This window comes from Evansella sp. AB-rgal1, from assembly GCF_041820985.1.
In the GTDB taxonomy this organism is placed as follows: domain Bacteria; phylum Bacillota; class Bacilli; order Bacillales; family Salisediminibacteriaceae; genus Evansella.
Window position 1 is genome coordinate 57,672 of record NZ_JBGUAU010000007.1, and the last position, 115,343, is coordinate 173,014.

The following is a 115,343-nucleotide window of genomic DNA, read 5'->3' on the forward strand; positions in this document are numbered from 1 at the left end:
CCTTCAAAGTTGATTGCGAACTTAGTATTACCAGTAATTCCGGACCTTGAACCGCTAGCTGTTTGTGGAACCTCTTTCCCATCAACCAATAACTTAACCCCACTTAATCCAAGGTTTATCCGACTATAATTATCTACATCCATACTTCCGGTGATTGTTGTGGACATAGGAGATGCGGTAATGGAATCAAATTTTATTTTCCCTTTATCTACTTTCACCGTTCCCCTGACATTTTGTTTTATTACAGATTCAATTGCTGCACTAGGATTGTATGGAAAAGATACACTTCCATATACCTCCTCTCCAGTGGATAAAGTTTCTCTATAGTGTAATGTTAAATTTTTCGCAAAGGGGTTGGGAGGATCTAAAGAAGCAATACCTTTAAATTCAGTTCCTTCCTCATTAAACATTCCTGTTGCCCAAGTTACATAATTATCCGTCATCCATCCAGTCACTTCAGTTGGAAAAAAGGCATGATATTTCTCTTCTAGTTCACCTGAAGAATCTACAAGCGTGTAATATACAATCATTTGGTTAGCATCACTAATAATTCCATCTACCGTTAATTCTGTGGTTTTGTCTACTTTAATCGTCTTATCTACCACTTGCCCCATTCCTAATTCATTCATAGCCTTCAAGGATCCAGTCGTAATATCATCAAATCCAGTAAGTATTTTTCCGTAATAAGCAAAGGTATTATAATTCATACCAACAACCATAACAATTAGAAAAACAGCGGCAGCTAATGACATCCACTTGAAAGGAGCTCTCCTTCTTTTGTTATCTAATGCACCTCTTAGTCTAGTCTCTAACTCCATTGGCGCTTTCAGTTTTTCAATATGCTGTTTTTCTTGGTTCAGCTCATCCTCAATATTCTTCATTCTCTTCTCCTCCCATCAGAAGTTTTAACTTCTTCAAGCCTTGGAACACTCTCGATTTAACAGTTCCCATAGAAACATTTGTTATATGTGATATGGATTTGTAATCCATATCACATAAGTACTTTAAACGTATTGCTTCTGCTTGATCTTCATTTAACAAAGAAAGCATTTGTTGGATATCCAGCTGTTGATCTCTCTGTGTATATACATTTCCCGAGCTTTTCTCCTGTATTGTTATATCTTCAACATACATCCATTTTTTTCGCTTCCGTAATAAATTCTTACAGCTATTCACAAGTATTGTCTTACTCCATGAATAAAAGGCATCTTCTTTCTTTAAAGAATGTATCTTTTCATATAATACTAAGATCATATCTTCCATTGCATCCAGGGCATCATGTTTGTTCCCCATATATGTGTAGGAAAGACGATAATACTCATCCTGCTTATTCATAATTAACGTTAGAAGTGCATCTTTATTTCCTCTTTTTGCTTTTCTAACTAACTTCGTTTGGTCCATACCTTCACCTCTCTTCTCCATGACCACGGAAAAACAAACTTGCTATATCATTTCAATAACTTAACTTCTCTTATATGAGTCTGTATACAATAAAAAAGTTCATTATAATTAATAAATATTTTTACATGATAAAAAACCAATACTTCAAATACCATAAAGTATTGGTAACTTCTAGAACATCTATCTTATTTCAAGCCTGAACGTTCATATTCTTTTAGAAACTGTTCAATCTCTTCTTTACTTTGTAAGATAAATACTTCTCGATTAGAATCTAGTTTGAGAAACTCCTTAAACCTGTCTCTCATTACTTTTTTCCGTCGATGGTAGGTAGTAATAATAAACTTCAAAAACTTGAAATCGATTTTTTCCTCACACCCTTCACGCATATCAGGTCTGGTTTTCCCACTATTTATCATCCTTCTTTTCATTACACGGTATAAACAAATAACAAGGGGTAGCTCCAAATAGATAATTGTATCTGCTTTCTGTGATCGTATATCATATGTACTATTATAATTTCCATCAATGACCCATTGATTATTTTGTACGATTTCCTGCTGCTTTGCTCTAAATTCTTCAAAGGGAGCTTCTACCCAATTCGGTTTCCAGAAAAGAGTATCTAAATGATATACATCTAGTTGAAGCGCTTCCCCTAATCTTCTAGCAAAAGTAGACTTTCCTACACCGGCAGACACGCCCATTACCATAATTCTGTTCATGACAATCCCCCCTAATCTCTCATCATATAAGCCAATATATCATTCTATCATCTATTGGGAGCTTCAACAAAGTTGTAACGAATATAGCAGTATTTACGTCAAAACATAAGTTGATTTACTATGTATTTACTTTTACTATTATTTACAATTTAGCTGGTTAATATTTTTTATCCTTTTATTGACTCCGACATTTCTATGATTTGATATATGAAAAATAATAAAATAGGAGCTACAGTGTATAACTTTTTTCATACATATAGTTTATCTGTAATCATCATAATTTCTGGTTTTCTTTTTAAAAGCTCCCCGCTGTTAATGATAGGATTAATCTGGACAGCTCACATCGGAATGGACAGAATGCTCGGATACGGATTAAAATATTCATCTCATTTTAAAAATACGCACCTCCACCGAGTTTAGGTGGAGGTGTTTTTTTTGATCTGCTACGAACCAAAACGTGAACAATTACATTTTATGTAGTCGTCACCTTAAATGTTTTTGGTATTCATAATCCCGTAATAAAACCCATATTATTAATAAAAAAGAGACAAGATGTGTGGTAAAAAGATATATTGCATACACTTTTCAGAAAAGGAGCACTGAGTATGGGGAAACAATTACTTTGGGCTACATGTCTTTTTACGATAGGTTTTTTATCATATTTTACTATTGAAGTTGTCAGAACCTACCTTACTGATGATGGTGAAACTGTGTTACATAATCAAAATACTAAAATTATTGCAAGGTCACCTATTGGTAATTCATCTTCTACCATCTTTACCTTACGAAACAATGTCTTGAATATTCGCTTACTTAATAATGAAGATACAAAATCATCGATCAAAGAAATGAAAATATATAAGCTTGACGGGTTATCACGGATGGTATACTCAGGAAATGGGGATGAAATTCTTTTAAACGAAGCGTCCTATGTTATCTCGTTACACCCCGGAAGATATACTGTTAGTGTAAGGAATCAATGTATTCATACATATAGTAATTCAGATTGTTCTTATAAATTTGAGTTCGAAGTGACTGTTGACGGTGACTCCATTGAATTAGATCATAATGAAGCAGAATATCGTACCTTTATACACCGACAATTGCGAACTGCATGGGAACTCGAGTTAGAAGGATATACTATCTATGAATTTACTGAATTTAGAGTGGCGTATCATCTTAATAACCTAAAGGCACTCTATAATGAAACTATTATGGTCAACTTAAGTAATGGTGATATTCTTCCTCGTTTATATATAAATGGAACACATGCTTTCTCTTATGTTCTAAGAGGAAATGGATCATTTTCTCTTTATGAATTTCGTTTTTATCCAGGTGATTTGGGTGAACAATGGTATTTAACCAATACAGAACACCTACCACCAGTATGGAATGAACATTAATTATTTTTCCCCAATGAAAAATCCGACAAAAAGTCTACCAACATATGGGCTAATACAGCTTCAACAATTTGTATCAATGCTGTTTTTTCACAACAAATGTTATTGCATTTGTGGATAAAAGTATTTCTTTTTCTCCCCTTTGAATTTCATAGCTTAATGGTTTCACTTTAACAGATAACTCTTCCCAGCCAGAATAAATGGTTTTAAGCTTTTCCATCATCAATTCTGTCGTCAAATTTACTTCTAAAAGTGGGTCTAGCTTCGATCCTGTTGATTTATCCAACTCTTCATAGTTCGAATTAACAATTAAATAATTTATTCCGTTACGTTTCGTACCTTTTACCATGCTTTCTAGTACTCTATCGAATACTACTTCGGACTCAACATGCTCTAGACTGGAAACAGCAATGATATAATTAAACGTATTTTTTGGAATGATATATTCTCCTATATCGCTTTTTATAGGCGCAATTCTATCTTTAACTTCGTATTGTTGACAGTAACTCTCCAATTTCGTTAACGCTGAATCTAAAAAGTCTACACAAACAACCTTCCCTTTCTTCTTTCCTATATGTTGAGCTATAGGTATACTATTTCTACCAACACCACTTCCTAAGTCTAAAACTTGAACATCTTCTCTATCTTCGAAATGTTGCATCATTTCAACAATGGATTGTACTGGTTTAGACAACCAAGAACCAGATTCAAATAGCGTATAATTATCATAACAATATGTATGGTATTTCTTTTCTTCATAACGAATGTGCTCTATCTTATTCAAGGGATTGACCTCCTTTTATTTGCATATTTTCTCTACTATGGAAGGAATCTCACCCAAATTACGAATGCTATAATCCGCTTCACAATCTCCAAAATAGGAATCTACTTTCCAGATCGTTTTCATACCTACGTCCATCGCTGCTCTCATATCATTTTCAGGATGGTCACCAATATAAATACATTCTGATGGAGAAACACCTAACCTCGCCATAGCTCGATGGAAGATTTCTGGATTTGGTTTCTTAACTCCTTCTTTTTCTGAAATTAAAATGGTTTCAAAGAAATCCGCTACTCCAAGAGCTTGTATATTTCTAAGTTGGAACTCTGTCACACCATTTGAGATTATCCCTAATTTATACTTATTTCTAAGCTGTTTCAACATCGATAACAAATGGGGAAAAGGAACACATTGATATTGAAATGAATCGACATAATCATCAAGAAGTTGTTCCCAACTCAACTCATTAATTTTGAATTCCTCAGTCAAATGTTGGTAGACTATGTCTTTCCAAACATATCCATGGTTATCTAATTCAATGAACCTAGAAATATAGTCATCTTTTGGAACAAGTTCAAGATAAGGTATAAAGCGATTATATTGATCTTCAACAAATTTTCTTAATGAAGAATCACGGTCTAGCAGTGTTCCATCTAGGTCAAAGAGGATCGCTTTTATCATTTTTACTCCTCCTTTATAATCATCTTAATAACTTCTGCTCTTGTGTATATTTTCCCTCTTATTTTATTTTGAGGTATGTTTGGCGGGAAGTGAGATCTAAAGTAAACACTTATTTGTTTGTTGTTTTCCTTTTTCGATCAGATAGTAGCTCCTCCTGGAAATTATACACACTTTGTTCCTTACCATCTCAAAAAAATAGATCGACCTAAAGGGCTGTTCTCCCCTTCTAGATCGACCTATTTTAATGACGTTTCACGTTTTACCTTACATCATTTTCATCAGACTTTTGTTTACTTATATCTGATACATCCATTTCTTCCGCGAATTCAGTAATAAAATTTATTCTAGGTTCGACGATAATATTTCCTTTCGTCTCTTCTTTAAGCACATTCTTGGTAACATATTTGTGAAAATATGATTCCCACACCAAAAGAAGTGTTGTTACAAACAAGGAAAGAGAGCCTAGAATAATAAACTCTTCTATAAACACTCCACCAAATATAACTAAGCTTAAAAATGACAAACCAAAGTCGGAAAACATCGCAGATAAATCCCCTAGCTTCGGTAAAATAAACAAATCCACCAAGGTGAATGTAATAACACTGAGAAAAAAACTTATTCCTATGACATCCCAAATTGATACACCATAAAAAATCCCGAAAATAACATACACGATTGTCATTGTGATAAAAAACTTTAGGAAATATGCTTTTAAGTATTCCATTAGTCCGCTCCTTATCATGAAAACTTATCCTCATAATTACCATCGTTAACATGAAGGAACGTAAACATACACTTAATTAATAGTTTTTGAAAATAACTATAAAGGCTCAGTGGAATACTGAACCAATCTTGCCAACTCCCCACAGGAAAGGAGTGGACTGGAGCGAATGGAATATTATCCAACAAAGTTAGTAATACTAGATAAGTTACTCATAATTGAGAACACGTATTTTCAGGGTAGACAGATAAATAACTAACTACATAGATGTATCCTCTTTCCTATGTCGTCCCCCAGACTGGCTACTAGAAAGCTTTTGATAAACATAAGAAATCCCTACCAAGGCTATTCCAAAACAGAAATACGCTAAAATTTTGCTACTCTCTGATAGGAAAGATAGATCAAACAGAATTAACTTCCCTGTCGAAAGGAGTGTGAGTCCTAAACCAAGGCGACGAATGTACACATATTGTCTTTGAAAACCATATAAAATATAACCTATCGCTACAACCAAGAATACGGAGCTAAATACAAAGCCAACATCGCCTAAATGAAGCTGCACAGTTAGAAAAGCAGCGATAACCCCTAGTAAATATACCGCAAGGATAAGAGGGTATAATTCTAAGTTTTTATACTGCTGTTTAATAAATGCAAGAAGTAAATCTCTACCACTGAAAAACACTAACACATGAAATGATATCAACAAACCTAGTGACAAGTAGTCAATCATCGTATTTTCAGATAACGTATATTGTAACGTAGGGATAAACATGGTTACAGCTAACCCAATGAAAGTACCGATTCCATATAACAACAAACAATAATACTTTACTATTTTGTCATAGAACAGTGTTATTTTCGTTAAAATATATGCTAGCCCTATTGTCAGAAAGGATATCATCATCATTTCGTAAAATCCATATAATCCAAAGGAATAAGGTACCCACTTTTCATATAAGAAACGAGCTTCATAGACAATATAGATCCAGAGGTTTCCTAAAGCTAAGTATTTGAAATAATGTATTGCGTTAATACGATAGAATGGAATATCTACAGCACCTTTATTCTTTAACAGCCATGTATAGAAGCTAGCAACTATCATTACCCCTAACGTTATGGAAAAATACTTAAAGTTAAAATTAGATGATAGATACCACATACCGATAACATTTCCATACACTTCGATAAAAAACGCACCTAAACAAAGAGATAAAATCAACCAACCTGCTTTTTCCAGTGCTTTTAGTTTTTTACGATTCGCATAAACCATTAATACGATTGCTTCCACAAGCCATCCTAAAGCAAGATATTCTAAATCAAATTGGAATGGAATGGTTAAAACTGCAAACGTCAGTGCAGTTCCATAAAACAGTACCATTGCCTGTTTTTCCTTTGGCATGACTATTTGTACAAACCTGCCTAAACCAACATAAAGAATGGAGAAAATTACTGCTAGTAACCCTCTTAAATGATCCCAGTTTAAGGAATTGAATAATGAATATAAAATAATGCAGCTTATAAACGTATTGAATCCAAGTAGCATGGTATCCACAGCTTTTAATGAAACTTTATGCTTAAACGAATATCCTAACGTAATAGCTAGATATAGGGTAAACGTGGCGATAGAATATCCCATGCTTACTAAATCACTAGAAGATAACAGAATTAGGATTATCATTGACGGTATGTTGAATAGAAAGCTTATATAATGTACGATACTCCACTGTTTTTGAAAGGAAATCCATAAAATAGAAAGACTTAAAATGAGTAAGTATCCCATTGCTGCGTAGACTGCAGAGTCCTCAAGTCCAAATGCAAACAGGTAGGAGTAAAACGGAAGATAACCCCCGACTAAGCCGAAAGAACATATGGTTTTAGATTCATAACGTAACGAAAGAACTACTGCAGTGGCTGTTACTACCACCGAAAGTAGTAATGCCGGCAAAAGCTCAATAATTTCAAGTAAGAAATAACTAAAGAATATAGAACCGTATAGAACTCCTATTCCTCCCCCAAGAATCCCTAATGCAAAGGTTCGTTTTTCTTTCCGGTAAAACCATTCTCCTCCTGCCAACATGAGGAGGCCAAGAGCAAAAAATATTCCACCTTTAAAATAATCATTAAACCAATTTGCATAGGAATACCTGAACGCTGCACCAACCCCAAGTATAATCAGCAAAATACCAATCTTATTAATCCAATTAAGTCCGATTTTTATTTCCATTTGATTTTGCTTCATTCGCTTTTTCATAACTTCTTCTGTAATTTCTTCTTCAGCAAAAGAATCAAACCGATTCGTAGAATGTTGAAGTAATTCCTTTTCTTTTTTTGCTAATAACTCTTGATGTTCCGCAATCTTATCCTGCAGCTGTCTCGACATCTCCTGTATGTTATGTAGAAATTGTTTTCTATCCGCTTCTAATAGTTTATTTGTTTCATGTATTAAACTCTTCATTTTGCGCTTGGTCTCAGCTTCAAAATATGATAGTCTATTTGTTTGCGCTCCCACTTGGTTCCCGAAGTAGGCTGTTAATTTTTCGTTGGTAACCTTAAGAATAGATAATTTTTCATCCAATATTTGTTCTTGAAGGTTATGTCGTAACTCCTGATTGTCTTTTTCCATTTTCTGTTGTCTTTTTTGAAGGTCCATTATTCTTTTTTTCATCTCTTCATTATTCAATAGAAGCTCTTGATTTTCTTTCAGAAAATCATGTGACTCGTACTCACGAAGAACACTTTCACTCTCTTTTGCTAACTTTTCTTGAGATTCTTGTATTTGCTGTAGTCGTTGCTTAAATTCATCCATATGGTATTCCTCCAAATAGGCCGTATTCCAGTACTTACCTTTGTTTTATCACACCAAAAATAATTGTCAAGTTTTTCCTGAAAGAAAACCATTAAGATTACCAATAATCAAGAAAGAAATATAGGTAGAAAACGAGCCTAAACATAGATAAAGACACTGAAAAAGAGAAAATCTTCCTTTTTCAGTGTCCTCATTACATTTTTCACTCTACAGAAAATTCGATTTCCTGTAAATACTTTGGTCCTTTTATCGGTGTTAACCACACCTCTAACGTATAGTCACCAGCTTCTAGGCCTAATTCATTCAAGTCAATTTCATAAGATAACTTCTCTCCTGGAGATAGTACTTCATCACCCATCATCTGCATGAAACTAGCTAAACTAGAGAATAAGTAAATTTCCTGTCCATCTTTCCTTATTGAGTAATCGTACCTTTGAGAACTTGAGAATTCTAATGTTACTTCTTCTTCTGTTTGATTAATTACTTCATATTTAAAGACTAATGTTCCATCTTCTAGAATACTAGGAACTAATTCCCCTGCAACAATGCCATTTTCTGTATTGCCGTCATCATCATTATTTTCATTCACTTCTCCATTGTTTGATCCTCCGCCACTGCCAGTAGTTAGTCCATCGCCATCCTGCCCCTCATTACTAGTTCCACACCCTGTGAACATAAGTACTGTTACTATTAAAAAGAAAAATATTATTTTTTTCATCTGTATTTCCTCCTTTATATTATGTGCCTTTCATATAATAAGTCGTATGTTTTTTTTATTTTGTTACATATATCAAGAAAAAAGTTTTTTGATTTTCATTAGTTGTTTTAGACAGGAAAAAAACCAACACAATGTGCTGGCTTTACTAATTAATATTTTAACTATGTTTCTCAATAATTGACTTATTAATAGATGTAATAGAATTTTTCCCCACATTCGCTAAACTATTGTCTAGGTCGTCTAATAGATTAGTTAAAACAGAAGTAACTCCTACTTCACCTTGTGCTAGTCCGTACACATAAGGTCGACCAAGTAGTACCCCATCTGCCCCTAAGGCTAATGCCTTTAATACATCTGGTCCTCTTCTAATACCTCCATCGAATAAAACTGCTATTCTTTTGTTAACCACATCAGCTATGGACTCTAAAGCACGCAATGAGCTTCTCACACCATCCAACTGTCGCCCACCATGGTTAGATACAACGATTCCGTCTATCCCATTTGCAATAGCTTGCAACGCATCATCTTTATGCATAATTCCTTTTAACAAAATAGGTAGGGAAGTTTGCTTTCGAAGCCATGCTAGTTTTTCCCACGTGAGATTTTGTTTGAATAATATTTTGCGGATCTCTCCGATAACGGCTTCTTTGTTCAACGTTCCATTAGCATTAAATTTCTGATTAAACACTGGATCACTTACAAAGTTCGCTATCCCTGCTCCAGTCATCATAGGGAAATACTTGTTTTGTAAATCCTTTTCTCGCCAGCCTAACAAAGGTGTATCAACAGTAACAACTATGGCACCATAACCTGATGCTTCTGCTCTTTTTACAAAGCTTGACGCTACTTCATCATCATTGGGCCAATATAATTGAAAGTAACGTGGCGTGTTCCCCATAACCCCACTTATTTCTTCCAACGAATAGGAAGACACGGTACTTGTTATAAATGGGATAGACTGTCCGGCGGCTGCTCGTGCTGAGGCTAGTTCGCCATCTGGATGTACAACCGTTTGAAATCCAACAGGTGCCAACAAAATTGGTGCTGCTAATTTCCTGTTAAGTAGTTCAATAGACAAATTTCTTTTTTCTACGTTTACTAACACTCTAGGAACGAGATCCCACTTCTTAAACTCTTCCACATTTTTTGCTAGTGTTTCTTCGCCACCTGAGCCACTATTTACATAATCGTATGCACCTTTAGGTAGTACTTCTTTTGCAAGCTTCTCCCAATCTTCTACCACAACAGGACTCACTCTTTCTTTCTGTAGATGAATACTCATCATACGTTCCCCCCTCTTACAAGAAGCTTAGTCCTTCTTCACTTTGGCTGCTAAGCGATTTCCTATGGATTGTATCCCTTGAATTAAAATAATCAGTATCACAATTGTTACATACATTATTTCAGGTTCATATCGTAAATGTCCGAAACGGTACGCTACATCTCCTAGACCACCAGCACCAACTAAACCTGCCATCGCAGTTGCACCAATTAAACCAATTACAGCAATCGTTAAACCTAATATGATGGATGGTCTAGCTTCTCGAACCATAACATGCCAGATGATATCTCTCGTTTTAATCCCCATTGCTTCATAGGCTTCTAATACTCCTCGGTCTACTTCAAGTAACGCTGATTCCATTAATCGAGCAATATATGGAGCAGTGTATACAACTAACGGAACAATAACACCCTTTACTCCAATAGAAGTACCAACAATTAATTTTGTAAAAGGTAGTATTGCAAAAAGTAATATAATGAAAGGAATCGATCGAACAATATTAATTACGACATTTAAAGATTGATACACATATTTATTTTCCATGCTCTTATTTGGACGAGTTAAAACAAGCAAAACTCCTAAAGGTAAACCTATTAACACTGCTATCGCCAAAGATATGGAAACCATCTGGAATGTTTCGATAGTGGCCTTCCAAATAACTCCATTCCAACGATCATAAAATTCTAATAATGTCATTTTTTACTCACCTCATTTACTTGTACACCTTCGTTTTGTAAATATGCTAATGCTTTATCTGTTTCCGACTTATCTCCCTGAATATGCGCAGTTAATTTCCCAAAAGGTTTATCTTTCAGCTGTATGATGTTACCAGAAAGAATGTTGGTATGAACATTAAATTTCTTAGATACCATTGATAAAGCTGGTTTATCTGTGGAAGTACCGATAAATGTAAGGTCAATAATCGGTCCTTGCTTTTGCAAATCCTCTAAAATCTCATTAGGAATATCGTTAGGGAACAAGCTATTTACAAATTTCTTTGTTGTACCGTGTTGTGGATTGGAATATAAATCAATAACTGCTCCTTGTTCAACCACTTCTCCATTTTCCATTACTGCTACACGATCACAGATTTTTTGAATAACATGCATTTCATGAGTGATTAATAATATCGTAATGCCAAATTCCTTATTAATCTTTAGTAATAAGTCAAGGATTGAATGAGTTGTTTCTGGATCAAGTGCACTTGTTGCCTCGTCACTTAATAACACTTCAGGTTCATGTGATAAGGCTCTTGCAATTGCCACACGTTGCTTTTGTCCTCCTGATAACTGACTTGGATAAACATGATGTTTTTCTGAAAGTCCTACAATATCTAAATATTTTGTCACACGTTTTGAAATATCGGCTTTAGGTACCCCGGTTAACTTTAGTGGAATCGCAATGTTGTCAAAAACAGTCGCCGTTTTCAGTAGATTAAAACCTTGGAATATCATGCCAATCTTTTGTCTCGTCTCACGAAGTTTGGCTGAGGACATGGCGCTTAAGTTCTCCCCATTCACAAAAACTTCTCCGGATGTAGGTTTCTCCAGTAAATTAACACAGCGTACTAACGTACTTTTACCTGCACCGCTATATCCAATTACGCCAAAAATTTCACCTTTCTTCACTTCAAGGGAAACATCTTTTAAGGCAATAACTTCTTCATTTTTTTTCGAACTGAACGATTTCGATATATTTTTTAACTGAATCATTTCTTTAGCTCCTCACTATAGGAAAGTATCTTATAAACCATAAACTAATATTATTTTAAAATAAAAATAAAACAGAATGTCCCTCATTTTTGAGAGACATTCGACTTTTATTTTTATTACCAAGAAGCAACTACAGAACCTTTAAATGTTTCAGCAATAAATTGCTTTACTTCTTCCGATTGATAAATTTCAATTAATTTTGCTACTACTGCATCGTCTTTGTTTTCTGTTCGAACCGCAATTACATTCACCCATGGAGAATCACTTGGCTCAATGAAAATAGAATCTTCAGTTGGTACAAAACCATGCTCTATTGCAAAGTTTGTGTTAATTGCTGCTGCCGCTAACTCATCTAATTGACGAGGGATTTGAGAAGCTTCTAGTTCAATAAATTCTAATTCAAAAGGATTTTCTACAATATCAAGAGGTGAAGCTGTAACACCAGCGTCTGGATCTAATGTAATAAGTCCAGCTGTTTCAAACAAGATTAAAGCACGAGCTCCGTTTGTTGGATCATTTGGTAAACCAACTTTATCACCAGGTTGAAGCTCAGAAACATCAGATAGCCCTGAAGAGTAAAGACCCATTGGGAAGTTAACTGTTGTAGCTACCTCAACTAAATCTAAATTACGATCAGTTTTGAAATTGTCTAAATACGGAAGGTGTTGGAAGCTGTTTACATCTAGGTCTCCCTCTGCTAACGCAACGTTAGGCATAACATATTCTGTGAAAACTTCAATATTAATCGTTAATCCTTGTTCTGCAGCTACTTCAGCAACTTTTTCCATGATTTGCTCGTGTGGTCCTGCTGTAACCCCAATTGTTAATTCATCTTCTGGTAATTCTTGACCTTGAGATGTTCCCCCACAAGCAGCTAAAACTGCTACTAGTAATGACAATGTGAATAATGTAAGTAATTTTTTCATTTTATTAAACCCCTTTTTGTATAATTATTTTTTTCGTTATATTGGTAATCAGCATTTTATTGCTGTTATTCCTGTTTACCATTCGCTTCTTTTTGTTTTTTCCACTTTTTTAAACTCAAATATTTCCAATAGATAAACTTGGAATTAAACATATCAACTCTTACAAATTACAATCTCTACCCAAGAAATGTTATATAAAAAAACCTCTTCTATAAATATATAAGAAGAGGTTTGATCGCTAAATAAACGACTCTTCTTATCTATCAAGCTATCGCTTGCTGGAGTTGGCACAATGACTGTAAAAGTCTGTTGCCGAGGTTTCAAAGGGCCAGTCCCTCCACCTCTCTTGATAAGAGTGATTTGTATGTGATTGTTTGTTAATTAATCTGACTCTTACTTTACAACATGTATATTTCATCTGTCAAAGGTTTTTTGATAAAATAATATAAAAAGTTTTTGTAAGCGTTTCATATGGAAAACCTTACTATTTACACTACATTTTACTACTCACAGTCGATATAGATCTGTTCTTCTATCAGTAAAAATTGGTATTGTCTTTCTTACTTCATCTACTTCTTCGAGGTCCACATCACCATGAACAATTGTTTCTTCATTTGCAGCTTCCGCTATAATTTGCCCCCACGGGCCGATGATAATAGAATTGCCTCCAAATTCATTATTCGGATCAGAACCCACTCGATTACATCCTACAACGTAACATTGATTTTCTATGGCACGACTAATTAAAAGTGCACGCCAATGGTCAATTCGTGGTTTTGGCCATTCTGCAACAACAAAAAGAACCTTTGTATTATCTAGCATATGGGTGCGAATCCATTCTGGGAAACGAATATCATAACAGATAACTCCGGCACATAACTGATTGTCCAAAGTGAACATTCCATCACTATTTCCTTCTAGTAAAAACTTTTCTTCGTTCATTAGTCGGAATAGATGTGCTTTACTATATTCTTTTTGAAGCTCTCCATTTCGGTTCACTACGAACATTGTATTTGTAACTCCATCCATTGATTCTTTAGCAATAGATCCAGCAACGACATTGACACTATATTTTTTCGCGAGCGATGAGATAAAAGCAAGAGATTTCTCCCCATTTTTATCTGCGATTTCATCTAATCGTGTTAGGTCGTAGCCTGTTGACCATAGTTCTGGGAGGACAATGACATCAGGTTTTCCCGCTTCTACTGCTTGTTGAAATTTTTGTTCGACGTAAGAAAAATTCTTTGTAGGATTACCAAACGAGATATCCATTTGTATTAACGAAATTTTTAATTTCAATTTTCATCACCTTCCTGATTTTATGTTACTCCCCTGAAAATACGTGTATCAGATTAATATGGAATACTAACTTTGTAGCTATATATTCCATTCGCTTCAGTCCACTCCTTTCCGTGGGGAGTTACCGAGCCCTTCCGCGACTATGTCGTAAAGGTGTCTCCCCTATACTTTGCTTCCCACTGGAGTCTTGCTGGTTTGCTCTTATTCCATATACAGTTGACATTACTAATATATCTAATTTAGTATTTTCATCCGTCATGGCGTAAATTTCCACTTACATATTTGTATGTTATGAATTAACTGTGTTTTTGTCTGTTACGATACGTTGCAGTTCTTTCATTGCTTTTTCTACTTGTTTTGGTGTGGAGATGTTCATTAGGTGGATCGATTCGCCTTCTTTTGTAGTTCCTTCTGCAATTTTCTTTATTGCTTCATCCACATTTACTGTTATTCCTAAATCAGCTAGAGTTATAGGTAGCTTCATTTTTTCGTAGTATGGTAATAATTCCTCTATTTCAGTATAATCTTCTTCTAATGCTAATTGTACTAGTATTCCGTAAGCTACTTTATCTCCATGAAGTTGATGGTGTGTTTCTGCAATCATCGTTAACCCATTATGAACAGAATGAGCTCCTGCGATTCGACCATAGCGTTCCCCAAAACCGCCAACCATACCTCCAGCCATGATAATAGTTTCGATTACTTTAATAAACGGAGCTGTTACTATTTTTTTCTGTAAAGCATCCATTGCAGATTGCCCTTCTTCAATAAGCACATCTCGACAAAGCTTTGCTGCATGGAGCGCAATGTCAATTGATAGTGGGCGCTCCTGAAGATTGCGTGCTAATACGTCTGCTTCATACCATTTAGCAATTGTATCTCCAATGCCCGCTCGCAAATAACCTTGTGGTGAATCAATGATAATTCTTGGCTCCACTGCAACAAGTAAAGCGTTTCTTGGGAAAACTTCGTAGTTAACAAAATTCCCTTCCTCATCGTAAAAAACGCTTAACGGTGTCCAAGGTGCACAATTGGATGCTAATGTTGGAATTAGTATATATGAAAGCTGTAACTGATGAGCAACAGCTTTCACTATGTCCATAATTTTTCCGCCGCCAATTCCTACTATGTAATCGCAACCTTCCAATGTTGAAATTTCTACTAGCCTTTGTACTTCTTGCTTCGCACACTCACCATAGTAATGCTCCATTCGCCCTTGTAGCTTTAGTGGCTCCACATATTTTTTAGCAGCTTCCCAGGATTTTGTACCATGAATAAGTAATCCGTGTTGGAATTCTTCTTTTTCTACTATTTCCTTCACTTTTTCTAAAGCACCGTTAAAACAAACATATACATTAGGTGCACCTTGAATTTGTATGGATTCCATTCTTTCACCTCATATTAAGCAATGATAAAAATATGTCACTAGTATATAAAATAGTGAGGGAATATTCTACATACTCAAATTATTCTTCTTTACAATCGCGGTATTAGTCACTATGATTAGTAACTATAATTTATCTAATAACGGAGCGTGAATCTAGTGATATTTGAACCATCCGAATCATTAAAAAGATTACCAGAACAATTCTTTGCAAAGCTTGTAAAAAAAGCACAACAACTTAAAAATGAAGGCCATGATGTTATAAATTTAGGACAAGGAAATCCAGACCTTCCTACCCCACCTCATATCGTGAATGAATTAAAAGAAGCAGCCACAAATGCAGAATATCATAAATATTCCCCTTTTCGTGGTCAAGACTTTTTAAAAGAGGCAATTTGTGAATTTTATAAACGAGAATATGATGTGAATTTAGATCCCGCTACAGAAGTAGCTATTATTTCTGGGGCAAAAACAGGGTTGGTGGAACTAAGTCAGTGCTTATTAAACCCTGATGATGTCGCTTTATTACCAGACCCAGGATATCCAGATTATATGTCTGGAATTGCATTGGCTGATGCGGAAACTGTATTTATGCCACTAACAAAAGAACATGATTTTTTACCTAATTATGATGAACTTTCCGATTCCGCATTAAATCAAGCAAAACTAATGTTTTTAAATTATCCGAATAACCCTACTGCAGCGGTAGCAACGAAAGAATTCTTCGATGAAACAGTGGAGGTTGCAAGGAAGTATAATATTTGTGTTTGTCATGATTTCGCTTATGGAGCAATTGGTTTTGACGGAGAAAAGCCTCGAAGCTTTCTGCAATCGGAGGGTGCAAAAGAAGTTGGGATTGAGATGTACACTCTTTCGAAAACATACAATATGGCAGGGTGGCGTGTTGCTTTTGCAGTTGGAAATGCATCCGTAATTGAAAGTATCAACCTATTACAAGACCATATGTATATGAGTTTGTTCGGTGCCATTCAACAATCAGCAGTAAATGCATTATTAGGGCCTCAAGATGCAGTCCATCAGTTAGTAAAAACATACGAAAAGCGTCGTGATACATTTATCGGTCACTTGCAAAATGCTGGCTGGGATGTACAAGCTCCTAAGGGAACGTTCTTTGCTTGGTTACCTGTTCCAACTGGATATACGTCAGAACAATTTGCAAATCTTTTGCTGGAAAAAGCTCACGTAGTAGCTGCTCCTGGAGTCGGTTTTGGTGAATTCGGTGAGGGTTATGTACGAGTTGGATTTGTGGATGAGGAAGAAAGGTTATTAGAAGCCGCAAAAAGAATCGAACAATTGAATATTTTTGGATGACTATAATAAAAAGGCATGTGACTTACATGCCTTTTTTTATTAGGAAGAATTAAGCTAATCGATTGTAGTTATTTTCCAGCCATCCTTATCTTCTAATTTAATATTCCAATATACAATATAATCAACTCTCACTTCGTCCACGTATGTGAGGATAATTTTATCTCCACTCGTTTCGAAGTTTACTAAATACATAGTTGAAAGTGGTGCCCATTGCACTAAGTTTTCAAAATGAATAGTATATCGACTATCCCTTAAGTTGTCACTCTCGTAAAAATACGTTGCTGCTTCTTCGGCATTCTCACTTTGAAGAAATTTATCAACGGTTGTAATAGCCTTTGCTATTTCCTCGTTTGAAATATGATCTATTCTATGAATCTTTTGTATCCTTTGTAGCTCCTCTTGCAGATTCGTAATTTCTCGTTCTAAAGCTTCCAATTTTTCTCTCTCTATTGTATCTTCATTTGAGCTAGGCTCTTGAAACAATATAATAAAAGTTCCTATAACGAGGAATACTAATACTAAACTTATATAGCTTCTTTTCATTGCAATCTCCTTTGGTAACCCCAAATTATATGTTTAATAAATTTATAATATCAAAATAAGCAGAAGATTTCACAGGTGGTCTACCCTGAAAATGCGTGGGTTCATAGTAGTCAAACTTATCTAGTATTCCTAATATTGTTGTTTTCTATTCCATTCGCTACTGCCCACTCCCTTTCCTGTGGGGAGCTGCCGAGCCACCTTCGTCAATTCCGCCTAAGTACGTGCCCACGTCCTGTGGGCACCGGCGTCATGTCGCCATCCTGGCTCCCGTCTGCTACGGTGTCTCGCCTCTGTTCTGCTTCCCACTGGAGTTCCGTGGGCATTCGCTCATTCCATCGGAATTTGATGTTTCTAAAACATCTAATATCGTATTTTCATTCCCCATGGTGAATAATTTCACTTTCATTAAGTCTACCCTTAAAATACGCGCTGATAATTGGAGGCCTAACTAAAATGAATACTAACTGTACAAGCGTTCCATCTTACACTAGAGAACAGTAGACTTCTGCTCAATTCTAATTTTGGGTGAAGTAAATACTAAACCGTATCTACATATGTAAATCGTGGAACTTTACTAACATCGCCTATTACAAAGATAAACACTAGCCACACCAAAATGATCGTGGTAGTGTTAGGATATACACACTAAGAAGGCGGTAGTCTACTACTCTATTTTTAGAATTTTGTTAGGAGTCGTTTATATGAGTGAAAAACAAGAAGATAGAAATCCATTTAAGGGTTCCTTCGGGAATTTAGAAAATCTAGTAGACAAAATTAGTGATGTGCTTCGATGTCCAGTTACAATTGAGGATGCTAACCACAATTTATTGGCATACAGCTCTCATGACGAAAGAACGGACTCTGCTCGAATTGCAACCATTATTGGTAGAAAGGTTCCTGAAAGAGTTGTAAATAAATTGTGGAAAAACGGAGTTATTCCTAAACTCGCTCAGTCTGAAGACCCCATAAGAGTTTCTGAGATTACAGAAGTAGGGCTGAGCAACCGAATTGCTATCTCTATTCGTGCGAAAAATGAAATTATTGGTTATATATGGGTGCTCGAAATTGATAAAACGTTATCAGAACGTGATTTTGACATGCTTAAAAAGGCAGCAGAAACAGCAAAAAGTCAACTTCTTCAACTACAAGTTCGAAAAGTGAAAAAAGAAGAAGGACATCAAGAATTTTTTTGGCAATTACTTACAGGTCATTTATCAACTCAGTCTGAAGTGCATGAAAGGTTTCAACGATTAAACATAAAGCCACCTACACCATTTTATATTATAGTGTTTGAATTTTCTCATGAGATATCCTTAACTGCTGAGCGCCATATTGCTGATTTAATATCGGTTTCACCTCAGCTACAAACGCCACTGCATGTTATTGATGAAAACAATGTTATCATTTTATGTTCTCCTTTTTCCGATAAATATGTAAAATTTAGTACTTCTGAATTCATAAACAATTTTATTGTTCAAATAAAGAAGCGTTTTCGTAATACCGAAGTAATTGCTGGCTGCGGTAAGATGTATTCTGCGTTTGAGAAGATAGAAGCTAGCTATCAGGAAGCACTCACTGTATTACGCCTTAAAAATCAGTTTTCCGAAGACCTAAACGAAACATACCATTTTGACCAATTAGGTATATACCGCTATCTTGAATTACTATCAGAAAAGAATTTAGAAGATAAGTATTTCAATTCTTCCTTACTAAAATTACGGGAATATGATTCAGAACATAACACTCACTTAGTTGAAACTCTAAATGTATTTTTACAATACGACAGCAATGTGAATGATGCAGCAAAACAACTTCATGTTCATACGAATACATTAAATTACCGATTAAAAAGAATTTCTGAAGTTGGAGACATTGATTTAAAGTGTCCTAACGAGAAAATTTCTTTATTCTTAGATATGAAGCTAGAAAAGCTACAAAAAAACATTTTGTAAGATTATCTAACAATGTATTTTCCATTGGACTAACACACATTTCCCTATATCATAAGAATAAAAATCCTTATATAAAGCTGATAATAGCAATAAATAACAAAGTCCTTTGTGATAATTAACAAAAGGGCTTTCTTTCTTTTTGTTTTCTTAACAAAGATAATTTACATAAAAAAAATTATACTTTACTTACATTACTAAAGGAGGCAATACAATGTTAATTGGGGTACCTAGGGAAATTAAAAACAACGAAAACCGTGTAGCATTAACGCCCTCTGGTGTAGATGCATTAGTAAAATCTGGTCATGTCGTTTTAATGGAAACGGAAGCTGGAGTAGGAAGCGGATTTACGAATGAAGATTATATTCAAGCAGGAGCAAAAATTGTAGATACAGCAAAAGAAGCATGGACTGCGGAAATGGTTATGAAAGTAAAAGAACCACTTCCAACAGAATATGACTACTTTTATGCAGGACTAGTTTTATTCACATACCTTCACTTAGCTGCTGAGCCAGCACTTGCAAAAGCGCTTACAGAGAAGGGGGTAACAGCTGTTGCCTATGAGACAGTAGAAGTGAACCGTACACTCCCTCTTTTAACTCCTATGAGTGAAGTGGCAGGGCGGATGGCAACACAAATCGGTGCACAGTTCCTACAAAAATCAAATGGTGGGAAAGGTGTATTATTAGCAGGTGTACCTGGGGTTTCTAGAGGAAATGTTACTATTATTGGTGGCGGTGTTGTTGGAACAAATGCAGCAAAGCTTGCAGTTGGACTTGGAGCAAATGTGACAATCATTGACCTAAGTGCGGAAAGACTCCGTCAACTTGATGATATTTTCGGTAACAGCATTCAAACGTTAATGTCTAATCCTCTGAATATTGCACAGGCAGTTGCTGAATCTGATGTAGTAATTGGTGCTGTTTTAATTCCTGGTGCCAAAGCTCCTAAGCTAGTTACGGAAGAAATGATTCAAGCGATGACTCCTGGATCTGTGATTGCTGATGTTGCAATTGACCAAGGTGGTATTTTTGAAACAGTTGATCGCATCACCACACACGACAATCCAACATATGAAAAGCATGGTGTAGTTCATTATGCAGTTGCAAATATGCCAGGTGCTGTTCCTAGAACATCAACAAATGCACTTACAAACGTGACGGTTCCATATGCACTTCAAATTGCAAATAAAGGTGTGAAACAAGCTGTAAACGACAATCATGCACTTAAATTAGGAGTGAATACAGCTGCAGGATTTGTTACTTATGAAGCAGTTGCAAGAGATTTAGGTTATGAGTATGTAAATGTTGATACTGCTCTAGATAAAGTGGTTGTAGCTAACGCTTAATAATCCAATAAGATCTTTTTAAATTAGAGCTCCTTTATTTGGGGCTCTTTTTAATGTATCTAAGCTGAAAATACATAGGTTCATGGTAGTCAAACTTATCTAGTATTACTAACTCTGTTGGTCTGTATTCCATTCGCTCCAGTCCACTTGCGTCCTAGATCTGTCGGGCAACTTTGGATACTTTTCCACATAAAAACTATGTTAGAAAAACTTTCATAATTTATTGTGGGAAAAGTCGTAATTGTAAGATATAATTTAAGTGTATCCATCAAATTATAAAGGAGATGGTAAGAATGATTTGGTTGGCCATTATTCTTGGATTAGTTATTTTGGCGTTCGTCATTTCAGCTATCACAAGTAAGAGGTCAAAAAAAGAAGAGATACCTGAAGAATCAAAGAAGAGTTGTAAAAATTGTGATCATCTTGTTCCTATCAACTACACCAAGTCACTTTGTCCTCAATGTAAAGGCTTCTTAACGTAAAACAATGATTATTGTTGCCCCACTTACTTCAACACTGACTAAAAGTTTCTAGATATCAAAGACACTTGCATTTTTGTAAGCGCTTTAACAATTGTAAGCAACATAATATTTATTTGAAATAGGAACTATTTTTAGTTTCTATTTTTTTTATTTCCTTCAGACAAGTTGTAAAAGTTTCCTTCTCTTTCTCTATCTATTTAATGGTAAAGTAGAAAGATATAGTTTTAGTTTTAAATGTAAGGAGTAGACACCATGAATAAAAGAAAGATTGTATTAATTTATATATTTTTTGGAGTATTATGGGTTTTAGGAACAGATTATTTAGTTGGGAACTTCGTCTCAGTAGAGTTCTTTATAACTTTCCAAAAATTTAAAGGGCTATTCTTTGTCGCTGTAACAGCATTAGCAATATACATTTTATTAAATAAAAAAGAAGAACTAAATAGTACGAAAGAACAAGAACAGAAATTAACAACCCTAATTAACTCTATGGTTGACTTTGTTATCTTTAAAGACGGGAAAGGAAACTGGTTAGAAGCTAACGAATTTGGATTAAAACTCTTACAATTAGAGGATGTTGATTACCGTGGTAAAACAGATATAGAATTATCGGAATACACAAGTTTTTATAAGGAATCCTTACACTCCTGTGCTTTATCTGACGAAGAAACATGGGAAAGGAAAAATATAACCCGAACAGAAGAAATTATCCCACTACCTGATGGGTCCAACAAATATTTTGACACAATGAAAGTTCCTCTCTTCTATGAAAATGGAAATAGGAAGGGGTTAGTTATTATTGGACGAGATGTTACGGATACAAAGATTGCAGAGGAACGGTTGAGGAAGAGCGAAAAGCTTTCTATCGTAGGAGAATTAGCAGCAAGTGTTGGCCATGAAATTAGAAATCCCTTAACTTCTATTAAAGGCTTCCTGCAGTTATTAGAAAAAAAAGACAAGGATAATACATTGTATTTTGAAATTATGTTGCAAGAGTTAGATCGGATAAACCATATAGTTAGCGAGCTATTACTTTTAGCAAAACCACAAAAAGTGGAGCATACAACATTTGATATTGGCTCCACCCTAAAAGATGTTGTCTATTTTATGCAAACAGAAGCCACTATGAAAAATGTACAAATTCATTTTTCTATTGAGAAAGAGCACATTATTACCGGAGAAAAAAATCAGTTGAAGCAAGTATTTATCAATGTAATAAAAAATGCAATAGAAGCTTCTCTTGAAAAAGAAAATGTTTGGATAAAAATAAATCAAAGTAATGACAATAATGTAGCCATTACGATTAAAGATGAAGGCCCTGGAATACCACAAGAATTCTTAACGAGACTTGGAGAACCTTTCTATTCCTCTAAAGAAAAAGGAACTGGCTTAGGTTTAACAGTAAGTCATAAAATTGTTGAGCAACATGGGGGAACCATCTCCTACTACTCGTCAGAAAAAAAGGGGACAAAAGTGGAAATAAGCCTACCTATAAAGTGTAAAAAATCCCTAGCTTGCTAGGAAAAAAGAGGATGCCTACGTCGGAACTTCCACTTAACTAGACATCCTCTTTTCTTATTTTCTTTTCTTATAATTCAACGTTATGGTACACTTGCTGAACATCCTCTAAATCTTCCAAAGCATCTACAAGCTTCTCGAATTGTGCAGCAGAATCTTCCGGTAACTCAATATCATTTTGTGCAAGCATCGTTAGTTCAGCAACTGTAAAGTCTGTTATACCTGCATTTTTCAACGCTTCTTGTACTGCATGAAACTGGTCTGGTTCTGCATAAACAATCACAGCTTCGTCTTCTTCAAGAATATCACGAGCATCTACATCTGCTTCCATTAGTATTTCAAGCACTTCGTCCGCAGTCTTTCCTTCTAAACCGAATACAGCTGTTGCATCAAACATGTAAGACACAGATCCATTTACACCCATATTACCACCATTTTTATTAAATGCAGAACGTACTTCGGCAGCTGTACGGTTTACATTGTTTGTTAATGCATCTACTATTACCATTGATCCGTTTGGTCCAAATCCTTCATAACGTAACTCATCGTAATTTTCCTCGGCTCCACCTTTTGCTTTTTCAATAGCACGATCAATGATTGTCTTCGGTACATTGTACGTTTTCGCACGTTCTACTACGACTTTTAGTGCTTGGTTTAGTTCTGGATCAGGATCCCCCTGTTTTGCAGCTACATAGAGCTCGCGTCCAAACTTCGCATAAATACGACTTGTATTTTTGTCCTTTGCAGCTTTTTTCTCTTTAATATTGTTCCACTTACGGCCCATTTCGTCCACTCGCTTTCCAATTCATTCATTATGAAAATAGTATAAATTATAATTACTTTTACCTACAACAATATTATACATGAATTATATTTATTATCGATTCTTTCTTCCATTTAGTCGTTCGTTACCTTTAAAGGTACCTATTCTTTTATAACCAATCCAAAAGCTCTTGCAAATCCAACTGCCTGATCTTTTGAAACAACGCAACCTGCTAATTTATCCATAGAAATAGTTATATTTTCAAAGTTACAAGAACTAATATCCAGTCCGTTTAAATCAACTTCAGCAAAGTTCGCTAAATGCAGATTACACTGTTTAAACTCTGTCTTCACAATTTTTGCTTCGTAAAAATCTGCATTCGTAAATAAACAGTTTATAAACCTTACTTGCTTATAATCTGAAAAACCAAAAGAAGCATAATTAGCTAAACAATCTTCTAATTGAACGTTTCGAAACGTCGCTCCTGAAAGGTTACACCCTACTAATTTTGAATTTTTTAGCTTCACTCTATGGAACACCGCATCACTAAAATCCACATTGGACAAGTCACAGTTTTCGAAAATTACATCGGTACATTCTATTGATTGAAAGGATGCATATTGAAATGAAACATTTTTGAAAATAATTTTATCAAAATATACTGTTTCATCAATCTCTGCTTCGATAGAACAATCTGATATTTTTCCAAGAGAGAAAAATCGCTCTTCCTCAAGCTGTACAATGTTTAATTCTATAATATGGTCAGGTATAGTAGGCTCATCGATTTTTATCTTTTTCTTTTTCTCCATTTATTGAAATTCCCCTTTACACTACGACCTTTATATTGTTCCTAAATACTTAGTTTCCATTTCTTCCTCATGTAACTTTTTATTTTCAACGAATACATGATAAGCTTTTGCGTTAGGTCTAGAGCTTACAATTGATTCGAGTTTCTCATTGATATAATGGATTGCCACTCCATCATCCGTTGCATAGCCAGACTGTATGCTTCCCTCATTTACAAATTCTTGATAGGATGGTCGCCGGTCACTTTCTCCATCATAATGGGGACAATTACTTCCTTTTAAAATCCCTAAACAAGTGAGTGGTTCTAGTCCATCACCAAACGAATCTGTCACTCCTGCTTCAAACCAACAAATGGAACCAGCACTAACACCTGCTAAGATAATGCCCTTTTCATATGCCTTTCTCATAATACTGTCTAAGTTCCAATCCTTCCAAAGAGCGAGTAAATTCTTTGTATTACCCCCACCAACATAGATGATATCCTGCTCTAATACAAATTCTTCTATTTCTCTAGTATGTGGACGAAATAAAGATAGATGAGCGGGCTCGCAATCCTGTTTTAGAAAAAATGTATAAAAATTTTGTATGTATTCTTCTCTGTCTCCACTAGCTGTCGGGATAAAACATATTTTTGGTTTTGGCTTGGACGATTGCTTTAGAATATACGTATCTAGTAATGGATTGTCTGGTTCCATCGAAAAACCCCCACCACCTAGAGCAATGATTTGTCTCATGTTTACCACCTTTTTATTAGTTTCATTGTTTTTTACAGATATGTACTTTCTTTCTTACGTTCTGTTCCTTCTCATACATTCGGTCTTATGAAACTGAAACTCTTCGTAAAAGCTATGAGCATCCTTTGTTGCAAGAGCCACACTTGTATGTTTTATGTCAGGATGTTCTAAGATACAACCTATAAGCCATTTTCCAAGACCCTTCCCTCGATATCTTTCATCAATCACAACATCTAATAACCAAGAGAATACTGCTTTATCAGTAACCACCCGTGCAAACCCAATTTGTCGCCCTTCCTTGTATAAACCAAAAGTGATAGAATTTTCTATTGAAACTTCGATTGACTCTTTTGATCTACTAGCTACCCAGTATGTATCAGAAAGTAAATACGAGACTTTATTTACATCAATACTACTTCTATCATCACTTACTTTATAGATATCCTTGTGCCATTCCATGTGTTTCCCCCCTAGTTCTTCACACTTCTAAATTCTAGTTTAACCTTTTTTTCCGTATAGAAAAACGGACACGATAGAGGAATCCACTAGAAAATATCTTGTTTATCAGCGGCATCTTTTTTGGTGTCCGTTATTATATATGAATTATGAGAAAATTCCTTGTCGCTCTTTTATTTTTAAATATAATTCTTCTAGCGTTCCTTTTTCATCAATTGGAAATATCGGTTCCCCGCGGTCTATTACACATCCCTCTACGAGAAAGGTTTTCATGCCAACTTTACTTGCCACCATATCCTCTTGCTTATCGTTACCGACCATAATACAATCCTTTGGAGATACGTTAAGTTGTTCACATATATGTTCATAATATTGTGGGTTGGGCTTTGTATAAACACTCTCCTCATATACTGTTACTAATTCAAACGGAATATCATCAATTCCTGCCCACGTTAATCGATGATAAATAGCTGCTTTTGGAAAAACTGGATTTGTAGCAACTACCAAACGATATCCTTGATTTATTGCTTCTTCTAATACTTTTCTTGCCATTGGTGTTGGTTGACATAAGTGTGAAAATGTTGGAAATACCGTTTCATAAAATTCATCTAACGTTGGCCATATCTCTTCTTTTTTTACATTCATTAATGGCAAAAAGGTTTCAGTAAAGACTTCCTCATTTGATTTCGATTTATCTTGACTACGAATCATCGCTTCTGTTCCTGTTAAAAGTGCCTTAATAAATGCTTGTGGATCCACAATATGAGCTACTCTTGGTGCTAATTCTTTTAAATAATTTTGCACAAAAGAATCTGTATCCATTGGAAGTAATGTTCCGTCTAAATCAAACAATATAACTTTTTTCATAACCATAACGCCTCTCATCTAAAAAATATATTTGTATCCTTTCATGATAAACCAATTTGTACCATATGGAAAGTTTCATATAGTAAGAATAAAGAACTGTGAAGATTAAGAAGAAGTTTTATAAGACTGGAACTAAAAATTATCTACACCTATCAATTTCACTCAAATACTTGGTCATTATTTCATTTTTTTTAATAATCAAGGTATACTTAATGATAGAAAATATATAAAAGCGGTGATTAACTTTGTTAGAAGATACAGGGGAACGTATTATTCCTGAAAAAATGGATTCCATGAATGGTATGCTATTAGAACATCTGGCACGATATTATTTTGCTATGCCTTATGTAAAAGGAAGAGTATTGGATATTGCATGTGGAAGTGGTTACGGGAGTAAGTTGCTTGCAAAAAGTAGGAAAAAACAAATAAGTGAACTTTTGGGAGTGGATATAGCTGAAAATGCTATTGAATACGCTCACAAATCCTATTATCATCCGCTCCTAACTTTCAAACAATGTGATGCCATGGATCCTCACATTGTAGACAAGTTGGGAACCTTTGATACTATTGTGAGCTTTGAAACGATTGAACATGTGGAAGATGATCGAGCATTTATAAAACAAATGTACGATCTACTTAATCCTGGGGGAGTGCTAATCTTATCTACTCCATTTGGACAAGGGAGAGGAAAACCTTCAAGCGCACCTTTTCATTATCATCAATTAACGGTAGAAGAGTTTAAAGACAATTTTACTATTTTTGATTCGGTAGAATTTTATTTTCAGTTAGGTGTCATGTTTGAACCACCTAAACCTGATGTGCATTATCCTTTAGGTATTGGCGTTGCTACAAAGTAAAATGAAAGCTAGTCCAAAGGTCAAAAACTTCCTTTTGACTAGCTCTTTTTTAGCAACAGTCACTTTCGTTGCCTAGGATGGTTAATCCTTTGCCTTCTGGGGTTACTTTTAAGTCCAAGGTTATCGTTTTAGTTTGTGGGTAAATTATTTCATCAAATCCCACTTCAATACCATTGATTTCTTCTACAATATCAGCTTCCATTGTCTCATCCAGAGACAATCCCAATTTGGGAGCACCTCAGCCCATTCCAGCGAAGAAAACACGTATATTTCTTACTCCGTGCTCTTCCATTATTTCTTGAATAAATTGTTTTGCCTCATCTGTTATATTCATAACGCCACCTCGTTCATTACTAGATTCCTTGATATAATATCAAAAAAACGAGAGAAAAGCGAAAAAACAAGTTTGAAATTACCAGTATTTATTTTTCAAAAAATGCTGGTAAAGCTCTTCTTCTATTTCTCTTGTTATTGGTTGACCTGGAAAATATGTCGGTGCATTTTCAATTTGGTCCTTCGTCACAGACACTTCCATTCTTCCTGTTACCCAATTAACACTAGTAATCCAATCTGTGGAAATTAGTACCTTTTTCCGTGGAAAAAAACGTTGTGTGTCTGCAATAAAATAACGCACTTTAAACGTGTCTTCTTCAAATAATATATCTTCTATTTTTCCAAAAGACTCCTCTTCAGTAGCTAGTTCATCTCCAATAACGTCCTTTGCTTTGTGCACCTTCTTCTCTTCTCTTTCCGTTGTATAGACATCATCATCTAATGATGTCTCCTTGTGTAAATTGATTATTCCTCGTGCATTCATTCCTGATCCCCATACACTTCCGCCCATCCAGTAAGGGTTTAATCCATAGTACGAACCGAAACTTCGTTCACTCTCTCTAGAGATTGGTTCATCTCCTAAGAGTGGTGCTTTTGCAGCCTGTTCCTGTGAAATATTCACACGAATTATATGAGATTCTATATCTATCTTTTCAATAGATGCTGGGGAAATGTAAAGGGTTTCTTTCGTAAACAAGACTCCTGTTTTTACAACAATATATCGAATTGTCCAAAAGTCCTCATCAAACAAGGCGTCACGAACAGTACCAAAAGCACCATCGTTTCCAATTACAGAGTAATTTTTTATCCAACTGTCATAATGCAACAACATTGTAACACTACCTTTCATTGATTGAGGTTATTATTCACCTTCCCAGAGCAAGAACTAACAAAACGTGTTTTTTTAAATAGAAATTATTTCGAACCTCGAATATTTTTGTTATTATATAATAAGATTCAGAAAAATCATTATTGTACTACTAATTGAGAGGAGAACACGAAATGACACAGAGGGCATTAACCTTAGAAGATTTAAAGAAAATACATGTTGTCAACGAACCTCAACTATCTCCAGATGGTGCAACCATTGCGTATGTAAGACAATTTATTAATGAGAAAGACGAGTATACATCCCATTTATTTGTTCAATCTGCAGTAGAAAAACAAGCAAAACAATGGACGTTTGGAAAAGGACGAGTCTCTTCTCCCCGCTTTTCTCCCGATGGAAAGAGGCTTGTATATGTTACAGCTAAAGGAGAGAAAGCAAAACCACAATTATACCTTCTTTCCTTGGATGGCGGAGAAGCAAAACCTTTAACTGAGTTGGAAAACGGTGCAGGGCATCCGATTTGGTCTCCAGATAGTAGTCGTATCTTATTCTCCACTTCTTTTAAGGAAAATGAAATCCCTGGTGAAGAAGGTAAGAAAGAAAAGAAAAAGGACGAGAAAAAACCTGAGCCATTAGTTGTAGAGCGACTAAAATATAAATCCGATGCTGCTGGGTTCTTAGATGGCAAAAGAGCTCAACTAGCTGTTTATGATTTAGGGTCTGAAGAAGTAACCTATTTAACAAGTGATGACTTTGATCACGCTGCATCATCATGGTCACCTGATGGAAAATCTATCGTTTACACTGCAAATAAACAAGGGGATGACCAGTTAATTGCAGATATATATATCATGGATGTAGAATCCAAATCATCTGAACTACTTACAAACAGTAATGGGATGTTTTATGGAGGAACTTTCTCTCCAGATGGTACAACGATTGCCTGCTATGGTCATGAAAAAGAATACGCTGGTGCTACACAATCTAAGTTATATCTAATTGATGTAGCAACAAAAGAACATTCTTGTTTAACATACGAATGGGATGTATCACTTGGGGATTCTGCCATTGGTGACATCCGTTCTGGACATCCAACCCCTGGTCCTATTTGGACTGCTAACCAAGAAAAATTATACGTGACAGCAAGTACACTAGGAAACACTAATTTTTATTCTGTAGATCGTAAAGGAAAGGTTGAAGAAGTTTACGCTGGTAGCCATCACGTTTACGGTTACGATATTAACATTACAGAGAACCTTGCAGTGCTTGGAGTAAGTACACCTACTAATCCAGGAGAGTTGTTTATTGTTAATCTCGAAACAAAAGAAGTAGTAGCTCTCACTTCTGAAAACAAGAAATTTTTAGAGGAAGTTCATGTTCAGGATCCTGAAGAACTTCGTGTCAAAACAAGTGACGGATGGGAAGTTCAAGGATGGGTATTAAAGCCTTATGGATATGAAGCTGGAAAAAAATATCCTATGATTCTTGAAATTCACGGTGGACCTCATGCAATGTATGGTAATACGTTCTTCCACGAGTTACAATTACTTGCAGCAAAAGGGTATTTTGTCATTTATTCTAATCCTAGAGGTAGTCATGGATACGGACAAACATTCGTAGATGCTTGTCGCGGTGATTATGGTGGAAAAGATTACGAAGATATAATGGAATTCACAGATGCTGCTATAGCAAACTATCCGGAAATTGACGTGGACAACCTTGGTGTTACTGGAGGAAGCTACGGTGGATTTATGACAAACTGGATTGTGTCTCACAATAACCGTTTTAAAGCTGCCGCAACACTTCGTTCCATATCTAATTGGATCAGCTTCTATGGAGTGAGTGACATTGGGTATTTCTTTACAGAGTGGGAAATTGGCACAGATTTATTAAGAGACCCAGAAAAACTTTGGGAACATTCCCCCTTAAAATATGTGAATAATATTGAAACACCTCTCTTAATTTTGCATGGAGAAAAAGATTTCCGTTGTCCAGTGGAGCAAGCGGAGCAATTATTCGTGGCATTAAAGCATCGTGGTAAGGATACCCGCTTTGTACGTTTCCCTAACTCTAATCACGAGCTATCAAGAAGTGGCCCACCTTACTTACGATATGCAAGACTGGAAGAGTTAACAAGATGGTTTGATAAATATTTAATAAATTAAAGAGAGCACGATATTTCACTCAAAAAGTTGATTAGCATCTGCTAATCAACTTTTTGAGTAGAACTCTATTCAAATGAACATACACTTGATTGGAGTTATAAATACATTGACCTATATAAGTAATGAGTGTACGCCATCGAGTCTCCTATGAGATCGTGAATGTGGCTTCGCAACTCCCGAGATAGAAGACACCGTGAAGAATGAACGGATCTAGCATTAGTGCCCTTGGGTAGAAAACGAGCAAATTGTAGAGAATGGAATAAAAGCCAACAAAGTTAGTAATACTAGATAAGTTACATATGAATGGAGTAACATATTTTCGAGGGTAGACCATTTAGAATCAAAAAGAGCGACAATCTACACAATGTAGTGTCGCCCTTCCCTCTAGTAATGAATTTGTATTATCTTTTAAATAGACCTAATTCAACTAGATCATTAATAAAAGCTTCTTCTACTTCACCATCAAAGCTAATTTCCACTACTTGATCTGGCTGTAAAGAAAGAGCTAATACACCTAATAAACTCTTAGCATCAATTACCCAATGATCCTTTTTAATGAGAATCGTTGCTGGATACTTACTAGCAGTATTAACAAATTTACTTGCTGACTCTGCAAAAATTGGTTTCAAAACTGTCAAATTCATATTTATCTCTCCTCTTCATGTAATACTATCATTATATGTTCACAAAGGAATAAATTCAAACACTTATTGAAAACGTTTTAATTTTGTCCATATTTTACTTTCATTGATATGCTTGAAAGAAGATTATATACTTTATCAATAGATATGCTATTTCTTATCTTTTTATTCACATAAAGGAGTGTTCCCCTTGAAGCCAAATGAATCAACATGGATGGACCATTTCCGTTCGAGAAAATCTAACCTAATTGATTACGAAAATTATCAGCACTTTGCCTTATTCGTACCCATGATTGAATTAAATAACGAGCTACATATAGTTTTCGAAGTAAGATCTCAAAACATTCGGCAACCAGGAGAGATTTGTTTTCCAGGTGGTAAAGTTGATGAAGACGACGTCTCAAACGAAGCCGCTGCAATTCGTGAATTAACAGAGGAACTCGGAGTATCGCCAAACAAAGTAGAAATCGTTGGCGAACTAGATTATATGATAACACCATTCAAGCTAATCTTATTTCCTTTCCTAGGAAAAATAGTATCAGATGCTACATTCAAAAAGAATGATGATGAAGTGAAGGAAATTTTATTTGTTCCATTATCTAAGCTGTTGAAGATGAGACCAATGGAACATCATGTTTCACTAAAAGTGAAGCCAGAACAAGACTTCCCTTTTCATCTAATCCCTAATGGAGAAGACTATCATTGGCGAACTGGGAAAATGGAAGAACAATTTTATAAATATGAAGGACATGTGATTTGGGGTCTAACTGCTCGTATATTAACTCATGTGTTAGAAGAAATTCGATCGTTAGATTAAGTAAACATAAAAAGAGCACTCTCTAAGGAGCGCACAATACAGGGAATTCCCCTTCATTCAGAGTTGTCTTAAAAAGAAGTGCTTTTTTATTCCTCTTCATTTATTATTCTTTGTGCAGCCATCGCGGAACGATGAAAAAACAGTGCTGCAAAGAGTAGAATAAAATTAAGTCCCACCATAATTGCTTGATGCTCTGGTGCTACTGCTCCATCTGGTAAAACTAACCCAATTGCAAGAAACCCACATAATGCTAATAGGATAAAAGAAAAACGTTTTAAATCTATCACTTTATTTTTTAAATCAATGATTTTTTTTTCATCCATAACAAAAACACCTCTTCTATTATGAAATAATAAAAAACGCCCTACAACTATTTTTAATAGAGACGAATTTAAGAAACTATGAATAGTATAACATGATTACAATGTTTCTGGTGTAGTAATGATTTCCATAGCTAAGGAATAAACTAGGGAAAACTTTATACAAAAAAATGCACTGAAAAAGTCAAATTGCGTAACTTTTTCAGTGCACTCTATAAATATTAACTGAAACCTTTGAAAAGGGGTACTTATTTATCTATTAGTTCTTCTTGCGCAACTCTTCTAGCATTAGGAGTACCATTTGTGCAGAGTTTACAGCAGCTTTCTCCAAGAATTGATCATATGATATTTTTGCATCCTGTCCTGCTATATCCGATAAGGAACGAATTATAACGAAAGGGCATTGGAATTGGTGACAAACTTGGGCAATTGCTCCTGCTTCCATTTCGGAACAATACGGATCTTGGAATCTTTGTCTTATGTCTTCTACGCGGTCATGATCACTCATAAAAGAATCCCCCGATAATACAAGTCCTTTTACTGAGTTTATTCCTAGCTCCTCAGCACAATTCTCTGCAATCGTAATTAGTTCTTCATTTGGCATATAAAAAGCTGGCATACGTGGAACTTGCCCAAATTCATATCCAAAAACGGTGGCATCTACATCATTGTAGCGAACCTCTGTAGAAATAACGATATCTCCTACAGCTAATTCTTTATGAAACCCACCTGCAGAACCAGTATTAATAATATAATCAGGATGGTATAGTTTGTTCATTAATGTTGTACTGATTGCTGCATTGACCTTACCAATACCAGATTTAGATAAAACTACTTCTACTCCCTGTAATTTACCATAAAAAAATTCACAGCCTGCAATAACATCTTTTTCAATGACATTCATTTTAGACCTAAGTAACTCTACCTCTTCTTCCATTGCACCAATTATTCCTATACTCATATGCAACCTACTTTCTTAAATTATCTTCACTAATCATAGCGAATCATAATTACAAGAGCAAGTTTTCGTATGATTTTACTTGTTTTCTTCTCTCTGTTTGTTTATTCTTATCACAGGATACATAGAAGAGGTGAAACAAATGATGATACATACGTACATTATCCAAGATAAAGTAGAATTTTTTGAATCCACTAATCTAGAATCACTTGAAAAGCAAATTGCAAAAAAAATAGAAGATAACATGGCTATTATGCTACAAGTACATCATGTATCTCATGAAGTGACATTAGATCCAAAGACAGGAAAAAGGCTGTATACTGCTGTTGTTCATTTTAAGGTAAAACAGTCGTAATACCAAAAGAGGATCTCATAGGTTAATACTCCTTTTGAGATCCTCTTTTATTTTGTGTAGTCTACCCTGAAAATACGCGTATCAGACTAATATGGAATACTAACTTTGTTGGTTGTATTCCATTCGCTACTGCCCACTCCCTTTCCTGTGGGGAGCTGGCAAGCCACCTTCGTCAATTCCGCCTAAGTACGTGCCCACGTCCTGTGGGCAACGGCGTCATGTCGCCATCCTGGCTCCCGTCTGCTACGGTGTCACGCCTCTGCTCTGCATCCCTCAGGAGTCTCATGGGCTTACACTCATTCCATATACAGTTGTTGATTACTAAAGACTAAAGCATCTAATAACGTAATTTCTTCCGCCATGGTGCAAATTTTTCACTTGTCTGGTAGTACTGATAAGCTTATCTTCATATCAATATTACCCTTTTACGTTTCTTATCTGTACGGATTTCCTTCCACTTGTTCAACGGAAACAGGCATCCAACCTTTATTTTCAACCCACTCTAGTCGAACTTTATAAGGGTTATCGTGATTTGTTGTAGCAACATATCCTACTGCACTTTGAAGGTCTCCTCCATTACCTAAGCGCCAGATCGTCATTCTTTCACCATCTTCTACGCCAATTGCATATTCTAACGCTTTCGTCATCTCTTCCCAGTTTACATGGCTAGAATCATTAAAGACAGCAGTGAAAGGCTCTTCTTGGACCGTTCCAATAGGATTCCATTCATTTACTCTAACTTCACCAATTGTTTCTGAATCATCTTCATTGTTACTAGAATCATTATTTTCTACATCGTTACTACTTTCATTTACTTCTTGTTCCTCATTTTCTTGTTCCTCGTTTTCTTCTTCACCATTTTCATTTTCATTTAAATCTAATTCATTATTATCATGTTGATTCTCATTCACATCATTACTTACATTTTCTTCTTGGTTTTCACCATTATCAGCAACTGATGCTGGTTCAGATTTGCCCCCAAATATTAACAAACCGCCCACAAATACGATGGCAGCTGCTACTACAGCAATAGAAACATTTAACACAACATTCGCACGCTTCTTTTTTCTTATGTCTGTTCTACGTGGACCGTAGCTTCCATATTGATTCATTGTGCTTCCTCCTTCTGTAACTCCTACTCCCTGTCCTTACATTATATTTCATCCTAGAGAAAAATACGAGATGTCTTCAATATATACAAATATTCCTATATTTCCTTTGGTATATTTGTATTGTTTCTGACAACCTATTACTAGTTAATGAAAATTTCTCTATTATACGGTATGCTAGAGAAAGAAAGTTTATTATTTTTTTTAAAAGGAAGTGTGACAGTTGGACTTAAAGACAGCCTATGACATTCTTGAGATAAGAAAGAATGCTACAGAAGAAGAAATGGAAGATAAGTATTTATTATGGATTAGAAAAGCGAAAGCGCAAGCAAATAACAATAAAACGAAAGAAGCAATTGATTTGAATAAAATTAACGATGCTTATAATACAATTAAGCAACATTTTCAGGAACAGAAAGATTTAGCTAATCCGAGTAAGAATAAACCAAAACATCCTATCATTGAGAAAATAGACCATTTCTTTTACCACTATAAATTACATTTTTTTGGAGCACTGTTCGTTATCATTTTTGTTGGGTCTTTACTTCATGCTTTTATCACTAATAAAATCGAAGAAAATAGACTAGCTAATCTTCCTCCAGCAGATATTGAAATTATCATTTACGGTGATTATTTTATTGAAGATATTACCCGCATTGAGGAAAAATTAGAAGCTACATTTCCTCAGTGGGAAGATATTCGAATGGATTTTTTGCACGGACCTATTGAACTTCGAAGTGAAATGGATATGGCATCTCTACAAGCTAATCAAGTTAGGTTAATGAATGAAAATCCAGATTTCTTCATTTTGGATGCTCACCATTTTGGTTTGTTAGTTACACAAGCTGCTTACCTACCATTAAATGAATATGAACAAGAAATAAAAGAATTTATAAATGAAGATAGATTGTTATATTATCAAGAAGAAGAAACAAATGAAAATTACTTATATGGAATTAATATATCTGGTAGTGAATTATTTGAAGAAGTTGGATTTAGAGGAGAACAAAAAATCGTAGCTCTTCGATTTGATACAGAAAATGTGGATAATGTATTGGAGTTTCTAGAAAAATCTGCAGAAAGCTTGACTGATAGCAACTAAAAATCCTCTTTCTATTCGTTAGGTGCTTAATAGCACCTAACTTTTTTTTTCGGCAACTAAGAATTTCAATACCTTGTGTTTTTTCTTTCACTTCACTATTAAAGAAACGCCTTGTCATTGTCATAGGGAAAAAAATCCCTATGTGATTATGAATCACATAGGGGAAAAATAATAACATTATTTCACTTCAAGAATTTCCACTTCCATGTCTCCACCTGGAGTAGAAACAGATACTTTATCTCCTATTGTTTTCCCCATTAAGCTTTGAGCCATTGGAGAATCATTTGAAATCTTGCCATCCATTGGATCAGCTTCTGCTCTTCCAACAATTATATACTCTTCCTCTTCTCCATCAGGTAATTCAATGAATTTCACAGTTTTACCTAACGACACAACAGATGAATTTGTATCTTCTTCAATAATTACGGCATTTCGGATCATTTTTTCGATTTGAACGATACGACCTTCAACAAAAGCTTGTTCTTCTTTTGCAGAGTCATATTCTGAATTCTCGGAAAGATCCCCAAAACTACGAGCAACCTTTATTCTCTCAACGACTTCTTTTCGTCGTTCCGTTTTTAAGAATTCTAATTCCTTTTCTAATTTTTCCTTACCTTCAACGGTCATGTAATGTTTTTCTTCTGCCATAGCTTGCTTCACTCCTTAGTATAATAAAAACTCCGAATAGCGAGCGCTTTCATCTCTTTTTCAGACGCTCTTTTTGATTTATAGCAATAATAGAGACGGTTTTATTTGAACCATATGAAAGGGTTAATAAAAAAATGATAACTCTTCACTTTAATATAAATGTTCAGCGCCAACTCCCTTATGAACCACCAATAGGAAAAAGGAGTGGGGCGCTGATCATACGTTCTTATTATATACGATACCGTTCTAGTTGCCTTCTTTATTATTACTTCTCTTATGCTATTACAAAATGGCTTTTTCTTCAAGAATCGTTTTTATTTTTGTTACCATTAAATCTATTGCTACTTGATTATTGCCCCCTTCAGGAATAATAATATCAGCATAACGCTTCGTAGGTTCAATGAATTGTAGGTGCATAGGCCGTACAACTTCTGTATATTGATCAATAACAGAATCAATGGTTCTACCACGTTCTTTAATATCACGCATTAGTCTACGAATAATTCGTAAGTCTGGATCGGTATCAACAAATAATTTAATATCCATTATATCTCTTAATCGCTCATCTTCCAAGATTAAAATTCCTTCTAATATAATTACATCTCTTGGCTCAATGAAAATTGAATCATTTGAACGAGTATGATTTGCATAATCATATACTGGCTTTTCAATACTTTCACGGCTTAAGAGTGTTTTTAGATGATCGATGAGTAAATCATTATCAAAGGCAAGTGGATGATCGTAATTTGTTTGTAAACGCTCTTCCATAGGTAAATGACTTTGATTTTTATAATAAGCATCCTGCTCAATCAGAACAATATCTTGGTCATGAAATTTACAAAATATTTTATTAGCTACTGTTGTTTTTCCAGAGCCTGATCCCCCTGCAACGCCAATAATTACTGGCTTCTTACTCATATATTTATAATTCCTTTCTCATCATATTGTTACGATAGACAGGATGATCTACTTTTAATTTTACTATTTGTAATGGGTGCCTTGCCGCATCTAGCTCTACTCCATCTTCATCCCAGATTGTACCAACCTTCTGTTTAAAAATATCAATTTCTGGTCCAAAAAACTCAATTGTATCCCCAGGTTTAAAGTAATTTCTTTGTTGAAGAGTTACAACGCTTGCTTCTTCGTCATAATCTAACACAAGCCCTGCAAAATCATGCGCTGTTTTTTGGCTATGATATCCAAACATTTGCTCTTCATACCCTGGAACATTTTCAAAGAATGCAGGAGCTGTTGGTCTGTTTGCACATTTTGCAAGCTCGTCAAGCCATTCCTGTTGTATCTTAAAGTTATCTGGATCTTCGCAATATGCATCAATTACTTTACGATAAACACTTACAACCGTTGCAACATAGTGGATAGACTTCATTCTTCCTTCGATCTTTAAGCTATCGATACCTGCTTCAATTAATTGTGGAATGGATTCAATTAAATTAAGATCTTTTGGAGACATAGCAAACGGTGCATCGTCTTCTGAAAAAAGTTTTGCTTCATCAACAGAGTCTTCACCATTTTCATTCTCTTCATACAAGAAATAATCCCAACGACATGATTGACAACATCCACCTCGGTTAGAATCCCTTGCAGTCATGTGATTACTCAATACGCACCTACCAGAATAAGAGATACACATTGCTCCATGAATAAACGTCTCAATTTCTATATCTACATATTTTTTCATTTCTAACATTTCCTGCAACCCAACTTCACGAGCTAATACAACACGCTCAAGACCTTCTTCTTTCCAGAACTTTACTGCCTGCCAGTTGGATAAAGATTGTTGCGTTGATAAGTGAACTTCTAATTTAGGCGCTACTCGTTTACATGTCTCAATAATTAAAGGATCTGCTACGATGATACCTGCAATCCCAACTCGTTCTAAATCTTTCAAGTAATCATCTAGTCCGTCCATATTTTCATTGTGAGCAAAGATATTTGTAGTAACATAAATTCGAGCATTGTGTTTCTTAGCATACTCCACGCCTTCTGCCATTTCTTCAATGGAGAAGTTGTCAGCATTTGATCGTAAACCAAACTCTTGTCCACCAATGAACACTGCATCTGCACCATAATATACAGCTATTTTTAGTTTTTCTAGATTACCTGCTGGTGCAAGTAGTTCTGGTTTTTTTGTAATGATGCGTTTACCTTGTTTTGTTTTCTCTGCTATTTGTTCCATTTATGTTTCACCCCTTAATAAACCGTTTCTTTAAAGAAGAATCCTGTATCAAGATCACGGTTAGATGGCTGAATTCCCTTCACTTTATCTAAGAAATTCTCTTTCTCGTCACTATATTTTTCAGGATCTTCCAAATATAAATCAATCGCTTCTCGATATAAAGACGTTATTTTACAAATATAGTCATTACTCTTAAGTATCCCATCTATCTTAAACGACTCTACACCTGCATCAATCATCTCTTCTAATTCATCAATGATACACATATCTTTTGGACTCATTATATGTGTTCCATTAAAGTCTTCCCAAATAGGATATTTTGCATCTCGTTCAGCATCATGGATAAATAAGCTTCTATCCTTGCTTCTACCTTCTACTTTCAAATCTTTCCCTTGAAATTCCATATAATTACCGATAAGTGTTCGTTTGGATTGAAACATACAAGTCATTCCATGTACCTGAACTTCGATTTCTACTTCTGCATTTTCCTTAATCTCGACAATAGAGTCCATATTTATTTCCCGGGCAAGAACGGCACGCTTTGCACCTTTTCTTCCCCAATAATTCGCTGTATACCAATTTGTTGCCGTCGTTTCTGTATTCCAATGTAACTTTAAAGACGGAGCTACTTCACGTGCACACATGATGACAGCAGGATCTCCAAACACAACCGCATCTACCCCTACGTCATGTAAGAAAGTAAGATAGTCTGGTAATTCCGGAAGCAAATCATTGTGAAAAATTGCGTTTACTGCCACATATAACTTCGTTTCGTGCTTGTGTGCAATATTAACAGCCTTGGCTACATCCTTACGAGAAAATTCTCCTGCTAATCTTAAGCCAAACTTCTCTTCACCAATAATAAATGCAGTTGCCCCAGCATTAATTAATGGTTCTATTTGGTCAACACATGTTGGAGTGACTAATAATTCTGGTTTTTTCATCCTATACACCACCTAATTCTTCTTTCCCATTTTTGAGGCTGACCATCACTCCATCACCAACAGGATATATCATTGTTGTAAAGCGTTGATCTGCCATTCTTTGTTCATTGAAGCTTCTTAATTTGTTTACCATACTCTTTGTATTTTTTGAGGATATTTCTATTTCGCCTGCAACCATACCCTTAAATAATACATTATCAGATATGATTAAGCCGCCAATAGACACAAGAGGCTCGAATAGTGTGAAAAACCGTTCATATTGCCCTTTTGCAGCATCAATGAACAAGACATCATAAGGGCCATGTTCTGCTACCTCTTTAGACAATTCAAGAGCATCTCCCTCGATGATATGAATACGGTTTTCCATATTAAATTCCTTTATATTAGCCTTAGCAACTGTAATTCTTTCTGTATCACGCTCTAATGTAAAGATAGTTGCGTCTTTTGCAGCAATCCCCATTCGTATAGCAGAATAGCCAATCGCAGTTCCCACTTCTAATATTTTTTTTGGTTTTTGGATCTCTAAAAATTGAAGCAATAACTTCATTCCACTCGGTTCCATGATAGGAACATGATGTTCTTCTGCATACTTCTCTATTAGTTCTATCTTGTCACTTCGATTCTGTAGCAACGATAGTATATACTCTTCTGTTTTTGTTTGTATCCCCATAAAAAAAGCGCCTCCTTTTGGGTGCTCTTCAACTTTGACCGATATATTTTAACATAATGACAGGGAGAATGCTAATAGCATATTCTCCCTGTCACTTGTTTATTTATTTTTAGTAAAACTCGAAGAATTTTTAACGATATTGCTGGACAATTGCATTATGCTCCCCTAAGGTTTCAGAGAAATGAACTTGTCCATCAGGTGAATGGAAAAAGTACAAATAATTATGTGGTTCAGGGTGCAATGCCGCCCAGATAGAAGCTTCACCAGGATTATTAATTGGTCCAATCGGAAGACCAGAAACATAATAAGTATTATAAGGTGATTCTATCTTAAGATGTTCATTCAATGTTCGCGGAAGATGTTCACCGTGAGCATAGGCAACTGTAGGGTCCATTTGTAATTGCATTCTAACATTTGGATGTAAACGATTATGAATGACACCTGAGATCATCTGGCGTTCTTCATCGTTACGAGCCTCTCCCTCAATAATAGAAGCCATGGTCAATATATCATGATATGAATAATCGGACGATCCCGCTTCACTATCAATTAATGCTTTTGTTGTTCGAGCCAACATTGCCTCAATTAACTCTTCTACCTCTATTTCCTCTTCTAAAAAGTCATATCGTTGAGGAAATAAGTAGCCTTCTAATGGCCATCTAATTCGATCATCTAATATCACTTCATCTACTATAGCAAATCTTTCAATCAGCTCGTCTAAGTATTCTTCATCCTCTAGCTTCTCCATCAAATCTTCTTCTGTTAGATTTGTATTATCAGCAATTCTTTTTACAACATCATCTAGCCAACGACCTTCAGGAATAGTAAAAGTTAATTGATAATCTTGTCTGACTACCCCACTTTTTAATTCTTCAATCATATCGTCCATGTCCATGGATCTACTTAGTATGTAGTCACCAGCTTGGAATCCTGTTTCATTTTGAAAACGAACGTATAATCTAAAAAATCTACTACTTTTTATTAAGTCGTTCTCCTCTAAGATGTTTCCAATTCCTGTTGCTGAAGATCCTATCGGTATTGTTACTTCTATTAGTTCTTCATCATTTTCGTCCATTGGCCCTATAGAGTTCATAAAGTAAGTATAACCAGAATACCCTGCACCAACTACTGTAATTAACAATAATAATATAAATACAAAAACGATTCTTCTCACAATTTTAGCCTCTTTTTGTCGTTCATACATTTTTTCTATATGTTGTTGCTTTTTCTTGTTTTTATTATTCTTGTCTGACAATCTCACTTCCTCCTTCCATCCCATCTATTATACTACATTTATAAAAAAATTCGATCCTTATGTCGAAACATTGTATCATTTTTTGTTGCCTCTATTAAAATTTTATTTCAAAATCCAAAGAATTTTGGGGATAAAACTATCAATCACATCAACATATTAAATTTAATTCGATTGTTTCAGAGCAATCGCTGTTTAATAGAAGATTATTTGCTCGAGAAGGAATCTATTTATGGTATGTCTTGATGATGAACTAAGCACGAAATCCTGATAACACAAAAAACTGATGAGAATCACCCATCAGTTTTTTTCTACACTACTATTCCATTTCTTGTTCTGTGAAAGTGTTCAGTAACTCTTCAACCATTTCCCACTCTTCATCTGATTCAATAGGATATAAAGCTAATTCTTCTCCTTCAGGTTCTTCATATCGAAATGCGTGTACTTCTACCTCGTCTTCATCCACATCGTCACTTGTACCTTGTGGTGCTAGAACCATGTATGAGTTTCCTGTAGAGTCAACATCAAAAGTAAAAAGTACTTCAAATAGGTGTTCTTCACCGTTTTCACCAGGAATAATAATTTGATTTTCATCTTCATTAGGAAGGTTATAATTTTTCATTTGTTTCCGCCTTTCAAGCTTTCTGTTTTTTGTAGTCTACCCTGAAAATACGTGAATCAGATTATCTAGTAATTCTAACTTTGTTGGTTTGTATTCCATTCGCTTCAGTCCACTGCTTTCCTTGGGGAGCTGCCTAGCCACCTTCACGATTCCGTCGCTTCGGTGTCTCGCGCTTACTCTCTTCCCACTGGAGTTGGTGGACCTGCGCTTATTCTAAACTAAAGAGAAAGTACTACTTCTTCTCAACGTATTTCAACCGCCATGGTGTAAATTTTTCCTTGTGTAGATGTCTACCCTTTTATGTTATTCAGCAACTTATATAATTAATCTACTTTTGATTACGATCTAGGTAACCTTGCAAAATTAGGACTGCGGCCATTTTATCTATTACTTTTTTTCTTTTTTTTCGGCTAACATCAGCTGATACTAACATTCTTTCTGCAGCAACAGTCGTTAAACGTTCATCTACAAATTCAATTTTCACATCGGCACGTTCTTGTAACTGAGATGCAAATTCCTGACACATTTCTCCACTCGGTCCGATTGTACCATTCATGTTTTTAGGCATTCCTACCACAACGGTACTAATTTCATGTTCAAGCATAATTTCCTTTAGTCGAGCGAAATCTTTTTCTAGATCTCTTTCATCACGACGAATTGTCTCTACGCCCTGAGCAGTCCAACCTAGTGCATCACTTACTGCAACACCAATTGTTTTAGAACCTACATCTAGTCCTAATACCTTCATGCATTTACTCCTTCTCTGGCTGTGATAAATACGAACGAACTAGTTCTTCAATAATCTCGTCTCGTTCAATCTTACGGATAAGGGACCTAGCATCATTATGACGAGGAATGTATGCAGGATCTCCTGATAGTAAGTATCCAACTATTTGATTGATTGGGTTGTAACCTTTTTCCTCTAATGAAGAATAGACAGTAAATAATACGTCTTTTACATCTTCATCCATTGAATCATCGTTGAAACTAAACTTCATTGTGTTGTCCATTGAACTCATTTCGCTCACCTCTCTCCATTTTTGAAAGAAACGGTAATCTCATAGAATTTTTTCGTTCAATTACTTGTCTCCTATTTTACACGAATTACGTCTGCTTAGTCATTTCTTTTTACTAAATCAGGAATTATTTTCAAAGCTTCCGCTAACTTAGAAGGATCTTTTGCTCCAGCCTGTGCCATGTCAGGACGTCCACCACCGCCGCCGCCACATCGTGTAGCAACTTCTTTTACTATGTTTCCTGCATGGTGACCTTCTTTTACTAAGTCTTTTGAAACACTCGTAACAATATTTACTTTACCATTGTTAACCGCAGCAAGCACGAGAATACCTGATTCTATTTTTTCTTTTATAGAATCCGCCATTTGACGTAATCGATTCATATCTGGAACATTTACTTGCTTTACAAGAAGAGAAACACCATTCACCACTTCCATGTCGTCAAGAATATTCCCTGCTTCTAATTGACTTAGTTTTGCAGCAAAGGATTCATTTTGTTTTTCTACTTCTTTCAATTGTGATTGAAGTTGTTCAATTCGATATGGAACATCGGAAATCTTTGTTTTCAATATTCTAGCTGCATCCTTTAAATAATCAACTTGTTGATTCATAAATTCATACGCTTTTTTTCCAGTTACAGCTTCAATACGACGAACTCCTGCCCCAATCCCACCTTCAGAGACAATCTTAAACAAACCAATTTCCGCTGTATTATTTACATGACATCCACCACAAAGCTCTAAGCTATAATCTCCTACTCGCACAACACGTACAGTTTCGCCATATTTCTCTCCGAATAAAGCCATAGCTCCCATTTCTTTTGCTTCCTGTAAACTACGATAAGTGGTTTGTACGGAAATTCCCCCCCAAACCTTCTCGTTAACAATGCTTTCGATTTCCTCTAATTCTTTTTCATTTATTTGTCCGAAATGAGAGAAGTCAAATCGAAGACGTTCATTTGCCACAAGTGAGCCAGCTTGGTTTACATGTTCTCCAAGTACATCCTTCAGAGCCTGATGTAACAGGTGAGTTGCGGTGTGGTTTTTCACTACACCTTTTCTGTTTTTTTCGTCTACTTTCGCTGCAAAAGTACTATTCGTATTTAAGGTTCCTCTAGAAACCTCAACAGTATGAAGATTTTGTCCATTCGGTGCCTTTTGTACGTCTTTTACAACTAATGTAGTATCCTCGTTTTCGAACGTTCCATAGTCTGCAATCTGACCTCCACTTTCTGCATAGAAAGATGTTCTATCAACAATAATTTGTACAGTGTCTCCCTCGGAAGCTTCTTCTACAAGCTCTTTTTCCTTCACTATTGCTTTTACAACGGAAGGAATTTCAAGTACATCGTACCCTACAAATTCACTTTCCTCTTTTATTTTTCCTAAAACCTCATCCTGTGACTGCATAGAGCCAGAATCTTGACGAGCTTCTCTAGCACGGCTTCGTTGTTTTTCCATTTCTGCTTCAAAGCCTTCACGGTCAATTTCAAACCCAGCTTCTTGAACATATTCTTCCGTTAGATCTACTGGAAAACCATATGTATCATAAAGTCGAAAAACATCCGTTCCTGCAATTGTTGCTTGATTTTCTTCTTTTGCTTTCTCCATTACACGTCCTAATATCGTTAGACCTTCATTTAACGTTTCATGGAAGCGTTCCTCTTCATTTTTTACTACCTTTTGAATGAATTCCTCTTTTTCCTTCACTTCTGGATAAAAATCTTTCATAATATCTCCCACAACAGGAACTAGTTCATACATAAATGGTCGTTCAATTTCTAGTTGCTTTGCAAATCGTACTGCACGACGGAGCAGCCTCCGTAACACGTAACCGCGCCCCTCATTTGATGGAAGTGCGCCATCTGAAACCGCAAACGTTACTGTTCTTACATGGTCCGCAATTACCTTGTATGCAGTGTCTGCTTCTAATGTTTTACCATAACTCTCATTGGCAATTTTCTCTGTTGCTCTTATGATCGGCATAAACAAGTCTGTGTCAAAGTTTGTTTTTGCGTCTTGGATAATGGATACCATACGCTCAAGACCCATCCCTGTATCAATGTTTTTCTTAGGAAGTGGAGTGTAGCTACCATCTGGGTTATGGTTAAATTGTGAAAAAACAAGATTCCATACTTCTAAGTATCGTTCATTTTCCCCACCAGGATATAGTTCTGGATCATTAGGGTCACTTCCATAAGACTCCCCACGATCGTAAAAAATTTCTGTATTAGGACCACAAGGACCTTCTCCGATATCCCAGAAGTTTTCTTCCAAACGAATAATTCGTTCTTTCGGTAAACCAATTTCTTTATTCCAAAACTCAAAAGCTTCCTCATCTTCAGGGTAAATCGTAACAGAAAGCTTATCTGGATCGAAACCAATCCACTTTTCACTTGTTAAGAATTCCCACGCCCAATGAATTGCTTCTTTTTTGAAATAATCTCCAATAGAAAAATTACCAAGCATCTCAAAAAATGTATGGTGTCTTGCTGTTTTTCCAACATTTTCAATATCGTTCGTACGGATAGATTTCTGTGCATTCGTAATTCTTGGATTTTTAGGAATCACACGACCATCAAAGTATTTTTTTAGTGTGGCAACCCCGCTATTTATCCATAGTAACGATGGATCCTCATGTGGAACTAGAGAAGCACTCGGTTCTACATCATGCCCCTTTTCTTTGAAAAAATCTAAATACATTTGTCTAACTTGAGCTGAGCTTAATCGTTTCATCGCATTATCCTCCTGATCTTATTTAACATTTTATTTTTTTTGATGTGGTTCAATATGAGTTTTGTACATTTTTGCGTTTTTTGTGCGATCCTCGCGTTTTCTGTGCGATTCAACCACGTTTCTGTGCGTTCCTCGCGTTTTCTGTGCGGTCCTACCACGTTTCTGTGCGATCCTCGCGTTTTCTGTGCGGTCCTACCATGTTTCTGTGCGTTCCTCGCGTTTTCTGTGCGGTTCAACCACGTTTTTGTGCGATCCTCGCGTTTTCTGTGCGGTCCTACCATGTTTCTGTGCGATCCTCGCGTTTTCTGTACGGTCCTACCATGTTTTTGTGCGATCCTCGCGTTTTCTGTGCGATTCAACCACGTTTCTGTGCGTTCCTCTCGTTTTCTGTGCGATTCAACCACGTTTCTGTGCGTTCCTCGCGTTTTCTGTGCGGTCCTACCACGTTTTTGTGCGATCCTCGCGTTTTCTGTGCGATTCAACCACGTTTCTGTGCGTTCCTCGTGTTTTCTGTGCGGTCCTACCACGTTTTTGTGCGATCCACCTCCAACTATGAAAAAAAACAAAAAACTCCCATCCCTAATAACAGGGACGAGAGCATGCTCACGCGGTACCACCCTAGTTACAAAGCCTTGCCACCAGAACGTTCGGCTTTGTCACCTCAATACAAACGAATAACGGTCGTCAACCGGCAGGATTTCGCCTGCTCTCAGGAGTAGCTAATTACAAACCTGTTCCTAGAATTTCTCGCAGCCAAGGAAATTCCTCTCTGTGAGACCTTAGTCTCGAATAGGGGGTTTCGTAATATTAATTCCGTCATCAATTTTGATTTTTTATACTTATGTTATTATAAAAAACTGATTACTTGTTTGTCAACTTAATGTAAAGTGAAAAAGAGAGCTTCTATAAGTTAAGCACCTTTTTCATTCACTACATCCCTTACACCTTCTCTTCCGTATATACTCCCTTTCTTTCTCTAATTATTTGTCTTGCATGTAATATGATAACCCTCAAAATAGTGAGAATAGGTACGGAGATGATAAGACCAATCACTCCCCCTAACTCCCCACCTACTACAAGCGCAAAGATGATTAATACGGGATGCATATGCAAGCTTTTTCCTACAACAAGTGGAGCAATTAAGTTCCCTTCAATAATTTGTACAATTATATTAACAACTAAACCTAAAATAACTAACTGAAAAGACTCTGTTAGAGCTATAAATACAACTGGAATTACTCCTATAATTGGTCCAAAATAGGGAATGACATTTGTTAATCCAATAAATACGGCCAATAACAATGCATACGGCATATCGATAATCCAAAATCCAATATAAGCTAAAATTCCAACTAAAGCACAAACCATTAATTGCCCTCGTATATAATAACCCAATGATTTATCAATATCTTTAATTAAACTGGCCCCTTCCTTCCTTGCTTTTTTGGGAGTTAGATACCAAGTTACCTTTTTAACTAAATCCATATCTTTTAACAAATAAAAAACAATAAACGGAATGACTATTAACAATAACATCCAATCAACAAGCTGTCGTAAGATAACTCCTATCATAGCTAGAGATTCAGCAATATATGCTTCTCCACTCTCCATCCAGCTTTCCACTCTGTCTTGAAAAGTGGTAGGGAGTACTTCTGTTTGTTGATGAATTTCATTTGCTATATTACTGTAAGTCTCAGCCATTATAGGCAATTGTTCTAGTAAATCCTGACCTTCTTCTAAAATATAAGGGGTTCCCTTGAAAATAATCCAAACAAATCCGACTACAAACAGTGTATATATTAAAATAATAGATAGTGTGCGGGGAAAATGACGCTTTTCTAGTGCCCCGATAATAGGATGCAATACATATGCAATTACAGCCGATAATAAGAAAGGAACTACAATACGACCAACAAGTTCGAAAACTGGTTGAATGTATGTAAATATAGTAACAAACATAAAAAGAACGAGTCCTATTAATAACACAAATGTAAACCGTAATATCCAGTGTACTAGGCGATTTTCCAATTTATATCCCCCTTTTATTAAAAGTAATGGAAGAAAAGTCGACCCTTATAATAAGAGTCGACCTTAATATCCAAACATATATCAAACTCGTTAGAATAATCGAGAGGCTACATTACTCATTTGCTTTCTTAGACGCTTTTTTGTCTTTTGGTCCATTTTTGAATATGCATACGCCCCTGCACCAATTGCTGCTAACTTTGTAAAAGTTCCCATTTTACGTCACCACCCTGTATAGTTTACTCCATCTCAATTCGTCTTTCATCCTCTTCGAATATATCATCAAGAGAGCTTAAAGACCCATCCACTTCTACTTGATGTAGACAAAATCTTCCTCCAGAAATAGATAGTTCAATGAAGCAATTCCAGCAGTAGTATTGATTTGTTCCGATCTTTCCAATATCTTTCCCCTTGCAATTTGGACAGCGCATGTTGATCTCCTCCAGATACTCATGATTCCGAACTCATAACGAAGTAATTATTCTCATACAATAATGGTGTTTTTGATTTTACAACTCTAACTCCATCTTGTAGATCAGAAAATAATCCTTCCGTTAGTTCATACCCTACAATCATGCCCGTATCTGGTAAAAAATATACGTCTTCGATTAGACCAATTGTTGCTCCGTCCTTTTTCCTCAGTGGTTTTCCAATAATATGATCGCGTCCTTCACAAAGACGTTTATCCTTCTTAGCGATGGGTTTTAAGTTTATATTGTTGTTAACATACATTCCATCTCCATCAACATGCACAATGTCCTCAATCGGAAGGAAATGCTTCTTTGACCACCATCTTCCTGTTTGAATCCAATATCCTTTCACCTTCTCTTTTTTATAGGAAAGGACTAGATCGGAGACAATGCCTACTCTTTCTTTATTTTGGTTAAAAAAAATAGGAGCTCCCTTGACTTTTTGAAAAGTTCGCAAAGGATATCCCTCCCTTCGAACATTCTTAGTCTGTGGAAACACCTTTAATTTCATGCTGGTAGTCATTTTCCAATGTGTTAACTTTTAACTTTTCAGCTAACGTAGTATTCCGTTTCATATCATGATTATTTTTCACGGCATATTCTAGAGCATTCCACTCCCCACACATAAGTAAAAAGCTTTTTGCTCGAGTAATTCCTGTGTAAATTAGTTTTTTTCGTAGCATTCGATAATACCCTTTCACTACTGGCATAACAACGATCGGAAATTCACTTCCTTGTGATTTATGAATGGAACAACAATACGCGTGGGTAATTTGAGATAAATCTGGTTTTGTATACGTAACTTCAATCCCATCAAAAGAAATCACTATTTTCATTTCTCTATCCGTATTTTCCTTCTCTGTAAAAATAGCAACAATTTCTCCCCGGTCGCCGTTAAATACATTTTCTTCTGGATTATTCACTAGTTGTAAAACAATGTCTCCTTTACGATAAATAACATCACCATAAGGAACTTCTCTCCGTTGTTCTGTTGGAGGATTAAAAAGCTTTTGCAACATATCATTTAGATTTTCCACCCCTGCTATCCCTCTATACATAGGTGCTAGCACTTGGATATCCTTCGCAGTGTATCCTCGTGTCATCGCCCGTTCACATATCTGTTTCACTACATCTGGAACTTGCTGTTGTGCACAAGGGAAAAAGCGTAAATCCCTACTTTTACTATCGATACTTTCAGGTAACTTACCATCTTTCACCTGATGGGAAAAATCAATAATATGTGACCCTTCCGATTGGCGATATATATCCGTAAGCTTTACATATGGAACTCGCTCAGTTTCTAACAAATCAGATAAGACTTGACCAGGACCTACAGAAGGAAGTTGATCTTCATCCCCGACTAATATAACTTGCATCGTCTTTGGGATTGCTTTAAAGAGTTGATTTGCAAGCCACGTATCAACCATAGACATTTCATCTAGGATAATAAGATCTCCTTCTAACGGCTCTGTTTCATCTCTCTCTAAGTCCTCTTCATTTCCTTTATATCCTAGAAGTCGATGAATTGTCGATGCTGGTAATCCTGTAGATTCACTCATCCTCTTCGCTGCACGACCAGTAGGAGCCGCCATAAGAATTGGGAATGTATCCTTCTTACCGTGATCTTCTGGATTCACCGAAACACCTTTTAATAACCCAAACACTTCCACTAATCCTTTAATAACAGTAGTTTTTCCTGTTCCAGGTCCACCAGTTAAAATCATGATAGGAGAATGGATCGCTTGTTTAATCGCTTCTTGTTGGGATGGGGCATAGCTAATTCCTAATGATTCTTCCACTTCACCTAAAGCCTTATAAAACTCAGAATCAGGGAATTCCTCTAACTCTACCTCATTAGAAAGGAGACGATTGATATTCGTAACAATTCCATGCTCTGCATAAAATAAAGTAGGAAGATACATCTTGTTCTCTTCCACAATTATTTTTTCTTCCGCACCTAAGGACATTACTTGATCAGCTATCTCTAGAGGAGTTATTTCTTCTCCACCTTCTTTTTCTAACAATTCCTTCGCACTCGTTACGATTGTTCTGTTTTCCACATAAACATGTCCTTCATTTAATGAGTTCTCATTAAGGGTATACAGAATTGCTGCCTTAATTCGGTCTGGATGATTTCCTGTAATCCCTTGTTTTCTCCCAATTAAGTCCGCTCTTCCAAAACCAATTCCTTCTACATCCTCAATCATTTTATATGGGTTTGATTCGATTATTTCTAGAGCCTGTATTTTATATGCCTGATACACCTTCATTGCTAATTGAAGACCAAAGCCGAATTCATAGAGCCTTAGTAGCACTTGCTCAATCCCTTGATCCTCCATCAAGGTTTGATATATTTCCTCTGCCTTGTTTGGCTTAAGACCAGGAATTCTTTCTAAAGAGGCACGGTCTGCAATAATCGTAGAAACTGCCTGTTTTCCCAAAACATCTACAATTTTTTCAGCCGTCTTCCTTCCAATGCCGGGAAAACGGTCACTGGATAAGTACAAAATAATTCCCTGCTCTGTTTGGGGCATTACTTTTTGAAACTGATCTACTTTGTATTGTTTTCCAAATCGAGGATGATCCGTGAAATGACCATGAAATAAATAATTTACATCTCGTTCTAACGCAGGCATAACCCCAACGATGGTTGCTTCTTTTTCATCATACGAATGAGATGTTTCTATTACTTTTATTTTTGCTACGGTGTAGAGAGTGTCTCCATTGTGGTAGATAAGATGGATAAGCTCTCCCTTAATATAATCTTTGTCTTGTAACGGGGTCTCGCTCATAAAGAAACCTACTTTCTTTTACTCGTCACCTTGCTTGAGTAGTTCTTCCACTTGTTTTTTCCCATTAGCACTCAAGAGGTGATCTGGCTGAATATCTAGAGCCTTATTAAACATTTGTAGTGCTTTTTGGAGCTCATTTTTATATGTATAAGCAACACCTAAATTAAAAAAGCTATCGGAATGACTGTTATCAATAGCTATTATTTCTTCAAATACATGCACAGCTTCGTCAATCTGTTGTAATTGAGCTAATGATAACGCATAGTGAAATTTCGCATCCACATCTTCTCCATTTAGTTCCGTTGCTCGTTGTAGACTTGGAAGAGCACGAGTTAAATCTCCTTGAAGATAAAAGCTCATTCCTAGCATATAATATGCGTCACCTTCTTGTAACCCCTTTTGTAACGCTTCCTGAAATGCATCAATTGCATCGATGTAATTCTCTTGATTATACAACACATTTCCTTTTCCGTAATATGCTGTTGCTAATGATTCATCTAATTCTATTGCTTTGTTGAAAAAAATAATGGCTCTCTCTTCTTCATGAACAGCAGAAAGGAGATTCCCAAAATTTGTGTAAGCAACAGCATCTTTAGGATCTTCCTCAATAGCTTCATTTAATATTTGGGCAGCCTCTTCTAATTTTCCTTCTTTCATTTTCTCCACTGCAATTTTATTTTTATCCATTTCTTCCACTCCATTTCATGAAAAAATATGTTCATTTTCTTAAAAGAAGAGGACTGATTCGCATCAGTCCTTCAGCACTTCATCAATCGTACCCCCACCTAAGCAAACATCTCCATTGTAAAACACAACAGATTGACCTGGTGTAATAGCTCTTTGTTTCTCATGAAATTGAACTCGGACTTTATTATTAGAGAGTTTTGTAACAGTAACACCCTGATCACCTTGACGGTATCTGAATTTCGCTGTACACTCGAACGAATCATCTGATAGAGGGTCGTTAATCCAGTTCACTTTTTCTGCCACTAAACCATCCGAATATAAAGCTGGGTGATGATAGCCTTGTCCTACATATAATATATTTCCCTCCAGGTTCTTGTCTACCACAAACCAAGGTTCACCCGCTCCACCAATTCCAAGTCCATGACGTTGTCCTAGAGTATAATACATAAGTCCGTCATGTTTTCCTTTGACTTGTCCGTCTAGCGTTTGCATTTCCCCTTCTTGGGCTGGTAAAAATTTACTAAGAAATTCTTTAAAGTTTCTTTCCCCAATAAAACAAATTCCTGTACTATCCTTTTTCGTAGCAGTAGCAAGTTCTGCTTCTTTTGCAATTTCTCTAACGCGGGGTTTCTCAATTTCTCCAATTGGAAAAAGTACATGCTGTAGCTGCTCTTCGCTGAGAGCATTAAGGAAATACGTTTGATCCTTGTTACTATCTACTCCTCGAAGTAATTCCACTCGGCCATTTTCTCGACGAACTCTTGCATAATGACCAGTTGCCACAAAATCCGCTCCTAAAGACATAGCATGATCTAAAAATGCTTTAAATTTGATTTCTTTATTACACATAACATCAGGATTTGGTGTTCTACCAGCTTTGTATTCTTCTAAGAAATAGGTAAAAACTTTATCCCAGTATTGTTTTTCAAAATTTACAGCGTAATATGGAATATCTAATTGGTTACTAACTCGAATCACGTCGTTATAATCTTCTGTTGCGGTACACACTCCATTTTCATCTGTGTCATCCCAATTTTTCATAAAAATACCGATGACTTGGTAACCTTCTTTTTTCAACAAGTACGCTGCTACCGAAGAGTCTACACCTCCAGACATCCCCACAACTACTCTTGTATTGGCTTTATTATTCAATGTTTTACTCACCCGAATGACCTCCTTTCCAAATAAACAGTCTATTTGGTAAGTCTTTTTATTACTTTTACTGTTCTTTCTGCTGCCTCTCTTATATCTTCAATTGTTAGTCCGTATCCGAAACTAAATCGAATGGCTGAATGACTTCTGTTTATATCATCAAACATAGCGGTTAATACGTGCGATGGATCAATAGAACCTGCTGTACACGCAGAACCACTAGATACTGCCACTCCCTCTAAGTCCAGATTCATAAGCATGGATTCTACACTTAAACCTGGAAAACTAACATTTAAGATGTGAGGTAAATAGTATGTTTCATCACCATTTATTTTGAAACTGATATTTTCATGATTGAAAATCTGGAGCATTGTTTCTCTATATTTATTATATAACTCTCGCCGATTGTCTAAATCTTTTATGGAAAGTTCCACCGCTTTCGCTAAACCTACAACTCCAGCTACATTTTCGGTTCCAGCACGTCGTTTTCGTTCTTGCTCTCCCCCATAAAACAATGGAGAAAATGTAATACCTTTTTTCGCATAAAGAAATCCGATCCCTTTTGGACCGTTTAACTTATGTGCAGAGACGGCAAGGAAATCTACTCCTAAGTCCTTAACATTGATAGTCTCCATTCCAAATGCTTGTACAGCATCTGTATGAAAAACAGCTTTATGTTCAGATAATAAGCTCCCAATTTCTTTTATTGGTTGAACTGTTCCAACTTCATTGTTTCCAAACATACATGATACGAGAATTGTGTCCTCACGTAAAGCTTCAGCAACTGAATTAGAATAAATTCTTCCTTCCTCATTTACATCAAGATACGTAACCTCAAAACCTTGTTTTTCTAAAAATTCAAAAGCATGCAAAACTCCATGATGTTCTACTTTTGTAGTGATAAGGTGATTCCCTTCATGCTTATGAGCGGTTGCATAACCCATAATTGCTAAATTGTCTGCTTCTGTACCACCACTAGTAAAAATAATTTCATCAAATGATGCACCAATTGTTTTTGCTATATAATCTCTTGAATTATCGAGTCCTCTTCTCGCTTCTCTACCGAATTGATGGATGCTGGAAGGATTTCCAAAGAAAGATTCATAATATGGTTTCATCGCTGCAAATACTTCCGGATGAACTGGTGAAGTTGCGGCATGATCTAAATAGATACGTTTCATTTATAACACCTTCTATTAATTAAAGTCTCTAATACGACTTATTTTTTTATGCTTCATTTCAATAGAATACCCATTTATGTACAAAAAGAAAAGTGAGGAAGCTTTTCTTTCACTTTTTCCTCACTTTTCAATGGGCATTCGGTCATTCCATAGGAAGTTGATGTTTCTAAAACATCTAATAACGTATTTTCATCCGTCATGGTGCAAATTTTCACTTGAATGGAAGTCTACCCTGAAAATTATGTAGTTTTTAAACGATGAATTTTAAATATAGAACATATAATATTCTTGATCGCCTTTGTCTTCGTAGTTAGCTAAATCGGCTAATGTAGTATTATCAAGAACATTTTTTACTGCATCTCTTATTTTAATCCATAGATCTCTTTTTGCTGGTTCCTCGTCATCTACTACCTCAACTGGGCTGATTGGTCCCTCTAGTACACGAATGATATCTCCAGCAGTAATTTCTTCTGGGGCTTTTGATAGCATATATCCCCCGTATGCCCCTCTTACACTTTTAACCAACGTTGCATTTCTTAAAGGTGCAATTAACTGCTCTAAATAATGTTCAGATAAATCGTGGTCCTTTGCAATTGATTTTAATGAGATTGGACCTTCCCCATATTTTTTGGCCAATGCCATCATAATTGTTAATCCGTATCTACCTTTAGTGGATATTTTCAACTTTAACCCCTCTTTCCATCCGTCTATCAGTCCAATGCTGACACCAAACTAATGCTATACCTGTAACATGTCCAATTGTAACACTAAATAAAATTGTTCCTATAAAGACAGGCCCCCCTAGTATCCAACCTACTACTAATACGGTAACCTCCATAAAAATTCGAACCCTAGCTACAGTTGTACCTAATTTTTGTGAGACTGCTAGCATTAAACTATCTCTAGGACCTACACCACATTTTGGTGATATGTAAATACCAATCCCTAAGCCCATTATTAGAATACCTATTACAAGCATGATTCCTTTTACTAACAAGTAGTCAGGTGTTTGGAGGATAAACAAAAAAAAGTCTACAAAAATCCCAACAAATATCATGTTTAAGAAGGCTCCGAGCTTAGGTAATTCCTTTGAAATAAGTGTAGCAATAAGTAATAATATAAATCCCATAATAATAGTCCAAGTACCTACTGTTAAGCCAACCTTCTCGGTTAAACCAATGTGTAAAACGTCCCATGGGGCACTTCCTAAATCTGCTCTTATTATGAGTGCAATACCAAAACTCATGACAAGTAAGCCAATAAAAAACACACTCCACCGAAACATTCTGTGATGACTGTTTTCCTGCACGCTCTCGTCTCCCTCAAAAAGAGAATGTTAAAAGTCTGCTTTTATGTATTATGCAGAACCATGCTCTTTTCATAATTCTCTCTTTGTTTCGTAACTATTATAGCATACATATAGCCTTTTCGGTCCATGAGTGTTAAGATCATTTCGAGTAACTTTTTTATAAGTTTACCCTGAAAATACGTGTATGAGACTAAAATGGAATACTAACTTTGTTGGTTGTATTCCATTCGCTTCATTCCACTCCTTTCCGTGGGGAGTTGCCGATCCCCCTCGAAGAATTCCGCCTAAGTACGTGCCCACGTCCAGTGGGCACGGCGTCATGTCGCCATCCTGGCTCCGTTCTGCGGGTTTCTCGCCTTTACTCTGCTTCCCACAGGAGTTCGTGGACTTGCGCTCATTGCATATACAGTTAAATGTACTAATTATACTCATAAGGTTTTTCAGTCGTTATGTTGCAAATTTCTCCCTTGCATGCGGAAAATTAATGACTCTTTTCTTTGAAGAAAATGCTAACTAATTACATAATACAATAAGATTTTTATAGGATAATTTTTGGAAGGAGGAGATATACATGGATTTGTTTGATCATTCTCGTGAAAAGACGGCACCGAAAGGTCCATTGGCAGCTAGGATGCGACCTAGAACAATAGATGAAGTTATGGGTCAAACGGAGATTATTGGTAAAGGTACTTTATTACGACGAGCTATCGAAGCTGATCAGCTTACACCAATGATTTTTCATGGTCCTCCTGGAACAGGAAAAACAACATTAGCAAGAGTCATTGCGAATACTACTTCTGCACACTTTGAACAATTAAATGCAGTTACAGCCGGCATTAAAGATGTACGGGAAGTTGTCCAACGAGCAAATGAACGTTTAAAGTATGATCAAGAAAGAACTGTCCTGTTTATCGATGAAATTCATAGATTTAATAAAGGACAACAGGATGCTCTCTTACCATTTGTTGAAGATGGAACGGTTGTCCTCATAGGGGCTACCACAGAAAATCCCATGTTTGAGGTAAATCCAGCCTTATTATCCCGGTCTCGACTATTTCGTCTTCAATCACTTACAAACGATGAACTGCAAGATGTTCTGACTACAGCTATTATTGATAAAGATAGAGGGTTCGGTGCATATAAAATAACTATAGATGAAGATGCAATGCATCATCTCGTTGACGTAGCAAATGGAGATGCACGTACCGCATTAAACGCATTAGAATTAGCAGTCTTAACAACAGACCCGAAAGATGACGGGGTAATATATATTAATTTAGAAACGGCAGAAGCATCTATTCAAAAACGGGTATTACAATATGATAAATCAGGTGACCAACATTATGATACTATTTCAGCATTTATTAAGAGTATTCGTGGTTCAGACCCTGATGCAACATTGTATTGGTTAGCCAAAATGATTTATGCAGGAGAAGATCCTCGTTTTATAGCAAGAAGAATCTATGTTCATGCTGCGGAGGATGTGGGGCTAGCAGATCCAAACGCTTTGCTTGTAGCACAAGCCGCCGCGTATGCTGTAGAGTTCATCGGAATGCCTGAAGCAAGGATCCCTCTAGCTGAGGCTGCGTTATATTTAGCAACCGCTCCAAAGAGTAATGCTGTTATTTCTGGAATTGATTCAGCATTAAAAACGGTAGAGTTAGAAAAATCAGGTACAGTACCAGTCCATCTAAGGGATGCACATTATAAAGGTGCAGCTAAACTTGGTCATGGTGAAGGATATAAATATCCACATAATTACGAACACCATTATGTACCTCAACAATACTTACCTGATCATTTAAAATCCAAACGTTTTTACACTCCATCTACAAACGGGTACGAAAAAACAGTACAGAAAAGACTAGATTACTTTGAAGAGAGAAAAAAGAAAGGTGAATAGACCGACTTTTAACGAATGATCTTGAGAAGATCATTCTTTTTTAATACAAACTTCTTGATTCGCGACACTAAGAAAGTGAGAGTATCCCATAACATATTTTCTCAGATTAGCCTTAAAATATATATCTATCTAGCAAAAATCTTATAATTTACCACCAATCCTATGAACTTTTTAATAAATTGGTATATTTTTTCTCCTAGATGCCCATTATAGTACCAAACACATTGAAAGTTTATGATAGAAAGGATTGGAAAACATGAAAGTAAGACAAGATGCATGGTCAGAAGAAGATGATTTACTATTAGCAGAAACAGTTTTAAGACATATTCGAGAAGGTGGAACACAATTACAAGCCTTTGATGAGGTTGGTGACGCATTAAACAGAACTTCCGCAGCATGTGGTTTCCGCTGGAATGCAGTAGTACGTGATAAATATGAAGATGCAATAAAACTAGCAAAAAAACATCGTAAAGAAAGAAAACGTCAAATGGCACAGCAAGCCAAGCCGTCTGCAAGCTATACGGCTGTACCAAAAGCAATATATCAAGCACAACCACAATCTCAGCCTACTCTATCACATGATAATAATAGGATTCGTGGTGCTGTAGAACAAGAGATTTCAATCAACGATGTCATTCAATTTTTACAAGGATTAAGTGGAAAAGGACAGAAAGAATCTTTATTAATGCAAGAAAATGAAGCATTAAAACAAGAGAACAATAGTCTTTCCAAAAAAGTGAGAGAACTTGAAGATCAACTGATTGAGCTAAAAGAAGAACATCAAGTAATCGAAGAAGACTATCAATCCATTATTCAAATTATGAATCGTGCTCGTAGAATGGCACTTTTAGAAGAAGAAGCCGACGATCGTCATGCTCCAGCATTTAAAATGGATAAAAACGGAAATCTAGAGAAAATTGCTAAATAAAAAAAGGCGCCCTAAAAGATTAATTCCTTTTGGGGCCTTTTATTATATTTTTCTCTATGAATTACGTAAATTCTAGATCTTTGATAGATTTCTCTGGAATATTACTCTGAAAACCAGTTCGCCCTGGTGATGAAATCATTAGGGGTAAAACAATTACTCATCTTCTATCACTAGATAGGTTACTTGAATAGGTCCATGAACACCGACTACTAATCGCAACTCAATGTCTGCAGAATTACTTGGACCTGAAATAAAATTAACACAGGACGGCATTCTCCCGTTTTCTTTCGCCATTTCATGTATTTTCTCCGTTGCTTGTGTCATCCGAGGAACAAGTGTGCTTTTGGGAATAATTGCTAAGTACGTACGTGGAAGTAGACTAACAGATCTCCCTTTTCCTTCACCACTAAATAAAACAACCGTACCTGACTCAGCTAACGTAATATCAGAGAATGTGATACCTATATTGGCTTTTTCCGCTTTTTTGATATTATGGTCACCTAATTCTGATTTCCAAACGTGAACATCCACACCATTGTCTGATTGTTCCTGTAATGCTTCACTTAAACCGAATGTAGAGAATCTCTCATCATCCCATGTTACGATCGATTCTCCCCCTAGATCCTTGATTGCTTCATGAAAGGATTCTTTCAATGTCTCTCTTTTTGTCACAACAACACTAGTATGAATATTTTTACAATGGTTTGTGAATTCATCTAGTAATTGATCTTGTGTATAATCTTTAAAAACTTCGTATTGAGGAAGTTTCTTCCATTCAGGTAATGTAACTGGCTCCGTTCTCCGCTTTCTACCTAACTGATCGGCAATACGATTTAAGAATTTGTCTTTGTTATATATTGTTGTCAAGATTCATCACCTTCTTTATTGCTGTTACGTTTATCAAACCATTCTCGAAAGCTATCTCCCGTTCTAGTAGGCAAATCTCGTATGCCAGTCCAAAGCTTAACTGGTCCTGGTCCACTTCCTTCTCCGCCTTTTGCGATGGAATTAATCATAGACGGTGCTGCTTTCGTACCTATAGAATAAAGACTAGGATTACTCATACCAAAGGCAAAGCCCTTCATTGCTAGTTTTTCTCCAAAACTTGTTTTCCCTTCTTGTTCCACAATCACTCTTCGATGCTCAACAAGAAGTTCATGTAATGGAATTTTTACTGGACATGCATCTGTACATGCTGCGCATAGAGAAGATGCATAAGGAAGTTCCTTGTAATCATCATATCCCTCTAACAAAGGTGTTAGGACGGCCCCAATTGGTCCTGGATAGATTGATCCATAAGAATGACCACCAACATGTCGATACACTGGGCAAACATTAATACATGCTGCACATCGTATACACTGTAAAGCTGACTGAAACTTTGTTCCTAATATTTTCGATCTTCCATTATCAACGATAACGACATGAAATTCCTCAGGGCCATCCACATCCCCTTCTTCTTTCGTTGCCGTTAAACCAGTAATATAGCTTGTTAATTTTTGCCCAACTGCACTTCTACAGAGCATGGTTACTAGTATATCTAATTCTTTCCACGTAGGAACAATTCGTTCCATTCCCATAACAGTAATCTGTGTTTTGGGTAACGAGGTTGCTAATCTTGCATTTCCTTCATTTGTAACTAATGAGATAGAACCAGATTCTGCAACAGCAAAGTTACATCCAGTAATCCCAACTTCTGCCTCTAAGAAATCTGGACGAAGCTGTTCTCTTGCAAATTGAGCTAACTCATTTGGATCAGCAGATTTAGAATACTTTCTTTTTTCTACAAATGTATCCCGAATTTGTTCTTTGTTTTTGTGAAGTGCTGGTACAACAATATGAGACGGTGGATCATGATCATCTAATTGAAGAATCCATTCTCCTAAATCAGACTCAATCACCGTACATCCTATGGATTCAAGTGCCTCATTCATACTAATTTCTTCCGTTACCATAGACTTAGATTTAATAATCTTTTTTGCCTTCTTTTTATGAACGACAGATTTAATATATTCATTTGCTTCTGCAGCATCCTCTGCAAAGAATACATGTCCACCTTGCTTCGCGACATTTTCAACAAACTGATCCAAATAATAATCTAAGTTTTCTAGTGTATGCTGGCGAATTTCTTCGGAGAGTTCTCTCCATTCTTCCCAGTTTCCAAGTTCCTCTGTCGTTTGCGTTTTCCGCCCTTCTAGACGTCCTTGTGCTTCTACAACAGCTTTACGCATAAATGAATTATTAATTCCTTTATCTACTCGCTCAAAAAATTTATCTTCACTTATTTTAATACTCACAATCTCACCCCACTCACAGTTTACTATTTAAAACATCCGCAATGTGCATCACTTTAATTGGCTTTCCTTTCCGGTCAATTCTACCGCCAATATTCATCAAACAGCCTAAGTCTGCACCAATTAATACCTCTGCTTTCGTTTCCTCAATATGCTGTACCTTTTCATCCACCATCTGTTCTGATATTGGCATCATTTTTACCGAAAACGTACCACCAAATCCACAGCATTGCTGTTTATTAGGAAGCTCTGTAAATGTTAATCCTTTCACATTTTTTAAAAGTTTCATCGGTGCTTCTTGCACACCTAATAATCGAGTCATATGACAGGAAGTATGATAGGTAACGTTTCCATAAAATTCTGCACCTACATCTTCTATTTTTAATACGTCGACAATAAATTGAGTTAGCTCATAAGATTTATTTGCCAATGCCTTCGCTTTATCAAGCCAAACTTGGTCATCTTCAAATAACTTTTCATATTCATGGAGCATGGTTGTACAGGATCCTGAAGGAGACACCACGTATTCTGCATGTTCAAATGTAGTAATCATATGTTTCGCAACATCTTTTGCTTCTCGATGAAAACCACTATTAAACGCTGGTTGCCCACAGCATGTTTGTTTTTTTGGAAAATCTACTTCACAACCTAGTCTTTCTAGTATTTCCACTGTACTACGCCCAACTGAAGCAGGATATACCACATCAGCCAGACAAGTTAAAAACAAGGAAACTTTCATAACAAATCCTCCTAAATTACATGATAAACATGACTATTACTATATTTCTTAATCTACAAATTAAACTTTCTATTATAAAAAACTATATAATACATCATAACATTGAATGCCTATTCTGTATCACCCCTTTTTTGAAAAAATTTTTGTTATTTTTTGTTTACTATTGATTAGTACCGTTTTATGTTTATTTTCCAACACAATTGATACATAAACTGGATATTTCATCATTTGGCCTTTCATAACGACAATTTTTTCCTCTTCACGCTGCTTTTTGTCCTTATGAATCTTTCACCTATACAACTAACAAAATAATTACATACCAAAAAACTAGTTGCACTTCCATGCAACTAGTTCTCTAAGTCTAACTTCGTATTCGTGATATTTCAATTCCATCAAGTAGGCTTGTTATTACATGACCTGCCATAATTAATCCAGATACGGAAGGTACAAATGCATTCGAAGATGGTGGCATTTTTGCTTTTCTGATTTTTCCTTCTTGTTGTTGTTTAGAAACTATTTCTTCGCGTATTTCTTCTCTAATTTGAATTGGCTTCTCATCAGAGAACACAACTTTAATGCCTTTTCTAATCCCCTCTTTTCTCAGTTTTGTACGAATTACTTTTGCTAATGGATCATACGAAGTTTCTGAAATATCAACAATTCGTAAACGAGTTGGATCCATTTTGTTTGCAACACCCATGCTTGAGATAATTGGGATGTTTCGTTGTAAGCATTCTTTCATAAGATGAATTTTGTAACTAATCGTATCAGATGCATCAACAACAAAATCTAAACCATATTCAAAAAACTGTTCGTATGTTTCTTCTGTATAAAACATTTTTAATGCAATCACTTCACATTCAGGATTAATATCTGCAATTCTTGCCTTCATTAAATCTACTTTTGGTTGTCCAACTGTAGATAACAAAGCATGCACTTGACGATTAACATTCGTAATATCAACATCATCTTTATCGACAAGAATTAGACGGCCCACTCCTGAACGAGCTAATGCTTCTGCTGAAAAGGAACCAACTCCGCCGATTCCTAAAACTGCAACGGTACTATTTTTTAAACGATCAAGTCCATCTTTTCCGATCGCTAATTCATTTCTTGAAAACTGATGTAACATGGTAGTCTCCTTCCACTAAGCCAAAGTAATTTATCCCTTGAAAAATATAACACAGCTATGTATATTAGCAAAGTCGAAATAACTTTATTGAATAAATCATATATTATTCAGTTTCTCCTTATTTCTTATTGATTATAATGAAAAAAACACAAAAAAACACCATGCAATAATTGGTGTTTACTACTAAAATAAGAGTCCCATCGGTGCCGTTGTCTTCCTTGCTTTGAACCTGCTCTCGCAGGTGGGTGCCCTGTTCAAAAATTTTAGCTTCCAGTACCTATGTATGAAGGTCAGGCATGCTAGCATTTTCGAAACGGAAGCTCCCGTATAAAAAGTGTTGGCTCAAAACGTAGAGTTTATGACGTACACCACAGGACTCTTTTATAACTTTATACACTTATTTTATAAAAAATAAGTACTAAAAACAATGACTATTGTATGGAAATTTTATGACAATTTCATTACAATTGTAAACGATTTCATCTATTTTATATAATACCCTTGTAAAATTAATTTAAACATTAATTGTTTATTATATGTTTTTTTCCACTCTTCTTTTTATATGGTTGGTTAATAAAAAGATTGCCATTTTAATTAAAAACAATGGTCATAACTATATACCACTTCATTGTGTAATGAATCCATACCAAATTTGGTTATGTGAATAGGATGTACAAAGAAAAGTTCGTACCAAGGGTGAAGAAAATGGATTATCAAGAAAATGATATTGCTCATAAAATTGCATACGGAGTTTGGATTCAAGCAATCGGACAATTTATTGAAGCTATCTATGTGTCAAAGTTATTTACAGTTCAAACACAAAAAGGAAAAGAAGATTTAACAAATGAAGAGAAAATTCTTTTTGGTGTTTGGATTCAAGCAATCGGTCAATTACAAGAAGCAGTAGGGGTAACACAACAACTGTCAGCTAGTAGTGAACCAGAAATAAGAAGAGCAGAAGAATTAACCGTAACAGGGAATTGGTTACAAGGTGTTGGTTCTACGTTAGAAGCGTATGGTGGAACGAAGGAAATAATCGAACGAAGGTTGGGAGTATCCCCCCCTGATTATGTAATACCTTAGTATGAACAACAGTGGTCTTCTATGCTGTAAGTAAGTTGGAGATGAGTATATAAGGAAAGCCCTTCAATAAAAGAAGGGCTTTCCAATCTGTATTAATCTTCTTTTTTAGGTTGCGGTACCACAGCAAGGTTTAGTTCCTTTAGCTGTGCATCACTTACGCCACTTGGAGCATTCGTTAATAAGCAGCTAGCACTTGCAGTTTTAGGGAAGGCAATTGTTTCACGTAAGTTATTTCTTCCAGCTAAAATCATCACTAATCGGTCTAGTCCTAGTGCGATACCTCCATGTGGTGGTGTACCGTATTGGAATGCATCTAGTAAGAAACCAAATTGGCTTTGGGCTTCCTCTTTTGAAAAACCGAGTGCTGCAAACATTTGCTCTTGTAACTCCCTTTCATAGATACGTTGAGAACCCCCACCTAGTTCATATCCGTTTAAAACTAAGTCATACGCTTCAGCACGTACATTTTCAGGACTTGTTTCTAGCTTTTCTAAATCCTCTTTCATTGGACGAGTAAATGGATGATGCTCCGCTACATAGCGATTTTCGTCTTCATCATAAGACAATAAAGGAAATTCAGTTACCCACAAGAAATTAAACTGGTTATGGTCAACAAGGTTTAAATCTTTAGCAAATTTTATTCTTAATGCCCCTAAAGCGTCCCATGCTACTTTTTGTTTGTCTGCTACAAAGAAGAGAACATCCCCTGCTTCTGCTTCAAATACATTACACAGAGAAGCTGCTTCTGTTTCGTTAAAGAACTTTGCAATTGGACCTTTAAGTGTAGAACCTTCTTCTACTTTTAACCATGCTAATCCCTTGGCTCCGTATACTTCTACAAACGTACCTAACCCATCTAAATCCTTACGAGAATAGTCGTCCGCCACACCTTTTACACAGATACCTTTTACAACGCCACCATTTTTCACCGTGTTGGCAAACACTTTAAAGTCACTGTCTTGAACCGATTCAGAGATGTCTACTAACTCCATCCCATATCGAATATCTGGTTTATCTGAACCAAATCGATTCATTGCATCCTGATATGTAAGGCGTGGGAATGGTCTAGGAATTTCAACACCTTTTACTTCTTTCAACAACTTTACCATCATCTCTTCCATCATAGACAAAAGATCTTCTTTTCCTAAGAAGGACGCTTCAATATCTACTTGAGTAAATTCTGGTTGTCGGTCTGCACGTAAATCTTCATCACGGAAGCAACGAGCAATTTGGTAATAACGCTCAAAACCAGAAACCATTAATAGCTGTTTAAAAAGCTGAGGTGATTGTGGTAAAGCATAAAACTCTCCATGATGTACTCGGGAAGGAACTAAATAGTCACGTGCTCCTTCTGGTGTACTTTTTGTCAGCATTGGAGTCTCAATATCCATGAATTGATGCTGATCTAAAAAATTTCGAATAAATTGTGTTGTACGATGTCGTAATTGCATCGTTTCAAACATTTTTGGTCTTCGTAAATCTAAGTAGCGATATTTTAAACGAACGTCTTCCGATACTTCTACGTCGTCCTCTATCATAAATGGCAACCCTTTAGAAGCATTGAGAATCGTTATTTCATCCACAATTACCTCAATTTTTCCTGTGGCAATCTTATCGTTCACATTTTCTTCGTCTCGGGCAACAACGGTTCCACATACATCAACTACATACTCATTACGCACCTTCTCTGCAACAGTCAATGCATCAGGGTTGTTCTCACCGTTGAAAACTATCTGAACGTGTCCTGAACGGTCACGAAGGTCGATAAAAATTACTTGACCTAAATCACGACGCTTTTTTACCCACCCTTGTAGACAAACTCTTTCGCCAATTAAATGCTCTAATACTTCTCCACACACATGCGTTCTACTACTCACTTTCATTCCCCTTCCTACTTCTCTTCCAATTTTGTTTTTATATATTTTGCTATGTCTTGTATTTGCACAACTTCCTGATTACCTGTTTCAAGCTCTTTCACTTGTACTGATTGTTTCGAAAGCTCTTCTTCTCCTAAAACAACTGCAAACGTTGCTTGTAATCTATCTGCTGCCTTAAACTGCGCCTTCATTTTTTTATTTAAATAGTCTGTTTCTACAGAAAGTCCACTACCTCGCAACATATGAACAAGCTTTGGCGCTTCTTTTTTCGGTTCATCTCCCATTACAACTACATAGGCATCTAACTCATCATTCACAGGAAGTTCAATCCCTTGTGCTTCTAATGCCATGAGAGCACGTTCAATACTAAGTCCAAACCCGATTCCTGGAGTTGTTGGTCCACCGATCTCTTCCACTAAACCATTGTATCGCCCACCACCACTTAACGTAGTGATTGCACCAAATCCATCTCCATCGATCATGATTTCAAAAGCGGTGTTATTATAATAATCAAGACCTCTTACGAGAGTCGGATCAACTTCATATGGGATGTCCATTGACTCTAAATAGTTCTTTACCATTTTAAAATACTCTCTTGATGACTCATTTAAATATTCTAATATAGATGGTGCTGTGCCCATTAATTCGTGATCTCGATCCTTTTTACAATCTAAAATTCGTAGTGGATTTTTCTCTAATCTACTTTGACAGTCAGAGCAAAATTCCTCAATTCTCGGTTGGAAGTGCTTCATAAGCGCATCTCTGTGATTATTTCTACTATCCTTATCTCCTAAGCTATTAACAACTAGCTTGAGATTTTTCAATCCTAATTCAGAGTAGAAATCCATTGCTAAGCCAATTACTTCAGCATCGATAGCTGGATCATCACTTCCCATAGCTTCCACACCAAATTGTACAAACTGGCGCATCCTTCCTGATTGTGGACGCTCATATCGGAACATTGGACCAATATAATATAGCTTCACTGGTTGATTTGGAAGACCATGCATTTTGTTTTCCACATAGGATCGAGCTACTGATGCCGTTCCTTCAGGTCTTAGTGTTAAGCTTCTTCCCCCACGATCTTCAAACGTATACATCTCTTTTTGTACGATGTCAGTTGTATCCCCTACACTTCTTGTAAACAGCTCTGTTTGTTCAAACATAGGCGTACGAATTTCTTTATAGTTATATCTGCGGCACAAGTTATGAGCAACCTGCTCTATATATTGCCATTTAGGTGACTGCTCTGGCAAAATGTCTTGTGTTCCTCTTGGAATTTTAAAATTCATTTCTTTTCTCCTCCTAAAAATTTTTTAATATGTATTTGTCTCCCCCTGAAAATACGCGTGAAACTATCTAGTTTTAACATAGCCCCCTCCACGACTACGTCGCTACAGGATCTCGCCTCTACTCTACTTCCCACGGAGTTCGTGGACTTGCGCTCATTCCATAGAGAATGAATGGTACTAAAATACTTCTTAACGTATTTTCATCCACCATGATGCATATGTTCAATGCATGTGGTGTCTAATCCTGAAAACACAAAAAACTCCCGCCCCTGAACAATGTCAGGGACGAGAGTTTGAATCCCGTGGTACCACCCTAGTTGGAGCATAATTATGCCCCCGCTTTATCATGTAACGCCTGATACGACGATTTCTCCTACTAAATGAGATTTTTCAGAGAAATACCTAAGGAGTGTTCATTCATGAAGTTTCATGTAGAAGTGCTTACAGCCATTGGCACTTCCTCTCTGTTCACGATATACCTTCACTACTATTCTCCCTCACCGGTGCTTTGAACAATATAATTTTTTATTATCATAAGCATTGTAACATTATATGTCAACGGTATTTTAATAAAATCTCAAATTAATTCCGTTCTATACGATTTTTCAGTGATTTTACTTCACGTAAGGATAAACCAAATTCTGAAGCTATTTCATAATTATCTGCATGTTGCTCAATCTCTGTAAATCTGTGTAGATTAACCCCTAGAAGTCTTGAATTGGGATTTGTAAAACGTTCATGTTGATGACCTGATCTCATGCTGCATCCCTCCACTTTTTCTTACAGTTTGACCAAAAAAGTGGAATCTTACTCATACATCTAGTACTTTTTAACATACAAACGAAAAATTCTATCTGTATCTCTATTTACTCTCTAAAATTAACGTTACAGGTCCGTGATTCGTAAACGAAACATCCATCATTTTTCCGAATGATCCTGTCTCTACTAGTAAACCTAGATCCCGTAACTTGCTATTAAATAAGTCATAGAGCTCTAACGCATATTCCGGTTTGGCAGCTGCCATAAAATTAGGTCTTCTTCCTTTACGACAATCTCCGTATAATGTGAATTGAGAGATAGAAAGAACCTGTCCATCTACATCTTTAACTGATAAATTCAACTTTTCATTATCATCTTCAAAAATACGTAAATTCGCAATTTTATCCGCTAAGAAAGTAACATCTTCTTCTTTATCCTCATGGGTAATGCCGACTAGTAAGACTAGTCCATGATCTATCTTCCCAACAATTTTATCTTCCACAACTACTTGTGCTTGTAGAGAACGTTGTACAACAACCCGCATCCAATCACTCTTTCTTCCTTGCTCTTCGTTAATGCATTATCCGTCGTACGGAATATATATCAGATATTTGTTTTACTCGATCTACAACTTTTTGTAAATGCGTTATGTTCTGAATGGAAATGGTCATATTTATTGTCGCCATTTTATTTTTATCGGATCGACCTGAAACAGCATTAATATTTGTCTTTGTTTCTGCCACTGCTTGAAGAACTTCATTTAATAACCCTCTACGGTCATACCCTGAAATTTCAATGTCAACATTGTAATTTTTGGAATGTTGTAAGTCGCCTTCCCATTCCACAGGAAGAAGACGAGTTTGTGCTTCATCCGTATTAATGTTTGGACAGTCACTTCGATGAATAGAAACTCCGCGCCCCTTTGTGATATAACCTACTATATCATCACCTGGTACAGGATTACAGCAACGTGATAAACGAATTAAAAGGTTATCAATACCTTTTACACGAACACCAACACTACCTTTTTTCGTTCTCTCGTATGGCTTTAGCTCTCCCACTGCATCCGTTACAGAAAGGCTTACCTGTTCTTCATCCTGTTGTTTTCGGATGTTATCTGTAAGTCGGGTCACGATTTGAGCTGCAGTTATTCCACCATATCCAACAGCAGCATACATGTCTTCCTCAGCTGTAAAATTAAATTTCTTAGCTACCCTTTCAATATTTTCTGCTATTAATACTTCTTTAATAGAAAAGCCTTTTCGTTCAATTTCCTTCTCTACTAATTCTTGCCCTTTTTCTACGTGTTCTTCTCTTCGTTCTTTTTTAAACCATTGACGAATTTTATTCTTAGCATGAGAGCTTTGAGTAACCTTTAACCAATCTTGACTAGGTCCATAAGAATGCTTGGAAGTAAGCACCTCTACAATATCACCTGTTTCTAGCGTATGGTCTAGTGGCACCATCTTACCATTGATCTTTGCACCAATACAGCGATTCCCAATTTCTGTATGAATTCGGTAAGCAAAATCTAATGGAACAGAGCCTTTCGGTAATTCTATTACATCTCCTTTTGGTGTGAAAACAAATACCATATCAGAGAACAAATCAATTTTTAGTGATTCCATAAATTCTTGAGCATCGTTCGTGTCATTTTGCCATTCAAGAATTTCTCTAAACCAAGACATTTTCGTTTCTAGTGACTCAGAGTTCTTTACTGTTCGTCCTTCTTTATACGCCCAGTGAGCAGCAACCCCAAATTCAGCTATTTTATGCATATCTTCGGAACGTATTTGCACCTCTAGAGGATCGCCCTTTGGACCTATAACGGTAGTGTGTAACGATTGGTACATGTTTGCCTTTGGCATGGCGATATAATCCTTAAATCGACCAGGCATCGGTTTCCAATGAGTATGAATAATCCCTAACACTGCATAACAGTCTTTTATGCTATCGACAATAATACGAACAGCTAGCAGATCATAAATTTCATTGAATTGTTTATTTTGTAACGCCATTTTTCGGTATATGCTGTATATATGTTTTGCACGACCATTAATTTCAGCTTTTATACTTACAGATTCTAAGCGCTCGCTAATTTTGTTTTGAACTTCTTCAATATAATCTTCTCGCTCTGCTCGCTTCTTTTTCATTAAGTTTACAATGCGATAATATTGCTGAGGATTTAAATATCGTAATGCTGTATCTTCAAGCTCCCACTTTATTTTAGAAATACCTAAACGGTGAGCAAGTGGAGCAAAAATCTCCAACGTTTCATTTGCAATTCTTCGTTGTTTTTCTGGTGGAAGATGCTTTAGTGTTCTCATGTTGTGTAAACGATCGGCTAGCTTAATAAGAATTACTCGAATGTCTCTAGCCATAGCTACAAACATTTTGCGGTGATTTTCTGCTTGTTGTTCTTCTTTGGATTTGTAACGGATTTTCCCTAATTTTGTTACTCCATCTACAAGCATAGCCACTTCTTTATTAAACTGCTCTTCCAATTCTTGGAGCGTAACATCTGTATCTTCAACAACATCATGAAGAAAAGCAGCTGCAATTGTATTAGGATCCATTCCAAGATCGACTAAGATTCCTGCTACTTGTACTGGATGCCAAATATATGGCTCTCCTGACTTTCGAAATTGCTCACGATGGGCATACTCCGCCACTTCATAAGCTTTCTTTAAAAAAGCCACTTCTTTTTCTGGCAAATATTCAGCTGCTCTTTGTAAAACTTGTTCACTGTTCATGAAATCACCTTAACATCCAGTCTAAATAAATTTATTTTTATTTTACCGAAAACTAATTTTATATGGAACTAACCAAAACATAAGAAAAGCGCAAGGAATCCGCCCATCGGCGAAATGCAAATGTTCTGGACGATAAAAAGTGCTTTTTACTTTTAATCGGGCAGGTTATTTGACACGAGACGATGGCGCCTGGACCTAGACAACTTTCTAAGTCCAAAAATGTTATACTTTCTTATCTTTAAATAGAAATAAGCACCCTTGTTTGATTCATATTCGTTTTTACTTATTTATCTAGTGACAGAGAAATAAATAACATTATATTTTAAAAAATAATAATAATTTTATAATAATTTCTAACACAAAAATTTTGTCGAATACCTATATAAAAAAATGGGCCTCTTCCGTAGAAAAGACTTTCATCTAGAATAACATATTTTTATTAAAAACATAATGGAAATAGTATATTATACAATAAAATCTTTCACAATTATCTTTATTTTCGAAGTTTAACTTAAAATAGGTAAATAATTCCATACAAGTTCACCATTTACGGTCTTCGATGTCGTTAAAACTACCTAGAAAATAAAAACTATGAACGACCGACTAGCGAAAATTTTTATAAAGTTAAAAAAAGAGAGTGCCCATGACACTCCCTTTGAAGATTAATACGTCATTAAGGAAAACACATCATATTTATCTAATTTTTTTCTACCATCTAAATAACTGAGCTCAATTAGGAACGCTATACCAGCAACAATTCCTCCAAGGGATTCTACCATTTTTATTGTCGCTTCAATCGTTCCCCCTGTTGCCAATAAATCGTCTGTAATGAGTACCTTTTGTCCAGGCTTAATAGAATCTTTATGTAAATTCAAAGAATCCTTGCCATATTCTAAGCCGTAATCTACTTCAATAACCTCTCTTGGGAGCTTTCCTGCTTTTCTTACAGGAACGAAGCCTACCTCAAGTGCATAGGCGACTGGGCATCCTACAACAAAGCCTCTTGCTTCTGGTCCTACTACTACATCAATATCCTTATCTTTCGCATAAGATACCATTTCATTAATTGCGTTTTTGTAAGCTGTTCCATCTTCCATTAAAGTAGTAATATCTTTGAAACGAATACCTTCTTTTGGAAAATCTTCTACTACAGTAATATACTCTTTAAAATCCATGTGATTTCCTCCCACTTCTACCTTCGTCATTTTCCACTCTACTTATACACAGAAAAGCGCAAGGCGCCCCAATTCCGCCTAAAAACACTATTGCTTTTCTTCCTGCACAACTGACTGAGAGTGAAAAATGAAAGTAAGTCCAAGTTACATTGTTAACTATGGGTTAGTACTCTTTCCCCTAAAAATGAATGAAACAACTTTTTCAATTCATTGGAGGAGGAGTAGAATAGTTCATTTTCAATTTCACTCTGTTCGATGCGTTGTCGATAAGTGAATGATTCTGTTAGATCTTTTTTCGATGGGTTGTCCACTACCGTAACAAGCCCATTGTTTATTTTAACAAAATCTAAATCAAAAAACACCTGACAAATGAAATGTACAGCACTTATTGGCCATCCTTTATATTTTGCTAAATCATTACCATTTTTATTTAGATCAAAAGTCTTTCGTTTCATCATAAATGCATAGAACCATTTAAAGTGGTCTCTTGTAGGTTGCATTTCAAAGAAATGGTCCTTTTCCTGAATAAACACACTGTAAATTCTTCGAGGCTGAATATCCTTTGTAAACAATTGCTTTAATTGATCCATGGACTCTGGTAAGTCCACACAAACAATATGTTTATTTTTCAATACATCAACAGGAGTTATATCAAGATCTTGATACGTCATAACCTTCCATTCTTTCGGTAAAGATGGAACAATATTTTTAGATTGTTCTCTAAAAACAATAGCGACTACTCCTTCAGCAGGGGCATTCACCTTTCTCCACGGCTCTTTTTCACCTCGAAGATCAAACAATTGCCACTCATCAACTTTTATATCTTCAATAATGATTTGTGGCTTCACATGGCCATTCCATTCGTTTACAGACAATTGCCCTACAACGGATACATTTGCTGATAAAGATAGCTCATCAAGAATATTTCCTATTCTAAATCCAATTCCGTCTAAAACTGCATCATTTTGTTTTAACGATAATTTAAGATGGTCTTCCTTTGAACCTATTTTTTTAGCTTGCCCCAGTTCTACTTTCTCTAGTAGTACTTTTGGTGCAGGATTTCCAACTCCAAACGGTGCTAAATGGTATAAGTCTTGAATTGCTTCCACTGTAACTTCTTCTATACTAACTGGTAAGTCAATAGCTAACGACCGCTCCCAATCTTCAGGTGCAACCGAGCTGCTGGCAATATCATTTAATTTTTCCTGCAGTAAATCAATATGCTCCATTTTCATCGTTAAACCAGCTGCCATTGGATGTCCACCAAAATGCGGTAGCCACTCTCGACATTGAGATAAAGATTGGAACATATCAAATCCTGTAATGCTACGAGCGGAGCCTTTCGCAAGACCCGTTTCCGAATTTAAACTTAACACAATGGTAGGCCGATAGAACTTTTCTACAAGTCTACTAGCTACAATTCCAATAACTCCAGCATTCCAACCTTCTTGGCCCACAATTAGCACAGGGGGAAGTGTTTCCTGCTGTAAAACCTGTTCTTCCGCTTCCTTTGCCATGTCATTTACAATCTGCTGTCGTTCTTTATTTAAATCATCTATCATAATGGCTAATTCATAAGCCTCTATATCGTCTTCACTGATTAATAATTGTATTGCTGGTTCTGCAGAATCTAATCTCCCAGCTGCATTTAAACGAGGTCCAATCATAAAACCAATTTGCTCTTCTGTCATTTCCTGAGCATTAATTCCACATTGTTCCATAAGTGCTTTGATTCCAGGACGTTGTTCTCGTGATAACGATTTAACACCTGCTAAGGCTAAATACCGATTTTCTCCTGTTAGAGGTACTAAATCTGCAATGGTTCCCATTGCAACAAGGTCTAAATACTCTTCTGGAACTCTCCCCAATAACGCGTGAGCAACTTTGAATGCCACTCCAACTCCTGCTAAATTAGGGTTAGGGTATGTGCACTCCTCTTGCTTTGGGTTAATTACTGCATAAGCATCTGGTATTGTTGGTGGTGGCTCATGGTGATCCGTAATGATTAAATCCATTCCCAATTCCTTTGCTACCTCAGCTTCATGAACAGCAGAAATCCCTGTATCTACCGTAATAATAAGCGAAACGTTTTCTTCTTTTGCATGACGAAAAGCTTGTTCATTTGGTCCATAACCTTCTGTAAAACGATTTGGAACATAGAAGCCTACATTTGCACCTAACTGTTTTAATGTTAAGTACAGTAGTGATGTACTCGTAACTCCATCGGCATCGTAGTCCCCGAACACAAGGATATTTTCCCCTGCATCAATTCCTGCTTTTATGCGAACAATCGCTTTTTCCATATCCTTTAGCAACGTAGGCTCATGAATAGCTGTTGCATCGATATGTAGAAATTTGTTCGCCTTCTCAATATCCGTAAAACCTCGTTGTACTAGAAAACGTGCAGCAATAGTCGAAACATTTAACTCTTTCGACAAGTGCCTGACAATACCTTCATCCGCTTTTGTAACCTTCCAACGTGCTTTCGCTTTTAACATAAAAAAACCACCCCTGACCAAGTAATTATACAAAAGGTCCAATAGGGTGGCAATGATTCTTCATCAATTTCCATAATTGACATAATGACTATTTCACTTTAGGTTCTTCTTGTTTCTTCTCTTTTTTACCTTGATTCCCTTTTCCGTTTGGGCTTATAGGGTCCTCGTTTACTTTTTTACGTAATAGCTTAATTTCCTGTTGGAGTTGATAAAGCTTAAACATCCCCACACTCCCAACAATAAGCCCCCCCATCAAAACGGATACTAATATTACTAAAACTAGAGGCCATTCATTCTGTCCTACAAGGTAGTTTACTTCAACAGGCTCCACGTTGATAACAGCAAAGATAGCTATTATTATTGCTACAAGTATTCCTACAATTAATGTCCATTGCCCTCTCATTATTTCTCACTCCCCTGTTCATTAGAATAAGGATTAATATGAATACGGACATCTTGAACGTAATTATCTTCCATTAGTTTTTCTTTCACCTTTTTCCCGATCGCATGACCTTCCTCCACCGTGATAGATGGATTCACTGATATTTTAAGATCAACTATGACATAATGACCGTGTTCTCGTGCAAGTAACTCGTCCACTTGAAGGACTCCTTCCACATTTTGTGCAGCCAGAAGCATTTCTTCTGTATCCTCTTTATGTAATACATGATCAAGTGTATTATGAATTGCCTCGCTACCTAACTTCCAAGCCATTTTACCGATTAATATTGCTACGAAAAAACTTGCTACTGGATCTGCAAAAACGAGCCATGAAATTCCAAGATAACCTCCAAAGATCGAAGCACCGATACCTAATAAGGCTGCTATAGAAGAGAAAACGTCCGATCGATGATGCCACGCATCAGTGATTAAAGCATCACTCTTATACTTCTTACCCAAATACATCTTATATCGAAACATAAGTTCTTTTGTGATAATTGAAAAAACCACCGCATAAATAGCGATTGTTCCTGGAACTACAAGAGGTTCAAAAAATGCTTTCACTGCACTGAGGGCAATCTCAAAACCAACGATAAATAACAATACCGCCACAATAATTGCTGTTACAGTTTCTGCTTTCCCGTGACCATAAGGGTGATCTTTATCTGGTGGAAGCTGAGCTGCTCGAATACCAATAAGAACCGCAACGGATCCAACAACGTCCGATGCTGAGTGAACAGCATCTGCTACTAGTGCCCTACTGTTTGCCATAATCCCAATAATTGCTTTTAAAGCTGCTAAAAGAATATTACCAATGATTCCTACCCAAGCACCGAACTGAACTTTTTTATAGCGCTCTTCTTGAAAATTAGCTGATTCCATAATCTCCCACCTATCGTTCCATTCAATTTGTTTACACTATAACATTATTTGTTAGTTGTAGCCCTTTTTATGAATAATCTCTTATTTTTTTTTGATAAAAAAATCTGTTGTTAACTTTCGAGATGTTCCTATTCCCACCGGAGTCGCAACCTTCCGTTTCTCCAAGCTTTTATAAAGTATCAGATTTTACGAAGCCAGCCTTGAAAAAAACAGAGGATGATGCACTGCTACAGTGCAATCATCCTCTCATTAATTTTATACTTCGCTTGTTTCTACCGCACGCTTCTTCTGGTTCTCTAATTGCTTCGCTTTTAGTACAAGCCATAATTGCGCCGCAATAAATAGAGAGGAGTATGTTCCAGCCATTAAGCCTACTACGAGTGCGAATGAAAATGGACGTAATGCTTCTCCACCAAAGACAAACAATGCACCAGCAGCAAATACAACCGTTAAAACGGTGTTAATAGATCTTGCTAATGTCTGAACTAAACTCTTATTTACAACTCTTGCAAGATCATGAATATCTTTCACACGTTTTTCTAGACTCATATTCTCTCTAATACGGTCAAAGGTTACTATCGTATCATTGATGGAGTAACCTACAATGGTTAAGACTGCTGCGATGAACGGTATGCTTACTTCAAATGGGAAGATAGTAAACACAACAAGAATAAACAACGCATCATGGAAAAGGGCAACAATTGCTGATATACCATATAAAAACTCAAAACGAATCGTTACGTAAATAATAATCCCAACTGCTGCAATTAATACGGAAATAATCGCGTTTCTTGCAAGCTCTTCCCCAACCATTGGAGTAACAGTACTTGCTGTTGGTGTATGTCCATAAACGGATTCAAAATGACTTTGGATACGCAATGTTTCCTCTTGATTTAATGCTCCAATAAAACCAACTCGCCCAATTTCATTATTATCCCCGGCGATAGTAATATCGTCGGGAGTAAGACCTATTGTTTCAAACTCCGAAGTTATCTCTTCAGCTGTTACTGCTTCATCTGATAATATATCTACTGTTGTACCACTACGGAAATCAATCCCTAGATTAAGACCAATCGTAAACAATAGAATAATACCTATTGTGAGAAGTGCCCCTGAAAAGATAAAAAATTTATTTCGATGCTTTACAAAATCCAGCTTTGTAGTCTCGTGTTCAAAGTTCACCTATTTCACTCTCCTTTACGCCAAACATTCGCGGTTTTCCGTTTAGAATACGGCTATTTACCCATAGTCCTAGCAATAAACGAGCACCAAATACTGCAGTTAAGAAACTCGTCAAAATACTAACGATTAGCATAACGGCAAACCCTTGTACTGCGCTGGTACCAAAGTAAAATAATACTGCTGCCGCTAGGATGGTTGTAATATTGGCATCAAGGATCGTAGATAGTGAACGGCGGCTCCCCGCTTTAAAGGCACTCATCATTGTTTTTCCAGAGCGCAGCTCGTCCTTAATACGTTCATACGTAATGATATTGGCATCTACTGCCATCCCTACCCCTAAAATGAGTGCTGCAATACCTGGTAATGTTAGTACTGCATTCATTAAGTTAAATACAACTAGCACGATATAAATATACACACTTAGTGTGATAACTGCGATCATACCCATGAAGCGGTAATAGAAAAGCATATAGGCAAAAATTAATGCGATCCCAACAAAACCAGCAAAGATTGCTTGCTCCATAGAACGTTCACCTAGTGATGCACCGACAGCATTAGAGTATACCTCTTCTAGTTCAACAGGTAGTGCACCGGCGTTTAAGATACCTGCTAGGTGTTGGGTTTCTTGGATGGTGAAACCTCCCTCAATCATAACGTTTGCACTATGTATAGGATTTTTTACGCGTGGATCTGAGATAATTTTTGAATCTGCCTTACCAACTTCCTCTAAATAGGAATCACCTTCTTCAAAATCTAACCAAATAGCCATAATGTTTGCTGGTGCGCCCATTTGGGAGATTTCAGTAGTAATTCGTCCAAATAGATTACCATCATTTAATGTTAATGTAACAATTGGTTGATTTGTATCAGGGTGGAAGCTTGGTCTCGCTCCCCCTTCTTTTAAGTCAGACCCGTCTAATAACACATTATCATCAATATCACGGAAAGTAAGGTGCGCCTGTGTAGACAGTATCTCCCTAGCAGTTTGTTGATCCGATACACCTGCTAATTGAACCCGAATTCTGTCATCACCTTCGATTCTTACATTTGGTTCCGAAACACCTAACACGTTAATTCTGGCATTTATCGATGCCACCGTATCACTTAATAAGTCACGAGTTACTTCTTGATCTTCGGCTAACGGTTTCACTTCATATAGAACTTCAAATCCACCTTGTAGATCTAGCCCTAAACTTATATCCTCTGCATGGTCAAGTACGTTTGTTGCAATTAGTGCTGCAAATGCTGCAACAATAATAAAGAATCCAACAATCCTACCCTTTTTGACCCCTCTCTTCTTTTTCATGAACGAATGGTCCTCCTTCGTAATCTTAAATCACTGACATTTAACTGCTTGTCCATTTTTCTTTGGATATACTGGTTTAAGGGCGTGCTACCTAACCACGACACACCCTCCTTTGGGTATATGTATCAAACAGTATTATTATAGCGATGTGAAAAAATCTCTGTCAATGCTATGAATTTGTTTCTTCTTTTTCTTTTCTAAAATTATCTAATCGAAATGTAACCGGTTCTTCGGAATCAAACCAATTAGGACCTCGATAAGCTTGGAGTGTTAACCAATTCATATAGTCATTTACCTTCATATGAAACAATTCAGCTACTAGCCAGTGATACCTAATAGTCTCAGGAATATCTATTCTTGGCAATTTTGACATAAAACAACCCCAAACATCTTCTTTTGTTACGTTGTAGCCAAACAATTTCCATTCTTCTGCCTTACTTGTTAGTACGATGTCCACTTTGTTCTTCCAAACTAGCCATTGCTGCTCATCCATCTCCAACCCTCCAAATATACAACGTTCATTATTTACCTTTAGAACCTAGTAGAAATGCTGTTGCTGCTCCACCAATAAATGTAAAGATGCTTGGAATTATTTGATAGGCTGAGGTGCTTTCAGGGAAAACAACAACAGTGGATCCAAGGACTAAACCAATGATCGCAGCATACGTTACATAATAATAGTTTGACAGCAAATATTTTATTAGCCTACTACTTACAAAAAAGCCTACGAGTACTCCCACCCCTATGACCAACAATATAGGGATATTAAATGTTCCAATGGCATTAATTGCTGTTTTGTAAGCCCCAAGAATCAGGAGAACAAGGGAACCACTGATACCAGGCAATAACATAAACATACTCGCAATCCATCCTGCGAAAAACAGGGTAATGGCATCTCCAAATGTCATAGTTTCTATTACTTGATGGTTCTCAGGAAGTAATTTCATTAATGCAACAATACCTGCTGCAATAACTAACGTTACATAATGAACCATTTTGAATGTTTTCTTCGCATTTGATTGTTTTAATAATAAAGGAAGTACCCCGAGTATTAACCCTAGAAAAAAGAAGCGAGTTGGCTCTTCAAAGTGATCCAGTAAATAACCAATAAGTCTCCCAAATCCTACAAGAGCAAGCCCCATCCCTACAGCGAGTGGTATTAAGAAGGTCAAATGCTTTTTCCAATCTTTACTCAAAACTCCGTTAATAGCAATAATTAATTGATCATAGATACCTAAAATGACTGCAATTGTACCACTACTTACTCCAGGTATTAGTTCCGTAATCCCCATCATTGCACCACGATATACATTTCTCCAATCCACAAATCAAATCCCCTAACATCAAAAATTATGTAACTACAGTTTTTTACTTTCCTCTTATCATACCAAAAATTGTTATAGAATAATTATATTTTTTTTAAACTTGTCATGCTTGGCCACCTATTTAGCATATATATCTTTAATGAATAAATCTATTGTTTTTATCCTTAAAACCAGAAATATTTGTCGTATATTTTGCTAAATTTTTCCTAATAGAAAGTAGGGGCTGTGTATGTCGAAGCAATCCTTTTTAAAAGGAGCGTTTATTCTCATTATAGCTGGACTCATAACCCGAGTTCTCGGTTTTATTAATCGAATTGTTGTTGCAAGAATTATGGGGGCAGAGGGAGTAGGTTTGTATATGATGGCCGTCCCTACTCTTTTATTAATTATTACATTAACGCAACTTGGTCTTCCAGTTGCAATCTCTAAATTAGTTGCAGAAGCTGATGCAGATCAAGACCGGGCAAAAATTAAAAAAATTCTTGTAGTATCTTTATCTGTAACTGGAGCATTAAGTATCGTTTTTACTATTATTATGATACTTGTTGCACCATTAATAGCAAGTACTTTCTTAACAGATTCACGTGCGTTTTATCCATTAATTGCAATTTCACCAATAGTGCCTATCGTTGCATTATCTTCTGTATTACGTGGTTATTTCCAAGGATTGCAAAACATGAAACCAACCGCCTATTCACAGGTCATTGAACAAATTGTGAGAATCACCCTTGTTGCCGCATTAACCACAGCATTTTTACCATTAGGGCTCGAATATGCTGCAGCTGGTGCAATGATCTCTGTTGTAATTGGAGAACTAGCTTCCCTTATTTTCATGATGATGATGTTCAAGTATAAAAAACGATTTAGAGTTCGAAAACAATTTTTCGCTTATGCAAAAGAAGGGAAAAGAACATTTCAGGATTTAATGGCTATTGCCCTTCCTACAACGGGAAGTCGACTCATTGGTTCCGTATCCTATTTCTTTGAACCAATTGTAGTAGCACAAAGTTTAGCGATCGCTGGAGTTGCAACAACAATAGCCACTGCTCAGTACGGTGAGCTTTCAGGCTATGTTATTCCCATGCTATTGCTTCCAACATTTATTACTTATTCCTTGTCTGTATCTTTAGTACCTGCCATAAGTGAAGCAGCACATCAAAAAAACTATGGTCTGATCCATCACAGACTTGCTCAAGCTCTGCGCTTAGCTCTTGTTTCAGGGGGTGCCGCTGTTGTTGTATTGTATGTATTCGCTGAACCCGTAATGGAATTAGTGTATGATGCACCCACAGTTGCAACTTACTTAAAGATCATGGCACCATTTAGCCTATTTTTATATTTCCAGTCACCTCTTCAGGCAGCCTTACAAGCATTAGGGTTAGCAAAAGCCGCAATGATCAATAGTTTTATCGGTGCTTTTGTAAAAATAGCAGCAATTTTTGTACTAGCATCACGTCCTGAACTTGGAATTATGGGCGCTGCACTTGCCATCGTCATTGGATTCTTATTAGTAACACTACTTCACTTTGCAACATTAGTAAAATCAATAAGTTTCACACTTCATATGCGAGAAATTATCAAAGTCCTTATTGCTATGGTCGTTTCTGGTTATGCTTCCTCTTGGATGTTTACGACAGTATTAGCTGGCCAGACCTTACTTGCTAAAACAGGAATTAGTATCATTATTGCAGGTGTTGTATACGTAATTCTAATCAGTGTTTTTGGATTAATCAAGAGAGAAGAAGCTAATAAAATTCCTGGGATCGGAAAGTGGTTTCGATAATTACTCTAGCTTCGAGGAAAAAGATGCAGAGCATAAGTGGAATTCCTCTGTAAGTATAGTCATGAAATTATAAAACCGTTTGAAATCAAAGACTGTAAATTTGATTTCAAGCGGTTTTGATTATTATGTCCACTGTTCATTTGTTCTTGTTCTTGCTTGAGCACTTCCTAGGATAATTAAAAATCACTCATCAATTAAATCAACAAAAAAACCCCCGTCTTTATTCATTGCACAATATGATACTTTTTTCGTGTCTCGAAATCCTAATTTCCGTAATTCCTGACGTAGCCATAATTGCGTTTTTCCCATTTTTTCTAAATGATCATGCTTAATTTTTCCATCAAGAATTAGTGGTAATGGTAAATAATGAGGATGTGGACTTTCTTTTTGACCTGGTTCCTTTTTAATAATGGATAAGTCGCCAGAGGGCTCTAGAATAGCAAATTCAACATCCGATAAGTATTTGATATCTTTTTGACGAAGCTGGAGCATCAAGTCATCAAAATTATATCTTTGTTTCCGCATTTCCTTTTCGTTAATTTTCCCTTTATTTATGATCACTGATGGCGACCCATCAATCAATTTTCGAAGCTTGTCGCTTTTTAAAGCTACGTACGCTAAAGTGATTTGAATGGACATAAGTACTATCATAGGAACTATTTGTTTTGCCATTGGAACGGTTTCGTTTTCAATGGAAAGAACAGCGAGCTCTGCTAACATGATGGAAATAACAAAGTCTACGACGGATAACTCACCAATTTCTCTTTTCCCCATAAAACGAAAGACAATATGAATAACGATATAAATGACAATTGTCCTTGTAATTATCGTTCCGAATTCCAAAGCTGAGCGCTCCTTCACATTCCATTTTGAACTTATTTTTTGCCGGAACAGCAAATACATGAGTGAGAAGGATTGGTAATTTGAAACGCTTCAATTTTCAACTAACAAAAAACCATGAACCACATCCTGATTATGGACGCAATTCATGGTATATTAGTCTGATAAGCCTCTCAACTTCTTCCGTAACTGCTATATCATTTTTCCAAAAAGCTACTGAAAATAGATCAAATACCGGAAGTAAATATAAATACTAGCTAAGACAAAGGATACAATTGCTGTAGGAGCACCTATTTTTAAAAAGTCCATATAAGTAAATGGTTGCTTTGCCTTCATAGCTAAACCAGCAACGATCACATTGGAGCTGGCTCCAATTAGTGTTCCATTCCCTCCTAAACATGCCCCTAAGGCTAACGCCCACCATAAAGGGTCTAAGTTGGTCATACCATAATCCTGGAACTCTAAGATGACGGGAATCATTGCAGCAACAAAAGGAATGTTATCAACAAATCCGGAAAGGATACCAGATGCCCATAATATTAACATTGCTGTCTTCGGTAAATCGCCTTCTGTGTAATAAATAATGGACTTTGCAATTTCATCAATAATCCCTACTTCTTTTAATCCTCCAACGAGCATGAACAATCCTACAAAGAAGAATAAGGTAACCCACTCAACTGTTTGAAAAACCTCTTCCGTTTTCTTTTCATCTTGTGTAAGCAACATAAGAAGTAGCGCACCAGCCATGGCGACACTTGTTAATTCAACATTGAGAAGAGGTTGAATGATGAACCCCACTGTTGTTAGCACTAGTACACTTACGGATTTAAACAATAACGATCCGTGTTGTAGATACCCTTTAGGGTCTACCTTCATTAGTTTTTGCCTGTTCTCCAATGTTACATGTAACTGATTACGATATAACAAGCAAATTCCAATCATAGTTACTATATAGATAATTACCACAATCGGACCTAAATGTATTAAAAAATCATTGAACGTTAAGTGACTAACAGCTTGACCAATCATCAAATTGGGAGGGTCTCCAATCAGAGTAGCTGTACCACCAATATTTGATGCAAGAATAGCTGATAACAAATACGGTATGGCTGAAATTTGAAGCATTTTTGTTAACGTCAAAACAATAGGCACAATTAATAATACCGTTGTGACATTATTTAAAAAAGCAGAACCTACTGCAGTTAATGTAGAAATCATGATAAGTAGTGCAATAGGTTTTCCTTTAATAAACTTCGCCATATACACAGCTATATACTCAAAAAATCCACTTTGACTCGTTATTGAAACCAAAATCATCATTGACAACAATAGAACAATTGTATGCCAATCAATGTGATCTAGAAACGCTGAGTTTAAATCTAAAACCCCTGTAAAAAGCATAAATACTCCACCGACACAAGCGATAAGAGCACGATTTATTTTTTCACTAATAATAAATACATAACTAATAATGAATATTACAAGTGCAAACATCCAATCCATTAACTTGTCCCTCCCCATTGATTCCATACATTGTATGAGTGAAGATGGACAAACATGTTTAAAAAAGATGACGTACTTTGCAAAAAAGCTCGTCTAAAATTTTGGACACTGAATATGCATAAAGTAAGAAAGTTTTAGGAGGAGGGATAATAGATATGCATCATCGGATTTTTAGTAGTGCGCTGTATGGAATTCTTACCATATTGATTCTTGTCATTGTTGCCAGTCTTATAAGTTCTACATTATTAAAATTTACGACCTTACAAGAATCAAGCTTTACTTGGATTCTGCTGGGTTTCTCTTTTTTAGCAGTGTTTATTGGTGGCTTCATATCAGGGGGAAGATCTGGGCAAAAAGGATGGATTGCAGGAGGGACAACAGCAATTCTTTATTCTTTGGTTATCTTTCTTGTTCAATTTCTCGGTTACAATCAAGGTTTTGACGGAGAACAACTACTCATTCATACAGGTTATGTACTTATTGCCATTGTTGGCGGAATATTAGGTGTTAATGTTAGAGGCGAATCTTTTTAAAAGACATTAGAAAAACCGACTTCCATTTAGGAAATCGGTTTTTATATTGTTGATGTAAAGAGAATTAATCTTTATTTAATACGTCACGAATTGCTTGACGATCAAATGTTAATTTTTGTCCATTATAAACGTCGATCACGATTTTTTCTTCATCAATGGCATCAAGTGTACCATGTAAGCCACCGATCGTAACGACTTTATCTCCCTTTTGAAGAGCTGCGTGCATTTCTCTAATTTTCTTTTGACGTTTTTGTTGAGGACGAATCAAAAGGAAATAAAAGATTGCAAACATTAGTAATAACGGTAGTACCGCACCAAATAAACCTTCCACTGAACTTCACCCCTTTCAGCCGATAAACACCTTTGCCTTTGTTTACAAAAGCTATCTTATTCATCAAATAATGGTTGTCTCTCCGTTCTATTTTAGACAAAAACTCATAGTAAAATCAATCAAAATCATATTTTGTGTATAAAAATCTTTTTTTATTAAAAGTTTTTTGCGTTTGGTTTGTTAAATCCGTACATCTCAAAGAACTCTTCACGATAGTCTAAGAGACGGTCTTCTCTAATTGCTTGTCGTACATTTTCCATCAACTTTAAGAGAAAATATAAGTTATGGTATGTTGTTAATCGTAGACCGAATGTTTCATCACACTTAATTAAATGACGAATATAAGCCCGACTATAGTTTTTACAAACATGACAATCACAGTTCTCATCTAATGGTCTAAAATCTCTTGCAAACTTTGCATTTCTTATAACTAAACGCCCGGTACTAGTCATTAGTGTACCATTTCTCGCAATTCTAGTTGGTAGCACACAATCAAACATATCAATTCCACGAATAGATCCATCCACAAGGGAATCTGGAGAACCAACACCCATTAAATATCTTGGTTTATTCGTAGGCATTAATGGCGTTGTAAATTCTAAGACTCTGTTCATTACGTCTTTTGGCTCCCCTACAGAAAGGCCCCCTATGGCATATCCAGGAAAATCGAGAGAAACTAAGTCATTTGCACTTTGTTTACGTAACTCTTCATATTCCCCTCCTTGAATAATTCCAAATAACCCTTGTTCGTCTGGACGAGCGTGCGCTTGTAAGCATCGTTCTGCCCAACGGCTTGTCCTCTCTACAGAAGCTTTCATATACTCATACTCTGCAGGATACGGGGGGCACTCATCGAATGCCATCATTATGTCTGGCCCAAGAGCATTTTGAATTTCCATCGCTTTTTCAGGAGATAAAAAGAGCTTTTCTCCGCTTAAATGATTGCGAAAATCTACCCCTTCTTCACGAATCTTTCTCATATCACTTAAGCTAAATACTTGAAATCCACCAGAATCAGTAAGAATGGGACGATCCCAATTCATAAACTTATGAAGTCCACCCGCTTCTTTAATAATTTCGTGCCCTGGGCGTAACCATAAATGATACGTATTACTTAATATAATTTTTGCACCCATCTCTTTTAGATCTTCTGGACTCATCGTTTTGACCGTTGCCAATGTTCCTACTGGCATAAACATAGGAGTCTCAAATGAACCATGAGGAGTGTGAACAATCCCCAGTCGCGCTCCGGATTGTTTACATGTTTTTATATGTTCATAAGTGATCGCTGCCACTTGCTTCACGTCCTTTTCCTTCTCGTTACTTATATAATCAGCATTGCATCCCCAAAGCTAAAAAAACGGTATCGCTCTTCAACAGCTTCATTGTACGCACGTAAAATATTATCTTTACCAGCTAATGCGCTCACTAGCATTACTAATGTTGATTTAGGCAAATGGAAATTTGTCAGTAATCCATCAATTGCTTTAAACTCGTATCCTGGAAAAATAAAAATATCCGTCCATCCAGATGAAGCATGAAAACTACCGGATTGCTGTGATGCAATTGTTTCTAACGTCCTTGCTGAGGTAGTACCTACTCCAATTATTTTTTTCCCTAATTTTTTTGCTTCATTTAGTGTAGATGCCGTTTCCTCTGTCATTTGATAAAACTCCGCATGCATTTTGTGTTCTTCTATATTATCTACAGAAACTGGCCTGAACGTTCCTAGCCCCACATGCAACGTAATAAAGACTACCTTCACACCTTTTCTTTCTACTTCCTGTAAAAACTTCTGTGTGAAGTGTAATCCAGCCGTGGGGGCTGCTGCAGAGCCACTATGTTTTGCATATACCGTTTGATACCTGTCTTTCTCTTCTAATTGCTCTTGAATATATGGAGGTAATGGCATTTCTCCTAGCTTGTCTAACAATTCATTAAAGATTCCTTGGAACTCAAATTGAATCTTTCTCCGTCCTTCAGGTAGTTCTTTTACACAAGTTCCGCTTAATAGCCCATCACCAAATTCTATGGTACTGCCGACTTTTAAACGTTTTGCGGGTTTTACTAGCGCCTCCCACGTATTGCTTTCTTCTTCCTTCAGAAGGAGTAATTCTATTTTGGCACCAGTTTCCTTTTTCACTCCTAATAGTCTTGCAGGAATTACTTTTGTGTTATTTAATACTAGAACATCCCCCTCATTTATATAATCAATTAAGTTAGGGAAATGTTTGTGATCAATTTGTCCAGTTTCTTTATTTAAAACTAGTAGCCTTGAGGCTGTTCGGTCCTTTAGCGGACTTTGTGCAATTAATTCTTCTGGTAGATAAAAATCAAATTGTGATACATCCATGTTTGCTGTCAACCTCTTTCTTTTTAAACATCCTGTTATCTAAATCGACCGATAATAAATAACAAAAATGACAATACAATACTAATAACAATGGAAGTTACGATTGGAAAATAAAAGGTAGTATTTCCTCGCTTTATAAAAATATCACCTGGTAATTTTCCTAACGAAATAAATTTCCCTCCAACTTGCCATATTATTCCTACAATGATTAAAAGAATTCCCGCGGTTACGAGTAGTTTTGGAATCTGAGTCAAGATCCCGGCACCTCCATATGAAAATGTTCATACGCATGAACAGTTACTATTCTCCCTCTTGGAGTTCTTTGTAGAAATCCTATTTGTAATAAATAGGGTTCGTAAACATCTTCAATAGTATGAGCTTCTTCTCCTATTGTTGCCGCAATTGTGTCTAAACCTACAGGTCCACCTCGAAATTTTTCAATAATATTCAATATTAATTTGTGATCTATATCATCTAAGCCTAATTGGTCCACTTGCAAAAGTTCTAAAGCATGTTGTGTCAAAGAAAGGGTTATTTCACCATCTCCTTTCACTTGAGCAAAGTCTCTCACTCTTCGTAACAATCGATTTGCTATTCGAGGAGTTCCTCTAGACCTTCTTGCAATTTCTACTCCTGCTTCATGATCAATGTCAGCATCCATCACTTCGGCTGTTCGCTCCACTATGTTCGTTAACTCTTCATGTGTATAATACTCCAAACGACTCACAACACCAAACCGATCCCGCAGTGGAGCAGATAGCATCCCAGCACGAGTTGTTGCCCCCACTAACGTAAATGGTGGAAGATCCAAACGAACAGAACGTGCTGAGGGTCCTTTGCCTATGACGATATCTAAACAAAAATCTTCCATAGCTGGATAAAGCACTTCCTCGACAGCTCTATTTAAACGATGAATTTCATCAATAAATAATACATCACCTGGCTCTAAAGCTGTTAAAATGGCAGCTAAATCGCCTGGACGCTCTATCGCCGGTCCTGAAGTAGTCCGTAAGTTTACTCCCATCTCATTAGAAATAATCATGGAGAGTGTCGTTTTTCCTAATCCAGGTGGGCCATATAAAAGAACGTGATCTAATGTTTCTTGTCGCATTTTTGCTGCTTCAATAAATATTCGGAGATTTTCCTTCACCTTTTTTTGACCAATATATTGGGTCAATGTTTGTGGGCGTAAACTTTGTTCTTCTATATCATCATGTTCCAGTGATTCTCCACTGACAATCCGGTCTTCCATTTTTATATTCCTCCAGACTATTACCCGTTCGTTTACCTTTGTAACATTAACTGAAGTGCAGCTTTAATATATTTATCAGTGGATAGCTGCTCTTTTTGTAAATTAGGTAAAACTTTATTAATTTCTCTATCAACATAGCCTAGTGCTTTTAATGCTTCAACTGCTTCATCTAAAGCACGATTTCCTTCTGTTTTTGAAGGAACATATTGTAATAACGCTTCATCTGATTCTAGGGTTAGTGATGGTATGAATTCCAATAGCTTCCCTTTTAAATCTAGGATTATTTGTCGAGCTGTCTTTTTGCCCACTCCAGGAAACTTAACTAAGAATTGTTCATCCTCATCTTCAATTGCTTGAACAACAAGCTTTGTTTCCCCTGTTGCTAATATGGCCAATGCACCCTTAGGGCCAATTCCTGAAACTTGTAAAAGTTTTTCAAATAATTTTTTTTCTTCTCGTTCTAAAAAGCCGTATAATTTAATTGCATCTTCTCTTACATGCTGATATGTATAAACTGTTATCTTTTCATGTAACCATTCTTGATAACGATATGGATTAGCGCAATAAATTAAATAACCTACATCATGTACGTCCAAAGTAATCGATTCAGTTTCTATATGCAATACTTTTCCAGTCAAACATTCAATCAAAGTACATTTCTCCTATTCCTTTTATAAATGAGAACACATATGCTTATATAGTAACACAATTAGAAAACCTTGGCTTATCGTATAGTACAAAAAGAGGGTATGTCAAAAGTTGAATTTTGACATACCCATTTGTTTAGAATTCACTAACTGCATATTCTTCAAACATTTTTATCACTTCTAAATAATGGTCTTTTGTTGAAACTGGAATTCCTTCTAGTAATTCACGGTGTAAGTGGCTTTTTAAACGACTAGTGTTTACTTGGAAAAATGATTGAATAACCTCGTTATCCATAGGTTTTCCATTATAGATATTTAAAAAGCCGTCCTCTGATAAACCGAAATATCCATTCATTTTTAATAATGGGGAAATATCATTCGTATCTTGCTTAAAAATTACTTTTCCCTCAAGTTGGTCAACAAGTTGCCATTCACCATAAAATGCCCAGAAATCTTCCATGGACCAAATAGTTTCTTCAACAACTTCCTCACTTACTTCACCATCTAAATAATGACGCTGTAATATAACTTCTACAGTCTGTGCATCAACTTGCGCTTCTTTACTAATTGATAAGCTTGCTTCTGAAGTTGCACTCACACTTATTCCTTGTAGTACAAAAATAAATAGAAAGGAACTCACAATTGTAAAAAATTTTAAGTACTCTGTACGATTCTTCCTTAATAACGTACATGAGAGACACATACCCATGACCCTCCTTGTTAATACATTCCATGTATAATATTTATTATTCATATGATTTCCAAGTGAATAGAGAAATATCCATACATTTGTTATTTTTATTTCCCTTAAAATATGAGTATTATTCCATTCAAAAACTATGCGTTGTCAAAAAAAAGCAGACAACGAAAAGTTGCCTGCTTAAATCAATTATTATCGACTTCTTTCAAATGGGCGCTGGATTGCATTTCCTAAGTCAGAAATCATGTCATTAAAAGTAGCACCAATTTCTTCAAACGGTTCACCAGCACGTAAACGATCATTCATTCCACGTATATTTCTAACATGTTCACGATCTGTAACAACATGAACATTTCTATCTCCTGTTAAGTTTCTAACGCGAGAGTTCACTTGGTTATCAATGTCATCCATGTCATCTCCATTTTCAACAGCGATAACTACATCATTTCCATGAACGATGACTTGAGAATTTCTAAATCCATCTTCCGTAGTGAGACGGTCTGAAATTCTTCTAGAAAGCCTTCCATCTTCTCCATTATAATATCCTGCCACATTTGCTTGGCCTGTATTTCCAGTACCATGGACATTTCCATTACGTGCAGTTCGGTGGTTAAAACCACGTGCACCATCAATTTGTCCATCTCTAGCACCAATACCATGATTTGTACGAGCTGTTCCGCTACCTATATCTTGTTTACCACGGAAATCGTTTAATACACCGTTCTCATCAACCATTCCAGCTCGGTCGTCTCCAGTAATACCTCGTCCAAAGCCACGGTGTTGTCTGTCTCCTCTTGCTTGAAACCCGGAAGTTGTGTTTCCAGTGCCTCGATTTCCAGTAATATCTGCTCCACGAGCACCTGTGTTATAGTCGTATGCACTTCCGAAATTTCTTTCTTCGTGGACTAAGCCAGCACCTTGGCCAATGTTACGGTTTGGTCTTGTTGCATAGTCTGCAGGATAGTTTCCATAGCCTGAACCACGGATACCTCTAGCATGATTGTAGTCACCGTATCCACCTTGTCCTACACCTGGGTACGCTTGTGAACCAGTAGTTCCATGACCACTATTCGCACCAAAGCCTGTTGTTCCTGCACCCTGGTTCTGATTCGTTGTATATCCTGTTCTTGTATCATTCATACCAGTATCATTTACATCACCACAACCTGCAAGACCTGAGAAAATCATACTCGCTGCTGTTAAACTAAGTGCTATTTTTTTCATTTATTCTTCATCCTCCTTTCACTCATTAGATTGCCTAGGATATGTTCTTTTGATGCTAACAGTTATAGGAAATCTAAGATAATCACGCTCATATAAACGAAAACAGACAATGAACCAAAATCGTCCATTGTCTGTTTATATAGTTTAGTCTTCTTGTTCATTGTCTATAAAATCTTCTCTTGGTGCATAGCCATATGGTGTTGGTGCTTGAAAATGCTGCTGTGGTACATGCTGTGCATGCGGTGCATATGGCTGTTGATTATACATATTTGGTTGTTGTTGGTAAGGATTCACGCCAAACCCATGTTGCAAAGCTCCCCCATGTGGATAAAACGGAGTAGTCACTTGTGGGTGATGTTGATATTGTGTTACATCTCCATACCCTTGATAATCATGATTTTCGTTATCTACATGATCATCATCCAACTCTGCTTTATTATCGTATGGATAATACTGTCCTCCTACAGGAGGTACTGGCGCTCCCTGCATTCCAGGTACATGTTGTACTCCGTGTCCTGGATGTGCATTTTGTGCTCCGTGCTGCATTCCGTGCTGCATACCATGTGCCGGATGTCCTCCATGCATTCCTGGTGCCCCATGTGGATATCCATACATAGGTTGAGCTTGGGGAACACCAGGATAAAACGGTTGTGGGTATCCTCCATAATTCGGTGGGCATGGAGGTGGACACGGCATAAATCCTTGTGGTGGTACTGGGTAACAGTCATCCATTGGTAGTGATTTCTTCGTTGGCAATGGTTTTGCCTTTACTTTTTCTACAGGCTTTGGAGGTAATTCTTTCTCCATCGGTTTTGGTTGTTCCTTAGCTATAGGTAATGGTGCTTCCTTCGGCTTAGGCATTGGTGCTTCCTTCGGTTTTGGCATTTTTGGTGGTGTCGGTATTTTTTCTGACTTCTGCTTATAAATATTAAAGTTCATATTCGTATTCTGTAAATGGTACGAAGGCGCATGCTGTGTTAAAGGAACCTGTGGTGGTGCTGGCATAGGAACCGGTTGTTCTTTTTCCTCTTTTAAAGATGGTGGCGGTGTTTTTTCTTTTGGTGCTTCTTTTGGAATTTGTTTCTCTTTTTTTGCTCCATAATCAACAGATGGCATTTGACTTTCCTTCTTTGCTTGAACACTTCCAGTAGGGATTTTTATTTTCATTCCTGGCATTATTTGATCAAAATTACTTAAGTTACTGTTAGCTGCCTTAAGCGATTCAAAATCCACTCCATATTTTTGTGCAAGCTTCCAAAGGGTATCACCTTTTTGAACAATATGAATTCTCACTTCTCTGATCCCTCCCATAAAATATCAATACATACTATGCTACGTTGGGCGAATCGTCACACTTTTTTTTTACAACACTACAATGTATGAAAAAATAAAGGAAATAGCACTTGATTTTTAAAGTTGAATCATTCACTTTTCATGTATCTTGATTATTGAATATGTTTTATTGGAGTTACAAATTACGTCTCAAAAACAGGTTGATTAGATGGATTTAGTTCCTTCCGAAAGAAATGTCGTTCTTAGATGAAAGAATTTACTTATAACGGGCGTTCATGAGTGCACGATCTCACCTTCTTAGCTATAGTTAAGCACACATAAGGTGATTATTGTTCGCTCATGCTAAAGGAAAACAAAAAAAGCATAGAGAAGGGAACACTGCCCTCTTTACTATGCCTTTAAGATATCGTTATTTTTTAATCGTAAACAAAGATTCCCATTGATAACATGGATAACTTCCCAAAACTTCGATTCCGCAGCCAAGTGCTTTTAATTCCTCTTGAACCCCTGGGATTAATACATCATCCATCTTCATATCTACATCAATGATAAAAAAATAATTTCCTAGACCAGTTTTCATCGGTCTTGACTCTATTTTACTCAAGTTAATTTTTCGCCAAGCAAAGGCTGACAATACTTGGTGTAATGCACCAGAAAAATCTGAAGGTAAGGTAATCATAAGTGTTGTTTTATGAGTCACTGTAGAACAATCAGGATTGAAATCTTCCAGTGAGCCTTTCCTTAACACAATAAAACGCGTCTGATTATTTTCATAATCATTAATGTTAGACCTGGCAATTTCTAAGTTGTATTCTTTCGCGGATATGATATTTCCTATTGCACCAGCTTTCCCTTCCTGCATTTCACTGATAAACCTAGCTGCTTCAGCAGTAGAACTCATGTATTCAATGTTTGCATTTGGCAAATATTCACGAAGAAATTGATGACATTGAGCAATTGCTTGTGGATGAGAATAAACAGTTTTTATTTCTTTCCACAAGGAAGCATGTTCCTTTTTCACTAACAAATTTTGATGAATGGGAGCAGTAACTTCTGCAACCATTGCCATTCTTTGATGATGGATTAGATAATCTAGAGTAATATTTACAGATCCTTCTATTGCATTTTCTAAGGGGACAACAGCACATTCCGCTTTGTCTTCCTTTACTGCATCCATACAATCTGGAATCGTCCGGAAAGGAATATGTGTTTCATTTGGGTAAATAGCTCGTGCAGCTGCCTCTGTAAATGAGCCTTTAGGTCCCAAAAAGGCTACGGTATGATTGGTCACAGATAAAATCTCCTTTCCTTATGTTCCTGAACCAATTAATTCAACTTTAACAACAGAATCTAATTGTTCTATTTTTTTTAATAAAATAGTTACATTATCATTCATTGCTGCCGTTTCTATGGACAACGTAATGGTTGCTCGTCCTTGTAATGGTATTGTTTGGTTTATTGTTAATACATTAGCACCTGTTTGTGCAATTAGAGATAATAACTTTGATAAAGTTCCTGATCGATCTTCCAGGTGGATAGATAGGGTAATAATTTTTTCTTTTACCATTGTATGGAACGGAAAGATACCATCCTTATATTTATAAAAAGCACTGCGGCTTAAATCCACTTGTTGTACAGCAACATTTATTTTTTCACATTTTCCACTTTCTAATAATTGCTTAGCCTCTACCGTTTTTAGCATTGCTTCTGGAAGCATATCTTCGCGAACTAGGTAAAATTGATCTGTTCGTTTTCCCACCTTATTCACCACCTTAATTGGTACTATTTATTCATTATAAAGACGAACATAACTATTGACAACAAAATTTACCTAAAAATTTTGAAAAAGCATACCTATTTCATTCACTAACATGTATGCTGATTAGTTAAATGGCTTTGTGAAACCTTAAGGCTCCCTCTTATGACTGAAATGCAATTGTTCTGCCAGATTAAAAGTGAGATCTTACACTTTTATATCTGGCAGGTTATTTGACCTTGAGCGAAGAACTGCCTGGATAGCTCCTATGCAGCTTTGCGAACGAGTTTATCGAGGTGCTAGTAGGCGCTGGAGCTGGACTTCTTACCATGACACAACTAGTTATATACAGGTCAAAAAAATATAGTACGCTTAACAACAAAAAAAGCAACCCCTAAAAAGGGATCGCTCCAACAAGATGTTATTCAACAAATTCAAATTCGTAGTTGAGAATACGTACCGTATCCCCATCCTCAGCACCTCGATCACGTAATGCCTGATCAATACCCATATGTCGCATTTGACGAGCAAATCGTTTGACTGAATCATCTCGATCAAAGTTTGTCATCTTGAATAATGTTTCAATCTCATGGCCTTCAATGACATAGGCACCATCATCATCACGGGAAATCTGGAATGGATCTTCTCGTTTATTAAACTTATAAACCACTCGTTGTTCAATTTGTTCCTCTTCATACAATGGAAACTCTGGTGTAGATTCCACTTTGTCCATTACTTCTCGTAACAGATTTGTTAAGCCTTTTTTTGTAACAGCTGATATTGCGTGAATGGAAACATCATCACCAATTTTTTTACGGAATTCCTCTAAGTTTTCTTCAGAGGAAGGAATATCCATTTTGTTAGCTACTATGATTTGAGGTCTTTCTGTTAGTCGAAGATTATATTGCTTCAACTCCTCGTTAATTGTTACATAATCTTCATAAGGATCTCTTCCTTCTAAACCACTCATGTCAATTACATGTACAATTACTCGAGTACGCTCTATATGTCGTAAAAATTGATGACCCAATCCAACCCCAGAATGAGCCCCTTCAATTAATCCTGGCAAATCAGCCATAACAAAGCTTCGATTATCATCTGTTTCAACAACCCCTAAATTTGGAGTGAGTGTAGTAAAATGATAATCAGCAATTTTAGGTCTTGCTGCTGAGACAACAGAAAGAAGAGTAGATTTCCCAACACTCGGGAAACCAACAAGCCCTACATCTGCAAGTACCTTTAATTCAAGAACTAAGTTTCTTTCTTCTCCTGGTTGTCCATTTTCTGCAATTTCTGGTGCTGGATTAGCAGGGGTTGCAAAGCGACTGTTCCCTCGACCACCACGACCACCACGAGCAATAACCGCCTGTTGTCCTTGCTCCGTTAAATCAGCGATAATCTTCCCAGTATCTTCATCAATGACAGTTGTTCCCGGCGGAACCTTCACTAACATATCATCTCGACTTTTCCCATGTTGGTTTTTAGGACGACCATTTTCACCTCTATCAGCTTTAAAATGACGCTGGTAACGAAAGTCCATTAATGTACGTAATCCTTCTTCCACAACGAAAACAACATTGGCACCTTTCCCACCGTCACCTCCAGCGGGTCCTCCATCTGGAACATACTTTTCACGACGATATGCAACCATACCATTACCACCATCGCCAGCTTTTACATATATCTTGACCTTGTCTACAAACATTTAGTATTTCACCTCGTTATTAGAAAAGCGCAAGGCGCACTCTCATCACCCAATGCGAATGTTCTGGACGATAAAAAGCATTTTTTTGCTTTTAATCGGGCAGGTTATTTGACACGAGGTGATGGCGCCTTGAGCTAGACATTGATTGATTCATTTATCTTTTGTAATTTGAAAAACATCAGTCATGGAATGCTACTCTTACATAACATCCGTGACCATCCCATTCCATTTTTGTAATTCCCTGATATGTCTCTCTTAGATTTAAAAAGGTTTCCTCTAATTTATCATCTATTTTAAGATACCCATCAAAGTCCAGTTCCAATTCAAAATTCCTAACATCCTTAAAAATGATTAATAATCGATTATCATTTCCGTAAACAGAGTGTTCATCTAGTATACTCACAATTTCATTCATGATACGTAAAACTCTCTCCTCCAATAGAGACCAGTCAGCTGTACCATCTACTAACTCAAATGTTAATAAATACGGATGATTTTCCCAATTAAAAGTTAGTAAGCGTTTCGCTAGCTTATCCATATTCATATTTGATAAGTCACTCTCATTTTTTGACTGTTGAATGACATCACGAATAATATGTTCCACTTTTTCCACTCTGCCAATATCTAAATTACCCTTAATAAGTTGGAGCTTATTAAGCCAATCATGTCGATAGTGTCGTAAAACATCTACGACATCCCAATCCCTATTCATTATGAAACACTCCCAAATTAATCAACTTCCAAATGATATCATATCACAGTAATGATGTTATTTAGTATTTATATAAAAATATTACTATAAAAGGTTAGTATCTTTTTTAGTAAATGGCAACTTTATCTCAAATTCAATCCAATTTTCTCGTGAATAACAAGAAATGGTACCATTATGTTTCTCTACAATTTGTTTGGTAATCGATAGTCCTATTCCTTTCCCTAGTTCCTTTGTGCTAACAAATGGATCAAATATGTTTTGTTTTATAGGAGAAGGAATTGGCGGACCATTGTTTGCTATAGTTAATTGAACACAGTCTTCGAGTTGTACCAAATTCACTACTATTTTACGACCAAACTCCTTCATAAGGAGTGCATCAATGGCATTCTGAATAAGCTTATAAAAAGCTAGCTTTAACTGATCTTCAATTCCATGAATAACGACTAGTTTTTCTAACTGTATATCAATTTGAATATCATTATCCTTTACAACAGGTTGGAAGGTGGTTAATGCATTATTAATCAATTCATTTAAGGAGATATGACTGTGGTGAAAATCTTGATGACTTTTCCCATGAGATAAATATAACATCTGATTCACTTGTTCTTCTAATTCTTTAATCTCCTGATTAATATAATTAAAATAAAGATCCTCTTCGGAATGTTTTTTCGATCTACTTTCTAGTAATTGAATAAACCCTTTGATGGAAGTTAAAGGGTTTCGAATTTCATGTGCAAAACTATTGGACAACTTCGATAAAATTTGTACTCTTTCATTTTTCAATTTATGTATTTCTCTATTTTTACCCATTAACTTAACTTCATTTTCCCGATGCATGTATATAGAATAGTCTCGATACAATTGTTGAAAAAAGTAATTTAATGCGACTTTCCCCTTTAGTTTATCCAACTCATCAATTATCTGTCTATCCATGTGATTATTAAGACTTTGATAGACTTTATCCAGAAGAGGAAGAAGCCTTTCATATGGAATCTTTTTCTCCATTTTTAACTCCACTAAACAAACAGTTCCTTCGTTTGTAACAGTATTCTTATTCCCTAAATAATCTAAGAATGTATCTATTAATTGCATAAATATAATTTCTACTTTTTCTTTATCTCCTGAAAATAAGTCATTGCTCTCCCGAATTATATCATTAATCTCCACTAAGATAAGAGGCTTAGCTTCTGATAAAAAATCAACTATTGTTTTTTCATGGTTTATCGTCACAATCTCTCACCTCTTTATCTTATCCAAACTTAAGTATAATGTAACTTGGCAATAAACGGCGAAAGAAATTTACGACAAAGACATGTGTTTTCTACGATAAAAACCAACCAGACGACAATTTTAGATAGAATTATACGTAATTCAACACCCCTTGTTCTAAATACAATTTACTTTTTTCTAAATTAATTTAATAAATTATAACTCAAAGTTGAATTTTACAAAAATTGATTATTTGTCGTTACCTGGAGAAAAAAAGTAAACGAAAATAAATGGAATACAAACCAATAAAGTAAGTCACACTAGATTATTACAGTTAATTTCTATCGTATATAAGCATTGAAAAATGAAAATTGTATTTTTTGTGAAATAATGAACAAATTCATTATTATGCTTCATTGATACAGTAAGATGTAGATGCAAGAGTTTACAAAAATTCAACGGAAGGGATGTTATGTAAAACTATGTTTTGGTTGCAATTTGTGGTTGTCCTTATTTGTATTTTTATTGGTGCAAGAATTGGTGGTATTGGTCTCGGCGTATTAGGTGGCGTAGGATTAGCTGTTTTAGCATTTGGTTTTCAGTTACCTCCTACAGCACCTCCAATTGATGTTATGCTCATGATTGTTGCAGTTATTACTGCAGCAGGAGCACTTCAGGCAGCTGGAGGAATGGAATATCTTGTTTCACTTGCAGAAAAAGCATTAAGAAAAAATCCAGAAAGAATTACGTTTATGGCACCAACAGTAACATATTTATTTACTTTCTTTGCAGGTACAGGTCACGTAGCTTATACATTACTTCCTGTCATTTCAGAAGTAGCACAGGAATCGAAGGTACGTCCTGAGCGCCCACTTTCTATCGCTGTAATTGCTTCACAGCAAGCGATTACTGCTAGTCCTATTTCTGCAGCAACGGTAGCACTTCTTGCCCTATTAGATCCATTTGGTATTACGTTGTTACAGATTATAGGTATAACAATACCTGCAACATTTATTGGTATTATGGTTTCTGCATTTTTCATCCGTAAAAAGGGTCTGGAGCTTGAAGATGATCCAGAATACAAGGCACGTATAGAAAAAGGATTGGAACCAATTCGCCAAGTACGTGAAGGGGAAAAAGTGACTACTAAGTCTAAGATTGCAGTTGGATTATTTCTATTCGGTGCTGTTCTTGTAGTGTTACTTGGAAGTTTCCCGGAACTGAGACCTACCTATACTGGAGCTGAAGGAAATACACAACTTTCCATGCCATATGCCATTCAAATAATTATGTTGACAATATCAGCATTAATTATTGTTTTCTGTAAAGCAGATGTTCAAAAACTAGCTACAGGAAGTGTATTTCGTGCAGGTATCGTAGCAGTCGTAGCTATTTTTGGTATTGCATGGATGGGTGATACGTTCATCCAGGCAAACATGGATACAATTCAAAGTGGAGTTCAAGGAATGGTAACAGCTTCACCATGGGTTTTTGCATTTGCTCTATTTTTAATGTCCATCCTCCTTAATAGCCAGGCAGCAACAGTTCGAGCTTTAGTACCGTTAGGTTTAAGTCTAGGCATATCACCAATTTTTCTAATTGCTATGTTCCCAGCTGTAAATGGTTACTTCTTTATGCCTAATTATGGCCCCATTATTGCAGCAATTGGTTTTGATAGAACTGGATCGACAAAGATAGGAAAGTTTGTATTTAATCACAGCTTTATGATTCCAGGTTTAATAACGTGTGTGTGTTCCGTTGCATTAGGCTTCCTACTAGTATTCTTATTTTTATAAAATAATAAAAACGCCCGTTGGAATTATATTCAGCGGGCGTTTATTAATAATACGACAATTAAGGATACTATTCTTTTTATCTTACTTCTTCAATTGGGAAATTATTTCTGTAACTGCCTGTTTCCCTTGGTCAATACAATCAGGAATGCCGATACCTTTATAGGATCCGCCCGCAATGTATACTCCAGGTAGGTCTCTCTTCAAACCATCATTTACTTCTGCCAGTTTCGTCGTATGCCCAACCTCGTATTGCGGCATTGCTTTTTTCCACCTAGTGACCTTATAAAACTCCGGCTTACCATTAATCTCCATTATTTTCCCGAGATCTTTTAGAACAACTTCTACTATTTCTTCGTCTGATTTAGAAACGATTGCATCATCCCCAGCACGCCCTACATAGCCACGCAATAGAGCATATCCAGGTGGTGTTGAATGCTCCCATTTCCTATGTGTCCACGTACAGGCTGTAATCGAATAATCCGTTTTCTTTGATACTACGAAACCAGATCCATCTATATCTTTTTTAATAGCTGTTTTTGGAAAACCAAGTACGATCGTTGCTACAGAAGTAGAAGGTATTTCTCCTAAATACTTTGAAAATGAATATTGTTCTAACACTTTATGAGTATTATGATGTGGTGTTGCAAGAACAATATAATCTACCACATCTGTTGTACCATCCTCAAAAGATAATATGTATTTATCTTCTTTTTTTTGTAAGTCTGTTAATTTCGCATTCTTCTTTACTGTTCCCTCTTCTAGTTGCTGCTCAACAGCATCAACTAGAGATTGTAATCCTCGCTTAAACGAAAGAAACATCCCTCTAGGCTTCCCTTTTTTCTCTTTCGGAGTACCGCTTTCTCGCTTGGCAATGGATGACTTCATTCCAACAATTAAACTACCATACTTCGCTTCAATTTGCTGAAAATGGGGGAACGTTGCTTTTAGACTTAATCGATCAATATTCCCTGCATATATACCAGATAATAATGGCTCAATCAACCTCTCCACTACTTCATTGCCAAGTCTCTTCCTAAAGAAAGTACCTAATGAAACATCTTCGCCATTTTTCATCACTTTCGGTAAAAATAAATCCCCTGCTGCTCTTGCTTTACCTGCAGGTGAGAATAATTTTGTACCTAAGAATGGGCCCCATTGTGTTGGAATTCCCATTATGGCACCACCAGGCATTGGATAAAGTCTTCCCTCGTGAAGTATATAAGATTTACCTGATGTATTATAAACTAATTCATCCCCTAGTCCTACTTCCTTCGCAAGTTGAGCAGCGCTTTGTTTTCGCGCCAAAAAGGAATCTGGACCTAATTCCATTACAAATCCATTAGAGTAATCTGTGTCGATCTTTCCCCCTAGTTTTGTGGAACCTTCGTAAAGGGAAAACTCAGCATCTATCTGATTATCTTGCAATTCCTTTTGTAAATAAAACGCCGCACTTAGTCCAGTAATTCCTCCACCTATTATTGCGATTCGTTTCTTTGCCATTTATTTATCTTCCTCTAAAAGTTTCTCAATAACAGTAGCCAGTGTATCAATAAACTCAGGTTTAGCATTCGGCATTTCTGGACGATAATATCCGACTTTCAACTCATCTGTAACCACTTTGCATTCGTAATCATTATCAAATAAAACTTCTAAATGATCTGCTACAAAACCAACAGGACAGTATACAAACGCTTCGTACTTATGCTTTTCATATAAATCACGAGTTAGGTCTTGTACATCAGGCCCTAACCAAGGTTCTGGAGTATTCCCTTCACTTTGCCAACCAATTTCGTAATGGGTAACTCCTGCTTTTTCAGCAATAAGAGCAGCTGTTTCCTTTAATTGATCAGGGTAAGGGTCTCCACTTTGTAAAATTTTCTCTGGTAAACTGTGAGCGGAAAAAATAACTACATGATTCGCTCTTTCTTGTTCTGTCATTTCTTCTCTCGTCTTAACTATTTGGTCTGCCCAATATTCAATAAACTTTGGCTCATCGTACCAGCTTTCTACACTTGTGATGGTAGGTCCATCAATTTTTTCTGATTCTTCTTTTGCTCGTCCATTGTAAGATTTCACACTAAATGTAGAATAATGAGGAGCTAACACGATGCTAACTGCTTCCTTTATTCCATCTTCTTTCATCTGATGAACTGCATCCTCAATAAACGGGTCAATATGTTTTAACCCTTGATAGGACTTAAATTCAATCGAATCAAATCGTGTATTTAACTCTTCTTCTAACTTTTTCGTCTGATCTTGAGTAATCTTCGCAAGAGGGGATATTCCACCAATTGCTTCATAGCGACCAACTAAATCATCCAATTGCTCTTGTGACGGCTTTCTTCCTCTCCGAATATGCGTGTAGTAAGGTTCCACTTCCTCAAGACTTCTTGGTGTACCATATGCCATAACTAATAACCCAATTGTTTTCTTCATCGTCCTACTCCTTCTATATTTATTTTTTCATCTCTGAAATTTTCTCTGCGGAATATTCATGTACGAAACTTGTTAGTCTTTTTAATGTTTCCGGTTGTATTTCTGGGAAAACTCCATGACCTAAATTGAAAATGAACCCAGGATGCTCTAAACCTTGATCGATAATTGCCTTCGCTTTTCCTTCGATTACATTCCATGGCGCCATTAACACACAAGGATCCAAGTTTCCTTGAACCGTTTTTGAAATACCATCTTTTCTTGCTTCGGCAATTGGATATCTCCAATCCAAGCCAACTACATCTAATGGTAATTCATGCCAATCCTTTGTTAGATGTCTTGCCCCAACACCAAATGTAATTAAAGGAACGCCTTCCCCTCTTAGTTCCGTGAAGATTCTCTCCATAATTGGTTTAACAAAAATACGATAATCTTCTTGATTTAAAGCCCCTACCCAAGAATCAAAAATTTGTATTGCCTGTGCCCCAGCTTGGATTTGTGCTTTTACATACGTAACAGTCATATCCGCTAATTTATCCATTAATAAAAACCAAGCATCTGTTTGTGAATACATGAACGCTTTCACTTTATTGTAATTCTTTGATGGACCACCTTCAATTAAATAGCTTGCTAAGGTAAAAGGAGCTCCACTAAAACTAATAAGTGGAACAGTCAACTGTTTTCGTAAAATCTTAATTGTCTCTAATACGTAATCTACATCCTTCTCTGGCTCAATTGTTCCTAATTTCATTACATCTTGAAGCCCCTCGATTGGATTATGTATAACAGGACCTATTCCTGCTTTTATCTCTACATCTACTCCAATTGCAGGTAACGGAGTCATAATATCTTTATATAATATTGCTGCATCATTATTGTATTGATCAACAGGTAACTTCGTAACATATGCACATGTTTCCGGTCTATGAGTTATTTCCTCTAGACTATATTTCTTTTTAAGTTCTCGGTATTCAGGTTGTGAACGCCCCGCCTGACGCATATACCAAACAGGTACATGCTTTATTTCTTCTTGCCTACATGCTTTTAAAAATTGATCATTAAATTCACTCACATCTGCCACCCCTTGTCTGTATCTATACCATCGTATTATTTACACTTATAAGTTTTACAAATCGTATTAACTATACTAAAGTACTATTTCACCTGTCACGCAAGGGGTACTCCCCTTCACAATATCGTCACATTTTCACACGTTTAAATCTTTTCCTATATTAGGTTAACCTACTTCTTTAAAAAATCAAAGGAAAGAGGGAGACCCATTAGTTGATCACCCTCTCTTACCTATTAATTAGGATGCTTTATCCTCTTGTGAAAATAGACGAAATTGTGCTTTGACAGTGTTGGACGGTTCCCCTTCTTTTTCTATTTGTGGATTAAACGGAACAATATAGTACGAATTTAGAGAAAAAAGGTTTGCTCCGCTTATTGTATATTCATGTTCGCCATCAACAGTAGCAACTTTCTTTATATTACCATCACTTTTCTCATAAATAACATAAGAAAGTCGATCATCTTCACTTCCAGACCATTGAAGATGAACAGTTGCACCTCTCCATCCAATAGATACGTTTGCTGATAAATCATTAATTGCTACAAAGCGTATTGGTTCAGCAATGTCTTCTACTCCTACAGGAATCTGGAAAGCCATCTCTCTATGCATCTCTTTCCTATATTCGTTTAATACGTGTTTAAAAAGTGATGTAGGTACACTACTGCCTACTGTCAAATAATGTTCTTCATCTGTTCTATCATACCCCATCCAGACTGCTCCCGAAATCGTCGGTGTGTACCCTGCAAACCATATATCTCTATTTGCACCAGCAACTGCTTCATATGAAGTAGTACCTGTTTTTCCAGCAAGAGCTCCCTCATAGAATCCGGAAATTCCCGTTCCATCCTTTACTGCTGCTTCTAACATTCTTGTCATATACCATGCAGTTTGTTTAGAGACAACTTGTTTTGACGTACCTTCTCTTTCCGCAATTAATGTACCATTTCTATCATAGATTTCGCGAATAAATGTGGGCTCATTGTACGTACCTCCATTGGCATATACACTATAAGCAGCTGCCATTTCCAAGGTACTTACTCCTTCATGAAGACCACCTAAGGCTATTCCCAATCCATCGTCTGTTATGTTCAAGTTATGATTCTGTAAATCCTTCCGCACCGAATCTATTCCCAGTTCATTTAATAACCAAACAGCAGGAGCATTGGCAGAGTCTTTGATTGCATCATACATTGTTACTTCCCCCAGGTAATGATTGTTAAAGTTTCGAGGAACATAACCATCATAATCAATCAATTGATCTGGTAACAAGGAATAGGGATGATAGATTCCTGACTCTAATGCAGGAGCATATACTGCAAGGGGCTTGAAGATTGAACCAGGCTGCCGTTTAGCATTTGCTCGGTGAAAACCTTGTTGGACATAATTACGCCCCCCTTGAACTGCAACAACACCACCAGTCTCATTATTTAGAAGAACGATACTTCCCTCTACATCATTTTCTCCCAAAGAAGATGGAAAAAGACTATCATTTTGAAAACTATCATATGTTACTTGCTGCAATTGCTTATCCATTTCTACGATTATGCGGTAACCTCCTCGTAAAATCTCATCCCTTGATAGTCGATATTTACTTTCTGCCTCTTCTAATACAAGGTCAACATAAGAATGATAAGCAGGGTTTGCTGTTATCGGGGATTCATTTAAAGAAACAGTTCTTCCTTGAAGCCGCACTACTTCCTCTGCTGATAAGAAACCCCTTCGCTCCATTAAACCTAAAACAAGATCTCGCCGTTCCTTACTTCTTTCTATGTCTTTTATTGGAGAATAATTATTTGGAGCTTTCGGAAGGGAAGCCAATAAAGCTCCTTCTTCAATAGTTAGCTCACTTACCTGTTTATCAAAATACAACTTACTCGCTGCTTGTATCCCATGAGCACCGTGTCCAAAATATATTCTGTTAAGGTACATTTCTAATATTTCATCTTTCGAATAGCGATACTCTAAGTTAACAGCAATTAACACTTCTTTTGTTTTTCTTAACAAAGTTTTTTCATTGGATAGAAATACATTTTTAGCTAACTGCTGAGTTATCGTACTTCCTCCTTCAACCTTTGAACCTACTCTCAAATCCCGGTACAATGCTCTACCTATAGACCTAACATCAAAACCTCTATGAGAATAAAACCGATGATCTTCTACAGCTAAAAATGCTTGCTGCACAAAATCAGGAATTTCTTCTATAGATACTAATTCTCTATTTTCAATAAACAGTTTAGAGATTTCTTGTCCATGTTGGTCCTCAATTGTCGTTGAAGCATTCATAACAAGCTCTTTATTGTCTATTGCATAATTACCAAACAAAATAACTCCTAAATATATGGAAAAACCAAAGATAATAATAGCTAGGAAAAAGATACTTACAAACAAAATACGTTTCATCTTCCTCACCTCCACAAGTTTTATCTTACTGTATGTTGCGAAATTTGGCGAGCTATAGATAAGAAAAGCAAATATTGGCGAATACGACTTTTTAAGTAGAATTCCATGCACATGAAAATTTGCATATGGGGATGAAAATACTTATGAAGTATATTAGTACCATTCATTTTTCTATGGAATGAGCGTAAGTCCACGAACTCCCGTATTTTCAGGATAGACTAATTATTAGTTAAAAGAGAGATACAGTTTTATTATTTACGAAAAAAATCAAATAATGTTTCAAAAACACTAATCTTGTACAATTTTCCTTTTTATTTTTTACAACTATATTTAATGAGCAGTAATAGTAGAAAAAACAACTCCCATATACTAAGATAGAAAGGTATGTTAATAATGAACTATGTACGTAACAATCTTGGAGGGTTTATTAATGGAGTTAGCAAGCATCTTTATCATAAATGAGTTTACGTTTATTTCTATCTGGATAGCATTATTCGCAGGGGTCATATCATTTTTGTCACCATGTGTGTTCCCTCTCGTTCCAGCCTATATTGCACAATTAACAGGAAGCAACATCTCAGACAACAAGGTATTGGCTGATCGACAACTAATCATTTCAAGAAGCATCGGCTTTATTATTGGATTTACATCTATCTTTCTAGTGTTAGGAGCTACATCTTCATTTCTAGGTAATATTTTCTTTCAAAACCGTGAGCTACTAGAACGACTTGGTGGAATTATTATCGTTTTATTTGGTCTTCAGCTTATCGGAATTTTTAATATTACGTTTCTACTAAGTGAGAAAAGAATGTCAAAGCCATCAAAAACAACAAGCTTTGGACGATCCGTTCTATTTGGGTTAGTCTTTGCCGCTGGCTGGACGCCTTGTATTGGACTCGTATTAGGATCTATTTTAACCTTGGCAGCACAAAGCACAAATACATTTGGGGCAATGATCCTTTTACTTGCTTACTCACTAGGGTTAGGTATCCCATTTTTATTAGTTGCTCTTCTTTACTCAAAGTCCATTGATAAAATCAGAAATATTAACCGTTACCTACCAATGATTCAAAAAACTAGTGGTGTAATAATGATTATCTTAGGTGTCATGCTATTCACTGGTGTATTCTCCACTATAGCAGCATACTTATCTCAGTTTATTCCATTTAATATTTAATAAGATTGTTCCTTCAAAGCCTCTTCTCATATTAAATGAGAGGAGCTTTTTGTATTACTGTCTTTTACTCTTCTAACAGGCTCGATTCCACTCTTATCGTTCCCTTTACGAGCGAAAACGTTTCTCAAAGGGGCGATCACGCTCTTATCGTTCCCTTCACGAGCGAAAACGTTTCTCAAAGGTGCGATCACGCTCTGATCGCACCTTTCACGAGTAAAAACACTTCTCAAAGGTTCGCTTTCGCTCTGATCGCTCCTTTCACGAGACAAAACACTTCTAAAAGGCTCGATTTCGCTCTGATCGCACCTTTCATGAGACAAAACGCTTTTGAAAGGCTCGATTACGCTCTGATCGCACCTTTCATGAGACAAAACGCTTTTGAAAGGCTCGATTACGCTCTAATCGTTACCTTCACAAGCAAAAACGTTTCTGAAAGGCACGATCTCGCTCCGAAGTTACACTTTACCTCCTGAACCCAAGATCAATCTCTGCAGCATTCGACACATTTAACAGAAAAATCACCAGCTAATTTATCCACACTCCTTCCATAAACTATTCTGTTTCCGCAACTATTCTCATAAAGATATAGCAAGATCTTTTTAGAGGAAAAAGGAAAATAAAAAAACTTTGTCGAATGAGTTAAGGACGCAAGATGTAGAGGAGATGAGAAGAATGTTTGAAAAGCTTGAACAACTTCTAGAAAGATATTATGAAGAGATGGTAGATATACGACGTTATTTACACCAGTATCCCGAGCTATCCTTTGAGGAGGTTGAAACCCCTAAATATATTGCAAACTACCATAAACAGCTTGGACATGTCGTTCGTGAAGGGGTAGGAGGAAGAGGTGTGGTTGCTACCTTACGTGGTGCCAAGCCAGGTCCAACAGTTGCCCTGAGAGCAGACTTCGACGCACTGCCGATACAAGAAGAAAATGATGTTCCTTATAAATCAAAGAATAATGGAGTTATGCATGCATGTGGTCATGATGGCCATACAGCTCAGCTATTAGTTTTAGCAAAAGCCTTTTGTGAAATGAAAGATGAGTTAGAAGGTTCTATTGTTTTTATTCATCAACATGCGGAAGAATACGCACCTGGGGGAGCCAAACCAATGATTGAAGATGGCTGTCTCGATGGAGTGGATGTAATCTTTGGTACTCATCTATGGGCAACTGAAGCGCTGGGAAAAATTCAATACACTACTGGTCCAATGATGGCAGCTGCTGATAGATTTGAAATTTTCATTCAAGGAAAAGGTGGACACGGTGCCCAACCACATCATACGAAGGATTCCATTTTATTAGGTTCACAAATTGTTCAATCACTACAACACATCGTAAGTAGACGTGTGGATCCAATGGATTCTGCTGTTCTTAGTTTTGGGGCATTTGAAGCAAAGAATGCATTTAATGTTATTGCAGATACAGCAAAACTTGTAGGTACGGTAAGGACTTTTAGCGAAGATGTTCAGGATCAAATTATAAATGAAATGAACCTTATTGTATCTGGGATTGCCAGTAGTTTCGGAGCAGAAGCGAAACTTGAATATTATAAAGGGTATCCTGCTCTTATCAATCATGAAGAAGAAGCACTCCTACTTAGTAAGGTCGCAGAAACAATACCTGGCATTAAAGAAGTAGAAAATGCGAAGCCACAAATGGGTGGAGAAGATTTTGCCTACTACTTACGTCAAGTGAAAGGTGCTTTCTTTTTTACAGGAGCAAAGCACCCTGATTGGGAAGAAGCATATCCACATCACCATCCGAGGTTTGAAATTGATGAGAGATCCATGCTACTAGCTGCAAAAACATTAGGAAAAGTGACCCTAACTGCTTTTCGCACTTATAATTAAAAAAAATAATATTACATTAGAATATCTTATTGGGGCATTGAATAATGGAAGTACTCCTTAGTCAGTGCCCTTTATATTTAATTTAGTTTAAACTAGCTCCCTCGTCGCTTCTAATCTGTTACCGATTTGAAAGCTTCCCTTAGGGGATACCTTTGCTCTTTCGGGAATTGGAAACTACCTTCAATTCCCGTTTAACACTCTCTCCATCGCCTTCGGGAATTCAACACCACATTCAAATCCACCCTCCCTCTCTAAATCACTCATTCCAGAATCTCTAACTTCCTACTCGAATACAATAAAAAAAGCGCAAGGCGCCCTCTCAGGACCGAAATGCAAATGTTCTGGACGATAAAAAGTGCTTTTTACTTTTTAATCGGCCTGGTTATTTGACACGAGGTCCTGGCGCCTGGAGCTAGACACCTTTCTAAGTTCAAAAATTATATACTTTTACCTTTCAAAAAAAGTGCCGCTTCTATACATGTAAAACATGCTAGAAACAGCACCTGCCATCACACTATAAAAGATCTAAAAATTAATCAACTTGTTTTAAAAGTCGATGGCGAAAACTATTTTTCGCATGATACGCTAATATGTCAAGATAATGATAATTAGCAACAGCGCCAACGATGGCACCAAATCCTGGTATCAACTGTAACGTTTTCGGTAAATCAATAAAATCACGATATTCTAATTGAAAGGTCTTCCAGTCGATAGAATCTAAATAGCTTTGTTGTGCAGGAAGATTCGCTTTCTCTATTTCCCACATTTTTATTTTTTCCAGAGTATTCTTCTTCTTCGTATCCTTTGAAAAAGCTAGCTGAAAGACTTGCAAAAGGAACAACCTCTCTCTGTAATCAGAAACATCATGCCCATATATTTTTGCTGCATCAAACAAAAACTTCATTTTAATGCTTAACAGTAAAGGAAAATCTGCTAAACCTAGAAAAATTCCTCCTGCACCTGTTCCAGCACCCTCTACTGCAGCTGTCCGTTTATACATTACAATTCTTTTCTCTAGCAATTCTTCCCGTTCTTCTATGGAAGATTCTTTTAAAACTTCCTGATCTGATAAGTAATCACTCCCTGCTAGAGTAGCTCTTATCATGTGCTTAACGCTTTCAGATACTGTTTGATGAATCTTCTCAGGAATTTTTTTATTTATTTTTTCTTGCCAGCCTTTGGTCATTTTCCCAGTAATGGAGAGGGGGCGAACTGTTTTATTCTCCCATCGATCTAGCTCACGCTGAATTTTTTCTTCGTATGCTGTCACAAAACCCCTCCTAATAATGTTTATCCTGCGTAGACTTTAGGTAATCGTACAAAACCATGAAAGGAATATACAACGAGTACAATAATAAGACTGATAGCACCTTCGATAAAGTTAACAGTTACTATTGCTACCGTACTAAAGAGTACTCCTTGAATTGCCCCTAGTACAAACAGCCAATATTTATGGCTCCCGAATTTTTCTTGAGAGGAAACAGGATATAACTCCACCATATTGCTAGTATCGTAATGATGTCTTAATGTTTCGATTTGCAAAGCGGTCATGTATGCAAATAATCCAACGATAAACCATCTTCCCCAATCCAGTTGAACGATACTGACTAAAAGCAGTCCAATTAAAGTAAGTCGAATATATATACCGAAATAGTCATTCGATCGAACAAACGCCCGGCTAAACATATAGTGATATACATGTTGCTTTTTGTAGGACACTAGCTTGAACAAGGAAGAAAGCCAAATCCTCGGCCTTACTTTTGACTTTAATGCTGGTACATCTGTAAATGAATTCGCAATACGATAAAAAGTCATAACTGTCTGACCTTCGATTTCCACTAACCGTTCCCACTTTAAACTATGAAGCTTTGATAATTTATAGAAGTAACCTACATAAAAAATAATCAAAGCTACGGCAATTCCACCAATGATACTAATAGGTTGTAAGGAAAATAATGCATAAACTCCTACCCCATTTAATCCCAAACGAATCATTGTATGGAGGAGAAATCTATTTTTTTCCTGAATACGTTGTTCTTCAAAACCTGATAATAGGTTCCAAAGCTTAAGACCACTTAATAACATTAGAATAGAAAGAAACATAGTACCTGACGAACTAATCCGATCGAAAAACAAGGGAGCTAAAAGTAGCATGACTAAGAATAACCAAGCTGTTTCCATGATCCAGCTATATACAATCGATGAACGAAAGTAGCTTGTTAACTTTCGCTCTCGTGGTGTTAAGAAAAACAGATCACCTTGCTTCGCAAACGTTCGTACTCTTCCTCGTGTAATAAACCATGTAAGAACTATTGTAAAAAATAAAGTGGCTGGAAATGTTTCCGGGAGCCATTCAAGTAATTGTCCATAGTAATAGCTTCCAAACACAAACAATAGGTATATAGTAAATAAAAAGCCGCTATTTCCTATGAGTTTCAGATATTTGATAGCCATTGTCCAATATTCACTTCTTCTTTTTTGCCATAGCTCCTTTTCACTCAACATCTCTATCTACCCTCGTCATTTCCACGTAAATTTCGTCTAAATCTGCACCATGCATGTTTGCTTGTTCTTGTAATTCCTTCAGTGTTCCCATCAAAATAATCCGTCCATCATGAAGCAAAACAAATCGATCACAATACTTTTCTGCCGTAGCTAATATATGTGTGGACATTAGGATTCCACATCCCTGATTCTTCATCTCTACCATACGGTCTAAAAAAGATTTAATACCAATTGGATCTAGTCCCACGAAGGGCTCGTCCGCAACGTAAAGCGAAGGATGAATAAGAAATGCACACATAATCATGACCTTTTGTCTCATCCCTTTGGAAAAGTGACTTGGGAACCACTTCACCATTTTTTCCATACGGAATTCTTTTAATAATTCGTCTGCGCGTCTCTTAAATGTTGCTTCTTCTATCCCATACGCCATTGCAGTTAGCTCTAAATGCTCCCATAACGTCATCTCTTCATACAATAGTGGCATTTCAGGAATATAAGCTAAGTTTTGTCTGTACTCATCTCCACTTTCCGTCCACGTTTTCCCCAAAAGCTTAACATCACCTTCATGTGGTTCCATTAGCCCTAAAATATGCTTAATAGTCGTGCTTTTCCCCGCACCATTTAGTCCTATTAATCCAACAATCTCATGTTTATTTACGGAAAAGGATACATCATGTAAAACGGGTCTATTTCTCTGATAACCGCCAGTTACGTTATTTATCGTCAATAAAGTTTCCATCATCATTTCTCCTTCTCTTTCTGCCAACTTGTTCCATCTTTACTATAACGAAAATTATAAGAGTTGAAAAGTTATCTTTAGTAAATGTAAGGTCGTTACTTTTTCAAAGGCTACCCTGAAAATACGTGTTATCAATTATAAGTAACTTATCGAGTATTACTAACTTTGTTGGATACTATTCCAGCACTTCAGCCTGATCGCTTTTCCATCTTCAGATAACTACAGCTTTTCTTTTTGTTGTTAACAATAAACCCATCATTGTAATTACGACCATTAATACGAGCCAGGAGACATAATATGGAGACAAGAAAGTTCTTACTGCTCCTGCAATAAAGGGAGCTGATATTGTTCCAACAGAAAAAACAGCGGAAAGAAACGCAAACGCTTTTCCTCGATCTCCTTCCCCTATATTTTCTGTTACCAACGTCATCATTGCTGGAAAAATAATGCCAGTTGCTGCTCCAAATAAAAGTAAACTTGCATATGGTGGTACTACTCCCGCCATCATCATCCAACATTGTGCTAAAGCTAACATACACAATCCAATAATTGTTCTAACAGTGGCAGAAATACGGTGAATAAATACGAACGCTAACACTAGCAATGTTCCCACTCCCATAACACCTGCCATTCGTCCAACCAACCCTTTTGTCATTCCTTGCTCTACTGACAAGAAAGGAAGCTCGTACATTAACGTTCCTTGAGCAAACATAACAGCAAACCCTGTTAAGAAAACCGGTAAAAGTGGCGTATAAAAGAAAAGCTGGAGAATGCCTTGTGATTTTTTTCCTCTTCTATTCCGAGTTCTTGGATTTGATAAAAAGCAAAAAGCTAATATAAATGCAATACCAGAAGTGAAACTTATCGCATAATAAGCTCCGTCCGCCCCAAACCTCTCACCTAAAAAACCACCTAACATAGGAGCTATCGTCATTGCTAAAGTTACCATCAGCGTATTCATCGCCATATTTTTACTTTGCTCATGACTATTCTTAGCATAAGCCGCAAGCATTGTCATACATGCTGGGGTCAAGAAAGCAAGTATAAAACCATTAACAACGCGCAAAATAAATAAATGTGCTGTTTCTTCAATAAAAGTATGTGCAAACAAAGATAGAGTTAATAGGAAAAGAGGTATAACAATAAATAACCTTGCACCAAATCGATCAATATAAGATCCTGCCACAATATTCCCTGTTAAGTTTACAAAAGAAGTTGTACTAAGCATTACCCCAACGAGGAAGCTCCCTGCCCCTAACGAAACTGCTAATGGAGTGAAAACAGGAAATTGCATATGAATACTGATAAAAAGAAAAAACAGTATGATAAATAGGACTAATTTTTCCTTTCTGTTTTGCATTTTGACCTCCCCCTTACTCCATTATTTTTATGAGTACAACCTTTATAATAGACATGCATTTTTTATTCTGAGCTAAAATGTGGTAATATAGAAAAAAATTACTGTGAGGTGATCTAGCATGGCTTATCATGATGACTGTATTTTTTGCAAAATTGTAAATGGAGATATTCCAGCATCAAAGGTATATGAGGACGATAAAGTGTTAGCTTTTCTAGACTTAAGCCAAGTTACAAAAGGACATACACTAGTAATACCTAAGGTTCATGAAGAAAATGTGTACGAACTATCTGAAGAAAGTGCAAAGGCGGTTTTTTCAGTTGTTCCTAAAATTGCAAATGCACTGAAACAAGCTTTTTCACCAGTAGGAATGAACTTGTTGAATAATAATGGAAAAGAAGCTGGACAGTCTGTATTTCATTATCATGTTCACCTTCTCCCTCGCTATGGAAAAGGCGACGGTTATGGAGCTGTTTGGCATGATCATAGTAACAAGTATACTAGTGAAGATTTACAATCTATTGCAACTGAAATTACAAGCAAACTTACTTAATTACATAAAAAGGGTGTGTCTAAAGATGAATGTATACTCTAGGCACACCCTCTTTTTCCATATTCTCGAATATAAATTTAAAAAATAGAAAAAGGATTTATAAAAAACATGTCGAATTGTTTTAAGCAAAAGACAAAAGTACCTTACTGAAAGACATAAGGTATATAGAAAAATGGAGGGTAATTCATGAAAAAGTTAAATTTTAACCCTGGTCCAAGTGCACTTCCTGCAGAGGTAATTAAGACAGCTCAGGAGTCTATGTTTAATTATGAAGATTCTGGTCTATCTGTAGTAGAGTTAAGTCATCGTGCCCCATTGTATGAAGATATCCATTTCCAAGCAATGAATCGTGTTCGATCCTTATTGGAGGTTCCCGATGACTTTGAGATATTATTTCTTCAAGGTGGTGCCAGTCTTCAATTTGCGATGTTACCAATGAATTTCTTAACACCTGAGAAGAAAGGTGCTTATGTACTAACAGGCTCTTGGTCAGAAAAAGCCTATCAAGAAGCAGAAAGAGTTGGAAGTGTATACACAATTGCTTCTTCACAAGACAGTGAATATCGCACCATCCCTGAAGTAGATCTTAGCTCATGTTCAGAAGATACAGCTTACGTTCACGTAACTTCAAATAACACAATTTTCGGAACACAATGGCAGCAGTTACCTCTTAAAGGGAATGCTCCTGTATTTGTTGATGCATCTAGTGACATTTTTAGTCAGGAAATAAATTGGGATAATGTTGATGTAGTTTATGCTGGAGCACAAAAAAACGCAGGTCCATCTGGGATAACAGTAGTAATAATGAAAAAATCGTTAATGAAAGATGGAAATAAAGATATTCCAAAAATTTTAAGCTACGATACGCATGCGAAAGGTGAATCGTTATATCATACACCACCTACTGGTTCTATTTATTTACTAGGCTTAGTTATGAAATGGATAGAAGATAATGGTGGGGTTAAAGCAATGAACGTTGCAGCAAATGAAAAAGCAGCTTTACTATATAATGTCATAGATGAAAGTAATGGCTTTTATGTTGGACATAGTGATAAAGACAGCAGATCATTAATGAATGTCACGTTTAGAATATCAGATGAAGTATTAGAAAAGAAGTTTATTAAAGAAGCTGATGAAGCAGGTTTTATAGGAATCAAAGGACACCGATCTGTTGGTGGATGCAGAGCTTCCATTTATAACGCAGTACCAAAAGAGCATGTAGAGACCCTTGCTACATTCATGAAAGAATTTCAGAACAACAATCAATAAAATACAAAACTAACATATATATTTTTGGACTACCATAAAAAAATTATTATAATATTACTTATTGGAAAATTATTCAACCCTAAGAAAGGTGAGAACATGAAAAAAACAACATATGTACTAGGATTGTTCACAGGTGGAATAATTTTGGGTTCCACTGTATTGTTATCAACACCTGTATCAGGGAAAAAGTTACGATATGAATTATCAGCATGTCGTGATGCAATAGTTGAAAATTGGGTTTTCATAAAACAAGATTTACTTGAGCTTATTTCGTTAGGTGTTGACTTAAAAGAGGAAGGCATTAATCTAATACGAAAAAAGTTACCCGAAATAAATGAAAAAATTGATATTTTTAAAGAAGAGATTAAACCTTTCCTAGAAGAATTCAAAAATCTAGCAATAGAATTAGAACTATTAATTGAGCGATTAAAAGAAGTAGTAAGCACACGAGTTTTTTGATAATGATAAGGAGCACCCCTCCTGACTGGGGTGCGCCTTAAATTAAGTTAAAATTTTCAGAAAATACTGAAATGGTATTGAGAATTTTTAAGACATTATGTTATGATGTTAATATCATTTTCCTAGTAAAATAATGAATAAAAAAAAACTTCGTTTTTGAGGATAGGATGGGGGGGCATTATGGATCAGCACAAAGCGGAATCCATTAAACAATCCATTTTGTATAGCCACAAAGTTGCTCAGTTAAGTAAGGCTTTGTGGAAATCCATAGAAAAGGATTGGCAGAACTGGATTAAACCATATGATTTAAATATTAATGAACATCATATTTTACTTATTGCTTATCAGTTAGAAGGAGCTTCTATTTCTGACATAGCCAAATTTGGAGTTATGCATGTTTCTACTGCTTTTAACTTTTCTAAAAAGTTGGAGGAAAGAGGTCTACTTACTTTTTCAAAACGTCAAACAGACAAACGGAATACGTATGTTTTCTTAACAAAAGAA

111 protein-coding genes, 1 other RNA gene, 1 pseudogene, 1 riboswitch and 1 other annotated feature (2 of these 115 cut by a window edge) are annotated in these 115,343 nt (G+C 36.3%); of the genes and pseudogenes, 24 read left to right on the forward strand and 89 right to left on the reverse strand.

What is annotated here, in order from left to right; all coding sequences use genetic code 11:
- The 3 genes from ACERII_RS07375 to ACERII_RS07385 all read right to left on the reverse strand — a co-directional run.
- Window positions 1-881: the 5' portion of a DUF4179 domain-containing protein gene (locus ACERII_RS07375; RefSeq protein ID WP_373641209.1), read on the reverse strand. 403 nt of this gene lie to the left of the window's left edge; the window shows 881 of its 1,284 coding nt (coding positions 1-881); the start codon lies at window positions 879-881; its stop codon lies off the left edge, out of view.
- On the reverse strand, window positions 868-1,401 hold the full coding sequence (locus tag ACERII_RS07380) for an RNA polymerase sigma factor (protein WP_373641210.1): 534 nt from the start codon (window positions 1,399-1,401) through the stop codon (window positions 868-870). The genes ACERII_RS07375 and ACERII_RS07380 overlap by 14 nt, the downstream gene beginning before the upstream one ends.
- A gap of 185 nt (window positions 1,402-1,586) precedes the next feature.
- A complete protein-coding gene (locus ACERII_RS07385; protein ID WP_373641211.1) occupies window positions 1,587-2,120 on the reverse strand; it encodes a P-loop NTPase family protein in 534 nt (177 codons plus the stop codon).
- Between the two features lie 124 nt (window positions 2,121-2,244).
- On the opposite strand from ACERII_RS07385, the pseudogene ACERII_RS07390 reads away from it, so the two are divergent.
- Both ACERII_RS07390 and ACERII_RS07395 read left to right on the forward strand, forming a co-directional pair.
- Window positions 2,245-2,540: pseudogene (locus ACERII_RS07390) on the forward strand (DUF4260 domain-containing protein).
- Between the two features lie 185 nt (window positions 2,541-2,725).
- Window positions 2,726-3,523, forward strand: a complete 798-nt coding sequence (locus tag ACERII_RS07395; RefSeq protein ID WP_373641213.1) for a hypothetical protein — start codon at window positions 2,726-2,728, stop codon at window positions 3,521-3,523.
- A 73-nt stretch (window positions 3,524-3,596) separates the two neighbouring features.
- Here the strand turns inward: ACERII_RS07395 and ACERII_RS07400 are convergent, their stop codons facing one another.
- From ACERII_RS07400 to ACERII_RS07450, 11 genes are all read right to left on the reverse strand, one after another.
- Window positions 3,597-4,304 (reverse strand): class I SAM-dependent methyltransferase, encoded by a 708-nt coding sequence (locus ACERII_RS07400; RefSeq protein WP_373641215.1) that lies wholly within the window; start codon window positions 4,302-4,304, stop codon window positions 3,597-3,599.
- A gap of 15 nt (window positions 4,305-4,319) precedes the next feature.
- Entirely contained in the window at window positions 4,320-4,982 is a 663-nt protein-coding gene (locus ACERII_RS07405; RefSeq protein WP_373641216.1) for an HAD family hydrolase, read from the reverse strand.
- A gap of 259 nt (window positions 4,983-5,241) precedes the next feature.
- Window positions 5,242-5,706 (reverse strand): DUF2512 family protein, encoded by a 465-nt coding sequence (locus ACERII_RS07410; RefSeq protein ID WP_373641218.1) that lies wholly within the window; start codon window positions 5,704-5,706, stop codon window positions 5,242-5,244.
- 256 nt (window positions 5,707-5,962) lie between these two features.
- The gene (locus ACERII_RS07415; protein ID WP_373641219.1) at window positions 5,963-8,509 is read right to left on the reverse strand and encodes a DUF2339 domain-containing protein; all 2,547 of its coding nucleotides are present in this window, start codon (window positions 8,507-8,509) and stop codon (window positions 5,963-5,965) included.
- A gap of 202 nt (window positions 8,510-8,711) precedes the next feature.
- The gene (locus ACERII_RS07420; protein WP_373641220.1) at window positions 8,712-9,227 is read right to left on the reverse strand and encodes a BsuPI-related putative proteinase inhibitor; all 516 of its coding nucleotides are present in this window, start codon (window positions 9,225-9,227) and stop codon (window positions 8,712-8,714) included.
- Window positions 9,228-9,384: 157 nt separating this feature from the next.
- Complete coding sequence (locus ACERII_RS07425; protein ID WP_373641221.1) at window positions 9,385-10,509, reverse strand: alpha-hydroxy-acid oxidizing protein; 1,125 nt, start codon at window positions 10,507-10,509, stop codon at window positions 9,385-9,387.
- 27 nt (window positions 10,510-10,536) lie between these two features.
- Window positions 10,537-11,205: a methionine ABC transporter permease gene (locus ACERII_RS07430; protein WP_373641222.1), complete on the reverse strand. Its 669-nt coding sequence runs from the start codon at window positions 11,203-11,205 to the stop codon at window positions 10,537-10,539.
- Window positions 11,202-12,221 (reverse strand): methionine ABC transporter ATP-binding protein, encoded by a 1,020-nt coding sequence (locus ACERII_RS07435; RefSeq protein WP_373641223.1) that lies wholly within the window; start codon window positions 12,219-12,221, stop codon window positions 11,202-11,204. Before ACERII_RS07435 ends, ACERII_RS07430 begins: the two co-directional genes overlap by 4 nt.
- Window positions 12,222-12,337: 116 nt before the next feature.
- Entirely contained in the window at window positions 12,338-13,147 is an 810-nt protein-coding gene (locus tag ACERII_RS07440) for a MetQ/NlpA family ABC transporter substrate-binding protein (protein ID WP_373641224.1), read from the reverse strand.
- 253 nt (window positions 13,148-13,400) lie between these two features.
- A riboswitch (SAM riboswitch) is annotated at window positions 13,401-13,503 on the reverse strand.
- Between the two features lie 151 nt (window positions 13,504-13,654).
- Window positions 13,655-14,446: a carbon-nitrogen family hydrolase gene (locus tag ACERII_RS07445; RefSeq protein WP_373641225.1), complete on the reverse strand. Its 792-nt coding sequence runs from the start codon at window positions 14,444-14,446 to the stop codon at window positions 13,655-13,657.
- A gap of 289 nt (window positions 14,447-14,735) precedes the next feature.
- A complete protein-coding gene (locus ACERII_RS07450) occupies window positions 14,736-15,833 on the reverse strand; it encodes an iron-containing alcohol dehydrogenase family protein (protein ID WP_373641227.1) in 1,098 nt (365 codons plus the stop codon).
- 156 nt (window positions 15,834-15,989) lie between these two features.
- On the opposite strand from ACERII_RS07450, the gene ACERII_RS07455 reads away from it, so the two are divergent.
- Entirely contained in the window at window positions 15,990-17,162 is a 1,173-nt protein-coding gene (locus ACERII_RS07455) for a pyridoxal phosphate-dependent aminotransferase (protein ID WP_373641229.1), read from the forward strand.
- A 54-nt stretch (window positions 17,163-17,216) separates the two neighbouring features.
- On the opposite strand, the gene ACERII_RS07460 is transcribed toward ACERII_RS07455, so the two are convergent.
- A complete protein-coding gene (locus tag ACERII_RS07460) occupies window positions 17,217-17,705 on the reverse strand; it encodes a hypothetical protein (protein ID WP_373641231.1) in 489 nt (162 codons plus the stop codon).
- 274 nt (window positions 17,706-17,979) lie between these two features.
- The gene (locus ACERII_RS07465; protein WP_373641232.1) at window positions 17,980-18,111 is read right to left on the reverse strand and encodes a hypothetical protein; all 132 of its coding nucleotides are present in this window, start codon (window positions 18,109-18,111) and stop codon (window positions 17,980-17,982) included.
- A gap of 295 nt (window positions 18,112-18,406) precedes the next feature.
- Between ACERII_RS07465 and ACERII_RS07470 the strand changes: the two genes are divergently transcribed.
- From ACERII_RS07470 to ACERII_RS07485, 4 genes are all read left to right on the forward strand, one after another.
- Complete coding sequence (locus ACERII_RS07470) at window positions 18,407-19,657, forward strand: PucR family transcriptional regulator (protein ID WP_373641233.1); 1,251 nt, start codon at window positions 18,407-18,409, stop codon at window positions 19,655-19,657.
- 211 nt (window positions 19,658-19,868) lie between these two features.
- Complete coding sequence (ald, locus tag ACERII_RS07475) at window positions 19,869-21,002, forward strand: alanine dehydrogenase (RefSeq protein WP_373641234.1); 1,134 nt, start codon at window positions 19,869-19,871, stop codon at window positions 21,000-21,002.
- A 293-nt stretch (window positions 21,003-21,295) separates the two neighbouring features.
- Complete coding sequence (locus ACERII_RS07480) at window positions 21,296-21,484, forward strand: hypothetical protein (RefSeq protein WP_373641236.1); 189 nt, start codon at window positions 21,296-21,298, stop codon at window positions 21,482-21,484.
- Between the two features lie 252 nt (window positions 21,485-21,736).
- Window positions 21,737-23,005 carry an ATP-binding protein gene (locus ACERII_RS07485; protein WP_373641238.1) on the forward strand — a complete coding sequence of 423 codons (1,269 nt, stop codon included), beginning with the start codon at window positions 21,737-21,739 and terminating at the stop codon, window positions 23,003-23,005.
- 67 nt (window positions 23,006-23,072) lie between these two features.
- Here the strand turns inward: ACERII_RS07485 and ACERII_RS07490 are convergent, their stop codons facing one another.
- The 5 genes from ACERII_RS07490 to ACERII_RS07510 form a co-directional block, all read right to left on the reverse strand.
- On the reverse strand, window positions 23,073-23,786 hold the full coding sequence (locus ACERII_RS07490; RefSeq protein ID WP_373641241.1) for a YebC/PmpR family DNA-binding transcriptional regulator: 714 nt from the start codon (window positions 23,784-23,786) through the stop codon (window positions 23,073-23,075).
- Window positions 23,787-23,926: 140 nt separating this feature from the next.
- On the reverse strand, window positions 23,927-24,574 hold the full coding sequence (locus ACERII_RS07495; RefSeq protein WP_373641243.1) for a pentapeptide repeat-containing protein: 648 nt from the start codon (window positions 24,572-24,574) through the stop codon (window positions 23,927-23,929).
- A 30-nt stretch (window positions 24,575-24,604) separates the two neighbouring features.
- Window positions 24,605-25,306: a Type 1 glutamine amidotransferase-like domain-containing protein gene (locus ACERII_RS07500; protein ID WP_373641245.1), complete on the reverse strand. Its 702-nt coding sequence runs from the start codon at window positions 25,304-25,306 to the stop codon at window positions 24,605-24,607.
- Window positions 25,307-25,360: 54 nt separating this feature from the next.
- Window positions 25,361-25,765 (reverse strand): GNAT family N-acetyltransferase, encoded by a 405-nt coding sequence (locus ACERII_RS07505; RefSeq protein WP_373641247.1) that lies wholly within the window; start codon window positions 25,763-25,765, stop codon window positions 25,361-25,363.
- A 144-nt stretch (window positions 25,766-25,909) separates the two neighbouring features.
- Window positions 25,910-26,629, reverse strand: coding sequence for an HAD family hydrolase (locus ACERII_RS07510; RefSeq protein WP_373641249.1), 720 nt, complete (start codon window positions 26,627-26,629; stop codon window positions 25,910-25,912).
- 245 nt (window positions 26,630-26,874) lie between these two features.
- Between ACERII_RS07510 and ACERII_RS07515 the strand changes: the two genes are divergently transcribed.
- A complete protein-coding gene (locus ACERII_RS07515) occupies window positions 26,875-27,486 on the forward strand; it encodes a class I SAM-dependent methyltransferase (RefSeq protein ID WP_373641251.1) in 612 nt (203 codons plus the stop codon).
- 49 nt (window positions 27,487-27,535) lie between these two features.
- On the opposite strand, the gene ACERII_RS07520 is transcribed toward ACERII_RS07515, so the two are convergent.
- Both ACERII_RS07520 and ACERII_RS07525 read right to left on the reverse strand, forming a co-directional pair.
- Window positions 27,536-27,712 carry a hypothetical protein gene (locus ACERII_RS07520; protein WP_373641253.1) on the reverse strand — a complete coding sequence of 59 codons (177 nt, stop codon included), beginning with the start codon at window positions 27,710-27,712 and terminating at the stop codon, window positions 27,536-27,538.
- Window positions 27,713-27,898: 186 nt separating this feature from the next.
- Complete coding sequence (locus tag ACERII_RS07525; RefSeq protein WP_373641255.1) at window positions 27,899-28,651, reverse strand: PRC-barrel domain containing protein; 753 nt, start codon at window positions 28,649-28,651, stop codon at window positions 27,899-27,901.
- A 170-nt stretch (window positions 28,652-28,821) separates the two neighbouring features.
- Between ACERII_RS07525 and ACERII_RS07530 the strand changes: the two genes are divergently transcribed.
- On the forward strand, window positions 28,822-30,813 hold the full coding sequence (locus tag ACERII_RS07530; RefSeq protein WP_373641256.1) for a prolyl oligopeptidase family serine peptidase: 1,992 nt from the start codon (window positions 28,822-28,824) through the stop codon (window positions 30,811-30,813).
- A 401-nt stretch (window positions 30,814-31,214) separates the two neighbouring features.
- Here the strand turns inward: ACERII_RS07530 and ACERII_RS07535 are convergent, their stop codons facing one another.
- Window positions 31,215-31,457 carry an HPr family phosphocarrier protein gene (locus ACERII_RS07535; protein ID WP_373641257.1) on the reverse strand — a complete coding sequence of 81 codons (243 nt, stop codon included), beginning with the start codon at window positions 31,455-31,457 and terminating at the stop codon, window positions 31,215-31,217.
- 187 nt (window positions 31,458-31,644) lie between these two features.
- Here ACERII_RS07535 and ACERII_RS07540 point away from each other — a divergent pair, with 187 nt between their 5' ends.
- The gene (locus ACERII_RS07540) at window positions 31,645-32,271 is read left to right on the forward strand and encodes an NUDIX hydrolase (RefSeq protein WP_373641258.1); all 627 of its coding nucleotides are present in this window, start codon (window positions 31,645-31,647) and stop codon (window positions 32,269-32,271) included.
- Window positions 32,272-32,357: 86 nt separating this feature from the next.
- Here ACERII_RS07540 and ACERII_RS07545 read toward each other — a convergent pair whose 3' ends face one another.
- Window positions 32,358-32,594, reverse strand: coding sequence for a YrhC family protein (locus ACERII_RS07545; RefSeq protein ID WP_373641259.1), 237 nt, complete (start codon window positions 32,592-32,594; stop codon window positions 32,358-32,360).
- 256 nt (window positions 32,595-32,850) lie between these two features.
- A complete protein-coding gene (gene mtnN, locus ACERII_RS07550; protein WP_373641260.1) occupies window positions 32,851-33,552 on the reverse strand; it encodes a 5'-methylthioadenosine/S-adenosylhomocysteine nucleosidase in 702 nt (233 codons plus the stop codon).
- Window positions 33,553-33,691: 139 nt separating this feature from the next.
- Here mtnN and ACERII_RS07555 point away from each other — a divergent pair, with 139 nt between their 5' ends.
- Window positions 33,692-33,904, forward strand: a complete 213-nt coding sequence (locus ACERII_RS07555) for a DUF2536 family protein (RefSeq protein WP_373641261.1) — start codon at window positions 33,692-33,694, stop codon at window positions 33,902-33,904.
- Window positions 33,905-34,338: 434 nt separating this feature from the next.
- On the opposite strand, the gene ACERII_RS07560 is transcribed toward ACERII_RS07555, so the two are convergent.
- The gene (locus ACERII_RS07560) at window positions 34,339-35,016 is read right to left on the reverse strand and encodes a YrrS family protein (protein ID WP_373641263.1); all 678 of its coding nucleotides are present in this window, start codon (window positions 35,014-35,016) and stop codon (window positions 34,339-34,341) included.
- A gap of 220 nt (window positions 35,017-35,236) precedes the next feature.
- On the opposite strand from ACERII_RS07560, the gene ACERII_RS07565 reads away from it, so the two are divergent.
- Entirely contained in the window at window positions 35,237-36,115 is an 879-nt protein-coding gene (locus tag ACERII_RS07565; RefSeq protein WP_373641265.1) for a hypothetical protein, read from the forward strand.
- A 177-nt stretch (window positions 36,116-36,292) separates the two neighbouring features.
- Here the strand turns inward: ACERII_RS07565 and greA are convergent, their stop codons facing one another.
- From greA to ACERII_RS07665, 20 genes are all read right to left on the reverse strand, one after another.
- Entirely contained in the window at window positions 36,293-36,763 is a 471-nt protein-coding gene (gene greA, locus ACERII_RS07570; protein ID WP_373641267.1) for a transcription elongation factor GreA, read from the reverse strand.
- Window positions 36,764-37,045: 282 nt separating this feature from the next.
- The gene (gene udk / locus ACERII_RS07575; protein ID WP_373641269.1) at window positions 37,046-37,681 is read right to left on the reverse strand and encodes a uridine kinase; all 636 of its coding nucleotides are present in this window, start codon (window positions 37,679-37,681) and stop codon (window positions 37,046-37,048) included.
- Between the two features lie 4 nt (window positions 37,682-37,685).
- Window positions 37,686-38,960 (reverse strand): peptidase U32 family protein, encoded by a 1,275-nt coding sequence (locus ACERII_RS07580; RefSeq protein WP_373641271.1) that lies wholly within the window; start codon window positions 38,958-38,960, stop codon window positions 37,686-37,688.
- Between the two features lie 14 nt (window positions 38,961-38,974).
- Complete coding sequence (locus tag ACERII_RS07585) at window positions 38,975-39,904, reverse strand: peptidase U32 family protein (RefSeq protein WP_373641272.1); 930 nt, start codon at window positions 39,902-39,904, stop codon at window positions 38,975-38,977.
- A 1-nt stretch (window position 39,905) separates the two neighbouring features.
- Window positions 39,906-40,574: an O-methyltransferase gene (locus tag ACERII_RS07590; RefSeq protein ID WP_373641273.1), complete on the reverse strand. Its 669-nt coding sequence runs from the start codon at window positions 40,572-40,574 to the stop codon at window positions 39,906-39,908.
- 130 nt (window positions 40,575-40,704) lie between these two features.
- Window positions 40,705-41,835 (reverse strand): endolytic transglycosylase MltG, encoded by a 1,131-nt coding sequence (gene mltG, locus ACERII_RS07595; protein WP_373641424.1) that lies wholly within the window; start codon window positions 41,833-41,835, stop codon window positions 40,705-40,707.
- 310 nt (window positions 41,836-42,145) lie between these two features.
- Window positions 42,146-42,448 carry a DUF1292 domain-containing protein gene (locus tag ACERII_RS07600; RefSeq protein WP_373641275.1) on the reverse strand — a complete coding sequence of 101 codons (303 nt, stop codon included), beginning with the start codon at window positions 42,446-42,448 and terminating at the stop codon, window positions 42,146-42,148.
- A 328-nt stretch (window positions 42,449-42,776) separates the two neighbouring features.
- Window positions 42,777-43,196 carry a Holliday junction resolvase RuvX gene (gene ruvX, locus ACERII_RS07605; protein WP_373641277.1) on the reverse strand — a complete coding sequence of 140 codons (420 nt, stop codon included), beginning with the start codon at window positions 43,194-43,196 and terminating at the stop codon, window positions 42,777-42,779.
- Window positions 43,197-43,200: 4 nt separating this feature from the next.
- On the reverse strand, window positions 43,201-43,467 hold the full coding sequence (locus ACERII_RS07610; RefSeq protein WP_373641278.1) for an IreB family regulatory phosphoprotein: 267 nt from the start codon (window positions 43,465-43,467) through the stop codon (window positions 43,201-43,203).
- 95 nt (window positions 43,468-43,562) lie between these two features.
- Window positions 43,563-46,199 (reverse strand): alanine--tRNA ligase, encoded by a 2,637-nt coding sequence (gene alaS / locus ACERII_RS07615; RefSeq protein ID WP_373641280.1) that lies wholly within the window; start codon window positions 46,197-46,199, stop codon window positions 43,563-43,565.
- 939 nt (window positions 46,200-47,138) lie between these two features.
- Window positions 47,139-48,227 (reverse strand): AI-2E family transporter, encoded by a 1,089-nt coding sequence (locus ACERII_RS07620; protein WP_373641283.1) that lies wholly within the window; start codon window positions 48,225-48,227, stop codon window positions 47,139-47,141.
- Window positions 48,228-48,317: 90 nt separating this feature from the next.
- Window positions 48,318-48,440, reverse strand: coding sequence for a hypothetical protein (locus ACERII_RS07625; protein ID WP_373641284.1), 123 nt, complete (start codon window positions 48,438-48,440; stop codon window positions 48,318-48,320).
- 23 nt (window positions 48,441-48,463) lie between these two features.
- Window positions 48,464-48,655: a hypothetical protein gene (locus tag ACERII_RS07630; protein WP_373641285.1), complete on the reverse strand. Its 192-nt coding sequence runs from the start codon at window positions 48,653-48,655 to the stop codon at window positions 48,464-48,466.
- A gap of 19 nt (window positions 48,656-48,674) precedes the next feature.
- Window positions 48,675-49,151, reverse strand: a complete 477-nt coding sequence (locus ACERII_RS07635; RefSeq protein WP_373641286.1) for a PRC-barrel domain-containing protein — start codon at window positions 49,149-49,151, stop codon at window positions 48,675-48,677.
- 25 nt (window positions 49,152-49,176) lie between these two features.
- Window positions 49,177-51,486 carry an SF1B family DNA helicase RecD2 gene (gene recD2 / locus ACERII_RS07640; protein ID WP_373641288.1) on the reverse strand — a complete coding sequence of 770 codons (2,310 nt, stop codon included), beginning with the start codon at window positions 51,484-51,486 and terminating at the stop codon, window positions 49,177-49,179.
- An 18-nt stretch (window positions 51,487-51,504) separates the two neighbouring features.
- Entirely contained in the window at window positions 51,505-52,173 is a 669-nt protein-coding gene (locus ACERII_RS07645; RefSeq protein ID WP_373641289.1) for a tetratricopeptide repeat protein, read from the reverse strand.
- Between the two features lie 63 nt (window positions 52,174-52,236).
- On the reverse strand, window positions 52,237-53,337 hold the full coding sequence (mnmA, locus tag ACERII_RS07650) for a tRNA 2-thiouridine(34) synthase MnmA (RefSeq protein ID WP_373641291.1): 1,101 nt from the start codon (window positions 53,335-53,337) through the stop codon (window positions 52,237-52,239).
- Between the two features lie 29 nt (window positions 53,338-53,366).
- Complete coding sequence (locus ACERII_RS07655; RefSeq protein WP_373641293.1) at window positions 53,367-54,506, reverse strand: cysteine desulfurase family protein; 1,140 nt, start codon at window positions 54,504-54,506, stop codon at window positions 53,367-53,369.
- Between the two features lie 264 nt (window positions 54,507-54,770).
- A complete protein-coding gene (cymR, locus tag ACERII_RS07660) occupies window positions 54,771-55,190 on the reverse strand; it encodes a cysteine metabolism transcriptional regulator CymR (RefSeq protein WP_373641295.1) in 420 nt (139 codons plus the stop codon).
- Window positions 55,174-55,815 (reverse strand): YczE/YyaS/YitT family protein, encoded by a 642-nt coding sequence (locus ACERII_RS07665; RefSeq protein ID WP_373641296.1) that lies wholly within the window; start codon window positions 55,813-55,815, stop codon window positions 55,174-55,176. The genes cymR and ACERII_RS07665 overlap by 17 nt, the downstream gene beginning before the upstream one ends.
- Window positions 55,816-56,386: 571 nt before the next feature.
- On the opposite strand from ACERII_RS07665, the gene ACERII_RS07670 reads away from it, so the two are divergent.
- Both ACERII_RS07670 and ACERII_RS07675 read left to right on the forward strand, forming a co-directional pair.
- Window positions 56,387-57,718: an AAA family ATPase gene (locus ACERII_RS07670; RefSeq protein ID WP_373641297.1), complete on the forward strand. Its 1,332-nt coding sequence runs from the start codon at window positions 56,387-56,389 to the stop codon at window positions 57,716-57,718.
- Window positions 57,719-57,974: 256 nt separating this feature from the next.
- Window positions 57,975-58,646 (forward strand): RsfA family transcriptional regulator, encoded by a 672-nt coding sequence (locus ACERII_RS07675; protein WP_373641298.1) that lies wholly within the window; start codon window positions 57,975-57,977, stop codon window positions 58,644-58,646.
- 153 nt (window positions 58,647-58,799) lie between these two features.
- On the opposite strand, the gene ACERII_RS07680 is transcribed toward ACERII_RS07675, so the two are convergent.
- The 5 genes from ACERII_RS07680 to ssrS all read right to left on the reverse strand — a co-directional run bounded on the left by ACERII_RS07680 (window position 58,800) and on the right by ssrS (window position 63,191).
- A complete protein-coding gene (locus ACERII_RS07680) occupies window positions 58,800-59,513 on the reverse strand; it encodes a LutC/YkgG family protein (protein ID WP_373641300.1) in 714 nt (237 codons plus the stop codon).
- A complete protein-coding gene (locus tag ACERII_RS07685; protein ID WP_373641302.1) occupies window positions 59,510-60,943 on the reverse strand; it encodes a LutB/LldF family L-lactate oxidation iron-sulfur protein in 1,434 nt (477 codons plus the stop codon). Before ACERII_RS07685 ends, ACERII_RS07680 begins: the two co-directional genes overlap by 4 nt.
- A 13-nt stretch (window positions 60,944-60,956) precedes the next feature.
- Window positions 60,957-61,679, reverse strand: coding sequence for a (Fe-S)-binding protein (locus ACERII_RS07690; RefSeq protein WP_373641303.1), 723 nt, complete (start codon window positions 61,677-61,679; stop codon window positions 60,957-60,959).
- A gap of 361 nt (window positions 61,680-62,040) precedes the next feature.
- Complete coding sequence (locus ACERII_RS07695; protein WP_373641305.1) at window positions 62,041-62,811, reverse strand: tRNA threonylcarbamoyladenosine dehydratase; 771 nt, start codon at window positions 62,809-62,811, stop codon at window positions 62,041-62,043.
- A 190-nt stretch (window positions 62,812-63,001) separates the two neighbouring features.
- Window positions 63,002-63,191, reverse strand: a non-coding RNA gene (gene ssrS / locus ACERII_RS07700) — 6S RNA.
- Window positions 63,192-63,516: 325 nt separating this feature from the next.
- On the opposite strand from ssrS, the gene ACERII_RS07705 reads away from it, so the two are divergent.
- Window positions 63,517-63,894: a DUF6944 family repetitive protein gene (locus ACERII_RS07705; RefSeq protein WP_373641307.1), complete on the forward strand. Its 378-nt coding sequence runs from the start codon at window positions 63,517-63,519 to the stop codon at window positions 63,892-63,894.
- A gap of 92 nt (window positions 63,895-63,986) precedes the next feature.
- Here ACERII_RS07705 and aspS read toward each other — a convergent pair whose 3' ends face one another.
- The 13 genes from aspS to ACERII_RS07770 form a co-directional block, all read right to left on the reverse strand.
- On the reverse strand, window positions 63,987-65,771 hold the full coding sequence (aspS, locus tag ACERII_RS07710; protein WP_373641309.1) for an aspartate--tRNA ligase: 1,785 nt from the start codon (window positions 65,769-65,771) through the stop codon (window positions 63,987-63,989).
- 14 nt (window positions 65,772-65,785) lie between these two features.
- Complete coding sequence (gene hisS, locus ACERII_RS07715) at window positions 65,786-67,063, reverse strand: histidine--tRNA ligase (protein ID WP_373641311.1); 1,278 nt, start codon at window positions 67,061-67,063, stop codon at window positions 65,786-65,788.
- A gap of 278 nt (window positions 67,064-67,341) precedes the next feature.
- Window positions 67,342-67,573: a binding site (T-box leader), on the reverse strand.
- 72 nt (window positions 67,574-67,645) lie between these two features.
- Complete coding sequence (locus ACERII_RS07720; protein WP_373641313.1) at window positions 67,646-67,822, reverse strand: hypothetical protein; 177 nt, start codon at window positions 67,820-67,822, stop codon at window positions 67,646-67,648.
- Window positions 67,823-67,925: 103 nt separating this feature from the next.
- The gene (gene dtd / locus ACERII_RS07725) at window positions 67,926-68,366 is read right to left on the reverse strand and encodes a D-aminoacyl-tRNA deacylase (RefSeq protein ID WP_373641315.1); all 441 of its coding nucleotides are present in this window, start codon (window positions 68,364-68,366) and stop codon (window positions 67,926-67,928) included.
- A 28-nt stretch (window positions 68,367-68,394) separates the two neighbouring features.
- Window positions 68,395-70,575 carry a RelA/SpoT family protein gene (locus tag ACERII_RS07730; protein WP_373641316.1) on the reverse strand — a complete coding sequence of 727 codons (2,181 nt, stop codon included), beginning with the start codon at window positions 70,573-70,575 and terminating at the stop codon, window positions 68,395-68,397.
- 662 nt (window positions 70,576-71,237) lie between these two features.
- A complete protein-coding gene (locus ACERII_RS07735) occupies window positions 71,238-71,750 on the reverse strand; it encodes an adenine phosphoribosyltransferase (RefSeq protein ID WP_373641317.1) in 513 nt (170 codons plus the stop codon).
- 152 nt (window positions 71,751-71,902) lie between these two features.
- On the reverse strand, window positions 71,903-74,248 hold the full coding sequence (recJ, locus tag ACERII_RS07740) for a single-stranded-DNA-specific exonuclease RecJ (protein WP_373641319.1): 2,346 nt from the start codon (window positions 74,246-74,248) through the stop codon (window positions 71,903-71,905).
- Between the two features lie 88 nt (window positions 74,249-74,336).
- Entirely contained in the window at window positions 74,337-74,651 is a 315-nt protein-coding gene (locus ACERII_RS07745) for a lipopolysaccharide assembly protein LapA domain-containing protein (protein WP_373641321.1), read from the reverse strand.
- Window positions 74,651-75,571 carry a cation diffusion facilitator family transporter gene (locus ACERII_RS07750; RefSeq protein ID WP_373641322.1) on the reverse strand — a complete coding sequence of 307 codons (921 nt, stop codon included), beginning with the start codon at window positions 75,569-75,571 and terminating at the stop codon, window positions 74,651-74,653. Before ACERII_RS07750 ends, ACERII_RS07745 begins: the two co-directional genes overlap by 1 nt.
- 255 nt (window positions 75,572-75,826) lie before the next feature.
- Window positions 75,827-76,753: a protein translocase subunit SecF gene (secF, locus tag ACERII_RS07755; RefSeq protein WP_373641324.1), complete on the reverse strand. Its 927-nt coding sequence runs from the start codon at window positions 76,751-76,753 to the stop codon at window positions 75,827-75,829.
- Window positions 76,743-78,059 carry a protein translocase subunit SecD gene (gene secD, locus ACERII_RS07760; protein WP_373641326.1) on the reverse strand — a complete coding sequence of 439 codons (1,317 nt, stop codon included), beginning with the start codon at window positions 78,057-78,059 and terminating at the stop codon, window positions 76,743-76,745. The genes secF and secD overlap by 11 nt, the downstream gene beginning before the upstream one ends.
- A 169-nt stretch (window positions 78,060-78,228) precedes the next feature.
- Complete coding sequence (locus tag ACERII_RS07765; protein ID WP_373641327.1) at window positions 78,229-78,552, reverse strand: post-transcriptional regulator; 324 nt, start codon at window positions 78,550-78,552, stop codon at window positions 78,229-78,231.
- A gap of 28 nt (window positions 78,553-78,580) precedes the next feature.
- A complete protein-coding gene (locus ACERII_RS07770) occupies window positions 78,581-79,384 on the reverse strand; it encodes a DUF368 domain-containing protein (protein ID WP_373641328.1) in 804 nt (267 codons plus the stop codon).
- Between the two features lie 229 nt (window positions 79,385-79,613).
- Here ACERII_RS07770 and spoVB point away from each other — a divergent pair, with 229 nt between their 5' ends.
- On the forward strand, window positions 79,614-81,167 hold the full coding sequence (gene spoVB / locus ACERII_RS07775) for a stage V sporulation protein B (protein ID WP_373641330.1): 1,554 nt from the start codon (window positions 79,614-79,616) through the stop codon (window positions 81,165-81,167).
- A 183-nt stretch (window positions 81,168-81,350) separates the two neighbouring features.
- Here the strand turns inward: spoVB and ACERII_RS07780 are convergent, their stop codons facing one another.
- Window positions 81,351-82,010: a DUF421 domain-containing protein gene (locus tag ACERII_RS07780; protein WP_373641331.1), complete on the reverse strand. Its 660-nt coding sequence runs from the start codon at window positions 82,008-82,010 to the stop codon at window positions 81,351-81,353.
- A gap of 210 nt (window positions 82,011-82,220) precedes the next feature.
- A complete protein-coding gene (locus tag ACERII_RS07785; protein WP_373641333.1) occupies window positions 82,221-83,510 on the reverse strand; it encodes an ArsB/NhaD family transporter in 1,290 nt (429 codons plus the stop codon).
- A 155-nt stretch (window positions 83,511-83,665) separates the two neighbouring features.
- Here ACERII_RS07785 and ACERII_RS07790 point away from each other — a divergent pair, with 155 nt between their 5' ends.
- Window positions 83,666-84,043 (forward strand): TIGR04086 family membrane protein, encoded by a 378-nt coding sequence (locus ACERII_RS07790; RefSeq protein WP_373641335.1) that lies wholly within the window; start codon window positions 83,666-83,668, stop codon window positions 84,041-84,043.
- A 64-nt stretch (window positions 84,044-84,107) separates the two neighbouring features.
- Here the strand turns inward: ACERII_RS07790 and yajC are convergent, their stop codons facing one another.
- The 14 genes from yajC to ACERII_RS07860 form a co-directional block, all read right to left on the reverse strand.
- Entirely contained in the window at window positions 84,108-84,374 is a 267-nt protein-coding gene (yajC, locus tag ACERII_RS07795) for a preprotein translocase subunit YajC (RefSeq protein WP_373641336.1), read from the reverse strand.
- A 155-nt stretch (window positions 84,375-84,529) separates the two neighbouring features.
- Window positions 84,530-85,669 carry a tRNA guanosine(34) transglycosylase Tgt gene (tgt, locus tag ACERII_RS07800; RefSeq protein WP_373641425.1) on the reverse strand — a complete coding sequence of 380 codons (1,140 nt, stop codon included), beginning with the start codon at window positions 85,667-85,669 and terminating at the stop codon, window positions 84,530-84,532.
- A 29-nt stretch (window positions 85,670-85,698) separates the two neighbouring features.
- Window positions 85,699-86,727 (reverse strand): tRNA preQ1(34) S-adenosylmethionine ribosyltransferase-isomerase QueA, encoded by a 1,029-nt coding sequence (gene queA, locus ACERII_RS07805; RefSeq protein WP_373641337.1) that lies wholly within the window; start codon window positions 86,725-86,727, stop codon window positions 85,699-85,701.
- Between the two features lie 35 nt (window positions 86,728-86,762).
- Window positions 86,763-86,981: a DUF2905 domain-containing protein gene (locus tag ACERII_RS07810; RefSeq protein ID WP_373641339.1), complete on the reverse strand. Its 219-nt coding sequence runs from the start codon at window positions 86,979-86,981 to the stop codon at window positions 86,763-86,765.
- Window positions 86,978-87,979 carry a Holliday junction branch migration DNA helicase RuvB gene (ruvB, locus tag ACERII_RS07815; RefSeq protein WP_373641341.1) on the reverse strand — a complete coding sequence of 334 codons (1,002 nt, stop codon included), beginning with the start codon at window positions 87,977-87,979 and terminating at the stop codon, window positions 86,978-86,980. Before ruvB ends, ACERII_RS07810 begins: the two co-directional genes overlap by 4 nt.
- A 32-nt stretch (window positions 87,980-88,011) precedes the next feature.
- Window positions 88,012-88,629, reverse strand: coding sequence for a Holliday junction branch migration protein RuvA (gene ruvA / locus ACERII_RS07820; RefSeq protein ID WP_373641342.1), 618 nt, complete (start codon window positions 88,627-88,629; stop codon window positions 88,012-88,014).
- Between the two features lie 133 nt (window positions 88,630-88,762).
- Window positions 88,763-89,329: a BofC C-terminal domain-containing protein gene (locus tag ACERII_RS07825; protein WP_373641344.1), complete on the reverse strand. Its 567-nt coding sequence runs from the start codon at window positions 89,327-89,329 to the stop codon at window positions 88,763-88,765.
- Window positions 89,330-89,518: 189 nt separating this feature from the next.
- Window positions 89,519-90,550, reverse strand: a complete 1,032-nt coding sequence (locus ACERII_RS07830; protein WP_373641345.1) for a YhcN/YlaJ family sporulation lipoprotein — start codon at window positions 90,548-90,550, stop codon at window positions 89,519-89,521.
- A 144-nt stretch (window positions 90,551-90,694) separates the two neighbouring features.
- Window positions 90,695-91,843: a SafA/ExsA family spore coat assembly protein gene (gene safA / locus ACERII_RS07835; protein ID WP_373641347.1), complete on the reverse strand. Its 1,149-nt coding sequence runs from the start codon at window positions 91,841-91,843 to the stop codon at window positions 90,695-90,697.
- A 409-nt stretch (window positions 91,844-92,252) separates the two neighbouring features.
- Complete coding sequence (pheA, locus tag ACERII_RS07840) at window positions 92,253-93,134, reverse strand: prephenate dehydratase (RefSeq protein WP_373641349.1); 882 nt, start codon at window positions 93,132-93,134, stop codon at window positions 92,253-92,255.
- An 18-nt stretch (window positions 93,135-93,152) separates the two neighbouring features.
- Window positions 93,153-93,560, reverse strand: coding sequence for an ACT domain-containing protein (locus ACERII_RS07845; protein WP_373641427.1), 408 nt, complete (start codon window positions 93,558-93,560; stop codon window positions 93,153-93,155).
- A 460-nt stretch (window positions 93,561-94,020) separates the two neighbouring features.
- The gene (gene obgE, locus ACERII_RS07850; protein ID WP_373641350.1) at window positions 94,021-95,304 is read right to left on the reverse strand and encodes a GTPase ObgE; all 1,284 of its coding nucleotides are present in this window, start codon (window positions 95,302-95,304) and stop codon (window positions 94,021-94,023) included.
- Window positions 95,305-95,482: 178 nt separating this feature from the next.
- On the reverse strand, window positions 95,483-96,016 hold the full coding sequence (locus tag ACERII_RS07855; protein WP_373641352.1) for a Spo0B C-terminal domain-containing protein: 534 nt from the start codon (window positions 96,014-96,016) through the stop codon (window positions 95,483-95,485).
- Between the two features lie 84 nt (window positions 96,017-96,100).
- On the reverse strand, window positions 96,101-97,246 hold the full coding sequence (locus tag ACERII_RS07860) for a sensor histidine kinase (RefSeq protein WP_373641354.1): 1,146 nt from the start codon (window positions 97,244-97,246) through the stop codon (window positions 96,101-96,103).
- 461 nt (window positions 97,247-97,707) lie between these two features.
- On the opposite strand from ACERII_RS07860, the gene ACERII_RS07865 reads away from it, so the two are divergent.
- Window positions 97,708-99,021: an anaerobic C4-dicarboxylate transporter family protein gene (locus ACERII_RS07865; protein WP_373641355.1), complete on the forward strand. Its 1,314-nt coding sequence runs from the start codon at window positions 97,708-97,710 to the stop codon at window positions 99,019-99,021.
- 81 nt (window positions 99,022-99,102) lie between these two features.
- On the opposite strand, the gene hemY is transcribed toward ACERII_RS07865, so the two are convergent.
- From hemY to ACERII_RS07885, 4 genes are all read right to left on the reverse strand, one after another.
- Window positions 99,103-100,521: a protoporphyrinogen oxidase gene (gene hemY, locus ACERII_RS07870; protein ID WP_373641357.1), complete on the reverse strand. Its 1,419-nt coding sequence runs from the start codon at window positions 100,519-100,521 to the stop codon at window positions 99,103-99,105.
- Window positions 100,522-101,457 (reverse strand): ferrochelatase, encoded by a 936-nt coding sequence (gene hemH / locus ACERII_RS07875; RefSeq protein ID WP_373641358.1) that lies wholly within the window; start codon window positions 101,455-101,457, stop codon window positions 100,522-100,524. It lies immediately after the preceding gene.
- Window positions 101,458-101,476: 19 nt separating this feature from the next.
- A complete protein-coding gene (gene hemE, locus ACERII_RS07880; protein WP_373641360.1) occupies window positions 101,477-102,526 on the reverse strand; it encodes a uroporphyrinogen decarboxylase in 1,050 nt (349 codons plus the stop codon).
- 237 nt (window positions 102,527-102,763) lie between these two features.
- Window positions 102,764-104,926 carry a transglycosylase domain-containing protein gene (locus ACERII_RS07885; protein ID WP_373641361.1) on the reverse strand — a complete coding sequence of 721 codons (2,163 nt, stop codon included), beginning with the start codon at window positions 104,924-104,926 and terminating at the stop codon, window positions 102,764-102,766.
- Window positions 104,927-105,356: 430 nt separating this feature from the next.
- On the opposite strand from ACERII_RS07885, the gene ACERII_RS07890 reads away from it, so the two are divergent.
- Together ACERII_RS07890 and ACERII_RS07895 are read left to right on the forward strand one after the other, a co-directional pair.
- Window positions 105,357-106,103: a cytochrome c biogenesis CcdA family protein gene (locus ACERII_RS07890; RefSeq protein ID WP_373641362.1), complete on the forward strand. Its 747-nt coding sequence runs from the start codon at window positions 105,357-105,359 to the stop codon at window positions 106,101-106,103.
- A gap of 672 nt (window positions 106,104-106,775) precedes the next feature.
- A complete protein-coding gene (locus tag ACERII_RS07895) occupies window positions 106,776-107,957 on the forward strand; it encodes a M20 family metallopeptidase (RefSeq protein ID WP_373641364.1) in 1,182 nt (393 codons plus the stop codon).
- Window positions 107,958-108,489: 532 nt separating this feature from the next.
- On the opposite strand, the gene ACERII_RS07900 is transcribed toward ACERII_RS07895, so the two are convergent.
- The 4 genes from ACERII_RS07900 to ACERII_RS07915 form a co-directional block, all read right to left on the reverse strand.
- The gene (locus ACERII_RS07900) at window positions 108,490-109,227 is read right to left on the reverse strand and encodes an EcsC family protein (RefSeq protein WP_373641366.1); all 738 of its coding nucleotides are present in this window, start codon (window positions 109,225-109,227) and stop codon (window positions 108,490-108,492) included.
- Between the two features lie 20 nt (window positions 109,228-109,247).
- Window positions 109,248-110,462, reverse strand: a complete 1,215-nt coding sequence (locus ACERII_RS07905; RefSeq protein WP_373641368.1) for an ABC transporter permease — start codon at window positions 110,460-110,462, stop codon at window positions 109,248-109,250.
- Window positions 110,452-111,201, reverse strand: a complete 750-nt coding sequence (locus ACERII_RS07910) for an ABC transporter ATP-binding protein (RefSeq protein ID WP_373641370.1) — start codon at window positions 111,199-111,201, stop codon at window positions 110,452-110,454. The genes ACERII_RS07905 and ACERII_RS07910 overlap by 11 nt, the downstream gene beginning before the upstream one ends.
- Before the next feature lie 211 nt (window positions 111,202-111,412).
- A complete protein-coding gene (locus ACERII_RS07915; RefSeq protein ID WP_373641371.1) occupies window positions 111,413-112,561 on the reverse strand; it encodes an MFS transporter in 1,149 nt (382 codons plus the stop codon).
- A 118-nt stretch (window positions 112,562-112,679) separates the two neighbouring features.
- Between ACERII_RS07915 and ACERII_RS07920 the strand changes: the two genes are divergently transcribed.
- From ACERII_RS07920 to ACERII_RS07935, 4 genes are all read left to right on the forward strand, one after another.
- Entirely contained in the window at window positions 112,680-113,111 is a 432-nt protein-coding gene (locus tag ACERII_RS07920; RefSeq protein WP_373641373.1) for an HIT family protein, read from the forward strand.
- A gap of 186 nt (window positions 113,112-113,297) precedes the next feature.
- Window positions 113,298-114,380, forward strand: coding sequence for a 3-phosphoserine/phosphohydroxythreonine transaminase (gene serC, locus ACERII_RS07925; protein WP_373641375.1), 1,083 nt, complete (start codon window positions 113,298-113,300; stop codon window positions 114,378-114,380).
- Window positions 114,381-114,476: 96 nt separating this feature from the next.
- Window positions 114,477-114,839: a YtxH domain-containing protein gene (locus ACERII_RS07930; RefSeq protein WP_373641376.1), complete on the forward strand. Its 363-nt coding sequence runs from the start codon at window positions 114,477-114,479 to the stop codon at window positions 114,837-114,839.
- 180 nt (window positions 114,840-115,019) lie between these two features.
- Window positions 115,020-115,343 carry the 5' portion of an HTH-type transcriptional regulator Hpr gene (locus ACERII_RS07935; protein ID WP_373641378.1) on the forward strand. It continues 261 nt past the right edge of the window, so the window shows 324 of its 585 coding nt (coding positions 1-324); the start codon lies at window positions 115,020-115,022; its stop codon lies off the right edge, out of view.

Coding starts and splice junctions, on each gene's coding strand:
- ACERII_RS07380 (WP_373641210.1), bottom strand. CDS start 1,401: ATGGACCAAACGAAGTTAGTTAGAAAAGCAAAAAGAGGAAATAAAGAT.
- ACERII_RS07385 (WP_373641211.1), bottom strand. CDS start 2,120: ATGAACAGAATTATGGTAATGGGCGTGTCTGCCGGTGTAGGAAAGTCT.
- ACERII_RS07395 (WP_373641213.1), top strand. CDS start 2,726: ATGGGGAAACAATTACTTTGGGCTACATGTCTTTTTACGATAGGTTTT.
- ACERII_RS07405 (WP_373641216.1), bottom strand. CDS start 4,982: ATGATAAAAGCGATCCTCTTTGACCTAGATGGAACACTGCTAGACCGT.
- ACERII_RS07410 (WP_373641218.1), bottom strand. CDS start 5,706: ATGGAATACTTAAAAGCATATTTCCTAAAGTTTTTTATCACAATGACA.
- ACERII_RS07415 (WP_373641219.1), bottom strand. CDS start 8,509: ATGGATGAATTTAAGCAACGACTACAGCAAATACAAGAATCTCAAGAA.
- ACERII_RS07420 (WP_373641220.1), bottom strand. CDS start 9,227: ATGAAAAAAATAATATTTTTCTTTTTAATAGTAACAGTACTTATGTTC.
- ACERII_RS07425 (WP_373641221.1), bottom strand. CDS start 10,509: ATGAGTATTCATCTACAGAAAGAAAGAGTGAGTCCTGTTGTGGTAGAA.
- ACERII_RS07430 (WP_373641222.1), bottom strand. CDS start 11,205: ATGACATTATTAGAATTTTATGATCGTTGGAATGGAGTTATTTGGAAG.
- ACERII_RS07435 (WP_373641223.1), bottom strand. CDS start 12,221: ATGATTCAGTTAAAAAATATATCGAAATCGTTCAGTTCGAAAAAAAAT.
- ACERII_RS07440 (WP_373641224.1), bottom strand. CDS start 13,147: ATGAAAAAATTACTTACATTATTCACATTGTCATTACTAGTAGCAGTT.
- ACERII_RS07450 (WP_373641227.1), bottom strand. CDS start 15,833: ATGGAATCCATACAAATTCAAGGTGCACCTAATGTATATGTTTGTTTT.
- ACERII_RS07460 (WP_373641231.1), bottom strand. CDS start 17,705: ATGAAAAGAAGCTATATAAGTTTAGTATTAGTATTCCTCGTTATAGGA.
- ACERII_RS07465 (WP_373641232.1), bottom strand. CDS start 18,111: ATGAAAGTGAAATTATTCACCATGGGGAATGAAAATACGATATTAGAT.
- ACERII_RS07470 (WP_373641233.1), top strand. CDS start 18,407: ATGAGTGAAAAACAAGAAGATAGAAATCCATTTAAGGGTTCCTTCGGG.
- ald (WP_373641234.1), top strand. CDS start 19,869: ATGTTAATTGGGGTACCTAGGGAAATTAAAAACAACGAAAACCGTGTA.
- ACERII_RS07480 (WP_373641236.1), top strand. CDS start 21,296: ATGATTTGGTTGGCCATTATTCTTGGATTAGTTATTTTGGCGTTCGTC.
- ACERII_RS07485 (WP_373641238.1), top strand. CDS start 21,737: ATGAATAAAAGAAAGATTGTATTAATTTATATATTTTTTGGAGTATTA.
- ACERII_RS07490 (WP_373641241.1), bottom strand. CDS start 23,786: ATGGGCCGTAAGTGGAACAATATTAAAGAGAAAAAAGCTGCAAAGGAC.
- ACERII_RS07495 (WP_373641243.1), bottom strand. CDS start 24,574: ATGGAGAAAAAGAAAAAGATAAAAATCGATGAGCCTACTATACCTGAC.
- ACERII_RS07500 (WP_373641245.1), bottom strand. CDS start 25,306: ATGAGACAAATCATTGCTCTAGGTGGTGGGGGTTTTTCGATGGAACCA.
- ACERII_RS07505 (WP_373641247.1), bottom strand. CDS start 25,765: ATGGAATGGCACAAGGATATCTATAAAGTAAGTGATGATAGAAGTAGT.
- ACERII_RS07510 (WP_373641249.1), bottom strand. CDS start 26,629: ATGAAAAAAGTTATATTGTTTGATTTAGACGGAACATTACTTCCAATG.
- ACERII_RS07525 (WP_373641255.1), bottom strand. CDS start 28,651: ATGTTGTTGCATTATGACAGTTGGATAAAAAATTACTCTGTAATTGGA.
- ACERII_RS07530 (WP_373641256.1), top strand. CDS start 28,822: ATGACACAGAGGGCATTAACCTTAGAAGATTTAAAGAAAATACATGTT.
- ACERII_RS07535 (WP_373641257.1), bottom strand. CDS start 31,457: ATGAATTTGACAGTTTTGAAACCAATTTTTGCAGAGTCAGCAAGTAAA.
- ACERII_RS07545 (WP_373641259.1), bottom strand. CDS start 32,594: ATGGATGAAAAAAAAATCATTGATTTAAAAAATAAAGTGATAGATTTA.
- mtnN (WP_373641260.1), bottom strand. CDS start 33,552: ATGAGTATAGGAATAATTGGTGCAATGGAAGAAGAGGTAGAGTTACTT.
- ACERII_RS07555 (WP_373641261.1), top strand. CDS start 33,692: ATGATGATACATACGTACATTATCCAAGATAAAGTAGAATTTTTTGAA.
- ACERII_RS07560 (WP_373641263.1), bottom strand. CDS start 35,016: ATGAATCAATATGGAAGCTACGGTCCACGTAGAACAGACATAAGAAAA.
- greA (WP_373641267.1), bottom strand. CDS start 36,763: ATGGCAGAAGAAAAACATTACATGACCGTTGAAGGTAAGGAAAAATTA.
- udk (WP_373641269.1), bottom strand. CDS start 37,681: ATGAGTAAGAAGCCAGTAATTATTGGCGTTGCAGGGGGATCAGGCTCT.
- ACERII_RS07580 (WP_373641271.1), bottom strand. CDS start 38,960: ATGGAACAAATAGCAGAGAAAACAAAACAAGGTAAACGCATCATTACA.
- ACERII_RS07585 (WP_373641272.1), bottom strand. CDS start 39,904: ATGAAAAAACCAGAATTATTAGTCACTCCAACATGTGTTGACCAAATA.
- ACERII_RS07590 (WP_373641273.1), bottom strand. CDS start 40,574: ATGGGGATACAAACAAAAACAGAAGAGTATATACTATCGTTGCTACAG.
- ACERII_RS07600 (WP_373641275.1), bottom strand. CDS start 42,448: ATGAAAAATTATAACCTTCCTAATGAAGATGAAAATCAAATTATTATT.
- ruvX (WP_373641277.1), bottom strand. CDS start 43,196: ATGAAGGTATTAGGACTAGATGTAGGTTCTAAAACAATTGGTGTTGCA.
- ACERII_RS07610 (WP_373641278.1), bottom strand. CDS start 43,467: ATGAGTTCAATGGACAACACAATGAAGTTTAGTTTCAACGATGATTCA.
- alaS (WP_373641280.1), bottom strand. CDS start 46,199: ATGAAACGATTAAGCTCAGCTCAAGTTAGACAAATGTATTTAGATTTT.
- ACERII_RS07625 (WP_373641284.1), bottom strand. CDS start 48,440: ATGGGAACTTTTACAAAGTTAGCAGCAATTGGTGCAGGGGCGTATGCA.
- ACERII_RS07630 (WP_373641285.1), bottom strand. CDS start 48,655: ATGCGCTGTCCAAATTGCAAGGGGAAAGATATTGGAAAGATCGGAACA.
- recD2 (WP_373641288.1), bottom strand. CDS start 51,486: ATGAGCGAGACCCCGTTACAAGACAAAGATTATATTAAGGGAGAGCTT.
- ACERII_RS07645 (WP_373641289.1), bottom strand. CDS start 52,173: ATGGATAAAAATAAAATTGCAGTGGAGAAAATGAAAGAAGGAAAATTA.
- ACERII_RS07655 (WP_373641293.1), bottom strand. CDS start 54,506: ATGAAACGTATCTATTTAGATCATGCCGCAACTTCACCAGTTCATCCG.
- ACERII_RS07670 (WP_373641297.1), top strand. CDS start 56,387: ATGGATTTGTTTGATCATTCTCGTGAAAAGACGGCACCGAAAGGTCCA.
- ACERII_RS07675 (WP_373641298.1), top strand. CDS start 57,975: ATGAAAGTAAGACAAGATGCATGGTCAGAAGAAGATGATTTACTATTA.
- ACERII_RS07690 (WP_373641303.1), bottom strand. CDS start 61,679: ATGAAAGTTTCCTTGTTTTTAACTTGTCTGGCTGATGTGGTATATCCT.
- ACERII_RS07695 (WP_373641305.1), bottom strand. CDS start 62,811: ATGTTACATCAGTTTTCAAGAAATGAATTAGCGATCGGAAAAGATGGA.
- ACERII_RS07705 (WP_373641307.1), top strand. CDS start 63,517: ATGGATTATCAAGAAAATGATATTGCTCATAAAATTGCATACGGAGTT.
- hisS (WP_373641311.1), bottom strand. CDS start 67,063: ATGAATTTTAAAATTCCAAGAGGAACACAAGACATTTTGCCAGAGCAG.
- ACERII_RS07720 (WP_373641313.1), bottom strand. CDS start 67,822: ATGAGATCAGGTCATCAACATGAACGTTTTACAAATCCCAATTCAAGA.
- dtd (WP_373641315.1), bottom strand. CDS start 68,366: ATGCGGGTTGTTGTACAACGTTCTCTACAAGCACAAGTAGTTGTGGAA.
- ACERII_RS07730 (WP_373641316.1), bottom strand. CDS start 70,575: ATGAACAGTGAACAAGTTTTACAAAGAGCAGCTGAATATTTGCCAGAA.
- ACERII_RS07735 (WP_373641317.1), bottom strand. CDS start 71,750: ATGGATTTTAAAGAGTATATTACTGTAGTAGAAGATTTTCCAAAAGAA.
- recJ (WP_373641319.1), bottom strand. CDS start 74,248: ATGTTAAAAGCGAAAGCACGTTGGAAGGTTACAAAAGCGGATGAAGGT.
- ACERII_RS07745 (WP_373641321.1), bottom strand. CDS start 74,651: ATGAGAGGGCAATGGACATTAATTGTAGGAATACTTGTAGCAATAATA.
- ACERII_RS07750 (WP_373641322.1), bottom strand. CDS start 75,571: ATGGAATCAGCTAATTTTCAAGAAGAGCGCTATAAAAAAGTTCAGTTC.
- secD (WP_373641326.1), bottom strand. CDS start 78,059: ATGAAAAAGAAGAGAGGGGTCAAAAAGGGTAGGATTGTTGGATTCTTT.
- ACERII_RS07765 (WP_373641327.1), bottom strand. CDS start 78,552: ATGGATGAGCAGCAATGGCTAGTTTGGAAGAACAAAGTGGACATCGTA.
- spoVB (WP_373641330.1), top strand. CDS start 79,614: ATGTCGAAGCAATCCTTTTTAAAAGGAGCGTTTATTCTCATTATAGCT.
- ACERII_RS07785 (WP_373641333.1), bottom strand. CDS start 83,510: ATGGATTGGATGTTTGCACTTGTAATATTCATTATTAGTTATGTATTT.
- ACERII_RS07790 (WP_373641335.1), top strand. CDS start 83,666: ATGCATCATCGGATTTTTAGTAGTGCGCTGTATGGAATTCTTACCATA.
- queA (WP_373641337.1), bottom strand. CDS start 86,727: ATGGATGTATCACAATTTGATTTTTATCTACCAGAAGAATTAATTGCA.
- ruvB (WP_373641341.1), bottom strand. CDS start 87,979: ATGGAAGACCGGATTGTCAGTGGAGAATCACTGGAACATGATGATATA.
- ACERII_RS07825 (WP_373641344.1), bottom strand. CDS start 89,329: ATGTGTCTCTCATGTACGTTATTAAGGAAGAATCGTACAGAGTACTTA.
- ACERII_RS07830 (WP_373641345.1), bottom strand. CDS start 90,550: ATGAAAAAAATAGCACTTAGTTTAACAGCAGCGAGTATGATTTTCTCA.
- ACERII_RS07845 (WP_373641427.1), bottom strand. CDS start 93,560: ATGCTTCCAGAAGCAATGCTAAAAACGGTAGAGGCTAAGCAATTATTA.
- obgE (WP_373641350.1), bottom strand. CDS start 95,304: ATGTTTGTAGACAAGGTCAAGATATATGTAAAAGCTGGCGATGGTGGT.
- ACERII_RS07855 (WP_373641352.1), bottom strand. CDS start 96,016: ATGAATAGGGATTGGGATGTCGTAGATGTTTTACGACACTATCGACAT.
- ACERII_RS07865 (WP_373641355.1), top strand. CDS start 97,708: ATGTTTTGGTTGCAATTTGTGGTTGTCCTTATTTGTATTTTTATTGGT.
- hemY (WP_373641357.1), bottom strand. CDS start 100,521: ATGGCAAAGAAACGAATCGCAATAATAGGTGGAGGAATTACTGGACTA.
- hemH (WP_373641358.1), bottom strand. CDS start 101,457: ATGAAGAAAACAATTGGGTTATTAGTTATGGCATATGGTACACCAAGA.
- ACERII_RS07885 (WP_373641361.1), bottom strand. CDS start 104,926: ATGAAACGTATTTTGTTTGTAAGTATCTTTTTCCTAGCTATTATTATC.
- ACERII_RS07890 (WP_373641362.1), top strand. CDS start 105,357: ATGGAGTTAGCAAGCATCTTTATCATAAATGAGTTTACGTTTATTTCT.
- ACERII_RS07895 (WP_373641364.1), top strand. CDS start 106,776: ATGTTTGAAAAGCTTGAACAACTTCTAGAAAGATATTATGAAGAGATG.
- ACERII_RS07905 (WP_373641368.1), bottom strand. CDS start 110,462: ATGTTGAGTGAAAAGGAGCTATGGCAAAAAAGAAGAAGTGAATATTGG.
- ACERII_RS07910 (WP_373641370.1), bottom strand. CDS start 111,201: ATGGAAACTTTATTGACGATAAATAACGTAACTGGCGGTTATCAGAGA.
- ACERII_RS07915 (WP_373641371.1), bottom strand. CDS start 112,561: ATGCAAAACAGAAAGGAAAAATTAGTCCTATTTATCATACTGTTTTTT.
- ACERII_RS07920 (WP_373641373.1), top strand. CDS start 112,680: ATGGCTTATCATGATGACTGTATTTTTTGCAAAATTGTAAATGGAGAT.
- serC (WP_373641375.1), top strand. CDS start 113,298: ATGAAAAAGTTAAATTTTAACCCTGGTCCAAGTGCACTTCCTGCAGAG.
- ACERII_RS07930 (WP_373641376.1), top strand. CDS start 114,477: ATGAAAAAAACAACATATGTACTAGGATTGTTCACAGGTGGAATAATT.